Annotated in this window: 112 protein-coding genes, 5 tRNA genes and 1 riboswitch (1 of these 118 only partly in view); of the genes, 42 read left to right on the forward strand and 75 right to left on the reverse strand. The window is 42.5% G+C overall.

Translation table 11 applies throughout. The features are described 5' to 3' along the window. Positions 1–59 precede the first annotated feature (59 nt). From ELZ11_RS17745 to orn, 6 genes are all read right to left on the reverse strand, one after another. Positions 60–135 (reverse strand) — tRNA-Gly (locus ELZ11_RS17745). 58 nt (positions 136–193) lie between these two features. Then, a tRNA-Met gene (locus tag ELZ11_RS17750) sits at positions 194–270 on the reverse strand. Positions 271–306: 36 nt separating this feature from the next. Beyond that, positions 307–382 (reverse strand) — tRNA-Gly (locus ELZ11_RS17755). A 54-nt stretch (positions 383–436) separates the two neighbouring features. Further along, a tRNA-Gly gene (locus ELZ11_RS17760) sits at positions 437–512 on the reverse strand. Positions 513–568: 56 nt separating this feature from the next. Continuing rightward, positions 569–644: transfer RNA gene (locus ELZ11_RS17765), tRNA-Gly, on the reverse strand. A gap of 180 nt (positions 645–824) precedes the next feature. After that, positions 825–1,370 carry an oligoribonuclease gene (orn, locus tag ELZ11_RS17770; RefSeq protein ID WP_137358725.1) on the reverse strand — a complete coding sequence of 182 codons (546 nt, stop codon included), beginning with the start codon at positions 1,368–1,370 and terminating at the stop codon, positions 825–827. Between the two features lie 139 nt (positions 1,371–1,509). Here orn and rsgA point away from each other — a divergent pair, with 139 nt between their 5' ends. The 4 genes from rsgA (at position 1,510) to ELZ11_RS17790 (ending at position 6,211) form a co-directional block, all read left to right on the forward strand. Continuing rightward, positions 1,510–2,565 (forward strand): small ribosomal subunit biogenesis GTPase RsgA, encoded by a 1,056-nt coding sequence (rsgA, locus tag ELZ11_RS17775; RefSeq protein WP_137358726.1) that lies wholly within the window; start codon positions 1,510–1,512, stop codon positions 2,563–2,565. Positions 2,566–2,675: 110 nt separating this feature from the next. Beyond that, the gene (gene asd / locus ELZ11_RS17780) at positions 2,676–3,584 is read left to right on the forward strand and encodes an archaetidylserine decarboxylase (RefSeq protein ID WP_137358727.1); all 909 of its coding nucleotides are present in this window, start codon (positions 2,676–2,678) and stop codon (positions 3,582–3,584) included. 217 nt (positions 3,585–3,801) lie between these two features. Further along, a complete protein-coding gene (locus tag ELZ11_RS17785) occupies positions 3,802–5,217 on the forward strand; it encodes an SLC13 family permease (protein WP_137358728.1) in 1,416 nt (471 codons plus the stop codon). 106 nt (positions 5,218–5,323) lie between these two features. Next, positions 5,324–6,211, forward strand: coding sequence for a DMT family transporter (locus ELZ11_RS17790; RefSeq protein ID WP_137358729.1), 888 nt, complete (start codon positions 5,324–5,326; stop codon positions 6,209–6,211). A 47-nt stretch (positions 6,212–6,258) separates the two neighbouring features. Here ELZ11_RS17790 and epmA read toward each other — a convergent pair whose 3' ends face one another. Continuing rightward, positions 6,259–7,230 (reverse strand): elongation factor P--(R)-beta-lysine ligase, encoded by a 972-nt coding sequence (gene epmA, locus ELZ11_RS17795; RefSeq protein WP_137358730.1) that lies wholly within the window; start codon positions 7,228–7,230, stop codon positions 6,259–6,261. 451 nt (positions 7,231–7,681) lie between these two features. Here epmA and frdA point away from each other — a divergent pair, with 451 nt between their 5' ends. Genes frdA through frdD form a run of 4 tightly spaced genes read left to right on the forward strand, consistent with a single transcriptional unit; the run spans position 7,682 to position 11,062 of the window. After that, positions 7,682–9,514: a fumarate reductase (quinol) flavoprotein subunit gene (gene frdA / locus ELZ11_RS17800; protein ID WP_137358731.1), complete on the forward strand. Its 1,833-nt coding sequence runs from the start codon at positions 7,682–7,684 to the stop codon at positions 9,512–9,514. Next, complete coding sequence (locus ELZ11_RS17805) at positions 9,514–10,278, forward strand: succinate dehydrogenase/fumarate reductase iron-sulfur subunit (RefSeq protein ID WP_116869747.1); 765 nt, start codon at positions 9,514–9,516, stop codon at positions 10,276–10,278. Before frdA ends, ELZ11_RS17805 begins: the two co-directional genes overlap by 1 nt. A gap of 1 nt (position 10,279) precedes the next feature. Next, complete coding sequence (frdC, locus tag ELZ11_RS17810; RefSeq protein WP_008219063.1) at positions 10,280–10,663, forward strand: fumarate reductase subunit FrdC; 384 nt, start codon at positions 10,280–10,282, stop codon at positions 10,661–10,663. A 12-nt stretch (positions 10,664–10,675) separates the two neighbouring features. Next, on the forward strand, positions 10,676–11,062 hold the full coding sequence (frdD, locus tag ELZ11_RS17815) for a fumarate reductase subunit FrdD (RefSeq protein ID WP_004741337.1): 387 nt from the start codon (positions 10,676–10,678) through the stop codon (positions 11,060–11,062). 156 nt (positions 11,063–11,218) lie between these two features. Here frdD and efp read toward each other — a convergent pair whose 3' ends face one another. Beyond that, positions 11,219–11,785: an elongation factor P gene (gene efp, locus ELZ11_RS17820; protein ID WP_137358732.1), complete on the reverse strand. Its 567-nt coding sequence runs from the start codon at positions 11,783–11,785 to the stop codon at positions 11,219–11,221. 33 nt (positions 11,786–11,818) lie between these two features. Between efp and epmB the strand changes: the two genes are divergently transcribed. The 3 genes from epmB (at position 11,819) to ELZ11_RS17835 (ending at position 13,966) form a co-directional block, all read left to right on the forward strand. After that, a complete protein-coding gene (epmB, locus tag ELZ11_RS17825) occupies positions 11,819–12,841 on the forward strand; it encodes an EF-P beta-lysylation protein EpmB (RefSeq protein WP_137358733.1) in 1,023 nt (340 codons plus the stop codon). Between the two features lie 18 nt (positions 12,842–12,859). After that, positions 12,860–13,366: a prepilin-type N-terminal cleavage/methylation domain-containing protein gene (locus ELZ11_RS17830; protein WP_137358734.1), complete on the forward strand. Its 507-nt coding sequence runs from the start codon at positions 12,860–12,862 to the stop codon at positions 13,364–13,366. A 111-nt stretch (positions 13,367–13,477) separates the two neighbouring features. Beyond that, on the forward strand, positions 13,478–13,966 hold the full coding sequence (locus tag ELZ11_RS17835) for an MgtC/SapB family protein (RefSeq protein WP_137358735.1): 489 nt from the start codon (positions 13,478–13,480) through the stop codon (positions 13,964–13,966). Positions 13,967–14,009: 43 nt separating this feature from the next. On the opposite strand, the gene ELZ11_RS17840 is transcribed toward ELZ11_RS17835, so the two are convergent. The 4 genes from ELZ11_RS17840 to ELZ11_RS17855 all read right to left on the reverse strand — a co-directional run bounded on the left by ELZ11_RS17840 (position 14,010) and on the right by ELZ11_RS17855 (position 18,523). Then, on the reverse strand, positions 14,010–15,533 hold the full coding sequence (locus tag ELZ11_RS17840) for a sensor domain-containing diguanylate cyclase (RefSeq protein ID WP_137358736.1): 1,524 nt from the start codon (positions 15,531–15,533) through the stop codon (positions 14,010–14,012). Between the two features lie 135 nt (positions 15,534–15,668). Continuing rightward, the gene (locus tag ELZ11_RS17845; protein WP_137358737.1) at positions 15,669–16,226 is read right to left on the reverse strand and encodes a VC2662 family protein; all 558 of its coding nucleotides are present in this window, start codon (positions 16,224–16,226) and stop codon (positions 15,669–15,671) included. A 308-nt stretch (positions 16,227–16,534) separates the two neighbouring features. Further along, positions 16,535–18,181, reverse strand: coding sequence for a chaperonin GroEL (gene groL, locus ELZ11_RS17850; RefSeq protein WP_137358738.1), 1,647 nt, complete (start codon positions 18,179–18,181; stop codon positions 16,535–16,537). 51 nt (positions 18,182–18,232) lie between these two features. Continuing rightward, the gene (locus ELZ11_RS17855) at positions 18,233–18,523 is read right to left on the reverse strand and encodes a co-chaperone GroES (RefSeq protein ID WP_137358739.1); all 291 of its coding nucleotides are present in this window, start codon (positions 18,521–18,523) and stop codon (positions 18,233–18,235) included. A gap of 253 nt (positions 18,524–18,776) precedes the next feature. Between ELZ11_RS17855 and ELZ11_RS17860 the strand changes: the two genes are divergently transcribed. After that, positions 18,777–20,114 (forward strand): MATE family efflux transporter, encoded by a 1,338-nt coding sequence (locus ELZ11_RS17860; RefSeq protein WP_137358740.1) that lies wholly within the window; start codon positions 18,777–18,779, stop codon positions 20,112–20,114. 128 nt (positions 20,115–20,242) lie between these two features. On the opposite strand, the gene gpmM is transcribed toward ELZ11_RS17860, so the two are convergent. From gpmM to ELZ11_RS18015, 31 genes are all read right to left on the reverse strand, one after another. Then, the gene (gpmM, locus tag ELZ11_RS17865) at positions 20,243–21,775 is read right to left on the reverse strand and encodes a 2,3-bisphosphoglycerate-independent phosphoglycerate mutase (RefSeq protein WP_137358741.1); all 1,533 of its coding nucleotides are present in this window, start codon (positions 21,773–21,775) and stop codon (positions 20,243–20,245) included. Positions 21,776–21,987: 212 nt separating this feature from the next. Further along, the gene (locus ELZ11_RS17870) at positions 21,988–23,901 is read right to left on the reverse strand and encodes a polysaccharide biosynthesis protein (RefSeq protein WP_137358742.1); all 1,914 of its coding nucleotides are present in this window, start codon (positions 23,899–23,901) and stop codon (positions 21,988–21,990) included. 64 nt (positions 23,902–23,965) lie between these two features. Further along, entirely contained in the window at positions 23,966–24,514 is a 549-nt protein-coding gene (locus tag ELZ11_RS17875; protein WP_137358743.1) for a sugar transferase, read from the reverse strand. A gap of 5 nt (positions 24,515–24,519) precedes the next feature. Further along, positions 24,520–25,464 (reverse strand): UDP-glucose 4-epimerase family protein, encoded by a 945-nt coding sequence (locus ELZ11_RS17880; protein WP_137358744.1) that lies wholly within the window; start codon positions 25,462–25,464, stop codon positions 24,520–24,522. Beyond that, positions 25,461–26,201: a glycosyltransferase family 2 protein gene (locus ELZ11_RS17885; protein ID WP_137358745.1), complete on the reverse strand. Its 741-nt coding sequence runs from the start codon at positions 26,199–26,201 to the stop codon at positions 25,461–25,463. The genes ELZ11_RS17880 and ELZ11_RS17885 overlap by 4 nt, the downstream gene beginning before the upstream one ends. A 7-nt stretch (positions 26,202–26,208) precedes the next feature. Beyond that, on the reverse strand, positions 26,209–27,390 hold the full coding sequence (gene manA, locus ELZ11_RS17890) for a mannose-6-phosphate isomerase, class I (protein ID WP_137358746.1): 1,182 nt from the start codon (positions 27,388–27,390) through the stop codon (positions 26,209–26,211). A 76-nt stretch (positions 27,391–27,466) separates the two neighbouring features. Then, positions 27,467–28,894: a phosphomannomutase gene (locus tag ELZ11_RS17895; protein WP_137358747.1), complete on the reverse strand. Its 1,428-nt coding sequence runs from the start codon at positions 28,892–28,894 to the stop codon at positions 27,467–27,469. A gap of 22 nt (positions 28,895–28,916) precedes the next feature. After that, positions 28,917–30,359, reverse strand: coding sequence for a mannose-1-phosphate guanylyltransferase/mannose-6-phosphate isomerase (locus tag ELZ11_RS17900; protein WP_137358748.1), 1,443 nt, complete (start codon positions 30,357–30,359; stop codon positions 28,917–28,919). Between the two features lie 36 nt (positions 30,360–30,395). After that, a complete protein-coding gene (locus ELZ11_RS17905) occupies positions 30,396–30,851 on the reverse strand; it encodes a GDP-mannose mannosyl hydrolase (RefSeq protein WP_137358749.1) in 456 nt (151 codons plus the stop codon). A 39-nt stretch (positions 30,852–30,890) separates the two neighbouring features. Further along, on the reverse strand, positions 30,891–31,850 hold the full coding sequence (gene fcl, locus ELZ11_RS17910) for a GDP-L-fucose synthase (protein ID WP_137358750.1): 960 nt from the start codon (positions 31,848–31,850) through the stop codon (positions 30,891–30,893). Positions 31,851–31,933: 83 nt separating this feature from the next. Continuing rightward, positions 31,934–33,040, reverse strand: a complete 1,107-nt coding sequence (gene gmd, locus ELZ11_RS17915) for a GDP-mannose 4,6-dehydratase (RefSeq protein ID WP_137358751.1) — start codon at positions 33,038–33,040, stop codon at positions 31,934–31,936. A 42-nt stretch (positions 33,041–33,082) separates the two neighbouring features. After that, the gene (locus ELZ11_RS17920) at positions 33,083–34,231 is read right to left on the reverse strand and encodes a glycosyltransferase (RefSeq protein ID WP_137358752.1); all 1,149 of its coding nucleotides are present in this window, start codon (positions 34,229–34,231) and stop codon (positions 33,083–33,085) included. Positions 34,232–34,233: 2 nt separating this feature from the next. Continuing rightward, entirely contained in the window at positions 34,234–35,253 is a 1,020-nt protein-coding gene (locus ELZ11_RS17925) for a glycosyltransferase family 2 protein (protein WP_137358753.1), read from the reverse strand. After that, the gene (locus tag ELZ11_RS17930) at positions 35,243–36,268 is read right to left on the reverse strand and encodes a glycosyltransferase family 10 domain-containing protein (RefSeq protein ID WP_137358754.1); all 1,026 of its coding nucleotides are present in this window, start codon (positions 36,266–36,268) and stop codon (positions 35,243–35,245) included. Before ELZ11_RS17930 ends, ELZ11_RS17925 begins: the two co-directional genes overlap by 11 nt. Beyond that, on the reverse strand, positions 36,265–37,461 hold the full coding sequence (locus ELZ11_RS17935) for a hypothetical protein (RefSeq protein ID WP_167494712.1): 1,197 nt from the start codon (positions 37,459–37,461) through the stop codon (positions 36,265–36,267). The genes ELZ11_RS17930 and ELZ11_RS17935 overlap by 4 nt, the downstream gene beginning before the upstream one ends. Next, a complete protein-coding gene (locus ELZ11_RS17940; RefSeq protein ID WP_137358756.1) occupies positions 37,451–38,686 on the reverse strand; it encodes a glycosyltransferase in 1,236 nt (411 codons plus the stop codon). The genes ELZ11_RS17935 and ELZ11_RS17940 overlap by 11 nt, the downstream gene beginning before the upstream one ends. Before the next feature lie 2 nt (positions 38,687–38,688). Next, complete coding sequence (locus ELZ11_RS17945) at positions 38,689–39,618, reverse strand: glycosyltransferase family 2 protein (RefSeq protein ID WP_167494713.1); 930 nt, start codon at positions 39,616–39,618, stop codon at positions 38,689–38,691. Further along, complete coding sequence (locus ELZ11_RS17950) at positions 39,611–40,930, reverse strand: lipopolysaccharide biosynthesis protein (RefSeq protein ID WP_137358758.1); 1,320 nt, start codon at positions 40,928–40,930, stop codon at positions 39,611–39,613. Before ELZ11_RS17950 ends, ELZ11_RS17945 begins: the two co-directional genes overlap by 8 nt. A gap of 1 nt (position 40,931) precedes the next feature. Then, positions 40,932–41,945, reverse strand: coding sequence for a GDP-mannose 4,6-dehydratase (locus ELZ11_RS17955; protein WP_137358759.1), 1,014 nt, complete (start codon positions 41,943–41,945; stop codon positions 40,932–40,934). After that, on the reverse strand, positions 41,942–42,793 hold the full coding sequence (locus ELZ11_RS17960; RefSeq protein ID WP_167494714.1) for an NAD-dependent epimerase/dehydratase family protein: 852 nt from the start codon (positions 42,791–42,793) through the stop codon (positions 41,942–41,944). Before ELZ11_RS17960 ends, ELZ11_RS17955 begins: the two co-directional genes overlap by 4 nt. A 40-nt stretch (positions 42,794–42,833) precedes the next feature. After that, positions 42,834–44,147, reverse strand: a complete 1,314-nt coding sequence (gene rfbH, locus ELZ11_RS17965) for a lipopolysaccharide biosynthesis protein RfbH (RefSeq protein WP_137358761.1) — start codon at positions 44,145–44,147, stop codon at positions 42,834–42,836. Beyond that, positions 44,147–45,229 (reverse strand): CDP-glucose 4,6-dehydratase, encoded by a 1,083-nt coding sequence (rfbG, locus tag ELZ11_RS17970; protein WP_137358762.1) that lies wholly within the window; start codon positions 45,227–45,229, stop codon positions 44,147–44,149. The genes rfbH and rfbG overlap by 1 nt, the downstream gene beginning before the upstream one ends. 3 nt (positions 45,230–45,232) lie before the next feature. Further along, positions 45,233–46,006 carry a glucose-1-phosphate cytidylyltransferase gene (gene rfbF / locus ELZ11_RS17975; RefSeq protein WP_137358763.1) on the reverse strand — a complete coding sequence of 258 codons (774 nt, stop codon included), beginning with the start codon at positions 46,004–46,006 and terminating at the stop codon, positions 45,233–45,235. Between the two features lie 20 nt (positions 46,007–46,026). After that, positions 46,027–46,998, reverse strand: coding sequence for an FAD-binding oxidoreductase (locus ELZ11_RS17980; protein ID WP_137358892.1), 972 nt, complete (start codon positions 46,996–46,998; stop codon positions 46,027–46,029). A gap of 159 nt (positions 46,999–47,157) precedes the next feature. Next, positions 47,158–48,153, reverse strand: coding sequence for a GNVR domain-containing protein (locus tag ELZ11_RS17985; RefSeq protein WP_137358764.1), 996 nt, complete (start codon positions 48,151–48,153; stop codon positions 47,158–47,160). 52 nt (positions 48,154–48,205) lie between these two features. After that, on the reverse strand, positions 48,206–50,809 hold the full coding sequence (locus tag ELZ11_RS17990) for an SLBB domain-containing protein (protein WP_137358765.1): 2,604 nt from the start codon (positions 50,807–50,809) through the stop codon (positions 48,206–48,208). Between the two features lie 49 nt (positions 50,810–50,858). After that, positions 50,859–52,157 carry a capsule assembly Wzi family protein gene (locus tag ELZ11_RS17995; protein WP_137358766.1) on the reverse strand — a complete coding sequence of 433 codons (1,299 nt, stop codon included), beginning with the start codon at positions 52,155–52,157 and terminating at the stop codon, positions 50,859–50,861. A gap of 315 nt (positions 52,158–52,472) precedes the next feature. Further along, positions 52,473–54,659 (reverse strand): YjbH domain-containing protein, encoded by a 2,187-nt coding sequence (locus tag ELZ11_RS18000; protein ID WP_137358767.1) that lies wholly within the window; start codon positions 54,657–54,659, stop codon positions 52,473–52,475. Beyond that, complete coding sequence (locus tag ELZ11_RS18005) at positions 54,659–55,399, reverse strand: capsule biosynthesis GfcC family protein (RefSeq protein ID WP_167494716.1); 741 nt, start codon at positions 55,397–55,399, stop codon at positions 54,659–54,661. The genes ELZ11_RS18000 and ELZ11_RS18005 overlap by 1 nt, the downstream gene beginning before the upstream one ends. Positions 55,400–55,436: 37 nt before the next feature. After that, a complete protein-coding gene (locus ELZ11_RS18010) occupies positions 55,437–56,105 on the reverse strand; it encodes a YjbF family lipoprotein (RefSeq protein ID WP_137358769.1) in 669 nt (222 codons plus the stop codon). Between the two features lie 97 nt (positions 56,106–56,202). Next, positions 56,203–56,451, reverse strand: coding sequence for a hypothetical protein (locus ELZ11_RS18015; protein WP_137358770.1), 249 nt, complete (start codon positions 56,449–56,451; stop codon positions 56,203–56,205). Positions 56,452–56,790: 339 nt separating this feature from the next. Between ELZ11_RS18015 and ELZ11_RS18020 the strand changes: the two genes are divergently transcribed. The 5 genes from ELZ11_RS18020 (at position 56,791) to ELZ11_RS18040 (ending at position 60,992) form a co-directional block, all read left to right on the forward strand. Next, complete coding sequence (locus ELZ11_RS18020; RefSeq protein ID WP_137358771.1) at positions 56,791–57,225, forward strand: rhodanese-like domain-containing protein; 435 nt, start codon at positions 56,791–56,793, stop codon at positions 57,223–57,225. 101 nt (positions 57,226–57,326) lie between these two features. Further along, complete coding sequence (secB, locus tag ELZ11_RS18025) at positions 57,327–57,794, forward strand: protein-export chaperone SecB (RefSeq protein ID WP_137358772.1); 468 nt, start codon at positions 57,327–57,329, stop codon at positions 57,792–57,794. Positions 57,795–57,928: 134 nt separating this feature from the next. Next, entirely contained in the window at positions 57,929–58,957 is a 1,029-nt protein-coding gene (gpsA, locus tag ELZ11_RS18030) for an NAD(P)H-dependent glycerol-3-phosphate dehydrogenase (RefSeq protein WP_137358773.1), read from the forward strand. Between the two features lie 55 nt (positions 58,958–59,012). Beyond that, positions 59,013–59,834, forward strand: coding sequence for a serine O-acetyltransferase (cysE, locus tag ELZ11_RS18035; RefSeq protein ID WP_137358774.1), 822 nt, complete (start codon positions 59,013–59,015; stop codon positions 59,832–59,834). 30 nt (positions 59,835–59,864) lie between these two features. Continuing rightward, on the forward strand, positions 59,865–60,992 hold the full coding sequence (locus ELZ11_RS18040) for a murein hydrolase activator EnvC family protein (protein WP_137358775.1): 1,128 nt from the start codon (positions 59,865–59,867) through the stop codon (positions 60,990–60,992). A gap of 10 nt (positions 60,993–61,002) precedes the next feature. On the opposite strand, the gene ELZ11_RS18045 is transcribed toward ELZ11_RS18040, so the two are convergent. Together ELZ11_RS18045 and ELZ11_RS18050 are read right to left on the reverse strand one after the other, a co-directional pair. Next, complete coding sequence (locus ELZ11_RS18045) at positions 61,003–61,647, reverse strand: TetR/AcrR family transcriptional regulator (protein ID WP_137358776.1); 645 nt, start codon at positions 61,645–61,647, stop codon at positions 61,003–61,005. Positions 61,648–61,752: 105 nt separating this feature from the next. Then, on the reverse strand, positions 61,753–62,916 hold the full coding sequence (locus ELZ11_RS18050) for a nucleotide sugar dehydrogenase (RefSeq protein ID WP_137358777.1): 1,164 nt from the start codon (positions 62,914–62,916) through the stop codon (positions 61,753–61,755). Between the two features lie 142 nt (positions 62,917–63,058). Here ELZ11_RS18050 and rfaD point away from each other — a divergent pair, with 142 nt between their 5' ends. From rfaD to ELZ11_RS18080, 6 genes are all read left to right on the forward strand, one after another. Next, on the forward strand, positions 63,059–64,000 hold the full coding sequence (rfaD, locus tag ELZ11_RS18055) for an ADP-glyceromanno-heptose 6-epimerase (RefSeq protein ID WP_137358778.1): 942 nt from the start codon (positions 63,059–63,061) through the stop codon (positions 63,998–64,000). 170 nt (positions 64,001–64,170) lie between these two features. Beyond that, positions 64,171–65,184, forward strand: a complete 1,014-nt coding sequence (gene lpxM, locus ELZ11_RS18060) for a lauroyl-Kdo(2)-lipid IV(A) myristoyltransferase (protein WP_137358779.1) — start codon at positions 64,171–64,173, stop codon at positions 65,182–65,184. A 12-nt stretch (positions 65,185–65,196) separates the two neighbouring features. Next, positions 65,197–66,426: an O-antigen ligase family protein gene (locus tag ELZ11_RS18065; protein WP_137358780.1), complete on the forward strand. Its 1,230-nt coding sequence runs from the start codon at positions 65,197–65,199 to the stop codon at positions 66,424–66,426. Positions 66,427–66,428: 2 nt separating this feature from the next. Next, complete coding sequence (gene waaF, locus ELZ11_RS18070; protein WP_167494717.1) at positions 66,429–67,484, forward strand: lipopolysaccharide heptosyltransferase II; 1,056 nt, start codon at positions 66,429–66,431, stop codon at positions 67,482–67,484. Then, positions 67,478–68,743 carry a lipid IV(A) 3-deoxy-D-manno-octulosonic acid transferase gene (gene waaA / locus ELZ11_RS18075; protein WP_137358782.1) on the forward strand — a complete coding sequence of 422 codons (1,266 nt, stop codon included), beginning with the start codon at positions 67,478–67,480 and terminating at the stop codon, positions 68,741–68,743. Before waaF ends, waaA begins: the two co-directional genes overlap by 7 nt. A 1-nt stretch (position 68,744) precedes the next feature. Continuing rightward, positions 68,745–69,731, forward strand: coding sequence for a glycosyltransferase 52 family protein (locus ELZ11_RS18080; RefSeq protein WP_137358783.1), 987 nt, complete (start codon positions 68,745–68,747; stop codon positions 69,729–69,731). Here the strand turns inward: ELZ11_RS18080 and ELZ11_RS18085 are convergent. From ELZ11_RS18085 to ELZ11_RS18120, 8 genes are read right to left on the reverse strand one after another with little or no spacing between them, the layout of a single operon-like run. Continuing rightward, positions 69,724–70,416 carry an acylneuraminate cytidylyltransferase family protein gene (locus ELZ11_RS18085; RefSeq protein ID WP_137358784.1) on the reverse strand — a complete coding sequence of 231 codons (693 nt, stop codon included), beginning with the start codon at positions 70,414–70,416 and terminating at the stop codon, positions 69,724–69,726. The genes ELZ11_RS18080 and ELZ11_RS18085 overlap by 8 nt on opposite strands. 2 nt (positions 70,417–70,418) lie before the next feature. Beyond that, the gene (locus tag ELZ11_RS18090; protein ID WP_137358785.1) at positions 70,419–71,477 is read right to left on the reverse strand and encodes a nucleotidyltransferase family protein; all 1,059 of its coding nucleotides are present in this window, start codon (positions 71,475–71,477) and stop codon (positions 70,419–70,421) included. 4 nt (positions 71,478–71,481) lie between these two features. Continuing rightward, complete coding sequence (gene neuC, locus ELZ11_RS18095) at positions 71,482–72,666, reverse strand: UDP-N-acetylglucosamine 2-epimerase (RefSeq protein ID WP_137358786.1); 1,185 nt, start codon at positions 72,664–72,666, stop codon at positions 71,482–71,484. Then, positions 72,666–73,667, reverse strand: coding sequence for an N-acetylneuraminate synthase (gene neuB / locus ELZ11_RS18100; protein WP_137358787.1), 1,002 nt, complete (start codon positions 73,665–73,667; stop codon positions 72,666–72,668). Before neuB ends, neuC begins: the two co-directional genes overlap by 1 nt. Positions 73,668–73,675: 8 nt before the next feature. Beyond that, a complete protein-coding gene (locus ELZ11_RS18105) occupies positions 73,676–74,668 on the reverse strand; it encodes a GNAT family N-acetyltransferase (protein WP_137358893.1) in 993 nt (330 codons plus the stop codon). After that, a complete protein-coding gene (locus ELZ11_RS18110; protein ID WP_167494718.1) occupies positions 74,668–75,819 on the reverse strand; it encodes a LegC family aminotransferase in 1,152 nt (383 codons plus the stop codon). Before ELZ11_RS18110 ends, ELZ11_RS18105 begins: the two co-directional genes overlap by 1 nt. A gap of 12 nt (positions 75,820–75,831) precedes the next feature. Beyond that, positions 75,832–77,022, reverse strand: a complete 1,191-nt coding sequence (locus ELZ11_RS18115) for a UDP-N-acetylglucosamine 4,6-dehydratase (RefSeq protein WP_137358789.1) — start codon at positions 77,020–77,022, stop codon at positions 75,832–75,834. A gap of 59 nt (positions 77,023–77,081) precedes the next feature. Further along, positions 77,082–77,795 (reverse strand): 3-deoxy-D-manno-octulosonic acid kinase, encoded by a 714-nt coding sequence (locus ELZ11_RS18120; RefSeq protein WP_137358790.1) that lies wholly within the window; start codon positions 77,793–77,795, stop codon positions 77,082–77,084. A gap of 93 nt (positions 77,796–77,888) precedes the next feature. Here ELZ11_RS18120 and ELZ11_RS18125 point away from each other — a divergent pair, with 93 nt between their 5' ends. The 5 genes from ELZ11_RS18125 to ELZ11_RS18145 all read left to right on the forward strand — a co-directional run bounded on the left by ELZ11_RS18125 (position 77,889) and on the right by ELZ11_RS18145 (position 82,009). Beyond that, complete coding sequence (locus ELZ11_RS18125) at positions 77,889–78,935, forward strand: glycosyltransferase family 9 protein (protein WP_137358791.1); 1,047 nt, start codon at positions 77,889–77,891, stop codon at positions 78,933–78,935. Between the two features lie 106 nt (positions 78,936–79,041). Beyond that, a complete protein-coding gene (locus tag ELZ11_RS18130; protein ID WP_137358792.1) occupies positions 79,042–79,818 on the forward strand; it encodes a glycosyltransferase family 2 protein in 777 nt (258 codons plus the stop codon). Continuing rightward, a complete protein-coding gene (locus ELZ11_RS18135) occupies positions 79,808–80,608 on the forward strand; it encodes a glycosyltransferase family 2 protein (protein ID WP_137358793.1) in 801 nt (266 codons plus the stop codon). The genes ELZ11_RS18130 and ELZ11_RS18135 overlap by 11 nt, the downstream gene beginning before the upstream one ends. After that, on the forward strand, positions 80,601–81,083 hold the full coding sequence (gene coaD / locus ELZ11_RS18140) for a pantetheine-phosphate adenylyltransferase (protein ID WP_137358794.1): 483 nt from the start codon (positions 80,601–80,603) through the stop codon (positions 81,081–81,083). Before ELZ11_RS18135 ends, coaD begins: the two co-directional genes overlap by 8 nt. Next, complete coding sequence (locus tag ELZ11_RS18145) at positions 81,080–82,009, forward strand: glycosyl transferase family 90 (RefSeq protein ID WP_137358795.1); 930 nt, start codon at positions 81,080–81,082, stop codon at positions 82,007–82,009. The genes coaD and ELZ11_RS18145 overlap by 4 nt, the downstream gene beginning before the upstream one ends. A gap of 19 nt (positions 82,010–82,028) precedes the next feature. Here ELZ11_RS18145 and mutM read toward each other — a convergent pair whose 3' ends face one another. The 5 genes from mutM to radC form a co-directional block, all read right to left on the reverse strand. Next, complete coding sequence (mutM, locus tag ELZ11_RS18150; protein WP_137358796.1) at positions 82,029–82,838, reverse strand: bifunctional DNA-formamidopyrimidine glycosylase/DNA-(apurinic or apyrimidinic site) lyase; 810 nt, start codon at positions 82,836–82,838, stop codon at positions 82,029–82,031. A gap of 46 nt (positions 82,839–82,884) precedes the next feature. Then, positions 82,885–83,352, reverse strand: a complete 468-nt coding sequence (locus tag ELZ11_RS18155) for a hypothetical protein (protein ID WP_137358797.1) — start codon at positions 83,350–83,352, stop codon at positions 82,885–82,887. Between the two features lie 150 nt (positions 83,353–83,502). Beyond that, positions 83,503–83,670: a 50S ribosomal protein L33 gene (rpmG, locus tag ELZ11_RS18160; RefSeq protein ID WP_002535344.1), complete on the reverse strand. Its 168-nt coding sequence runs from the start codon at positions 83,668–83,670 to the stop codon at positions 83,503–83,505. Positions 83,671–83,683: 13 nt separating this feature from the next. Then, positions 83,684–83,920, reverse strand: a complete 237-nt coding sequence (rpmB, locus tag ELZ11_RS18165; protein WP_004728407.1) for a 50S ribosomal protein L28 — start codon at positions 83,918–83,920, stop codon at positions 83,684–83,686. Positions 83,921–84,214: 294 nt separating this feature from the next. After that, positions 84,215–84,889, reverse strand: coding sequence for a RadC family protein (radC, locus tag ELZ11_RS18170; protein WP_137358798.1), 675 nt, complete (start codon positions 84,887–84,889; stop codon positions 84,215–84,217). A gap of 200 nt (positions 84,890–85,089) precedes the next feature. Between radC and coaBC the strand changes: the two genes are divergently transcribed. The 3 genes from coaBC to ELZ11_RS18185 all read left to right on the forward strand — a co-directional run bounded on the left by coaBC (position 85,090) and on the right by ELZ11_RS18185 (position 88,024). Further along, the gene (gene coaBC / locus ELZ11_RS18175) at positions 85,090–86,313 is read left to right on the forward strand and encodes a bifunctional phosphopantothenoylcysteine decarboxylase/phosphopantothenate--cysteine ligase CoaBC (RefSeq protein WP_137358799.1); all 1,224 of its coding nucleotides are present in this window, start codon (positions 85,090–85,092) and stop codon (positions 86,311–86,313) included. Between the two features lie 147 nt (positions 86,314–86,460). Further along, a complete protein-coding gene (gene slmA, locus ELZ11_RS18180) occupies positions 86,461–87,051 on the forward strand; it encodes a nucleoid occlusion factor SlmA (RefSeq protein WP_137358800.1) in 591 nt (196 codons plus the stop codon). Positions 87,052–87,070: 19 nt separating this feature from the next. Continuing rightward, complete coding sequence (locus ELZ11_RS18185) at positions 87,071–88,024, forward strand: Kdo(2)-lipid IV(A) acyltransferase (protein WP_137358801.1); 954 nt, start codon at positions 87,071–87,073, stop codon at positions 88,022–88,024. Between the two features lie 63 nt (positions 88,025–88,087). Here the strand turns inward: ELZ11_RS18185 and pyrE are convergent, their stop codons facing one another. Both pyrE and rph read right to left on the reverse strand, forming a co-directional pair. After that, positions 88,088–88,729, reverse strand: a complete 642-nt coding sequence (gene pyrE / locus ELZ11_RS18190) for an orotate phosphoribosyltransferase (RefSeq protein ID WP_137358802.1) — start codon at positions 88,727–88,729, stop codon at positions 88,088–88,090. A gap of 107 nt (positions 88,730–88,836) precedes the next feature. Continuing rightward, complete coding sequence (rph, locus tag ELZ11_RS18195) at positions 88,837–89,553, reverse strand: ribonuclease PH (RefSeq protein ID WP_137358803.1); 717 nt, start codon at positions 89,551–89,553, stop codon at positions 88,837–88,839. Positions 89,554–89,758: 205 nt separating this feature from the next. On the opposite strand from rph, the gene ELZ11_RS18200 reads away from it, so the two are divergent. Further along, the gene (locus ELZ11_RS18200) at positions 89,759–90,625 is read left to right on the forward strand and encodes a YicC/YloC family endoribonuclease (RefSeq protein WP_137358804.1); all 867 of its coding nucleotides are present in this window, start codon (positions 89,759–89,761) and stop codon (positions 90,623–90,625) included. A gap of 719 nt (positions 90,626–91,344) precedes the next feature. Here the strand turns inward: ELZ11_RS18200 and cspE are convergent. From cspE to ELZ11_RS18220, 3 genes are all read right to left on the reverse strand, one after another. Then, the gene (gene cspE, locus ELZ11_RS18210) at positions 91,345–91,557 is read right to left on the reverse strand and encodes a transcription antiterminator/RNA stability regulator CspE (protein ID WP_004735656.1); all 213 of its coding nucleotides are present in this window, start codon (positions 91,555–91,557) and stop codon (positions 91,345–91,347) included. A gap of 359 nt (positions 91,558–91,916) precedes the next feature. After that, complete coding sequence (locus ELZ11_RS18215; protein ID WP_137358806.1) at positions 91,917–92,342, reverse strand: phosphate-starvation-inducible protein PsiE; 426 nt, start codon at positions 92,340–92,342, stop codon at positions 91,917–91,919. Positions 92,343–92,480: 138 nt separating this feature from the next. Then, the gene (locus tag ELZ11_RS18220) at positions 92,481–93,851 is read right to left on the reverse strand and encodes an NCS2 family permease (protein ID WP_137358807.1); all 1,371 of its coding nucleotides are present in this window, start codon (positions 93,849–93,851) and stop codon (positions 92,481–92,483) included. Positions 93,852–93,909: 58 nt separating this feature from the next. Continuing rightward, a riboswitch (purine riboswitch) is annotated at positions 93,910–94,009 on the reverse strand. A gap of 291 nt (positions 94,010–94,300) precedes the next feature. Here ELZ11_RS18220 and gmk point away from each other — a divergent pair. From gmk to recG, 4 genes are all read left to right on the forward strand, one after another. Further along, the gene (gene gmk, locus ELZ11_RS18225; RefSeq protein WP_137358808.1) at positions 94,301–94,924 is read left to right on the forward strand and encodes a guanylate kinase; all 624 of its coding nucleotides are present in this window, start codon (positions 94,301–94,303) and stop codon (positions 94,922–94,924) included. A 116-nt stretch (positions 94,925–95,040) separates the two neighbouring features. After that, complete coding sequence (gene rpoZ, locus ELZ11_RS18230) at positions 95,041–95,313, forward strand: DNA-directed RNA polymerase subunit omega (RefSeq protein WP_137358809.1); 273 nt, start codon at positions 95,041–95,043, stop codon at positions 95,311–95,313. A 39-nt stretch (positions 95,314–95,352) separates the two neighbouring features. After that, complete coding sequence (gene spoT / locus ELZ11_RS18235; protein ID WP_137358810.1) at positions 95,353–97,473, forward strand: bifunctional GTP diphosphokinase/guanosine-3',5'-bis pyrophosphate 3'-pyrophosphohydrolase; 2,121 nt, start codon at positions 95,353–95,355, stop codon at positions 97,471–97,473. Positions 97,474–97,630: 157 nt separating this feature from the next. Beyond that, on the forward strand, positions 97,631–99,709 hold the full coding sequence (gene recG / locus ELZ11_RS18240) for an ATP-dependent DNA helicase RecG (protein ID WP_137358811.1): 2,079 nt from the start codon (positions 97,631–97,633) through the stop codon (positions 99,707–99,709). Between the two features lie 71 nt (positions 99,710–99,780). Here recG and ELZ11_RS18245 read toward each other — a convergent pair whose 3' ends face one another. From ELZ11_RS18245 to ompR, 4 genes are all read right to left on the reverse strand, one after another. Then, complete coding sequence (locus ELZ11_RS18245; RefSeq protein WP_137358812.1) at positions 99,781–100,695, reverse strand: hypothetical protein; 915 nt, start codon at positions 100,693–100,695, stop codon at positions 99,781–99,783. A 33-nt stretch (positions 100,696–100,728) separates the two neighbouring features. Next, the gene (locus tag ELZ11_RS18250; RefSeq protein ID WP_137358813.1) at positions 100,729–101,052 is read right to left on the reverse strand and encodes a hypothetical protein; all 324 of its coding nucleotides are present in this window, start codon (positions 101,050–101,052) and stop codon (positions 100,729–100,731) included. Between the two features lie 73 nt (positions 101,053–101,125). Then, positions 101,126–102,430, reverse strand: a complete 1,305-nt coding sequence (envZ, locus tag ELZ11_RS18255) for a two-component system sensor histidine kinase EnvZ (RefSeq protein ID WP_137358814.1) — start codon at positions 102,428–102,430, stop codon at positions 101,126–101,128. 82 nt (positions 102,431–102,512) lie between these two features. Next, a complete protein-coding gene (ompR, locus tag ELZ11_RS18260; protein WP_137358815.1) occupies positions 102,513–103,232 on the reverse strand; it encodes an osmolarity response regulator transcription factor OmpR in 720 nt (239 codons plus the stop codon). A 152-nt stretch (positions 103,233–103,384) separates the two neighbouring features. On the opposite strand from ompR, the gene greB reads away from it, so the two are divergent. Next, positions 103,385–103,864 carry a transcription elongation factor GreB gene (greB, locus tag ELZ11_RS18265; RefSeq protein ID WP_137358816.1) on the forward strand — a complete coding sequence of 160 codons (480 nt, stop codon included), beginning with the start codon at positions 103,385–103,387 and terminating at the stop codon, positions 103,862–103,864. A gap of 157 nt (positions 103,865–104,021) precedes the next feature. Here the strand turns inward: greB and ELZ11_RS23855 are convergent, their stop codons facing one another. Next, complete coding sequence (locus ELZ11_RS23855) at positions 104,022–104,186, reverse strand: hypothetical protein (RefSeq protein ID WP_167494719.1); 165 nt, start codon at positions 104,184–104,186, stop codon at positions 104,022–104,024. Positions 104,187–104,558: 372 nt separating this feature from the next. On the opposite strand from ELZ11_RS23855, the gene ELZ11_RS18270 reads away from it, so the two are divergent. Continuing rightward, positions 104,559–106,883 (forward strand): Tex family protein, encoded by a 2,325-nt coding sequence (locus tag ELZ11_RS18270; RefSeq protein WP_137358817.1) that lies wholly within the window; start codon positions 104,559–104,561, stop codon positions 106,881–106,883. 95 nt (positions 106,884–106,978) lie between these two features. Here the strand turns inward: ELZ11_RS18270 and ELZ11_RS18275 are convergent, their stop codons facing one another. Then, entirely contained in the window at positions 106,979–107,452 is a 474-nt protein-coding gene (locus ELZ11_RS18275; RefSeq protein ID WP_137358818.1) for an ATP-dependent Lon protease, read from the reverse strand. Between the two features lie 175 nt (positions 107,453–107,627). After that, the gene (gene bioH / locus ELZ11_RS18280; RefSeq protein WP_137358819.1) at positions 107,628–108,395 is read right to left on the reverse strand and encodes a pimeloyl-ACP methyl ester esterase BioH; all 768 of its coding nucleotides are present in this window, start codon (positions 108,393–108,395) and stop codon (positions 107,628–107,630) included. Between the two features lie 86 nt (positions 108,396–108,481). Here bioH and ELZ11_RS18285 point away from each other — a divergent pair, with 86 nt between their 5' ends. From ELZ11_RS18285 to cysQ, 4 genes are all read left to right on the forward strand, one after another. Further along, the gene (locus ELZ11_RS18285) at positions 108,482–109,183 is read left to right on the forward strand and encodes a ComF family protein (RefSeq protein ID WP_137358820.1); all 702 of its coding nucleotides are present in this window, start codon (positions 108,482–108,484) and stop codon (positions 109,181–109,183) included. A gap of 109 nt (positions 109,184–109,292) precedes the next feature. Further along, entirely contained in the window at positions 109,293–109,877 is a 585-nt protein-coding gene (nfuA, locus tag ELZ11_RS18290) for a Fe-S biogenesis protein NfuA (RefSeq protein WP_137358894.1), read from the forward strand. A gap of 177 nt (positions 109,878–110,054) precedes the next feature. After that, entirely contained in the window at positions 110,055–110,609 is a 555-nt protein-coding gene (gene nudE / locus ELZ11_RS18295) for an ADP compounds hydrolase NudE (RefSeq protein ID WP_137358821.1), read from the forward strand. Positions 110,610–110,615: 6 nt separating this feature from the next. Next, complete coding sequence (gene cysQ, locus ELZ11_RS18300; RefSeq protein WP_137358822.1) at positions 110,616–111,443, forward strand: 3'(2'),5'-bisphosphate nucleotidase CysQ; 828 nt, start codon at positions 110,616–110,618, stop codon at positions 111,441–111,443. A gap of 110 nt (positions 111,444–111,553) precedes the next feature. Here cysQ and ELZ11_RS18305 read toward each other — a convergent pair whose 3' ends face one another. The 5 genes in view from ELZ11_RS18305 to gspJ are tightly spaced (at most 8 nt apart) and all read right to left on the reverse strand, a layout consistent with a single transcriptional unit that may run on beyond the window. Continuing rightward, complete coding sequence (locus ELZ11_RS18305) at positions 111,554–112,315, reverse strand: type II secretion system protein N (RefSeq protein ID WP_137358823.1); 762 nt, start codon at positions 112,313–112,315, stop codon at positions 111,554–111,556. A 1-nt stretch (position 112,316) separates the two neighbouring features. Continuing rightward, positions 112,317–112,808: a type II secretion system protein M gene (locus tag ELZ11_RS18310; protein WP_137358824.1), complete on the reverse strand. Its 492-nt coding sequence runs from the start codon at positions 112,806–112,808 to the stop codon at positions 112,317–112,319. Between the two features lie 8 nt (positions 112,809–112,816). Next, positions 112,817–114,040: a type II secretion system protein GspL gene (gene gspL, locus ELZ11_RS18315; protein WP_137358825.1), complete on the reverse strand. Its 1,224-nt coding sequence runs from the start codon at positions 114,038–114,040 to the stop codon at positions 112,817–112,819. Further along, positions 114,009–115,040, reverse strand: a complete 1,032-nt coding sequence (gspK, locus tag ELZ11_RS18320) for a type II secretion system minor pseudopilin GspK (protein WP_137358826.1) — start codon at positions 115,038–115,040, stop codon at positions 114,009–114,011. Before gspK ends, gspL begins: the two co-directional genes overlap by 32 nt. Then, positions 115,033–115,343: the end of a type II secretion system minor pseudopilin GspJ gene (gene gspJ, locus ELZ11_RS18325; protein WP_137358827.1), read on the reverse strand. The gene runs 370 nt beyond the window's last position; 311 of the gene's 681 nt are visible here — the last part of the coding sequence; its start codon lies off the right edge, out of view; its stop codon occupies positions 115,033–115,035. Before gspJ ends, gspK begins: the two co-directional genes overlap by 8 nt.

The following is a 115,343-nucleotide window of genomic DNA, read 5'->3' on the forward strand; positions in this document are numbered from 1 at the left end:
CTACCAAGCTGCTCCATCCCGCGTCCGGATGCATTGTTAAGTACAATGAAACTTTAAATTGGAGCGACACACGAGGTTCGAACTCGTGACCTCAACCTTGGCAAGGTTGCGCTCTACCAGCTGAGCTAGTGTCGCATAAGTTAACCGCTGCTCTTTACTGCCTTGGGCAATCGATAAGCGTTCAACTGTAATGTGGTTGCGGGAGCCGGATTTGAACCGACGACCTTCGGGTTATGAGCCCGACGAGCTACCAAGCTGCTCCATCCCGCGTCCGGATGCATTGTTAAGTACAATGAAACTTTAAATTGGAGCGACACACGAGGTTCGAACTCGTGACCTCAACCTTGGCAAGGTTGCGCTCTACCAGCTGAGCTAGTGTCGCATCAGGAAAGGTCTTTCACCTTTCGATTATCGCTTAAAGCCATAATCTACAAATTGGAGCGACACACGAGGTTCGAACTCGTGACCTCAACCTTGGCAAGGTTGCGCTCTACCAGCTGAGCTAGTGTCGCATCACAGGAAAGGTCTTTCACCTTTCGATTACCGCTTAACGCAATAATCTATAAATTGGAGCGACACACGAGGTTCGAACTCGTGACCTCAACCTTGGCAAGGTTGCGCTCTACCAGCTGAGCTAGTGTCGCATTCTGAAACGTCTTTCGTCGTTCAGGGCTGCGAATTATAAGAGCATTTTTTTGTGATGCAAGTCCTTCATACAAAAAAAAATGATTTTTTTCTCATTTGCTGAAAAAGCACACAAAAAAACACTTCAGGTCGCTAAATTTTGGATCTATATGAGGAAAATCAGGAATTTCTCGTCAGTATTAGATCGTAATAATAGTTTCACGATAATACTTAAGTTCTGCAATTGACTCACGAATGTCATCAAGTGCTAAATGCGTTCCCTTCTTCGAAAAACCATCTAAAATTTCAGGTTTCCAACGGCGAGTCAGCTCTTTGAGCGTGCTAACATCAATACAGCGATAGTGGAAGTATTCATCCAGCTCAGGCATATGCTTCACAAGGAAACGACGATCCTGGCCGATGCTATTGCCACAGATTGGTGATTGACCAGCAGGAACCCATTTCTTCAAGAATTCAATGGTTTGACTTACGGCTTCTTGTTCAGTCACAGTGCTTTCTTTCACACGTTTAACCAAACCGCTTCCAGTATGGGTTGTGGTACACCACTCATCCATTTTGTCCAACTCAACGTCAGGTTGATGAATTGCCAATACCGGTCCTTCAGCTAGGATATTCAGCTGACTATCAGTCACGATAGACGCTATTTCAATGATTTTATGAGTTTCAGGATTTAGACCCGTCATCTCAAGATCGACCCAGATTAGGTTCTGATCGCTAAAGGACATAAAGAGGTTGCCTATTTGTTTACGTGTAAAAGAGGTACTATACCCAATTAACTATGCTCAAACTAGTTTTACAGTTGCTGAAACATGCAGCGTTTGGGTTCCCAGTCACTATTAAGTTAGATGTGTTAAGTAGAAAACCGTGGCAAAAAAGAAAAAGCTGACCAAAGGTCAAGTACGACGCGTACGTAGCAACCAGAAGAAACGACTCAAGAAAGAAGATTCCATTCAATGGGATGAAAACATGCTTGGGGCAACCAAAACCGGGCTGGTTATCACTCGCTTCGGCCAACATGCTGACATTGAAGACTTAGAAACTCAGGAAATACACCGCTGTAACTTGCGTCGAGGTATTGAGAGTTTAGTGTCTGGCGACAAAGTTATTTGGCGTGCTGGATTAGAATCCATGGCCGGCATTTCAGGTGTTGTGGAAGCCGTTGAGCCGAGAACCTCTATCCTAACTCGCCCGGATTACTACGATGGCCTTAAGCCTGTTGCAGCTAACGTCGATCAGATGGTTATCGTATCAGCTGTCCTGCCAGAGCTTTCATTAAATATCATTGACCGTTACCTCATTGCATCCGAAACGTTGAGTATTGCTCCGTTAGTCGTGCTCAATAAAGTGGACTTACTGACTGAACAACAAATTGCGGAATACCAAGAAACCCTCAAAGAATACGAGAAGATTGGCTATAAAGTGATGTTCGTCAGTAAAGAATCCGGTTACGGCATTAAGGAACTCGAAGCTGAGCTTAAAGATCGCATCAACATCTTTGTTGGCCAATCAGGCGTGGGGAAATCAAGTCTAGTGAATGCGCTAATGCCGACACTAGATATCGAAGAAGGCGCGGTTTCTGAAAACTCAGGGCTTGGCCAACATACCACTACCGCAGCACGCTTATATCACTTCCCATCAGGCGGTGATCTGATTGACTCCCCAGGAGTTCGTGAGTTTGGTTTATGGCACCTAGAGCCAGAAGCCATTACCGAAGCTTTTGTAGAATTTAAGCCGTTTCTTGGCGGGTGTAAATTCCGTGATTGTAAACACAATGACGATCCAGGCTGCCTACTTCGTGAAGCGGTAGAAGACGGGAAGATCAGTAAGCTACGTTTCGATAACTATCACAGAATCATCGAAAGCATGGCTGGCAACAAAGACAACCGACAGTATTCCAGAAATAAGAAAGCGGATCTTTAGTCGCTATTTTTGTGAACAAATATGAGCATTTGCTGACAATTGGCGCGAATTTCAGTAACATCTCGCGCCCTAAACAGTGAATCAATCAGTTAGCATTGGAAAAATACACAATGGATAAGATCAAAGTTGGACTACAGTACTGGATCCCTCAACACGGATTAACTCGTCTAGTCGGTAAAATTGCTTCTGCAAAAGCTGGTGGTTTAACTACAGCTATCATCAACTGGTTCATCAAACAGTACAAAGTGAACATGGATGAAGCTTTACATAGCGATCCAAAGCACTTCAAAACGTTCAATGAATTTTTCGTTCGTGAGCTAAAAGAAGGCATGCGTCCTATCGCTGAAGGTGACTCTGTAATTGTGCACCCTGCAGATGCTCGTGTAAGCCAATTTGGTCCTATTGAAGACGGTAAACTAATCCAAGCTAAGGGTCATAACTTTTCGGCTCAAGAGCTACTAGGTGGCGATGCTAATCTAGCAGAAGAGTTTAAAGATGGTGAGTTTGCTACGCTTTACCTTTCTCCAAGCGATTACCACCGCGTTCACATGCCATGTGATGGTACGTTACGCCAAATGATCTACGTACCTGGTGATTTATTCTCAGTGAATCCATTAACGGCTGAAAACGTACCTAACCTTTTTGCTCGTAATGAACGCGTAGTATGTATCTTCGACACTGAATTTGGCCCAATGGCACAAGTTCTGGTTGGTGCAACGATTGTAGGTAGCATTGAGCAAGTTTGGGCTGGCACAATTACTCCTCCTCGCGGTAATACGGTTTACAAGTGGGATTACCCAGCTGAAGGTGACAAAGCGGTTATCTTGAAGAAAGGTGAAGAGATGGGCCGCTTCAAGCTTGGCTCTACCGTGATTAACTTATTTGCTAAAGATGCCGTTCAATTCGATGAATCGATGGCAAATGGCGAGAAGACCGTTCTTGGTACGCCTTACGCTCATACCAAAGCAGCGGAGTCTGTTGAAACAACTGAAACACCAGAAAGCCAAAGCGAAGCATAGCCTTCTATTACAGTTTCAAATCTAATCAATAAGGCGAGTTAGAAATAACTCGCCTTTCCTTTTTCTGGCGTGAAATAGCACTTTGAAATATTGACCAAAAGCAAAGCTACTGCCGAAACACTGAACAAGTTTTCGAAAGTTCAACTCGCCTCCAAGTACTCATTTATCGGATAACTTACTCTATTCATGAATAATTTACTTATAGGGCCTATCTACCATGCCAAAGTTGAATGCCAACATTTTGGTGAAGTTACTTATCTGTTTTTCCATTCCTCTAGGCGTGTTATTCATGCCTATCGATGCAATCCCTATCGACGATCTCACTTTAATCCAGCATCGATTATTAGCCATCTTCTTACTGGCCGCTTTACTTTGGGTGTTAGAGCCTGTGCCCGTTTTCGCCACTTCCATCCTCATCATTGCGCTGCAACTGGTGATGATTTCCGATAAAGGCTTACACCTATTTAGAAATCCACCAGCCGGTCATGAGCTAGGAGAACTCATGAATTACACTGATATATTCAGTGCTTTTTCTTCCCCTATCATCATTCTTTTTATGGGTGGTTTTGCTCTGGCGATCGCTGCGTCAAAATATGAACTGGACAATAACCTGGCCCGCGTTTTACTTAAGCCTTTTGGCACGCAACCTAAGTTCATCATGTTAGGTCTCATGCTAATCACCGCTGTGTTTTCCATGTTCATGTCGAACACCGCAACAACGGTAATGATGCTCGCACTGCTAGGGCCAATAGTCGCTTCAGCGCCTCGTGGGGACTTAGGTATTAAAGCGCTAGTGCTTTGTATTCCAATCGCCGCCAATACCGGTGGCATTGCTACACCAATAGGAACACCTCCTAATGCCATCGCTCTACAATACTTAACCGGAGAAAACAGCATCGACTTCCTAAGCTGGATGATGATGGGATTGCCCTTTGTCATTATTCAGCTGACCATCGCTTGGTTCTTATTGCAGAAGTTGTTCCCGTCAGAGCAGCGAAATATGACGCTTAAGTTAGATGGGCAATTCAAGAAAAGCTGGCGTGCGATTGTAGTTTACGCCACCTTTGCCGCCACCATCCTATTGTGGATGACCACTAAGCTGCATGGTATGAACACCTATGTGGTTTCAATTATCCCGTTAGCTGTCTTTACGTTAACTGGCATAATGGGTAAAGAAGAGCTCAAACTGATCAATTGGGATGTATTGTGGCTAGTGGCAGGTGGTATTGCTATCGGCATCGGCTTAGACAAAACCGGTCTTGCCGCCGCCCTCGCCCACGCAATAGATTACGAATCACTTTCCCCTGCATCGGTGGTGATTACCCTGTCTATCGTATGCTGGTTAATGGCGAACTTCATGTCGAACACCGCCACAGCAAACTTATTGATGCCTATTGCCGCCGCGATTGGCGCGTCGATGGAAAGCTTAGCAGCGATCGGGGGCTTGCAAGGGTTACTTGTGGTTGTCGCCTTCTCAGCCTCTCTTGGAATGATTCTACCCGTCTCAACCCCACCTAACTCACTGGCTTACTCGACCGGATTAATCGAGAGCAAAGACATGGCGAAAATGGGGATTATTCTAGGTTTGATTGGTTTAGGTATTGTTTACCTCGCCCTATTCCTATTCGTCTAACCTCGCCCCTTCATTTCCCCCTCTAATTCATTACTTTGTAATTAGAGGGGATTAAGGCATATTGAATCCCTACGTACCAACTTCTCTAATATGGACGCACTTTTCAATGGGATTTGAATGGCTGGCCCTTGCGGCTGCATTTCTTTGGGCGATTGCCAGTTTAATGTCGGTAAAACCTGCGCAGCATTTAGGTTCTTTTGCCTATAGCCGTTGGCGTATGGGCTGTACAGCCCTAATGCTATCGAGTATGGCTTTTGTTACTGGTGGATGGTCGAGTGTTGAAGCTGAGCTAGTCACGCCGATGATGCTGTCCGGCCTGATTGGTATCTTTATTGGTGATACAGCTCTATTTGCCTGTTTGAACCGGATGGGACCGCGTCAAGCTGGCTTACTGTTCTCTTGCCATGCGGTATTTTCTGCCGTTCTTGGTTATTTTCTCTTTAGTGAGAGCATGACCTCGACGGAATTGATTGGCTCAGCGTTGGTCTTCAGTGGCGTCCTGACGGCGATTTTCTTCGGCCGAAAAGGACAATCTCAAAACCAACTCGAGTCTATAAAAGGTAAGGTGTGGATAGGTGTCGGGCTAGGGTTAGTCGCCGCTATGTGCCAAGCGCTAGGTGGCATTATCGCTAAGCCAGTCATGCAAACTAATATCGATCCTGTTGCTGCTTCTGCCATTCGTATGATCACGGCTTTTGCGGCTCATTCATTGTTTCGCTTCACTGGCGCAAAATTATCGCGGCCTATCAATCCAATGACCCCCAAGCTCTTGGGCATCACTGCAATTAATGGTTTCTTAGCAATGGCAGTCGGGATGACGTTAATTCTATACGCATTACAAGATGGGAACGTCGGCATGGTTGCGCTGTTGTCCTCTACAACGCCTATCATGCTGCTGCCAATCTTATGGTTTTATACTAAGAAACGGCCCAACATTTACGCTTGGGTAGGTGCCATTGTTGCCGTTGTCGGAACAGGCATTTTGGTACAGTAACTAGCAGTAATGGGCTTGCTGTCAGGCCGCCCATTACTAACTGACAGCTACGATCTAGGGAAAGGGAAAGCGGTCACGTCGTCGATATGGTCGTAACCCAAAGCCAGCATGATTAGCCTATCGATACCCAATGCAACACCCGCACAGTCTGGCAGGCCTGCTTTTAGCGCCTCAATCAAATGATGGTCAATCGGTTGAGGCGACAAGCCCATCTCGATACGCTTGGCATTATCATCTTCAAAGCGCTTAAGCTGCTCTTGTGGCTTATCTAACTCATGGAAGCCGTTTGCCAGCTCGATGCCTTTGAAGTACACCTCAAAACGGTCAGCCACTCGCGGATCATTCGGGTTAATCTTGGCTAATGCCGCCTGTGAAGCTGGGAAATCATAAACAAATGCGGGCACTGTCTGGCCAATCTTTTCTTCGACACCCACGCTGAATAGCAGTTGTAGCAAGGTATCGCGGTCCTCTTCGGGGTCAGCAATATCACTTAACCCAAGCTTGGCTGCCGCTTGTTTTAGAGTATCCATAGAATCTTCAAGCGGACACACGCCCAGCACATCAATAAAGGCTTGTTGGTAAGTCATACGCTCAGCTTCGCCCGACTTTAAGATTTGCTGTAATAACAAATCCATTTCATCCATCAGGTCATGATGATCAAAACCGACACGATACCACTCCAGCATGGTGAACTCAGGGTTGTGGTAACGACCGTTCTCTTCATTACGAAACGACTTACAAATTTGGTAAATACAGCCACTTCCAGCAGCCAGCAAACGTTTCATATGAAATTCAGGGCTTGTCATAAAGAACAGAGGCTGGCCTTGCGCGTAACCAGGGCCAACGAATTCAGTTTTGAAGGTATGCAAATGCACATCGGTCACCGTGGAGTGACTCATGGCTGGCGTATCGACCTCCATTACGTCTCGCTCTGCAAAAAAATGGCGGATTTGATTAAGGATATCAGCACGTTGCTTTAACTGCTTAATGGTTGCGGCAGGTTGCCATGTAGAGTGCATTACTAAGTTCCATATCACTGAATTCTAGGCGACGGAAATTATCATTTTTCGCTGCTTTTGTAAGCTTCTATCTTTGCATTAATGAAACCAATACGCTGGTAAGGTGAAGCCATAAAATCACGTTCTACAATACAATTATCAATATTCAACCTTGCCCAACATTGATAACAAAAATCAGACTCAACAAGCCGTTAACACAAGCCCTATGGGCAAATCGTTATCAATAATTGATTGCCGTGATTACAGTCACATAAGCTATAAATTTTATGCCTCCATATGCATTACCGGAACAAAAACCTAAATACATCAATTTTTCAAACACCCTCCTCTCTTACACTGAACCTACCACTTAAGGCTTAGAGGTGATAATCGGTTGATGCCGTTTACTGCTCTCTAAATAGGCTTTTTATAATAACAAGCGGAATACTCCGCATCACACTGGAGAATAACTGTGAAGACAATTACCACAGATATCGCAGTCATCGGCGCAGGCGGCGCTGGTCTTCGTACAGCAATTGCAGCAGCTGAAGCTAATCCTGATTTGGAAGTAGCACTGATTTCTAAAGTTTACCCAATGCGTTCGCACACGGTAGCAGCAGAAGGCGGTTCAGCAGCGGTAATTAAAGACGAAGATAGCCTAGACAACCACTTCAACGATACTGTTGGCGGTGGCGACTGGCTATGTGAACAGGATGTTGTTGAATACTTTGTTGAAAACGCGACTCGCGAAATGATCCAAATGGAACAATGGGGCTGCCCATGGAGTCGTAAAGAAAACGGTGAAGTAAACGTACGCCGATTCGGCGGTATGAAGGTAGAAAGAACGTGGTTCGCAGCGGATAAAACTGGCTTCCACATGCTTCATACTCTGTTCCAGACTTCGATGAAGTACGACCAAATCAAACGATTTGACGAGTACTTTGTGGTGGATTTGATCGTTGAAGAAGGTGAAGTACAAGGCCTTATCGCGATTCATATGTCTGAAGGTGAGCTTGTTACCATCAAAGCAAAATCGGTTGTTCTAGCAACGGGGGGCGCAGGTCGTGTTTACCACTGTAATACTAACGGCGGCATCGTGACCGGCGACGGTATGGCAATGGCTTATCGCCACGGTGTGCCACTGCGTGACATGGAGTTCGTTCAATACCACCCAACCGGCCTACCGGGCACGGGCATCTTGATGACCGAAGGTTGTCGTGGTGAAGGCGGTATCATCGTCAACAAGAACGGCTACCGTTACCTACAAGATTACGGCATGGGCCCTGAAACACCAGTCGGCGAGCCGAAAAACAAATACATGGAACTGGGTCCTCGTGACAAAGTTTCTCAAGCATTCTGGCACGAGCAGCAGAAAGGCAACACCATCAAGCACCCGCTTGGTGATGTAGTACACCTAGACCTTCGCCACCTTGGTGAAGAGTATCTGCAAGAGCGTCTACCGTTCATCTGTGAACTAGCAAAAGCGTACGTGAACGTTGACCCAGCAAAAGAGCCAATCCCAATCCGTCCTACCGTTCACTACACCATGGGTGGCATCGAAACTAACGGTACTTGTGAAACTCGCATCAAAGGCTTATTCGCGGTGGGTGAATGTGCGTCTGTCGGCCTACACGGGGCAAACCGCCTAGGTTCAAACTCTCTGGCTGAGTTCGTAGTATTTGGTCGCGTTGCCGGTGAACACGCTGTGAAACGCGCAGCAGAGTTCAAAGGTTGGAATGAAGAGTCGATCGCTAAGCAAGTAAAAGCGGTTGAAGATCGCATCGCAGCGCTGATGAACCAAGAAGGCGACGAAAACTGGGCAGATATCCGCACTGAAATGGGTCACACCATGGAAGCGGGTTGTGGTATCTACCGTCAAGAAGACTTGATGCAAGAGACCATCAACAAGATCACTGAACTGAAAGCGCGCTACAAGAAGATCAGCATTAAAGACAAAGGCAAGGTGTTCAACACTGACCTACTTTACGCTATCGAAGTCGGTTACGGCCTAGAAGTCGCAGAAGCAATGGTTCACTCAGCAATCCTTCGTAAAGAGTCTCGCGGTGCACACCAACGTCTAGACGACAACTGCACTGAGCGTGATGACGTGAATTTCCTAAAACACTCACTCTCTTTCTTCAATGAAGATGCAGCACCAACCATCGATTACAGCGACGTTAAGATCACCAAGTCTCAACCAAAAGCACGTCTGTACGGTGAAGCAGCAGAGAAAGCCGCGGCCGCTGAAAAAGCTGCAGCAGCGAATGTCGCTCAAGATGAGAACCGTGAAGAGGAGAAAGCGTAATGTCAGCGAATCGTATCCAAAAAGTAGACATTCTGCGCTACGACCCAGAGAAAGATGCAGAACCTTACATGCAGACTTTCGAAGTCCCATTCGATGAAACCATGTCAGTACTTGATGCGATTGGTTACATCAAAGACCACCAAGACAAAGATCTTTCATACCGTTGGTCTTGTCGTATGGCGATCTGTGGTTCTTGCGGCATCATGGTTGATGGCGTGCCTAAGCTAGCATGTAAGAGCTTCTTACGTGACTACCCGAACGGCCTGACTATCGAGCCTTTAGCTAACTTCCCAATCGAAAAAGATTTGATTGTCGACATGACGCCGTTCATCGAGCGCTTAGAGGCGATTAAGCCTTACATCATTGGCAATGACCGCAAGCCAGAAGACGGCACTAACCTGCAAACACCAGAGCAGATGGCGAAATACAAACAGTTCGCTGGTTGTATCAACTGTGGCCTTTGCTACGCAGCATGTCCTCAATTCGGTCTGAACCCTGAGTTCATTGGCCCTGCGGCACTGACTCTTGCTCACCGTTACAACCTAGATAGCCGTGACAACGGTAAAGATGAGCGTATGAAGCTTATCAATGGTGAAAACGGCGCTTGGGGCTGTACGTTTGTTGGTTACTGTTCTGAAGTGTGTCCGAAGAAAGTAGACCCAGCAGCGGCGGTTAACCAAGGTAAAGTTGAGTCTTCAATGGACTTCGTTATCTCGATGTTCAAGCCAGACGGCTCTCAAGTCAAAACTGCAGAGGAGGCATAATATGAGCAATCGTAAGCCTTATGTTCGTGAGATGAAGAGAACGTGGTGGAGCAACCATCCGTTCTACCGCTTCTACATGCTACGTGAAGCAACTGTACTGCCTTTGATTCTGTTCACTGTATTCCTAACCTTTGGTTTGGGTGCGCTAGTGAAAGGCCCTGAAGCGTGGGCTGGTTGGTTGAGCTTTATGGCGAACCCTATCATTGTCGGTATTAATATCGTGGCTCTGTTAGGCAGCTTAATGCACGCTCAAACCTTCTTCAGCATGATGCCTCAAGTAATGCCAATCCGCCTAAAAGGTAAATTGGTAGATAAAAGAATCATCGTACTGACTCAGTGGGCTGCGGTGGCTTTTATTTCTTTAATCGTTCTTGTTGTGGTGTAAGGAGCTTTCGTTATGAACACAAACTACAAAGTTAAGCCTGTTAACCACAATCCTCAACGCTCTGATGAGCCAATCTGGTGGGGCCTATTCGGCGCTGGCGGTACTTGGTTCGCTATGATCACGCCAATCACGATTCTAGTGCTAGGTATCTTAGTGCCAATGGGCATCATCGATGCAGAAGCAATGAGCTACGAACGTGTGTCTGAGTTCGCTACCAGCATTATCGGTGCGCTATTTATCATCGGTACCCTAGCACTGCCAATGTGGCACGCTATGCACCGTCTTCACCACGGTATGCACGACCTGAAATTCCACGTCGGCGTAGCAGGCAAAGTGGGCTGCTACTTCTTTGCAGGCCTAATCAGCGCATTGTCTGTTATTTTCATCTTTATGATTTAACAGCAAACCGCTTTCTCTAATTTAAAGGTCAGTATTACACTGACCTTTTTCTTTTCTGTAACCAAAACATAGGCAACAAAAAAGGCCACCGTAGTGACCTTCTCTTCATTCGAACGTTAGTATCAACATACCCATTCGACTATGTAATCACGTGGATTACTTAACACGACCAACGTATTCGCCAGTACGAGTATCAACTTTCACAACTTCACCGATTGCGATGAATAGAGGAACACGAACTACCGCGCCTGTTGCTAGAGTCGCTGGTTTACCACCAGTACCTTGAGTATCACCTTTCAGACCAGGGTCTGTATCAGTAACTTCAATCTCAACAAAGTTTGGCGGAGTTACAGTGATAGGGTTATCATTCCACAACGTTAGAGTACAAACGTCATTTTCAACTAACCATTTTGAAGTTTCGCCGACTGCTTTTGCGTCTGCCGCGATTTGCTCAAAAGTTTCGTTGTTCATGAAGTGGAAGAATTCACCGTCTGAGTATAGGTAACCCAGTTCAACGTCTACTACATCTGCAAGTTCTACAGTGTCGCCAGACTTGAATGTTTTCTCTAACACTTTGCCTGACAGCAGTTTACGAAGTTTTACGCGGTTGAACGCTTGGCCTTTACCTGGCTTAACGTATTCATTTTCGATAATTGAGCAAGGCTCGTTATCCATCATGAATTTTAAACCGCCTTTGAATTCATTGGTGCTTACTGACGCCATGATTTCCTCTTACACATCTTTGAGTTGATTTCAATGCCGCATATCATAACCCGAAAAGTCGAATCTGTTGAGCAAAACTGGCTCAAACAACTATCGAATGCGATCTCTGACCCGAGAAAGCTACTTGAATCCTTAGAAATCGACACTTCAGATTGGGTTAACGGATTTGCTGCACGCGAGCTCTTTGCTCAGCGAGTGCCTCAAAGCTTTGTAGAGAGAATGGAAAAAGGCAACCCTCACGACCCTTTGCTACGCCAAGTGCTACCAATCAGTGAAGAGTTTGGAATACACCAAGGTTACTCAGCCGATCCGCTAGAAGAGCAGAATAATCCGATCCCAGGGTTACTGCACAAATACAAGAGTCGAGCCTTAATGATCGTGAAAGGAGGCTGTGCAATTAACTGTCGCTACTGCTTCCGTCGTCACTTTCCCTACCAAGATAACAAAGGCTCAAAAGCGGTATGGCAGCAAAGCCTCGACTACGTTGCCAACAGTCCAGAAATCAACGAGATCATTTGGTCCGGTGGCGACCCATTAATGGCTAAAGACAGCGAGCTACAATGGTTACTCACGGCGATTGAAGATATTCCTCATATCAAAACTCTGCGAATTCACAGTCGTTTGCCCGTTGTGATTCCGGCGCGCATCACTACCGAACTTAGCCAGATTCTGCAACAAAGTCGCCTCAACATCGTCTTTGTTAGCCACATCAATCACGCCAATGAAATCAATCTAGAGCTTGAACAAGCCTTTGAAAAATTAGTAAAAGCACGAGTTACGCTACTCAACCAAAGTGTTTTGTTAAAAGGTGTAAATGATTCGGTTTCTGCGCAAACTAAATTGAGTGAAGCCCTTTTCTCTATCGGCATTCTTCCTTACTATTTGCACGTTTTAGATAAGGTGCAAGGTGCAGCGCATTTTTATGTCAGTGATGACGAAGCTCGCCGCATCATTGCAGGGCTCATTGAAAATGTTTCCGGTTACTTAGTACCAAAGCTCACACGAGAAATTGGCGGGCGCACCAGCAAAACCCCACTCGATCTCCATTTAGAATAACGACATAAACGGCAAACAATGAACATACCTCCACTCAAGCAATCCGCAGGCTTTTCTCTCATAGAGCTAGTGATCGTTATTGTCATTCTAGGGGTTCTCTCTGTCACCGCTTATTCTAAGTTTTTAAACTTACAAACTGACGCTCGCATTGCGGCGTTGAACAGTTTAAAAGGCGGGATGGTCAGTGCAAGTAACATGCTCCATGGTAAAGCTGCAAACCTAGGCATTGAAGGCGCAGCCAGTGGGGCCATTACTATCGAGGGAGATGCTATTGAGATTGCTTATGGCTACCCCGTGGCTATGAACGATCAAGCATGGGCGCTATTACTCGAAACCACCACTCTAGATGCTGTCTGGGACAATGGAATCGCTGACTGGTACTTCACCAACGAATCGGCGGGTGACGGTACGATCATCTACGCACCACGCACTAAAAAACTCGCGTCTGATCGCTGCTTTCTCGAATACACTCAGGCAACTGAGTCGACAATACCTAGCTTTTCTATCACAAATAGCGGCTGTTAATCACAGGGCTCAGTAGTTCTCTTCATCATATTTGGTTGTGGTGACGACTATTTTTATTCGTTCGACCCACCGTAAATTTGTATGCATACTCCCGCTTTTAGGGAGCGCGACATGTTAATTGAACCTTACCTCAACCTATCCCCTTTTAGTTGGTCAGCATTACTCGCCTGCGCATTAAACGGGGTATTGATTGGCGTAGAAAGGCAAACTCGAGGGAAACCGGTTGGGATCAGAACTTCCATCCTGATCATCGCTGGCACCTACTTGTTTATGACCATGGCGATAAGCTTGTCCCCCAATACATTAGACCAAGCAAGAGTGCTCGGACAAATCATTACAGGAGTGGGCTTTTTAGGGGCTGGCGTAATGATGACTCTCAACGGAAAGATTCATGGTGTCACCTCAGCCGCAATCATTTGGATGCTCGCTGCACTAGGCATGATGATAGCGCTTGGTCACTTAAGCCAGTCTATCGTTATCACTCTACTCGCGTTAGCTGTCTTGCTTGGCGTAGACAAAATAGAGAACAGCTTTCAAGGTTTGCGCCGCGGCGTACATAAAAAGTGGAAACTTAAACACGACAGTCATACTGAGCATTGACTCATACCATGTGATAAATAGGCTGGATTTCAAGCCTATTTATTTACGCATGCACTTTTATCGACACTTGGTTTTTACCGGCCAGTTTCGCTTGGTATAACTGTTCATCTGACGAACGAATACTCTGGTTCTGCCATAAGTGAGTCAAACTATCGAAACGGTACAGAGAGTACAGTGTTGCGCCTCCAGAGACAGATACACTCACTCGATCACCACTTTCACATCGGTAGCTCTGTAAACTAATATCGTTTTGTACTCGCTCAAAAATAGAAGACAACAGTTCAGAAGATTCACCGCAGATCGCCACGACAAACTCTTCACCGCCAAAACGCGCCACTATATCTTGATGACGAACACTGCTCATGATGAGTTGTGCTACATGGCAAATAACTTCATCACCCACATCATGGCCAAACTCATCGTTAACTAGCTTAAAATCATCAATATCGAACACTCCGATTCCTACAATCGGTTGTTCTTCTTGCTCCAATAACTGCGCTTCAAAGCCACGTCGATTTAGTAATCCTGTCATTGGATCCATCATGGCAAGCTTATGCAAGCGTTGGTTTTCTTGCCGACTGTAATAACGCCACAAAATCATCACGCTGCATATGTAAGTCGTAAATAGGATCATCAACTGCATCTGATCATGCTGAAGAATATGCACCACATGCTCACGCTTAGGCTCGTCTACGCTCAAGTACAACCCTGTACTTTGTCCATCTACATAAAGGGGATGAGAATGAGTAAATGCCATGATACCGAACTTGTTTTTGCCGATTGTCGAGTCGATGCTATACGCAGTTTTTCTATCAGAAACCAAATCCGCCACGTAGCCATCAACGCCCAGCACACCTTTAAAATCACCATTAACGTAGATACCTTTCGTCAGCGTAATCACCTTTTTCCCCGTTAGGTAATCACTGTATTCTCCGGTGTAAACAATTTGGTCTTGACGCTGCGTAAGCCCATAACGAATGGTATTGATCCAATATGGCCGGCTGGTCACCACCGAATCAAACGTGTCCCCACGAATATACTCAGCAAAGTCAGAAGGTGAAGAAATGATGAATTTATCTTTAGAAATGAAGTAAATCGCAGAGATAGTATCGATAGTATTAGAGAAGTAAGCCATCGAAGGTGCAATGAACAAGCGCCTATTAGCTTCTTCATTTAGTTCACTGCCACGCTCGCACATTTCTTCTGGTCCCGAGAACATAAAGTCGTACTTTGCGTCGCCTTGTTCTTCATTAATGAAGTAGCACGTTTGCTGCTCTTTTCTCTGAGCATGTGAGAATGCATAGGTGTCGTTATGAAGTGGATATAAGGCCGAGATGTTATATTCGAGCGCGCTAATGATTTGGGTTAATTCGCCCAAAGACTGACTGACATTTTGGTTCTCTGACCAATATTCGTTTTCTGATTGTTCGGCGGAATCGACCAAAAGCAAACTCAGAAATAAAAAGAAGACAACGCTAAGTCCCAATAGCGCTTTTTTAAAATGAATTGTATTGCTCTTTATCACAACAATATCACTGGCAGGGAACAAGGCCGCACATTGTACCATATGGTAAATTAACGTCTACCTGACCAGAGCAATCAAATAAGAATCTAGTTGCTTAAAAAGTAACTTTAGCCATAACGCAAAAACCCGAAGACTTAGCTTCGGGTTTCAATTTATTCATCAATTGATGGCGTTATATTACTTCGCAAAGTTTACAATCGGGAAGCATGGGAAAAAGCCATTTTCAGCACAGTTAATCAGGCCAATCTGTACGCCTTCAATCTTCGCGGTTTTATTGAAAATACCCACTTGAACTGTCGACTCACTAGAAATGTTAGCAGCGCCAACATCGACCATAGTGTCACCTTCTGAGTAGTTCACGAAGCTTACGTTAGCGCCATTTACATCATTGGTGATGTTCACGGCACCTAAGTTTACACCTGTAGTCAGGCCTGTATTCCAGTTAAAGAAACCAAGCGATGCACCTTTCATCTCTTGATTTACTTTCGATGCACCAAAAATACCAAAGTTCACACCCGTTGTACGCTGTGTTTCAGACATGCCCACGATCGCTAAATCGAGACCTGATACTTCGTCAACTTGACCGTGCAGAGCGGCTACACGAACACCAGAAACCTTGCTTGCTTCTGGAGCGTTGAAATCATTAATCGATGAGAACATTACCGGCGCGTTAGCAAATACCGCAGGCGAAGCGACAGCTGCAGATACAGCTAGTACTGAAATAAGTTTTTTCATTTGGGTGTCTCCACTGACAGATAATTAGATCGAGTTAGCCAAAACATTAGGCTAATCAATCACTTTATTTTCCTTTATAGAACAGTTACCCGTGTTAACTCTACGTCATAACTGATATTTGACTATAAGTGTCATAATGAGAAACAGCAACTCATCACATACAAGTTCATCAAAATAACTGAACTCGTGCCTGTAAAATGTGCAATCCACTTTCAAAAGGTCTAACTCACAGGATCAAAAAAGCCGAGACACAGGTCTCGGCTTTGAATATTGGGTTCTTAAGTCAACACTTAAGAAAGGCCAGCTGATTACATCATGCCGCCCATGCCACCCATACCACCCATGCCGCCCATATCAGGCATAGCTGGTGCATCTTTTTGTGGTAGGTCTGTCACCATAGCTTCTGTAGTGATCATTAGACCAGCAACAGATGCAGCAAATTGAAGTGCGCTGCGAGTAACTTTAGTTGGATCTAGGATACCCATCGCAATCATGTCGCCGTATTCACCAGTCGCAGCGTTGTAACCGTAGTTACCTTCACCAGCGCGAACGTTGTTAGCAACAACAGACTCTTCATCACCTGCGTTTTTAGTGATTTGACGGATTGGTGCTTCCATTGCACGTAGTGCAACACGGATACCAACGTTTTGCTCTTCGTTGTCACCTTCAAGGTTAGCAACTTTAGATGCAGCGCGGATTAGTGCAACACCACCACCAGCAACCACACCTTCTTCAACTGCAGCGCGAGTTGCATGAAGTGCATCTTCTACGCGGTCTTTCTTCTCTTTCATCTCAACTTCAGTCGCAGCACCAACTTTGATTACTGCAACACCGCCAGCTAGCTTAGCTACGCGCTCTTGAAGCTTTTCTTTGTCGTAATCAGACGTTGCGTCTTCGATTTGTTGACGAATTTGAGAAACGCGGCCTTGGATCATCACTTCTTCACCCGCACCATCGATGATGGTTGAGTTCTCTTTAGTGATCGTTACGCGCTTAGCTTGACCTAGGTCTTCTAGCGTTACTTTCTCAAGGTCTAGACCGATCTCTTCAGAGATTACTGTACCGCCAGTTAGGATGGCGATGTCTTGCAGCATAGCTTTACGACGGTCACCGAAACCAGGCGCTTTAACAGCAGCCACTTTCACGATACCGCGCATGTTGTTCACAACTAGCGTTGCAAGCGCTTCGCCTTCTACATCTTCAGCAATGATTAGAAGTGGACGAGATGCCTTAGCAACCGCTTCTAGAGTCGGAAGAAGTTCACGAATGTTTGACACTTTCTTGTCGATTAGAAGAATGAATGGGCTTTCTAGATCAACAGAACCCGCTTCTTGGTTGTTGATGAAGTAAGGAGATAGGTAACCGCGGTCGAACTGCATGCCTTCAACTACGTCTAGCTCGTCTTGCAGCGCTTGACCTTCTTCTACAGTGATAACGCCATCACGGCCTACTTTCTCCATCGCTTCAGCAATGATGTTACCCACTGTTGAATCAGAGTTTGCAGAGATAGTACCTACTTGTGCGATAGCTTTAGTGTCTGCACATGGAACTGAAAGGCCTTTTAGCTCTTCAACAGCCGCGATAACCGCTTTATCGATACCGCGCTTAAGATCCATTGGGTTCATGCCAGCAGCAACGGCTTTTAGACCTTCAGTGATGATTGCTTGAGCTAGAACTGTCGCTGTAGTTGTACCGTCGCCCGCTGCGTCATTCGCTTGCGAAGCCACTTCTTTAACCATTTGTGCGCCCATGTTTTGGAACTTGTCTTCAAGTTCGATTTCACGTGCAACTGAAACACCATCTTTAGTGATCGTTGGTGCGCCAAATGATTTGTCTAAAACTACGTTACGGCCTTTAGGACCTAACGTTACTTTTACCGCGTCAGCAAGAACGTTTACACCTTCTAGCATTTTAATACGTGCGTCGTTACCAAATTTAACGTCTTTAGCAGCCATCTTTATTTCCTTTAAATTCTTTATTCAGTCAGTTCAGTTTTATGGGTCGGATTACTCAACGATCGCCATGATGTCGTTTTCAGACATGATCAGAACTTCTTTGCCGTCGATTTTTTCAGATTTAGTGCCGTAGCCTTCTGCAAAAATAACAGTGTCGCCAACCTTAACATCTAGCGCTTGTACGCTACCGTTTTCTAGAATGCGGCCTTTACCTACCGCTAAAACCGTACCACGAGTCGATTTCTCTGCAGCAGAGCCTGTTAGAACGATGCCACCAGCTGACTTAGATTCAACTTCTTGGCGTTCAACGATAACTCGGTCGTGTAATGGACGGATATTCATTGGTCGTCTCTCCTGATAATTTCCATTTAATTTATATATGCCGATATTGGCAAGTGATTAGTAAAGTATGTTGGGGGTAAAGCATTAGATCCCAAGGGGTACGAGCGGAAAAAGTGTGATTAATTTAACGAAAAGATACATCTATAGGATTACAAGTGTTCTATGCGCTCACTAGTGCTTCCTGTATCCTACGTTTTTATTCTTTACGGTGACGATATGCAAGGTTCACTCAAGACAGTGCTAGGTTCATACCATGCGAGATAAACACGGATTGCTCACAGCGCCAATCGCTGACACATTGCGCACCATGACCATTCCGATGATCTTCGGCATGGTCGCGATCCTGATGTTTAACCTTGTTGATACCTTTTTCATTTCGTTACTCGGCACCGAAGCCCTTGCTGCAATTAGTTTTACTTTTCCTGTCACCTTTGCAGTGAACTGCATCACGATGGGAATTGGCATGGGTATTTCGACTTGCATTGGCCGCTTACTCGGCCAAGGTAATGACCAAAATGCAGCGCGCTTTACCAGCCATGGCTTATTGCTTGCGGTTTCCTTGGTCACCCTCGCTTCGACTCTGGGGCTATACACCATACAGCCTCTATTTAGTAGGCTGGGTGCTGAAGTTGAGCTTATCCCACTCATCGAACAATATATGCAGGTATGGTATTTAACTATCCCGCTATTGGTGATCCCAATGGCAGGCAACAGTGCGATTCGTGCAACAGGTGATACCAAGACCCCAGCAAAGATCATGATGCTCGCCGGCCTTATTAATGGCATTCTTGATCCATTGCTGATCTTTGGTATTGGCCCATTTCCCGAGCTAGGGATTCAAGGCGCAGCGATTGCCAGTGCACTAAGTTGGTTCGGAGCACTTTGTGGCTCTTTGTATGTTCTAATTATTCGAGAAAAGTTACTGGCCCTGCCACGTTTTGATGAAGTACTCGATGACTGGAAGACCATTTTACGAATAGGTACGCCTGCTGCGTTATCGAACGCGATGAACCCAATCTCGGGGGCAATCATCATGATGATGTTAGCTAAACACGGTACAGAAGCCGTTGCAGCTTACGGCGCGGCACAACGAATTGAATCGATTTTAATTCTGGTGTTAATGTCGTTAACCTCTGTACTCACGCCATTCATGGCACAAAACTTTGGCGCTAATAATCCACAGCGTAGCTTCCAAGGCCTGTTTCTGAGCATGCGTTTCTCTATCATGTTTCAGGCGCTTATCTTCTTAATGATGGTGCCACTGAGTATTCCTCTTGCGGCTTTATTCTCACAAGAACAAGCTGTAAAAGATTTACTCTGGCATTACCTACTCGTCGTGCCATTCAGCTATGGCTTTCAAGGCATCGTAATGATGTTAGTCAGTGGTCTCAATGCTATGCACCAGCCTCTCAAAGCCTTTCAGTGGAGCTTCATGCGACTATTTGTATTTACCCTGCCGTCTGCATGGCTTGGCTCTTACCTCTACGATATTGAAGGGCTCTTTATCGGTATCGCAGTTGGAAATATCGTTGGTGGCATTTTGGGATACTTGTTTGCTGTGAAAACCAGAAAACAGTTGTTAGCATCATAACCTAAATATGTAGCTACATTGTCGGACGGTACTTTATCTGATTTAAATCAGTTCAAAATAAAAAAGCCCGTATTTATCAATACGGGCTTTTTTTAGTAGGTAATCTAGTAACTTTCGCTACTAAGAAATTACTTAACTAGTACGTCACCAGACATTTCAGCTGGGATTGCTGTACCAGTTAGAGATAGCATTGTTGGTGCAAGGTCAGACAGTTTACCGCCCTCTTTGAACTCAACGTCTTTGCTACCTACGTAGATAAGTGGTACTGGTAGGTTAGTGTGTGCAGTGTGGATGCCGCCCGTTTCTGGGTTAACCATCATTTCTGCGTTACCGTGATCTGCAGTGATAAGAAGTTGACCGTCTGCTTCTTTGATTGCTTCAACCACTTTGCCAAGACACTCGTCTAGAGACTCTACGGCTTTCACTGCTGCATCGTAAACGCCAGTGTGACCAACCATGTCACAGTTAGGGAAGTTACAAACGATAGCGTCGTATTTACCGCCTTTGATTGCTGCAACTAGCTTTTCAGTTAGCTCTGGTGCGCTCATTTCAGGCTGTAAGTCGTAAGTGGCTACTTTTGGAGAAGCAACAAGTTGACGCTCTTCGCCTTCGAACTCGTCTTCGATACCGCCATTGAAGAAGAAAGTCACGTGCGCGTATTTCTCTGTTTCTGAAATGCGTAGCTGCGTTTTACCTTGCTTAGATAACCACTCACCGTAAGTGTTCTCTAGAGAAGCCGGTGGGAATGCACATAGTAGTGGGATATCAGCAGCATATTGAGTCAACATTACGAAGTCGATAGCTGGGAATACATTGCGCTCAAAACCAGCAAAGTCAGTTACGAATGTACGGGTAATTTGACGAGCACGATCAGCACGGTAGTTCATAAAGATAACCGCATCGCCATCTACGATAGCTGCAGATTCTTCACCTTCCGATTTAATCTCAGTCGCTTTAACGAACTCATCGTTTTCATCACGAGCGTAAGCCGCTTCTAGGCCCACTACCGCAGTGTCGAATGTGAATTCTGCTTTTGCTTCAGTGAGCAACTCGTATGCAGTTTGAACACGATCCCAGTTGTTATCACGGTCCATTGCGTAGTAACGACCAACCAAAGAAGCTACACGGCCTTTGCCTAGTTTCGCGAACAGATCTTGGAAACGTTGCAGAGAGTTTTCTGCGCTACGTGGTGGAGTGTCACGTCCGTCTAAGAAACAGTGTAGGTAAATTTTCTCAGCGCCACGCTCTGCTGCCATTTCAACAGCTGCGTAAATGTGATCTTCATGAGAGTGCACTCCACCTGGAGACATAAGACCCATGATGTGAACCGCTTTATCAGCTTTAACCGCTTTATCAATAGCGTTAACTAGCGTTTCAGTTTGGCCGAACTCACCGTCTGAAATTGACTTAGTAATACGAGTAAGGTCTTGGTATACAACGCGACCAGCACCGATGTTGGTGTGACCCACTTCAGAGTTACCCATTTGGCCATCAGGTAGGCCTACATCTAAGCCAGAAGCCGAGATTAGCGTGTTAGGTTGGTTAGCAATAAGACCATCTAATACTGGTGTATTTGCGTTCGCGATAGCGTTGTCTTGGTTGTCTTCACGGTACCCGTAACCGTCAAGGATCACTAAAGCCATTGGCTTCTTAGCTGACATAGGACTGACCTCGTTCAATTCAAAATAATCGGTATAAAAACAAATTAGCGTAATTTTACTACAGTTTGTAGTCAAAACTGTAGCGGAAGATCAAGAAAGGTCTCGGAGAAGATGAATAGGAATGAGAGTATATGTAATTTTATTAGCGCAGTTAAACACTAAATAATGAGATGTAAAACTAAAAAAGGCTCACATTATGGTGAGCCTTTGGGTCAATCATTCACGACTTTTGCATTCCAAACGAGATCGCCAATGCCATCCGTTGGGTTAAAGCCTGTTGGCGCATCAAGTAAAATGGACCGAATTTCCTCATGCCTAAATGCATGGCAAGCTACATCCAACTTATCAATTAAACCTTGGTATTCGTCCATCGGTAAAAAGGTTTCATTAGCTGTCATGATTCGTTCATGGGCTGTTGCCTGAACATTATCGCCAATCAACAACTCCTCATAAAGCTTTTCACCAGGTCGCAATCCTGTGCACTTGATTTCGATATCACCATGAGGGTTATCCTCACTTTTCACTTCAAGACCAGATAGATTAATTAGATTATTCGCCAAATCTATGATTTTGACAGATTCACCCATATCAAGAACAAATACATCACCACCTTTACCCATTGCCCCTGCTTGGATAACAAGTTGAGCTGCTTCTGGAATAGTCATAAAGAAGCGTGTTATATCGGGGTGAGTAATAGTAATAGGACCCCCTTTCTCAATTTGCTTTTTAAACAATGGGATCACAGAGCCAGAGGAGCCTAATACATTACCGAAGCGAACCATACAGAAGCGTGTACCATTGGCTTTTGCATTTTCTTGCTCAGCCAACGCTTGCAAACCCAGTTCAGCCATCCGCTTAGTTGTACCCATCACATTTGTTGGACGAACCGCTTTATCTGTCGAAATAAGTACGAACGATGCAACGCCAGCCTCAATAGCCGCTTTAGCCGTGTAGTAAGTACCAAACACATTATTTCGAACCCCTTCCACTACATTGTATTCAACTAAGGGAACGTGCTTGTAGGCTGCAGCGTGGTACACGGTCTCGACATTAAAGGCTTTCATTGATGCCGATAGTCGGTTGATTCGTTGAATAGAACCTAAAAGAGGAACAATATCAACAGTCAGCCCTTCAGACTGAGTATACGTAGTAAGTTCTCGATCAATTTGGTACAAGGCGAATTCAGACAATTCAAACAACACTAATTGCTTAGGTTCATTTTTGATTATCTGGCGACATAATTCCGAACCGATAGAACCACCAGCCCCAGTCACCATGACAATTTTCTGCTTTATATCTGCTTCCATAAGAGATTGCTGAGGACTGACAGGGTCTCTTCCCAGTAAATCATCAATAGCGACATCTTTCAGCTCATCGATTTTCGCTTTACCTTCGACTATATCCTTCATGTCAGGAACAGTTAATACCTCAGCAGGTAAATGTACTAACGCATCTAATATTGATTTACGCCGAGATCTAGACGCACTCGGGACTGCTAGCAGAATTTGTTTTACCCCGTGCTTATATAAAACCTTTTCAGAATTTGAAACATTATAAACAGCGAGCCCCATTAAGATGGTATTTTTTAACGTCTCATCTTCATCAATAAAGCCTATAACTTTATGACTATCAGAGCTTCTCAGCGCTAGAGCGAGCTGACGCCCCGCAGAGCCAGCACCGTAAATAAGCACACTTTGCTTACCTTTGCCATTTTCTTGAGCTACCAAAACACGAATAACTAGGCGAGAGCCACCACAAAGTAAGCATAAAAATGAACCATAGATTATAGGTACAGATCTCGGAATCGATGCATCAAGGTAAAAAGCTAGAAAGCCAATTGAAACAGAAGATATAAAGGTCCCAAGACTAACAACGGCTAACGCGTGAAAAGTAAGGTAACGTAACACTGCTCTGTACAAGCCCAATCGAATAAAACTAGCCACTGTAATAATACAAGTAACTAATAATACTACTGATGATTCAAACGAGTTTAACAACTCTATTTCACCAACCCTCACCCAATATGCAAGATAAAATGAAACAACAACAAATAGTAAATCGACGAAAACGCTGATTAGGCGTTTATTAAAACGTGACAGTTTCCACAAAAAATTCAACCTAGTCATCAAAACACTCTACTTAGAAATCCGAAAAAACTTAGAGCTCACATTTTTAAATGTGAAAATCGCCCTAATTAATAGCATCGCCTTGCCCCTTTCCGGTAGCGGTCATTAATATATATTTGAAGTAGTCTGCCACTGTAAACGAATCAATCATTTTTTTATCGGTTTTTGCTAGTAGCTCAGGCGTGGACATATCAATGTTCTGAACCTGAGCGAGCCCGGTTACACCTGGTAAAACATCATACACGCCTAGAGCATCACGCTCTTTAATTAACTCTTCTTGGTTAAACAAATTTGGACGAGGTCCAACCAAACTCATTTCACCTTTCACAACGTTAATTAATTGCGGTAATTCATCGATTTTAGTCTTACGTAGAAAGTTACCAAGCGTAGTAATAGAGGTATTGTTTGCTAAGTGGCTCGCTACAGATTTTGTTTCTACCGACATAGTACGAAACTTAATGAGTTTGAATGGCTTTTTATTGCGTCCCACTCGTTCTTGAACAAAAATTGGAGAACCAGTATCAAAGAGACCAATAATGGTCACAATAAGCAGAATTGGCCAAAGGATAAACAAACCTAAAAAAGCGGCGAGAAAATCTAATAATCGAATCATTTAAATTACTTCTTACTGTTTAAGAGTGCTTGAGCTGTTTCTCTGAAGCCCTCTTCTAAAGATTGAGGCGGTGTCCAATCGAGCGTTTGCTTGGTGTGGGTAATATCCACTTGCAGAGAGCCGACTAATCTATCAACAACATCGGACTTTCCAAACAACTTACCTGCCAATTGATAACACCAAACGGGGACAAACAGTTGCCATGTTGGTTTATCAAGAGCAATGGCCATTTGACGCACCATTTTAGATGTTGAAACGTCATGATCATCAGAAACTAAAAAAATCTCATTCGCCGCTTTAGGGTGATCAATACAGGTCACTATCAAATCGACTAGGTTTTCGACCGAGACTAAGCTTCTTTTGTTGTGGCTTATGCTCCCAAAAGGAAGAGGGATGCCTTTGGCAGCTAGTCGCATGAGAGAAGCAAAGTTAGCTTTGACACCTGGCCCATAAACGAGAGTTGGACGTACGACGACGATTTCCATACCTGTTTCTTCCCCAATATCAAACAGTTGTTGCTCTGCCTCAGCTTTAGAAATGCCGTAATCATCTTCAGGCAAATGCTTATCTACATTATTAAATGGTTTACCTAACTCCGTTTTTTCACCGTTCACTTTTATACTACTTACAAAGATAAACCGTTTCACGCCTAAATATGCAGCTTGTTTCGCTAAATTCACTGTACCTCTAGTGTTTACTTCACGATAGGCTTCAAGAGGTTCATCGACAGTATCATCCATGATGTGTACTCTCGCCGCACAATGAATTACAGCACAACACCCCATTAATCCAGCTGTGTAATCGGATATGCCGTTAATTTCGGCCTGCAAAAAACGATGCTTAGAAGAATTTTTAGGTGAACCACGATCAAGTAATGAAAGAGCTTTATCTCCAAGCCTTTTAACCAAGTGACTGCCCAAAAATCCATTAGAGCCTGTTATGAATATCATTTAAACACTAGTCCTAGTAGTTTTTCTGGGTACTTGCTCAAGACTGATAACCACGAACACGGCACCCCATTTTTCTTGCAGGAATGAATAATTTCTTTATTTAGAAGTATACTGGCGGAAAAACCCGACGTACTTACTCCTCCTTCGCGCATTTTTACCACTTCTTTTTCTAAATAAATAAAAGATACACGGGGTAAAGAGAACACTCGTACTAGGTAGTCAAAATCCGCTGCGATCTTATACTCTAAGGAATAATTCCCAACCTTAGAAATAATATCCCTCTTAAGATAACACGATGGGTGAGCAGGCATAAAACCACGAGAAAACTTAGCCTTATGAAACCCCTTTGAAGAGTAATGTCGCGTTTTTTTGCTTAACGCCTCATTGTAAAACCCGATATCAGCATAAACCCCATCAGCCCCTTGAGCTAGGAGCGCAATCTCTTCAATAGTAGAGGTGCTATAAAACACATCATCTGAATTCAAAACACCGATAAGCTCTCCAGTTGCTAAGGACATACCTTTATTCATCGCATCATAAAGACCATTATCTTTTTCTGAGACAACAACACCAATAGCGTGTCTATATTCATTAACGATATCCATGGTGCCGTCTGACGAACCACCATCAATAACAAGGTACTCAATATTGCTGTACGACTGACTTATTACAGATTCAAGTGTGTCTCGTATTGTTTCTTCTGCATTGTAGCAAACCGTAATAATAGATACTTTCATATACACCTTAATAGTAAGCGCGAGCCAATTGGCCTTCGCCTAATACTGAATACTCTTCTATAGCCGCAGGAAGAATCACCGACTCTCCCTTAGTTACTAACCGACTTTCTGAGTCTACTGTTACTGTAATATAACCTGATAAACAAAATAATATTTCCGCAGAAGATACCTGTATATCAATACCTTCATTCGGAGTTAAGATATCAAACTTAAAGTCTTCAACAGGAATAGGGTAAACCTCTCTCCCTTCGTAACTTTCTGGCTTTATTGTAAGTTCAGAAAAAGGAGTTGGCTCAAACCTAGTATTCTTTACTAGCTCTTCCACATCAATATGTTTTGGTGTCAAACCCGCTCTGAGAACATTGTCTGAGTTGGCCATGACCTCAACCCCTAAACCGTTAACGTAGGCATGAGGAGTTTCAGCATAGAGAAACATTGCTTCACCAGGCTTGAGCTCAATAATGTTCAAAAATAAAGGCGAGAATAGCCCAATATCTTTTGGGTACAGCTTTTGAAAACGATCAACGAGCGCTGACTCTTTAGGGAACTCACTGCCAATCATTTTTAATGAGGAAATTAACTCTAAAATTGCTTTGTCTTTTTTCTCTCCAGTTAATGAGAGTAATGCTGAGAAAAATACCTTGAGGCTCGTTGAGCTAGGTTTGTCTTTAAAAGGGATAAATATATCTTCAATAGAAGCTATATTCAGATAATCAAAGGATGTAACGATGCTCTCAAATTCTCGAAAGCCATTCATCGCTAAATAGTGCGTAATCGCATAAATTAACTCTGGTTTGTGGTTGTCATCCTTATAGTTGCGGCTTGCTGCATCTAATGGTATTGCTTTCTTATTTTCGAGAAAAAAACCTTGCTCAGCCGCTGATTTAGAAGGGTGTACTTGTATAGAAAGCGGTTCCTCTGCCGCGAGAATCTTCATAAGAAAAGGAAGCGAGGGCACAGATGCCTGGACTTGCTCACCTAACCAATATTCTGGGTTCTGAGCAATCGCATCACACAAACGCACATCGTCATCATTAACGGTAATGTCAGAACTTGCTAGCGGGTGAGCCCCCATCCAAAGCTCAGCTTGGGGATCTGAAGTAGGATTTTCAATACCAAAGTAATCGCAGATCGCAATACGACTTCCCCAAGGGAATTTCTTTATTGGGTTCTTTAACGTGTAGATCATAGAAATTTACGCTTAGAGAGAGTGAGTTACACCTCACTACGTGCCTCAACTCTCGTTATGTATTTATTATAAGGAGCTAGATTAGTCGAACATTATTTAACACTTTATCAACTAAAGTGATTGCTTCACTCATTCGCTCTGCTTCCGCGTAACAACGAAGTTCCGGCGCATTTCCAGACGGGCGTAGGTGAATAATGGTATTATTCGACAACTCGATTCTTAGGCCATCCGTATGGTCAACCGATCTAGCAGAAAGGTTATCAAAGCGCAGTTTATTTAGTAGCTGTCCTGTATTCTGGCGGCCACTTTCTAATATCGACAAACTCTTCTCCGTTGCAAAATTTTGAATACGATCACTATGCGTAAATCGTTGCGGCAGATTTTTTACCAAGGTTTCAATCGATGATTTTTCCGCTAAATAAAGCAACATTAGCGCTGGTAGAACAGCGTCTCGGGTTGGCAGTGCTTTTAGATATTTCCCATTCACTAAAACATCACTTCCGAGCAAATATCCTCCATTAGCTTCAAAACCTGCAATTCTATTGTAAGTTTTTGCTAGTTCGGAAAATTCAGCAATAACATAAGGTGAGCCAATACGAGTTTTAGATACAACCTTAAAATCAGGTGACTCTGCAATGATAGTGTTGCAACTAACAGGTACTGCTAATGCTTCTAACTGAAGTGCTTGCGAGCAAAGCAACCCAAGGATATCACCTCTCAACCATTCGCCGTTCTCATCGGCAACTAAAGGACGATCACCGTCTCCATCGGTTGAGAAAATAAAATCTAAATCATACTGCTTGGACCAAAAACGTGCCTTTTCTTTATCAAACTCAGCCACAGCTTCGGTATCAATCGGAACAAATTCATCAGTGCGTTCTAATGAGATAACTTCAGCTCCGAGTGATTCAAAGAGTCCTTGGTAAATATCTCTTCCGGCACTTGAATGCTCATAAATACCAACACGCTTTCCTGCTAATAAATCTGCATCAAACAAATCGGTATAACGCGTTCGATAAATCTCTGCCGCTCGGAAATCAATAGTTAACTCAGGCAGAACATTAATAGCACTAAAGCCTACCTTCTCAGTTAAGATTGCTTGTTCATCTGCTTTAGTAATCTCTCCATCTGGGCGATAGAACTTAATTCCATTACGGTCAAATGGAATATGGGACCCGGTCACCATGATACAAGGCATATTGTCTTGCATTGCAGTAAAAGCCAGTGCAGGAGTGGGTACAACACCATAGTAAGTGGCATCTACACCTGCATCGGTAAGCGCTTGAACTATTGCTTTTGCCATTACTGGGCTGCTAGGGCGGTTATCAATTGCCACAGCCATTTGATTGAAAGTAAAACTTCTGCGCATTGATGCCACAAATGCGTGAGTAAATGCAGCACAGACGTCCGATGTAAACTGAGTGACGAGCCCTCGCGCACCACTAGTACCAAACTGAACGCCTGAAGCACCAAGCACTTCACTACTGATTAATTTTGTTACCATAATTTCCTATCTCAAAAAGTAGTTAGTAGTCACCACCAAACTTAGAAGCTTGCTCATCAAAGCGAACAATATCGTCTTCTTCTAAGTACGATCCAGAACGAACTTCAATAAGCTCTAAAGGTACTTGCCCTGGGTTTTCTACGGAGTGCGGAGTCCCTACTGGAATATAAGTTGACTGATTTTCAGTAAGAAGGAAAGTTTCATCACCTCTTGTTACTTTAGCCGTACCTGACACGACAACCCAATGCTCAGCTCGATGGTGGTGCATCTGAAGAGCCGTTTTCTCTTTAGGCTTAACTAACACTTGCTTCACATGGTAACGCTCACCTTCAGATACCGTCTCATGGGACCCCCATGGGCGATATACCTCTTGATGCTGATGACACTCTGCTCGGTTTTGTTGTTTTAGTTGATTTACAATCGATTTTACATCTTGAACCTTGTCTTTATCAGCCACTAGTACTGCATCTTTTGTCTCTACTACGATAAGGTTTTCTACACCAACGGTAGCAACGAGTTTATCTTGTGAATAAATATAGCTATTCTCAGTCTGCTCAGTTAACACATCACCACGAGTTGCATTGCCCTGTGCATCCTTATTATTCACGTCCCAAAGTGCAGACCAAGAACCAACATCACTCCAATTTGCGTCCATTGGAACGACTACAGCTTTTTCTGTTTTCTCCATTACCGCAAAATCGATTGATTCGTCTGGGATCAAAGAGAACAGTTCAGATGACATACGAATAAAGTCTAGATCGTCAAAGTGACTATCGTACGCACTTTCACATGCTTGCAAGATATCTGGTCGAAACTTTGCTAACTCTTCAAGATAAGTAGATGCTTTGAATAAAAACATACCACTATTCCACAAGTAACTACCATCCTCTAGGTACTGTTTTGCAGTTTCGAGATTAGGCTTTTCAACAAAACTATCGACACTAAAACCTCGATTTTCACCTTCAACGGTAACTGTATCGCCGGTTTTAATGTACCCATAGCCTGTTTCTGGTGCATTGGCTTTGATACCGAATGTGACCATATCACCACGTTGTGCATATGGAATTGCTGCTTGTACCGATTGATGGAATGCTTGAGTATCTTTAATTACATGATCAGCAGCGAGAACCAACATCAACACATCTTCACCTGAAGATTGTTGTTCAGATAGGGCAAATTTGGCAGCTAAAGCGATAGCAGGGGCAGTATTACGCCCAACAGGCTCTAGTAATATCCCACTATGAAGGCTATTAATACGGCGAAGTTGTTCAGCGACTAAGAAGCGATGCTCTTCATTACAGATGACAAACGGTGCATTATGCTCTACACCAACCATGCGACTAAGCGTTTGTTGAAGCATGGTTTGCTCACCGGTTACTGCTAGGAATTGCTTAGGATATTTTGCTCGAGATAGCGGCCATAAACGGCTACCTGAACCGCCGGCCATAATTACAGGAATAAGCATAGTCAACTCGTTGTTTTTGATTAAGTGATGTTTTAGTTATTTTTGAAAGTACCATTTAGTATGAATATGTACCTTATTACTGGTCAACAGTTCTTCTTGTTTATACCAGTGGTAACGGGAATGCTGCACGTCCATGGGTAAGTTCAATTCAGAGCGAATGACAACAAGCTTAAAGGCGATTGCGACGTAATGAGTCGTAAACTCATTGCTAAACACATTGTCATCATAGAGATGTGTATAAGGTCCCAACAGTGTAGCCTGGGAGAGCTTAAACTCACGCCCAAGCTCCTCTATGGTTAAACGCGCAAAGGCATCTTCAAGTTTTTCATCCTTAAGGATACGACCACCGGGAACAAACCAAAAGCCTTGAGCGGGTCGATTTAAACGCTCTCCAAGTAAAACTTGACCACTTTCGTCCTCAATCACTAAATCGATTGAAACTAATGGCGTACTTTCAATCACTTGAGAAAAACGTTGTTTACTTAAAAACATATACTTTGCTTAAACCTTATGTTAGTTCTAACTCAGAATTTAACCACGATAATTTTCTTGATTCTCTAAGAACCACCGATAAGTCATAGTTAATCCATCTTCTAGGCTCGTCTTCGCTTCCCATCCTAGGTTCTTTAATCGTGAAACATCCATTAACTTACGAGGGGTGCCATCAGGTTTCGTAGTGTCAAATTCAATTTCGCCGTCAAAACCAACCACTTTTGCAACAGTTTCAACAAGTTCACGGATAGTACAATCCAAACCTGTACCCACGTTTATATGACTAAGCATTTCTTGCGTATTTTCTAGATACGCCTCTTGAGCAAGATTCATTACGTAAATTGAAGCTGCTGCCATATCATCAACATGCAAAAACTCTCGCATAGGTTTACCGCTCCCCCACGCAACAACTTTACTGTCGCCATTCAACTTTGCTTCGTGGAAGCGACGTAACAATGCAGGAATAACGTGCGAATTTTGGGGATGAAAATTATCATTTTCACCATACAAATTTGTTGGCATTACTGAACGATAGTTACGTCCATATTGTCGATTATAGGACTCACACATTTTGATACCTGCAATTTTAGCAATTGCGTAAGGTTCATTGGTTTCTTCTAGAGTCCCTGTCAATAAAGAGTCTTCGCACATCGGCTGTTGTGCAAATTTTGGATAAATACAAGAAGAACCCAAAAATAGTAAGTCTTGAACACCATGTAGATGTGCAGAGTGAATAATATTATTTTGAATCGTCAAGTTTTGGTAAATAAATTCAGCAGGGTATGTATTGTTGGCAACAATACCACCGACTTTCGCAGCAGCAAGGTAAACTTGATCAATCTGGTGAGTAGCAAAAAACGCCTCGACGACTGCTACATCTAATAGATTAAGTTCATTGCGATCTTTAGTGATAACTTCCACTGAGCTGTCTTTAGATAGTTGGCGAACAATGGCAGATCCAACCATTCCTTTGTGGCCAGCTACAAATACTCTTTTCATAATAGTACCAATGACATAAATAGAAAAAGCAGAGCCCAAAACGAAGAGCTCTGCAATAGAAACGAATCAATATTGCTGATTAATTAGCTTTCTAATGAGATCGCAACGTTAAAACCGTGTTCTTTTAGAACTGCGTGCTGCTTTGCCTTATCGATATCAGACGCAACCATTTCTGCACACATTTCTTCCACAGTGATCTCTGGAGTCCAGCCAAGTTTGGCTTTCGCTTTGCTAGGATCGCCAAGTAGCGTTTCAACTTCCGCTGGACGGAAGAAGCGAGGGTTTACTTTTACAATGACATCACCAACTTTCACTTTTGGTACTTTTTCTGTGTCAATAGCAACCACAGTAGCAATCTCATCGACACCCTCGCCGGAAAACTCAAGCTCAATACCTGCTTCCTTCGCTGATAAACGAACAAACTCACGAACAGAAATCTGCTTACCTGTAGCAATAACAAAGTCTTCAGCTTGCTCTTGTTGAAGCATCATCCATTGCATACGAACGTAATCTTTAGCATGGCCCCAGTCACGCAATGCGTCCATGTTGCCAAGCTCTAGATAAGACTCCAGACCTTGAGAAATGTTAGCAATAGCACGAGTAATCTTACGAGTTACAAACGTTTCACCACGACGCGGTGACTCGTGGTTAAACAGAATGCCATTACATGCATACATACCATAAGACTCACGGTAGTTAACTACGATCCAGTATGCATACATTTTAGCTACAGCGTATGGAGAGCGTGGATAAAAAGGCGTTGTTTCACGCTGAGGAATTTCACGAACCTCACCATAAAGCTCTGAAGTAGAAGCCTGGTAAAAACGAGTTTTCTTTTCCAATCCGTTGATACGAATCGCCTCAAGAAGACGCAGAGTACCCATGCCATCTACATCAGCAACATATTCTGGTGATTCAAAAGAAACAGCCACGTGCGACATTGCACCTAGATTATAGATTTCATCAGGTTGAATCTCTTTAACCAATCGAATCAAATTTGAAGAATCCGTTAGGTCACCGTAGTGCAGTTTAATATTGGCTCCATCATTTACCAACGGGTCAATACGTTCTGTATTATATGATGACGCGCGACGAATAAGGCCGTGTACCTCATAACCTTTCTCTACTAATAGTTCTGCTAAATAAGAGCCATCTTGACCCGTAATACCAGTAATAAGTGCTTTTTTCATCAATTTATTCACTTTAATATATAAGACTCAGAAGAGTAGTTACTATTTACGTAACTTCTCGTAAATATTGACCAATCGATCTGTCATCATGTGCTCTTGATATTGAGCGGCAGTACTTACAGAATTATCACACAATGATTGATAATTAGCGTAAGAGTGTGCTCTTTGTATTGCTACGTGTAGTGAGTCATGACTTGCTAAAAATCCATTATAGGAATCTACTATAAAATCCTTCCTTGTACCAACATCAAAGCCAATAACAGGCACCCCTTGAGACATAGCTTCTAATATAGTTAGACCAAACGTTTCATACCATATTGAAGGTTGTATCAGAAACTTAGCTTCTTTGATCAAAGCTAACGTTTTGTCTCTAGGTTGTTTTCCGAGAAAAACTACATTACGGAGCCTAAATCTATCCCTTAACCCATCGATGTCACCAGCACCAACTATGGTCAAAACGTATTCTTGGTCTAACTTCTCCCAAGCTTCGAGAAGTTTATAAATCCCTTTAGATTCTTCCAAACGACCAACATATATATAGCCACTTCGAACTGTACCATTGAATGGGGTCAATTGATTAGTATCGACGAAGTTGGACTTTATATCTAACTTCGACTCAGAGACTCCTAGAGAAAGAATTTTAGCTCTTTGAAATGGTGATAGCGTAAGAAACCTGTCAACATACTTGAAACTGTTAGAGTAATGAAAATAAGAGAACGCTACTTGTGCAAACAGGCTTTGAATATATGACTTACGATAGCACTTGTAAAAAACAGATCTAAATGCCATTTTTCGATTAGTGCAAATTTCACAAATACCATGACCATCTCTGTAAAACACCCCGGATATACACCATAGCCGATAATTATGCAGGGTTAGTACAACCTTTGCACCAGCTAGGTTTGCAGCTTTAAACACTGACGGACTAACCAAAGGGAAATAGTTGTGCACGTGGACAACATCTATATTTTCACTTGAGACCAAATTGTATATATCATTGTAAACTTCTGATGAAAAAAAAATAGACTTTAACAAGGATGAATACTTTATATTATCGTTACACTTTTCATAGATATAAACGTTATTCTCGCCCAACTTTCGTTTTAAAGACACCACTTCTGAATCGAAAACCACGTCTTCTCCGCCTACATTATCGCTTTTGTATCGGTTGTGAACAAGTAGTAATTTCATGTCTATTTTCTTATATAAAAGAATGTGCGCTTAATCTTCATAAACACACGGTGAACCTGAAAAAGTAAATAAAGTGCCGGCTTTGCTGCAGACGGCGATATGACTGACAACAGTACCCTGTCATAATCATAGTTACCTTTTAATAGGGAAGATATATATATCCAGTCTGATTTAGCATCAACATTCAACCTCAAATAAGCGATATTCTTAATTGGGTGATGTCTACGAAAAACTGTTTTGAAAGCATTTTTAACCTTATCTTTACCTTCGAAAAAATCATCCATAATCATCTTAAAACCATTAATATCGACCAAGTATCGACTTTGGATTTTTCCGGCACCACCAAAACTGTCGTTGCCACCACGCCAATATACTAAAGGTTGCTTTATATATTTCAACTGGCATCCCTTATCTATAAAAGAATAAAGCATAAACATATGAGAGTATAGAGTACCTGTATATTTCTCATCATAGCAAACATCGTTCCACTTGGAGCGTTTGAAGATGATAGATGATAAATAACCAAATAATGCACTCTGGCTTTGTGCTAAAGTAAAGTATTTATAAAGCTCCGAGTCATCGGAAAAATTATATATAGAGTCCTCTATACCTTCTTCAAGTAGGTAGTGAACATCGTAAGGTTTCATGTCTAAATCACACAAGTATTCACTACAAAGGTAAATATCATGTTTATCGTTGATCTCCTTAAGAACTCTAGTTACAGCGCCCGCTTCGATAAAGTCGTCGCTACCTAACAACCAGCAATACTCCCCACTTGCTAATTCAACTGTTTTTAAATAATTGATATCAGCCCCCATGTTACTATCCCAACGAAAGTACTTAATATTTGGATAGTCCTCCATGAACCGAGAAACCATACTTTGTGTATCATCGTCCGAAGCGTTATCTGAAATGACTATTTCTACATCTTCTGACAACTGAGGAATAATATTGGCGAGGGTCTGAGACAAATACTCAGACCTATTATAAGTAGGAATACAAAAAGATAGTTTATACTTCATTATTTAATTCTCCTATAATCGTAGACGAGAAGTAATCTAAGCTAAAAATGCCGTTTCTTCCTTTTTCTAAAAAATCACTTATTGACTTTTGATAAATAGAGTATTCAAGATCAGACATTGATTCCATATACTCAAAAAGTTCGCTAATGCTATCAAACTCTCTCATATCAATAAAACACTCTCTAGGAATATGTTCGCTTATATTATCAGCACCCAGATATATAGGGACACAACCGGAAAACAAGCAATCGAATATTTTTTCAGAAACATAGCCAGTCAAGCCAACTGCATTCTCATAACACAACGAAAATTTATATCCACGATAAATATCTAACTTACAGTCAACCTCCCCCTTATAAGTGCTATAGCCAACACCTCTAAGCACAGTTAAGGCTGGAAACCTATTAATTATTCTATGAAAAACATTTCTAGGGGGCACTATTTTATTCCACCCTTGACCATACAAATCAAAACTTGTCGGTTGATTATTTTCGAACCAATGAATGAACTCAAGGCGTTTTGAATAAAGTTCTAGAGGATGTTCTGAAAATTTATTTCCTGATATTAGGCAACAGAGCTTTTTTGTTTCGAAAGGAACGCTAGGAAGTCCAACTGGAAAATCAAAAGCATAACAAAGCTTTACGTATTTTGAGTTATCAACAAGATCATCATCATATGTAAAAACCGTAGTGAAGTATTCATGGTAACTAGTATCGATATTTCTAGGGTTAATTATTCCACTTTCCCAAACCATTAGCTTGGCTTCAATATTATTATTGACGACTTTCGTGTAAAAATCAGAATGAGGTTCAGGACAATCAATGAATATGACACAACTCACCTCAGTTATATCTATTTCGTCAGAAGTGTAGAAATTAATACCACTTTGTTGACCAACACTTTTTAAGTGTCCCATCTGTTTAAGAAAATCTTTCACGGAGACATCGCCAACTCCCTTGAGCATATTTCCATTTTCATTCAAGATTTTATAGTTGCTATGAAGTATTACATTCATGGACTGCAAGCCTCTTGGTTGTCATGTTTTTTCATAATTAAAAACTTAGATATATCATTCATACCATATAATATTATACAGATAAACAGTAGTTGATTCATTACACCCTGAGTGGTTAATACCAATGACAAACATAAAATTGCGAATATCTTTTGCCCAAAATGCCCCTTTAAAAATAGAAAGAAAGCGAAATAGCAAGATATCACTATCAGCGTGTATACGATCCCATTTAACGACAGCATTCCTAAAAATGAATTTGTTGAAGTTGGAATATAGGCTCCCATTTCTATGGCAACCCGTGAAAAATATCTAGAATATTCATCCAAACCAATTCCAAAAACAGGGAATTCAGTGAAAATTTCTATATCAGCCAACTGCCCAATAAGCCTTTCTGAACCTGAGGAATGCCCACTCGAAAATTTAATGAGAATGACATCCCAAATTGGTGAGAACAATAAAAATAAAGGTGCAAACAAAGTTGGCATAATATAATAGGAAAACCTATAATTATTAGACAAAAATCCAACCATATAGAAAATAACGATTGCAATCCCTAAAGTAGAAAATGTAGTTAACATGCAAAGAATGATGCACAACCTTCGATAAATACGCCCCTTCACTACGAAGGACTCAAAAATCAAGGCTAACATCAAAAATACTTGAAATGCTCCAGCCTCCCAAAACAAACCAGAATTTCTATAATTCCATTGAGATACACCTTGGTAGAAATAGATAAATATATGCCGGTAACCTGTTCCCGCATCATTGAAAGAGATAGGTAACGTATAAATGTAATCAGGAAACAAATAACCAAAAACAAACAGAGGGATAGCTATAAGTGAGTAGCAGAAGGCAATATTAGAATAAGCCAATATAAATCTTTCTTTGGAGAAGAGAATAACAAACAAAAAAGCGATGCTCCACCTAACAACATAGCCTAGGTATGTCGCCGCAGATTCGATATCTTCTCGTATAAAAAACAAAGCCACCAAAAACGACATAAACATCAAAAACAAACAAATAAATCTTGGTGAGATTCGTACAGGGTTAAAAGTAACCAAACCAATAAGAAGGGCTAGAAATAATAAAAGAAGCTTGCTATACATATTCCCTGAAATGAAGGGGATTAGACTTCCGGATAGAACAACCAATATAATTGATGTACAGTACAAAGGAAGACCGCTAATTTTCATTATCTAGGCATACCGAAGTATAAATTTTGCTAAGGCTCTCAGATACTACTTTATAGGAGAAACTGTCTAACACTCTATTTCTACTATTGACGGCTAGTCGTTCATTTTCAACAAGGCAATAATTCAAGCCAGTAACAATGTCTTCTACGTCACCAAACCTAGCCAAATATCCATTTTCTTTGTGAGACACTATGTCCACAGGACCAGAATGATTGAATGCCACGCAAGGGGTGCCTACGGACATGGATTCTATAAAAGTTTGGCCAAACGGTTCTTCGAGGGTTGGGGAAAGCAAAACTGAGGCAGCATTGTAAAGCATTGCCATGCTATACTTATCGTTAATTCTTCCTACTAATTGAATTGGTAAACCTTCAAACACCCCTCCTTCGAGTGAATGTGCACCAAACCCAACAAAAATGACATCATTCCTAAGCCCTACCATTAGCCTAATGGCTTCCTTTATATACTCGACCCCTTTTCTTGGATCATTAGTGACATTAACTAATACTATGTGCTTTTCTAGAGATAAAGAGAATAAAGCTCTAGAATCGACCGTAGACATTGGTTTGAATAATTCAGTATCAATACAATTAGGGATCACGTGAACTAATTTTTTATTTGTGACACTACTAGCTAACGCGATACTTCTAGACCAGGTGGAAGGGGCAGTAAAATGTACATTTTCATTAAAAAATATCTTTTTCTTTCTTTTTAAAAAGTATTTTGGTATCCATCGACTCCTTACTGAGGGGCAGTTCGCACAGTCATACTTGAATTGAGTACAACTCCCAACCATATGGCACCCCCCAGTTAAATACCAACTATCATGGAGAGTTATAATTACCGGCTTCCCTAATTCAATTAACTTATTAAGGGAATTTAACGATTGAAACCCTCGATTAACCCAGTGAACATGAATAACATCAGAATTTTTCACAAGAATATTATTACAGATATTTTTACCGATAAAAGGAAATGAAAAATATACATCACTAGATGTACATAATGCCCGGTTAATTAACAAATCAAAAGCAACTCTTAAATAAGATTTCAATTTACCAGAGTTTGAATTGGTAATTAACTCACTATATTTTTTACCAGACACCCTCTTTTGAACTAGTATTTTTGAGTCGAAGCCTGAACTATTCAAAGCTTCGCAAAGACGATCAACTGCTATTGCAGCACCTTCTTGGTCGTCTTTATAGCTTAAATGAACTATTTTCATATCTATATCTTAATCCTCTTACCAAGTAGTTTAAGTACAATCAGCTTGAGTATTGAAGCTTCGATACGGATGTTTTCATTTGAGTATTTTTTTATAAACCCTCGTGGACTAATCCATTTTTTCCCACTTCGAACAGAGGCATACCAAGTAAACGCAAATACATTAGATATTGTTTTAGAATCTAGTTTACTCTCTACAAAAGCCAGTTTCGCTTGTGTATAACATTCAGTCAGGTGGCTAAATTTGTCTGATGTAGAAAACGAATCGTCGTGTTCTCTAAAAAATGTCAGTGGTCGATCAATATAACCAAAGTTGGAGTACTTACCATATGACAATAGATAAAGAAGTAGATCAGGTCCTGCTCCATGAGAATAGAAATCATTAATTGAAGGAGAAACAATAGGGGTATTAATAGCTGTTCGCAAGTGTTCTAAATGAAAAATGGCGCAACCAGGCGACAATGGAGTATTATTAGACAATATAGAGTTATTAATAAATATGTTTAATGGATATAGACCACTTTTATTAGAAAATCGATAAGATAACCTTACGCTATCCAAACTTGGTCCAACATTAACGGATGAATAAACAAACGCGGTTTTATCATCCATTAGCTCAACAGAACTAGTAACAAAGTCCTTACAAATCACATCATCAGAAAATAAAATCTTACCGTATTTTCCATTTGCCAACTCTATACACTTAATCCAATTTTTTACTGGACCAATATTAGTACTATTTCTGAATATTTTTACCCTACTATCTTCTAGTGCCAAACTAGAAACAATAGACCACGTATTATCGCTACTATTGTTATCCACAACGATTATTTCAATATTTTCATAATCTTGATTCATTGCACTTTCTAAGGTTTCCCTTATTAGATTTTCCCTATTATATACAGGTATTAAAATGCTAACTAACTCACTCATTTTTTTTCCGATATAGTACTCTGTAACACTCGTAAGGTCCAAACAGTGAAAACAATCCAACTGATATAACTGAACCAAGTATAATACCATCAACTCCCATCCCCACATACTGAACTAGAATATATGAAATTGGAATGTTGACTAAAGCAGCAATTATTGACGTCTTTATTTGAAGACTAGTTTCACTTAGACCATTTAGTATCATAGCGAAAATATTATTCCACACTTGAAGAAGTGTAAATATCAATAGAAGAAATATGATTTTTCCACTTACTACCAAAGTAGCCCCAATCCAGAAGTAAATAATAAGTGGCATGAACAAGGCCAAGATAGATGAACCCAATACAATCAATAAAAAAAGATTCAGCTGCTTTTTTAGCATTGACCTAATCCAAGTATAGTCTTGCTTATTATATGCATCGGAATACGAATTCCATAACGGTGCTGAGACAAGACTATAAAATACTGTAACAATACTAAATAACCTAAACGCAACATCATAAGCAACAACTTGCTCCGGACCTAGAAGTTGAGTAATTATCAGTCGATCTGTAGTAAAGAGAACTAATACTGCAATCTGAATAACAAAAAATTTGCCACCTAATTGCATTGTATTAGACAATCTTGTTTTTTTTATAAGTTTAAGACTAGGTCTATATATAACATTATTCTTGTAAAACCATATAGTTAAAAACATATTGGATAAAAATAAAGACACCCCATACGTTATAGACAGGTATACAATATCACCCTTTGTATACCGAGCAAGAATAACTATTAATGGAAGCAAGACTAAATTGGCAATTAGTTGCCCTAATACCACTATGTTGGTCTGCTGTGTTGCATTTAAAACTTGATTTATAGTTGATAATATAAAATTCAACAATACAAAAAACACTGAAATACTAACAGCTAATTCCAGTGTCTTATTGTCTACTAAGTTTGTATTAAATATTACCGACCAATCTGCATAACGTGTAAATATATAAAACAAACAAAAAATAACAAGAGTTATTATTGTTATAGCTGCATAAGTCGTTGAAATATATTCTCTAGCTTCTAAATAATCACCATTTGATATTGACTCACTTAATTTATTCCTCAACCCATTTCCAATGCCTATATCAAACATAACTAGCCAAGCCAGGACTGATAATAGCGTCGACCAAATGCCATACACCTCATTACCTAAATAACTAATCATCAAAGGAATGACAAGAAAAGATAATACAAGTGCACTAGTTTTAAATAGAAACGAGCCTTTAATTTGAAGCAAATATCTATTAGTTCTCAAAGAAGATTGAGAGTTCATATTAACTCAGCCATTCAATCATTCGTCTGATTCCATCTTCTTTGGTTACTTTAGGCTTCCAACCGGTTAAATCATTTAGCTTCGAGGAATCAGCTACAAATACTCGCTGATCACTAGACCTAACAGGCAACTTCTCATAATTAAGTTTTATTCCAGTAACACCTTCCAACAAACTAAATAATTCTAGAAGAGAAAGGCTATTCTCTATTCCACCACCGACATTAAATGCCTTTCCTGATACTTTTTCTTTATTGTCCAATGAAGAATAATATAATGAAATCATATCATCAGCATGTAATACATCACGAACTTGTTTACCTGTTCCTGAAATAGTAAACGGTTTAGTATCTAGTTTTTCTTTTGCATCAAGTGCTTTTTGGCAAAACCAGCCAACCCAACCTTGATCATACGTAGCAAATTGTCGCCCACCATACATTGATGAATGCCTAAACACTGTCGTATTCAATCCAAACAGCCTAGCATAATCAAGCATATACTGATCAGCAGAACCTTTCGAACAGCCATAAGGTGAATGAAAATCAAGCCCCACTTTTTCATCAAAGCCATTGGGAAGTTCTACACACTGGTAACGTGTGTCGGTTTCCTTGTATTCGAATTGCTCTAAATCCCCATAAACTTTATTTGTTGACGAATAAAAGATTGCTGTTTTGGGTGAGTAAAGTCGTACAGATTCAAGGATATTAATTGAACCTCCAATGTTCACTTCAAAATCCATATATGGGTTATCAAGAGAAGTAGTCATTGCTACTTGACCAGCTAGATGAAATATTGCATCTGGCTTGACACGCTCAACTAATCTAGTCACATCATTTTTATTTCGAATATCTCCATGCACAAACTCAAACTCACCAAACGTCCGTAACCACGCCAAATTATCTGTTGTACCCAAGCGAGACAAGTTATCAAATACTATTACCTCATAGCCTTGATTAATTCCGTAAGAGGCCAAATTACTACCTAAAAAACCACATCCACCAGTAATCAATAATTTCATTTTTTTTCTTCCGAAATAGTTAAATTTAACCCATCAGCTAAACTGTATTCAGGCTTCCAACCCAGTGCTTTTAAAGTTTCATTATCAGCGCAACTATACTCTAATTCGAACTTTCTTTCCGGAATAGCTCCAAATTCCAAATTAGACTTCGAGTTACTAAACTTATATATACTTTCTACAACTTCCCTTATTGAAGCGGCAGTACCACTACCTAAAGAGATCGATTTGTTTGTTGATATGGAGTCCACATTAGATATAATCAATTCATAAGCAGAAATAACATCATCAATATATATAAAATCTCTCTTTTGCTTACCAGAAGTTAACTTTAGCGTATTCCCCTGTAAACACTCATCAATGACATAACTAACAAATTTAGTTTTATCGTCACCAGGGCCATAAAAATGTTCTAGCTCGATATTAATAAATTTTGTTTTACAAGTTAGTAAATTAGCTAGTTTAGGAAAGAAACTCTTAGTCGCCGCATATGCGTTAATGTTTTCTGGTAAAGACGAGCCTGTATTGATAAAAACCTTAACACCATATTGACTTGCAAGTTCTAATAAATGGGTAGGGTAGCTTATGTTAGATTCGATTAATTGGGAAAATGACTCTTCTCCCCTACCGTATAGCGCTACAGTATTAATAATTACATCCGGGCGAATAATTTCTAACAACCCATTCAAATCACTATAGTTGCTGGCCTTCTTTACATGAACTTTTGTTTGCTTTAATCGTGTCAAAGATGAAGAGTTACGTACAAAAGCATAAACCTCATGTTTTTCACCTAGATAATTGGCTAATTGACTCCCAAGATAGCCAGATGCACCCGTTACTATAATTTTCATATTCTTCATATTTAAAAAGGGAGCTAGTGCTCCCTATACTTTAAAAGCTAACACCCAAAAACTCTTCAAATTTCTCGATGACAAAATCTAAATGTTCTTGACTGAGACCTGGGAATACACCAATCCAGAATGTATTATTCATTATAAGATCAGTGTTTGTTAAATCACCTACTACACGGTAGTTAACACCCTCAAAGTATGGTTGTCGAGTAAGGTTGCCAGCAAATAGAAGGCGAGTTCCCACCTTATATTGATCCATATACTTTAAGAGTTCGACACGATCAATCCCCGAACCTTCACGAATCGTAATTGGAAAGCCAAACCATGAAGGTTCTGAATTTTCTGTCGCTTCAGGAAGAATAAGAAACTCTTCACATGATGCAAGACCACTTCGCAAATAAGCATAGTTATCTTTACGTTTTTGGACCAAATCATCGACACGATCCATTTGAGCAAGACCGCAAGCAGCTTGCATATCAGTAATTTTAAGGTTATAGCCTAAATGTGAGTATGTATATTTGTGATCGTAACCGTCAGGTAACGTACCAAGCTGTTGTTCAAAGCGTTCACCGCATGTGTTATCGCAGCCTGGCGGACAATAACAGTCACGCCCCCAATCGCGGAAAGACTCTACAAGCTTGCGCAGCTCTTTATCCTTTGTAAATACAGCTCCACCTTCGCCCATTGTTATGTGATGCGCAGGGTAAAAGCTAACAGTAGCAATATCCCCGACACTACCGACCATCTGACCATTATAGGTTGAGCCTAGCGCATCACAGCAATCTTCAATAAGCCAAAGATTATATTTGTCAGCTACACGGCGTGCCTCTGTAAGATCAAAAGTATTACCCAAAGTGTGAGCTACCATAATCGCTTTAGTTTTATCTGATACAGCAGCCTCAATCATCTCTGGCTTGATTTGATACGTTGGAATATCAACATCAACAAATACTGGCACTAGGCCATTTTGAATCGTTGGATTGACCGTCGTTGGAAAACCTGCAGCAACAGTAATTACCTCATCGCCAGGCTTTAATTGGCGTTCGCCAAGTTTTGGTGACGTTAATGCGGTCAGCGCCAGAAGGTTAGCAGAGGAGCCTGACGTTGTAGTTAACACATATGGTACCCCAAGGTACTCACCAAGGCGTTTTTCAAATGCGTCATTGAAGCGACCTGTAGTTAACCACCCATCTAAAGAGGCTTCAACCATTAATTGTAACTCTTTGGCTCCAAGCACCTTGCCAGATGGAGGAACAACACTCTCTCCACCAACAAACGCTTTAGGTGCGTACTCTAACTCTGCATATTTCTCTACAAGGTCAGCAATCTGAACTCTTAATTGCTCTTTTGACATTATTTATTACCTGCTCTTGCGGTCATGTATTCTTTTATTTCATTTATCGTATAAGACTTAATGTCTTCGCCATTCAGCCAAGCTTTTTGCCAACTTACGATTTTTTCTAAAGTCTTTTCTAAATTCCAAACTGGTTGCCAATTCAAGCGCATTTTTGCTTTCGAGCAATCTAGCTTTAGATAATGAGCTTCATGCGGATGTACTTCTTGGCTCAAAAACCACTGAGCATCATCGCCCCACATATGACTTAAGTGATTGACAATAACTTCAACTGGCTGCGCATCATCTTCACGAGGACCGAAGTTCCACCCTTCCGAAAATTCTGAACCTTCGGAGTATAACTTCTCAGCAATTGTAATATAACCTGATAATGGCTCCAATACATGCTGCCAAGGACGAATAGCATACGGGCTTCTAATTTCAACTTTCCGATTTTCAGAGAATGCCTGTAGGATGTCTGGAATAAGGCGATCTTCTGCCCAGTCCCCTCCGCCGATAACATTACCAGCTCGCACAGAAGCTAAAGCGCAGCCATGCTCATCATACTTTTCAGGGTTAAAGAAAGATTGTCGATATGAGGAAGCCACCAATTCAGCGCAGCCTTTACTATTGCTGTATGGGTCATACCCCCCCATAGGCTCCTCTTCTCGATAGCCCCATACCCACTCACGATTCTCGTAGCATTTATCTGACGTAATGTTTATAACTGCTTTAACACCGCCAATTTGCTTAACAGCTTCGAGTAAATAAACTGTTCCCATTACGTTAGTCGAATAGGTTTCCATCGGTTCCTCGTAAGATAAGCGAACTAATGGTTGAGCGGCCATATGAAAAACTATTTCTGGTTTGAAATCATTCATACTTTGACGAAGGTGAGTAAAATCACGAATATCACCTTCCTCTGTTGACATTCCTTCCCATACTTTAGCTTCTTCAAAAAGGCTAGGTGTTGTAGGTGCCGATAAAGAATAACCTTTAACGACAGCTCCCATCTCTTGTAACCAAAGTGATAGCCAACTGCCTTTAAAACCAGTATGGCCTGTAATAAATACACGTTTACCCGACCAAAAAGTAGGTTCCATCATTTACTCCCAAACTTTCCAAGGAGCTTTATTTTCCTGCCATAACTCCTCTAAATAAACTTTGTCACGCAGTGTGTCCATAGGTTGCCAAAAACCATGGTGCTCATAGGCCATCAATTCACCATCTTCAGCCAAAGTGTTTAGCGGATACTGTTCCCATACAGAGGAGTCACCATCAATATAACTAAGAACTTCTGGAGATAAAACAAAAAATCCGCCATTAATCATGGCTCCATCACCCTTTGGCTTTTCCTTGAAACTACTGACTTTACCAGATTGGATATCAAGGGCCCCAAAACGCCCGGGGGGATATGTTGCCGTTAATGTAGCTTTCTTTCCGTGTGTTTTATGGAAGTCAATCGTACTCGTTATATCAATATCACCGACACCATCACCGTACGTAAAACAAAATGCTTCTTCATCTTTGATGTGTTCAGCAACACGAGCCAAACGTCCGCCAGTCATTGAGTTATCGCCAGTGTCAACCAGCGTTACGGTCCACGGTTCAGCACGTTTACGATGCACCTTCATTTCATTATTTTTCATATCAAACGTAACATCTGACATGTGTAAAAAATAATTAGCGAAGTACTCCTTAATTACATAGCCTTTGTAGCCACAGCAAATAATAAAGTCATTAATGCCGTGAGCTGAATATTGCTTCATGATATGCCAAAGAATCGGCTTCCCTCCTATTTCAACCATTGGTTTTGGTTTTACAGAGGTTTCTTCACTTAGGCGTGTTCCAAGACCACCAGCGAGAATAACTGCTTTCATTTTGTTAACTCCAACTAACTTTATTTTGCGGGGGTAAATGCATCTGAAAAGAATTGCCCAGTTGGCAATTCTTTCTGTTCAAAAGCTCTTTTTGCTTGCTCTATCATTTGAGGAGAGCCACAAGCATAAACGTCAAACATTTCAAAACTGGAGAAATCTTGTAAAACGGCATCCTGAACATATCCAACTCTGTTCACTGAGTCTGAGGGCTCTCTCGATAGGACTGGGATGAAGTAAATATTGTCCAAGCTCGCAGCTAACTTATCCAACCCTGTGTCGTAGATATCACTAAAGTATCTCATACCCCAGTAGATATATATAGTTCGGGAATCCTTGCTTTGCGTTAGTTGCTCTACTGCTGCCTTAATTGGAGCTATCCCAGTACCTGTAGCGAGCATAATTATAGGCTTGTCACCACTGCGAACAAAAAACGTTCCTTTGGGGCCTTCAATTCTCATAAGCTGATTAACGTCTAGGTTTTCATCAAAAAGATGCTTGGACATTTTTCCATTTTGAACCCGGCGAATATGTAGTTCTATCTCTTTAGTCTTCAATTTTGCATTCGCAATCGAATAGCTTCGCTTTACGCCTTTATAGTTTAAATCTATATATTGACCAGGTAAATAATCGAAATTTGCCGAAGGAGGGAATCTAAGTTTAAGAACTATTATATCAGGAGCTGGAAAGTATACGCTCGCGACCTTACACGGTAATGTCTGCTGTACAATATCGCTGAGCTCTGGATAATACAAAGCGTTAATGATCACGTCCGTTTTAGCTTGAGATTGGCAAGTCAAAAAATCTCCTTCAGAAATAATCTCACCATTTTCATTCTCTACTTCCCCTCTGACTAATTCCACGGCACAAACACCACAATCACCAGTTTTACAGCTATGCTCTAAGACAATAGATTGCTGCAAAGCATCATCAAGAAGGTTACCTTTACTTTTAAATGCCACTCCAGCAGGCAAAACTTTTACATTGTATTGCATATTCAACAGATATAACTCTTTATTAACATCAACTTCATCTCAGATACTTGTATGTACTGAGCGTTTTGTATTCACTTGAGGCAAGTATATGCTTTTCATATGACTTTAGTCACTTCTTTTGTATGGCCTTTTCAACCCAGACAAAAAATTACTTTCTTGTTATTCTATAGATATCTTCAACCGTTGATTCTTCAAAAACATGTGCTTCATCAACACAGTAGCTACGCCTAACATCCCACCAAGTAATGCAGCTAACACACAAATCAATGCCCTTTTAGGCCCTGATTTTTCTTCAGGAATAACAGCTGGGTCGATTGTCTTAAAAGCAAACTCTGCTTCGACTTCCGCCAACATTAAATTTTTAGTTTGTTCTTCTATCAACTGAAAAAAAACTGAACGCATGTCAGAAATATTTGTTTTTTCAAGCTGCTGCTCCAAATAACCTATATTGCGTTTTGTTTCATTTAGTGATTTCTCTTTCATCCATAAGTTTAAATCATCGACTAGCCATTGCACCCACTGCTGTGCGATATTTGGTGACAGATGAGTGATAGAGATAGTCACCAACCCAGAATCCTTAGCTTCAGAAACACTCAAGACCTGCTTAAAAGCTTTATAGGCCTCCCAATCTGTTGGAGCCACTGAGCGACCGGAAGGAACCTCTCTTACCCACTTTTCATTAGTTTCATCGTACAAATCAGCTTGAATAAGTAGAGTGTTAGATGTTTTGTCCCACTCCTTAGCGGCAATTAGCGGCACTAACAATTTATGCTTGTCTATAAATGCATTTAAAAATTGACGAGAGTTCAAAATAGCTAAAGGTAAAGTTTTACTATCTACACTAGCACCACCAATATTTATGCCAGCTAAAGACGCCAAACCACCAAACTGTGCTGCCATTGCAGCCATCCCACTTCTTCCACCGTCATTAGAAGATGTAAGTACTGATTCCGCTTTATAAACATTTGGCTGAGATAACGCATAATGCACACCAATTATAGAAAATAGAATGGTGATGGTAATAATTATCCACTTGCCTTGCCAAAGTTCGTAAAAAACGTCAGCAATACCCATGCCTTTTACGCTTTTTACCTGCAGGTGTTGCTCGGTATAACCAAACGGCTCGTGAACTTCTTGTACTTGCGATTTATTCATAACTTACTTACCAGTTGAAAGAAGTAGCATAACAGCGATCGAACTTTTCAATTTAGTCTTTAACCGCACTCCAAGCGACACCAATTTGGTACAGTATTTGAGTCGCCGAAGTTAGACTGCTCAATCCATCAAGGTAATCTGTATCAATTGGTACTATAATAGTATCACCAGGTTCCAGTGGTTGTACCTTTCGGCTAAACCAAAACGAGGTGTTAGGTAAAGACACTGAGCCATCAGCTTTCACCACATAAATTCGGTCTGTATCTGCTTGCTTTTTCGTTCCTCCTGCAGAGTAAACATACTCCTCTAGCGTCATTCCAGGCCTAAATGTGTGATTAGACGCATACTGAACCTCTCCCATAATCGCGACAGTCGGGTTAACCGCGGGTACATACAGCTTATCACCCTTCTCTAACATAACGTTAGCTGGCCTATCGCCTTCTAGTGCTTTTTCTAAATCAATAACCAAGCGGCCTACGGCTTCAGTTTTTGCTAGTTCATCTGCTATAGCTAAAGCATCGGTAGGCTGAGTTGTATAGGTTGCTGAAGAGTTTTGGCGTCGCAATGCTAGCCCTCCAATCTCTTGCTTTAATTGCAAGTTCAACAATTCTAAACGTTCTTGTTCCTGACGCTTTAAACGTTCACGGCTAAAAACTGCACCTTTTGGATAAGCAAAGCGAGTAAAGCCGCCGGCACGTTCCACTATATCTTTGAGCGTTTCCCCTCTTTGAAAAGAATAAACCCCTGGAAAAACAACCTCTCCTTGAAGCTCAACTATCATATCTCTCTGCCAATTTGGCTGGGTTTTCACAACTAAGTGATCTTGAGCGTAAAGCTGTATTAAATTCTTATCATCTAGTGCATCGCGTAGTGAAAAAGAATGATGTGTAGCGGAAAACTTATCATCTCTCGTATTTCGGCGAGTCAGTTCCGCCTTCATTAGATATGCTTTTTCACTCAGTCCACCAGCAGCTGCGATAACACTCGCAACGCTTTCACTTTCTGCTAGAGGATAAGTTCCTGGAAACCTAACGGCTCCGGAAACTTCTATGAGTTTGGCAGGCGATTGATATGACGATTGAGCTTTCAATCTTTCAACTATAGGCTTTAAAAGCTCTTCTCTACTAACTTGACGTACAGTTGCTGACTTTGATAATTCATCAGCATCATCAATTTCCAGGCTCGCAACATCTTGTTCAACAATCAAAGCACCCGTTTGAGCATCAAGTCTTTCTTTGTCGCCCTGCTTTTCATGCGTTATAGTTACTTTCTTATTTGTATAAGCACCAAACCAATAATCAGTTTCTATTCCGTTGTCAAAAACAAAAATTTGGTCTCTTTCATGCAATAACAGGTTATCTTTCGAGTTTGGTACCTCAATCGCCTTCAATAAACTGAACTGATGAACAGAGATTTCTCGCGAAGTCAGATCTTCTCTGACAAGTAACGAGTAATTAAGGTCTGCGTTTTGCTTCAAATCACTATTTAGAGAACTAATTACGTCGTTAACTCTCATACCTTCTTTAAAGTTATACGCACCTTGTCGAATCACCTCGCCTCGAACAGCGATAGCATTGTTCAACGTTTGTGATATTGGGCGAACTATTATTTCATCGCCATTTTCGATTACTAGATTTCGACTAGGTGGATTCGATAAATCAACCGTAATTTGCTCTACGCCAGAATCAGTTATCCGCTTTATGCCTATTTTAGAAAGATATGCTTGTGGTTTCGCCCCCCCAGCTATGCTTAGTAACTGAGTCAGCGTCGTTTTTCCTTTGAGCTCATAAATTGCAGGTCGGTTAACTTCACCTTCAATAAGGACATTGGAAGTTTTACTAGGCACAAATAAAGTGTCACCAGCAAGTAAACGAATGTCCTTTGAGGTATCTCCTTTCAAAAATAGTTCATAGAGATCAAGGGTAGCGATTGTTTGCCCTTTTCTTTTTAACTGAATATTTCGTAATGTCCCAGACTCTTTAATCCCACCACTCGCAATAATCGCTTGTGTCAGAGAAGTTAATCCATTCACATTGTAAGCACCTGGTTGAACCAACTCACCAACTACAAATACTTGCATGGTTCGCATCGCCCCCATTGAAACTACGACTTCGACCCCCATAACTTTCTGCTTAACTATCTTCTGAACATGATTACGTAGATCTTCGAAGCCAAGCCCTGCTACAAGTACTGGCCCAAATTCTGGGAAATGAATATAACCCTCTCGATCGATGACCAGTTCCAGTTCCTGATTTCTCTTTCCGTATAGCTGTACCTTAACCCCATCTCCAGACTCCATTACATAGTCTAGAGGAACTGGTAGGGTATCAACCGTAAAGTCCATCGGCTTTCCAGCAAAGATATCGTAGCCAAACGCTTTTATTACCTTATCTTCTTCTGACGTCGCTCTAGTCTTAACTTCGGGTGGCGCTGTTGAGCGTTCTGGGGGAATCATTTGCTTTGGTTCTTCAGTGGATACTGTAGCTTGAGATGTTAACGCGCTGATATCAACACCATATTGTCGTGCCAATTGTTCTTGCTGAGCTTTAGGTAAGTTCTGAAACTGTTGAATTTGAGCAGGACTAGGGTTAAACGCAACAGCCCAACCACCAATAACACTGGCGAGAATAACAAACACTGATTTCTTTAAAAGCATATATGTTCTACAAGTTTAATAGACATTGAGGAAGTACGAACAAGGTTATTTAAAACCTAAACTCATACCCTGACCAAAAATTCATTTGATTTTCTCCTTTCATATTGTCGTCCACCGAGTTTAAATACGAGGCTCCAACATGAACCATGCCAGACAATGCTGGCTGACGGTAAGTTGCTTGGACTAACGTATCCTCCTGTGCATACATTTTTGATTGCTGGACACTAACACTTATGCTGTGATCATTTTTTAATTGAATATATGTAGCAACTGAATAACTCTCTTCAAGTAAAAGTGTATTTTCCATCCCACTTTGATATCCTGAAGAGTATTGATTTGATAAATCAATTGATTTATTGTCACTTTGCTGGGTTTCTATCACAACCCTAACGGTATTCCATGACATGTCGAAGCTGCCAGTCCAGCCAACAATCCATGAATTCAAACAAAACTCATTGACACTAGAAGCCAGTTCTGTATAGATGTTGTGATAGAGCAAATTCGAGCTTGACATCCCTATACTTGGTAACACCAATTTTGCATCTGAACTAAACAGCTCGTCACCTTGACTTAATTTCCTTTCATCAAACCACCTTTGGTATGCAAAACCAAATTCAACATTTTCAAGTGGTTTAGAGGTCAGCCGTGTAGCATTATGATATTCAAAGATGCTATCTTGCGGTTTGGCTACAATAACTTCGACTCCCCATACGCCTAACCAGTTATTCTCACCAATAAAGCTCGCACTAATATCCGGAGCAGCCTTAGCATATGAAGCTAATGTTAAATTATGCTGCCAACCTTGCCCCCACCAACGGTCTAAAGTGCCGATAGAGAATAGCCAAGCTCCTAAGTTCAATGAAAGGTAAGAGTTTTCCCAGCGAATATCTGTCTCTTGATGAAACTTGGAGTAACCTGTAGTTAATCTAAATGAATAATCATTATCTAAATATTCATAACTCGCATAGCTAGCCCACTCGTCTTTATTAAACTGGCCAAAACCGGAATAAACAGGCTGCTCGGTGGAAAAAACAAAGCCAACACCACGGTTACCTCGATTAAATTTTGCAGAATATAAAGTATAAGAAAGTTCGTTTATTGCTGTGTTAATGCTGCGAGAATATAGAAGGGGGTCCGATAAGTCATCACCAAAAGCAGACCAACGTAATGGGTAATGGTTTACTGGGGACGAAATGATATTAGAGTCAGAAAGTAAAACAAGGGAAGAACGTAAGAAAGGATCATTTGCTTCCAGCCACGGAGAAGCTTCAACAGAAAAAGGAACTAATATTATCAAGCTAATACTAGCTAAACTAGAGCGACTGGTATGAACACACATAGCGTTCATCAAAACATTCCTTTGTTTAATATGTCCCACTGTTTAGCCCACGACCTTGACGAATAAACATTAAATTAGTAACGCTACCGCCCATAGGCATTAACGCAATCCCACTGCGTAGCTGATAGTTTTACATAATAATCTAAGAGTTATCTTTGATATTATCCATATTTACATTAACTAAGCAAAAGCTTTTCCAAAGTTCGGCACTCAAACCGAACCAGCTTCGCAAAGTAGTAATGTTTAATGACTTACAATGAAATTTAAAGAGGCTTTACTCCTTAACGCGATAGTAAAATATCGTAACAAAGCATTTTTGGGAGTTTACTCGACTGAGTTTGGCCTTTGTAACCAAGAAGAACGAGCATCTGTCTGATTAAATAATTCATGTTGTTTATTCAGCATTTGCCCGCCATCTCTAGTGATAGGTAACCATTCAAAACCAGCTCGATTTCCACTTGGTTTCACTGTAATCAAGTCAAACGGAATCGAAACATAGAAGCCTTTAGTGTAACTCCCTTCTCCGTAATCTTCGACACTCATATTTGTGAAGCTAGCAAAAGCCCCAGCAATCACACCACTTTTAAATTGTTTCGAAAAGTCAATACGCGTACCTACATCACCCGCTAAGAACTTACCAAAGCCCAACTTAAATAAAGTATCATCAAACATTTTCCACTTGGGCATATAATAACCAGTGATGAAGCCTGTTGTCCCTTGAGTCATCACATTGTAGTAGCGACCATCTTCTTCACTGAACTGCCTTTCTTGGTCATATACACCAAGCCAACTATCAGGATCTCGCTGTGAAATCGCCGTTAAGTCGGCTCCTATAGCCCAATTACTATTTAAAGGACGATACAAGATTTCGCCACCGACACCTGCGAACATACTCTCTAAATAACCAGCATAAGCCTGGCTATAAATACCATGACTGTAATCTTCAAACCACGTCATTTGTAAATGGTCCATACGCACCGGGTTATCGTGAACGTAATCACGGAACATGGTTCTCACACGAGGTACAGAAGTGCCATCTGGTGGCGCGATATAATTAAACTGGTCGTAGTTATCGAGTAAATTGAAATAAACAGAACCAGACATTTGTACTTTATCAGACAGCCATAAAGAGGCTCCGGTATTAATACCCAAGTTATATAGATAAAAATTTTCTGCCGAGCCAAAAGACTGGGTCAAATGTGGGGAAACCGAATAATCAAAACGTTCTCTTCCATCAAAGTAAATCACTTTAGATTCGCCCGATGGCTCATGCTCTGTCACTGAGTCAGAAACATTTGCATTAACATACTCATCATTTGCGACTTTTCGATACTGTTCAGCATCAATATGCTGCTCGGTAATAATATTCGACTGCTTGGCTTCAACAATTTGATAAGTCGTAATATAATCAGGGACAGCGTTGGCAATTACAGCTGCTGCTCTTTCTAAAGCCTCATTTCGATCTCGATATTTCACCTGGTCACCTTTAACGATGATAGTCTTTTCATCCACCATGATCTGATTATTTTCATAACCGGCTATAATATCTAACTCTTGACTTAACTTAGTGAATTCTATGTCTTCTACCGATTCAACTTCGTGCGGTCTCAACAGAGGTGCTTCTGTATCACGCCAAGTCCCTTTTAGCTCATTAAAGTTGGTCGTGAGGTTGAACCCTAAGGTCAGAGTATCACCGCGCTCATAACTGACCTTCGCAACTCCCCAATCGTCAAGGCGATAAACAGCCCCCACATTCCACGGAGTATGCTGTGTCATATTAACCCCACCTCGAGTTACCGGAAAGTCTTGGGTATAGTCGTTACTGTCATACTCCAACTTAAAGGAGAGAGGCGTATAAGACGTCTGATATTCTAACCCACCGTAAATAGAAGCAGGCCCTTTGAACCACCGCTCGAAATCGACGCTCCCCCCATTATTTTGGGTATCAGAGCTTCGTTCACAAAACTTTTCACTAGCCTTACAAAACGGATTGGTTACATTCCCACTTTGCCCCATGTAACCCCACCCCATACCAAGAGTAACATCTAACGGACCAAAGCGTTTTGTTCCTGCAATAAACTCACCATCATACAGCCCTGTACCACCAAAATCACGGATACCGACAGCTACCTCTGGCAAATAGTAAGTCTCTTTTAATAAGCGCGCTTTAAAGTCTATTCCTTTATCGGTATAGGCTGTATCGCCACTAAAAGAAGGATCATTGCTGTAAAAAAGGTCTTGAATCAGCGTATAACGAATCGTAGCTTCGAACCAAGGCATTAACTGAAGGCTAACGTTATACATGTGATATTCGTTATTCCACGAACCACCTACATTAAACTCCCCTTCAGGAGACATCCGCCCTGTCGGCATCTGCATCAGACCTGTGCCACCAAAATCCATTTGTGATGGTTTTAATTCTGGAAAGCTAAAGCTTTCAGTTCGAACAGAAAAAGAGCTTACAACTGCCATTGACAGCAAAGAAAATGGAAATAACGATACTGAACGCATTACAAGTTAACCTTATGGCGTAGAAGCTCTATAACATCTTGGTTAAGGGTGGAAAACTCACTGGGTAGAGAATCAAAAGCGATGAAAAGAATTGCCCCTGGAGCAAAATAGCGAGGGGTGAAATTCCAATAGGCATAAGGTACTTCTATAACCTGTCCATCAGGCTGAATCACGTATGCTAGGCTTGGATTAGCCGATTTTGTTACTTCACCTTGTGGTAACTGATTTAAATAGTCGGTCAGCTGTCCCCCTTCGATCACTGGTAACTGGTGCGAATCTTTAATCGCGCCAAATAGTTCAACGAATTGCGGTCTCTCTTTAAGGTAAAGAGCAAAATGCCCACTTAACTGAGGGTTGTGCTGTAACTGAGAGATGACAACGTTCCTGTTCAAATCAATAAACACCCGATATGAAAACTTCTGGTCCTTTAACTGTTTCAACAAGAACCTAGCGTCCGGGTTACTCGCTGAGTAAATCGAGAGCTGTCTAAATACTTTTTCTTTATGCGCTTCTATTGTTCCATCTTCATTTAAGGCAAAGAGCTGCGCTGCAAGGCTAAAGTAGCTACCTAACCCACTCATATTAACATCATTTAAAACGTGCTCTAACCTGGAAGGCTTTTCATAATTATACGTGGCTCCACTAATTGGGAGTTCAACGGTTAACTCACCAGAGAATGCGTTCCCGAGAATAGAGCCCAGCACACCAACTGAAATAATCATTTTATTCAAAAACTTCATGCTAATCCTGTACAAACAATCCATTAAGCAAAGTTGCCTACCCTTTAAAGTCTTTCAGAATCGTCATTTCAATTTTTGTCATATCTGGCCCCAGGTACTGAATCGTTTTCACTACTTGCCCAGATTCATTAACCCAAAATAGATTTTCTATCGTTTGCCCTAAAGATGGAAAGTCAATTTTCTCGGAGAATTTTTGTGTTTCTATACTATTAAGCGGAGTGATGATTAACTCATCATTAAGGTAAGTACGAGTAACATTTGCGTGATATCCGAAACGGTAGTCCGGCTGCCAATCGTAGCGAGATCGCCACGTTTGCGATTTAGGCTCTGCAGATAGGTCAAAAGCTGGCGCATTATTTCGCATCGCTACTAAGTTTTCATATGGCAATTGTAAGGTTTCAACAACTCGTCCATTTTCTGTCACTATTAATACACGATCTGAAGACATCCACTTAAGCTGTAGCGATCCAGTATTTGTGTCGACTTCAGCAAACGCTAAAACCATAAAAATTTGACCCTGGCCATTAATCTCAACATAAGCACTAGAATAAGGAAGTTCAGCGATCGAGTCAGATGATAGAACGATATCGTCTCCACCGTTCCAATACTCCAAAAAAGTAGAATTAACATCTTGAAATTGCTGAGAGCACCCAACCAACAGTAGAACATTAAGTAAGGACGATAGCTTTAGTACTTTGGTAGTCATAAGTAGAAGTTATCTATTAAATTCACAAGCTATGAAATATAAAAAGCCACTTTATGCTATGCACAAAATGGCTTTACCATAATAACGGCAAAACAGATTACTGCGCCGTTACAGTCGTTGTTGTAGCACCGCTATCAGAGGAAGCAACAGCTACCGCACCGGCAACAGCCACCGCACCTACTGCTACAGCTGTTGTTGCGGCAGTTCCAGCAGCAGCACCAGCAGCAGCTGTACCACCGGCAGCACCACCAGTAGAAGCTGCACCAGCAGTTGCAGTTTCTGTTGCAGCAAGAGCTGCGCCTGAGAAGCTAACAGCTAGTGCTGCAGCCAAAGCAATCATTTTCATAGTATTCCCTATTAATATAAACGTTTATACCGATACTAGACTAGCCAGCACCAACAAGTTGTTCAGCTTAAACAACTAATTAACAATAATAGAGGCATAAACTCATTAAGTAAATGTATAAACATTAAGCAAACCACCAAAGTCAACTTGTTATACGCAAGTCTTATGAGATAAATGCCACCAATTAGTAATACCGACTAATTTCATTAACAAGGCTACTCAACCGTCATATTAATGCCTCCGCTCTTGATTTATTCACAATGCCATTTCATGAATAGTCAAACCTAGCTATACTTCGAGCTGATTATTTTTAGCCCCAAAATGGTAAGAGCGCAGGATATGCAAGAATACGTAGCATTTTTTCAAGAGAACATGATTCTCGCCGTTGTATGGATTGGCCTTGTTGTGGCGATCATCATGAATATCGTAAAAACCTCAACAGCCGCATATAAAGAAATTACAGCAGCCCAGACGACACAATTACTCAACCGTGAAAATGGTGTAGTGGTTGATATCCGAACTAAAGATGAGTTTAAGAAAGGTCATATTACTGACGCAGTTCACATTTTACCTTCAGATATCAAAGCAAATAACTTCGGTAGCCTTGAAAGCCGCAAAGCAGACCCAATCATTGTGGTATGCAAAACAGGCCAAACAGCTCAAGCAAGTGCAAACTTACTGGCTAAAGCTGGTTTTGAAAATGTGAGCCTTCTAAAAAGCGGACTTGTCGCTTGGAGTGAAGCAAACATGCCACTGGTCAAAGGTAAGAAATAAAGTCGAAACTCGGCTAGAACGTGAACTTTGCCAACACTGAATACCAAGATTTGGTTCTTCTAAGCAACCAGATCTAAGCAATAATTTTTAAGGATTAAAAAATGGCTGAAGCAGCACCACAAGAAGCACAACAAAACTTTGCAATTCAACGCATCTTCCTAAAAGACGTATCTTTCGAAGCGCCAAACTCTCCAGACATGTTTCAAAAAGAGTGGAACCCAGATGTAAAACTGGATCTAGACACTCAAAGCCGTGAGCTAGGTGAAGGTGTATACGAAGTCATCCTACGCTTAACCGTTACAGTAAAAAATGCCGAAGAGAACGCGTTCCTTTGTGAAGTTCAACAAGGTGGTATTTTCTCTGCAGCTGAAATGGAAGCTGGTCAGCTAGCCCATTGCCTAGGCGCTTTCTGCCCGAACATCTTGTTCCCATACGCTCGTGAAACTATCTCTAGCCTAGTGGTAAAAGGTACTTTCCCGCAGTTAAACCTTGCACCAGTGAACTTCGATGCATTGTTCATGAACTACCTTCAAAGCCAAGCACAACAGGCTGAAGGCGAGCAAGCTTAATAGCTCAAATTTAACTTAAAGAAAATAAATGCACAGAGTATCTTTCTATAGATGCAATGTGCATTTTTTATTTATACTCACTTCTACTTTAGTTAGATACTCAACATATAACTAACCTTATATTAGGCGGAAGCATGACAAAAACAAACAATGCCTACGGAAAAGAAATTGCAATGACAGTTATCGGAGCTGGCTCATACGGCACGTCACTGGCAATTTCACTCGCACGTAATGGCGCTAACATTGTGCTTTGGGGGCATAACCCTCAACACATGGCCAGATTGCAAGAAGACCGAGCAAATCACGAGTTTTTGCCTGATATCACCTTCCCTGAAAGTCTTATTATTGAATCTGACTTATCCAAAGCGGTAGCGGCTGCTAAAGATATCCTTATCGTGGTGCCAAGCCATGTATTTGGAAACGTACTCACCAGCCTTAAGCCTCACCTGAAGAATACTTCTCGTATTTGTTGGGCAACCAAAGGCTTGGAACCAGAAACAGGCCGCCTGCTTAAAGAAGTCGCACACGATATTATTGGTGCTCAGCATTCTCTAGCCGTTCTTTCCGGCCCCACTTTCGCCAAAGAGCTCGCGATGGGTATGCCGACTGCGATCTCTGTGGCTTCTCCCGACCAAGAGTTTGTACGAGATCTTCAAGAAAAGATTCACTGCAGCAAAACCTTCCGCGTATATGCGAACTCAGACTTCATTGGCATGCAACTCGGTGGGGCGGTGAAAAATGTCATTGCGATTGGCGCAGGCATGTCTGATGGCATAGGTTTCGGCGCAAATGCGCGCACCGCATTAATTACGCGTGGATTAGCTGAAATGACGCGTCTCGGCGCTGCATTAGGAGCCCAACCAGAAACCTTTATGGGAATGGCCGGATTAGGTGACCTAGTCCTAACCTGTACCGACAATCAGTCACGCAACCGTCGCTTTGGCCTTGCTCTAGGATCGGGGAAAGATGTCGATACTGCTCAAGAAGAAATTGGCCAAGTTGTTGAAGGTTACCGTAATACAAAAGAAGTGTGGCTATTAGCAAGCCGCATGGGCGTAGAAATGCCAATTGTTGACCAAATTTACCAAGTGTTGTATCAAGGTAAAGATGCACACATTGCCGCGCAAGATCTTCTTGCTCGCGATAAAAAATCAGAAAGATAGTATTAGGCCCCAAGCCTGGCTGTTATGGAAGAAAGCCAACCCAAGGATCAAATGAATGAAGCACTGTGAAAAATTAAAAGTGTGGCAAGCTATTGTTCGCGAAGCACGAACTCAATCTGAGCAAGAACCGATGCTTGCAAGCTTTTACCATGCCACCATCATTAATCACGATAGTCTTGGGGCTGCTTTAAGTTATATTCTCGCCAATAAGCTAAAGACTGCGTCTATGCCCGCAATGGCTGTTCGTGAAGTGGTAGAGCAAGCGTTCTCAGAAGATCCAAGTATTATTGAAGCTGCCGCTTGTGATATTTGTGCGACCGTCACCCGTGACCCAGCAGTTGAGATGTACTCGATGCCTCTTTTATACCTGAAAGGCTACCATGCCCTACAAGGTTACCGAGTGGCAAATTGGCTGTGGAAGCAAGGGCGAATCGCCTTAGCCACCTATTTACAGAATCAGATTTCAGTTGCTTGCCAGGTAGATATCCACCCAGCAGCCAAAATAGGTCGAGCCATCATGCTCGATCACGCCACCGGAATTGTCATCGGTGAAACTGCTGTGGTAGAAAATGACGTTTCTATTCTTCAGGACGTAACTCTTGGCGGTACAGGTAAGGAAGGTGGCGATCGTCATCCTAAAATCCGTGAAGGTGTAATGATTGGTGCTGGCGCGAAGATCCTAGGTAATATCGAAGTGGGTGAAGGAGCCAAAATTGGCTCATGTTCTGTTGTTCTACAACCAGTACCGCCACATACTACTGTTGCGGGTGTTCCAGCGAAAGTTGTCGGTAGGCCAAAGACTGATAAACCGTCTTTAGACATGGACCAAGCCTTCAATGGGAAGACTCAACGTTTCATTCATGGCGATGGAATTTAACCTTCGAAGACCACTAAGGAAAATAGGCACGTGCGCTATAAAGCTACTTTACGTATTACTTTGCTTTCAACATTGACATCTATTTTCTTCTTCGTCGGTATTCAGCCATCTCAAGCCGCTTCACAAAGTGAGTTGAAAGGTGTAAAAAGTGAAATAAACCGCCAAAAGCAAGGACTAACAGCACAACAGCAAAAGCTTGATACTCTCCAGCAATCTTTGAAGAAGCAAGAGCTCAGCATCGCGAGCCTTGGCCAAGATATCAAACAAACTAAGTCTCAACTTTCTCAATCAAAAACAAACATTAGTAAACTCGAACACCAGATCAAACAGCTGAACACTCAGAAAAATACGCAAACAGAGAAGCTTGAAGAGCTTCTTCAAACTTACTACGTCACTCAACGAGCTAAAGCCCCTTCTCATATATTAAATAGCGGGATAGAAGAAGATCGTATTAGCCAATACTACCAACATTTGGCAAAGTCGCGCGCTGATGCCATTGTCCAATTAGAGCAAACCCACCACGAGCTCAAATCGAGCCGTACCCAATTAGCGCTTGAAGAACAGAACCTGACCGACCTACTGCAGCAACAAACCAAAAAACGTAACCAACTATCCGCTACTCAAACTAAGCGGAAGAAAACAGTGGGTAGTATCAAGAAAAATATATCTGGTGATAAAAATTATCTTGCCGAATTACAACGCAATGAAACCCGCTTAAAAGCTGAAATTGCCAAAGCAGCTAAGAGAAATGCTATTCCTATGGATGGGCTAGCTAAGCGCAAAGGCCGACTGCCTTGGCCGCTAAAAGGTAAAGTGATTCACAATTATGGTACGCGTCAAACAGGCCAACTCAACTGGAAAGGCATGGTTATCGATGCAAACTATGGCCAAGCAGTAAAATCTGTTTATTCCGGCACTGTCGTATTCGCAGAATATCTAAGAGGGTATGGTTTGGTTGTGTTACTGGATCACGGTAAAGGTGATATGACGCTATATGGGTTCAACCAAGCTCTTGTCAAAAAAGAAGGGGATAAAGTCACGGCAGGAGAAACTATCGCTTTAGCTGGTGATACTGGCGGACAAACTCGACCATCTCTGTACTTCGAAATACGCAGAAATAGCCAAGCTCAAAACCCTAAAAGATGGTTAACCAACTAGGTGCTAGCGATCAAATGTTAGTAACATTTAACGTTTTTACGCCATCTTCTAGTAACAGTAATTGTTCCATCCCTTGCTCTGTCGCGATAGGTTTTACCACAGCAATCATTTGCAGCATCCCTTGATGCACGACTTGCTCAGTAATTTTCACTTTAGGTGACATTGCAGATTGGTAAGCTAGCCAACTCGATGCAATAAGGTGAAGCGAAGTGACAAGAGACTTCATTTCCACCTCATTTACTTGAAGCAATTTCATCTCAACAAACGCACGCATAATATTAATCAGATTCGTCTGCAGGCGCTCTTGTACAGATATGTAGTCTTCGTGCAGCTTTTCGTCTCTCGAGAGGATTTCAGGCAAATTAGCGTAGAAAAATCGATACTTCCACATCAGAGTGAAAATTGAATCAAGATAATGTTTAAGGAGAGTTAAGCTTTCTTGTTGCCCCTGAATAGGAGTGAAGCGCTCTAGTAGCTCTTCGGAGTAAAGAGTAAAAATCTCACGGACAATCTCTTGTTTATTGCGAAAGTGGTAATACAAATTACCAGGGCTAATCTCAATATGCTCTGCAATATGGTTAGTTGTAATACTGCGCTCACCATGCTCATTAAACAATTCTAACGCTGCGTATACAATCTTGTCGCGTGTCTTCATTTTATTGGTATCCCTATCCGTTTAGCAACCTAGTATATCGGCTCTAAACGGATAGATCGAGTAAGTCAACGCTGGTCTGTTGAGCTAAAACTTACACTTGCATAATCAGTCACTGCCAAATAAATCTCGGGTATAAACTTTACTTTCAACATCAGAAAGATCTTCAACCATACGATTCGACACAATGACGTCAGATACAGTTTTGAAGTCAGCTAAGTCTTGATAGACTTTTGAGTTAAAGAAGTATTCTTCTTCAAGCACAGGCTCGTATACCACCACTTCAATACCTTTCGCTTTTAAACGCTTCATAATCCCTTGAATCGAAGAGGCGCGGAAATTATCGGATCCTGCCTTCATAATAAGTCGGTAAATACCTACCACTTTAGGAGATCGTTTCAAAATCGACTCGGCAACGAAATCTTTACGAGTTCGGTTTGCATCCACAATCGCACCCACTATGTTATTAGGAACATCTTGGTAATTAGCGAGCAACTGCTTAGTGTCTTTTGGTAAACAATAGCCGCCGTAACCAAACGAAGGGTTGTTGTAATGATTACCAATACGCGGATCTAAGCCGACTCCTTCAATAATCTGACGAGAATCCAGCCCATGTGCTTCTGCGTAAGAATCAAGTTCATTGAAATACGCAACGCGCATAGCAAGATAAGTATTAGAAAATAGCTTAACCGCCTCCGCTTCCGTTGAGTTAGTAAATAACACTTCTATGTCTGATTTTTCGGCACCTTGAACCAACAAATCTGCAAACACTTTTGCACGCTCGGACTGCTCACCAACAATGATTCGAGATGGATGCAAGTTATCATAGAGCGCTTTTCCTTCGCGTAAAAATTCAGGCGAAAAGATAATGTTGTCACATTCGAACTGTTTCTTCACTTTCTCTGTATAACCCACAGGAACCGTTGACTTAATAATCATTGTTGCATCAGGGTTTACACGCAGCACATCCTCAATGACGGATTCAACAGAGCTGGTGTTAAAATAATTGGTTTTGGGATCATAATCCGTAGGTGTTGCTATGATTACAAAGTCCGCGTCTTTATAAGTGGATTTATCGACCGTCGCACTAAAATTCAATAACTTACTTGAAAGAAAGTGTTCAATTTCTTCATCTGCAATAGGAGCAATTCCTTTGTTCAGAAGTTCCACTTTTTTTTCAACAATGTCTACGGCCACAACTGTATTATGTTGTGCTAATAACATAGCGTTTGAAAGCCCAACGTAACCGGTCCCAGCAATCGAAATCTTCATTAGCTTGCCTCGAAAATCATAGATTTAGTTAATAAATTGACCTAGCCATCATACTCTTGCCTGTCAATTATTCCACTAGCTCCGGTTATCTTTTCCTTGCTATACTCCCTTTAACTAAATTATCAAAATGAGCTAAGTAATTATGATCATCGTAACTGGTGGAGCTGGCATGATTGGCAGCAATATTGTTAAAGCACTCAATGAAGCCGGATATAATGATATCCTAGTCGTGGATAACCTAAAAAACGGTAAAAAGTTTAAAAACCTTGTCGACTTAGATATCACCGATTACATGGATCGCGATGATTTCTTAACTCAGGTAATGGCTGGCGACGATTTCGGCCCTATTGATGCGATTTTCCATGAAGGAGCTTGCTCTGCGACGACAGAGTGGGATGGAAAATACATGATGCTCAATAACTATGAGTACTCTAAAGAATTACTTCATTACAGCGTTGAACGCCAGATCCCTTTCTTGTATGCCTCATCAGCTGCAACTTATGGCGAAACTGATACTTTTATCGAAGAAAAAGAGTACGAAGGCGCACTTAATGTCTACGGCTATTCAAAGCAACAGTTCGATAACTATGTTCGCCGATTACAAGAAGAGGCAGCAGCACACAATGAGACTCTCTCTCAAATCACCGGTTTCCGTTATTTTAATGTTTATGGACCACGTGAAGAACATAAAGGTAGCATGGCCTCTGTAGCCTTCCACCTAAACAACCAAATGAACGCGGGAGAAAACCCAAAACTGTTCGCAGGCAGTGAAACGTTTAAGCGTGATTTCGTCTATGTCGGCGATGTGGCAGCCATCAATTTATGGTTCCTAGAAAATGGCGTTTCCGGTATCTATAACCTAGGTACAGGCAATGCTGAATCTTTCGAAGAAGTCGCTAATGCGGTTATCAAGCACCACGGCAAAGGTACTATCGAAACGATCCCATTTCCGGACCATTTGAAAGGTGCATATCAAGAGTTTACTCAAGCAGATTTAACCAAGCTTCGTGCTACAGGTTGTGATTACCAGTTTAAAACGGTTGCCGAAGGTGTCACTCTATACATGAAAATTATTAACACATAGAATCAAGCAAAATATAGGAGGGAGGCATTGTACTTCTCTTTCGCCTCATTTTAACTATCGACATGAAGCTTCACGCGATAAGTAAATACTCTATGTTCTTCTAATTTAAGTAATAACCCGCTAAGTTGAATGTAGTAAAGCTAAGTAAAATTTAAGGTTAGTGATTTCAAATGACAAGTCAACGTGATGATTTTGATCCAAAAGCTTACAACCCTAGCTTTCGATGGTCTTTCCTGTTCCCTAAATTTTGGGGGACATGGCTCGCTGTTATATTTGCTCTACCACTAGCTTTGCTTCCATTACGTTTTCATCGGTGGCTAGCACGCATTATTGCTTTAAAGCTATCTAAATCGAAAAAAGGCCCGGCTCATAGAGCCCGAGTTAATTTTGAACTATGCTTTCCCAACCTCAGTTTTGAGGATCGCGAGCAGCTAATCTATAAAACATTATATACTGCCAGTGTATTTATATTACGCTTTAGCTTACTTACCTTAAGGTCAAAATCTTGGTTACACAATCAGTGTGGCTTCATAGGGAAGGAAAATCTGCTCAAACATATAGAGAATGGGGAAAATGTTATATTATTAGTTCCACACTCTTGGGCGATTGATATCCCTGCTGTAATGCTTGCGTCAATGGGACTACCAGTTTCAGCGATGGCAAAAAAGCAAAAAAACCCTGTGTCTGATTGGCTAATGCATCGTCAAAGAGTTCAGTATGGCGGCCGAGTATATGAACGTTCAGGAGGGATAAAACCCTTTATAAAATCCGTGAAAGATGGATATCTAGGCTACTACCTCCCCGATCAGGACCATGGATTAGAACTAAGTGAGTTTGTCAGTTTTTTTAATGCTACAAAAGCCACACTGCCAGGGTTAAGTAAGCTGGCTAAACTATCTAGAGCTAAAATTGTTCCGCTATTCGCGTCTATTGACCCAGAGACAGGCAAGTACTCATTAGAGATCTTACCTGAGCTTGAATTGCAAAGTGAAGATCGCGCAGATGCGAGAGTAATGAATAAAACTATTGAGGCATTTGTTGCACCGAAACCTGAGCAATATATGTGGGTATTACAATTACTGTATACACAAAAAGACGGAGTGAACTTCTACAACCTTTTTAAGCCTCGTTATAACAACGATTGGAAAGCAGTCTCCAATAATTACACTAACCATAGTAAATAAGAAACATCAGACATGACAATATTCAGTAATAATCGTTATATAATCAGCTCACTTGTTTCCGGGATATTTTTTTCATGTTTACTATTTACCGGTTCAAGTTACAAAATAGCAGCAATACCACTGCTACTAGTAGCTTTATTTTCATTACCATGGACAGTTCGTTATAGGGTTACCTCAGAAACAGGGTTGACGATTTTTGCACTACTGGGCTACTTCCTAATCACAGCACTATCTCTACTCATTTATGGTGGTGATTTAGGGCAATTAGATATGCCCAGTAGAGTCATACTAGCTGCCATAGTTATACTGTATGTTACTCATACTCCGCCATCTATAGACATTGTATTTTACTTTATTTGCCTCGGTGCTAGCCTCGCGGGGGTAATGGCTATATATCATTATCTAACTGTAGGAGGACGTGCTTTTTATGGCAATGGGTATATGGTAATTCAAGCGGGAGGCATAGCCTCTTCACTTGCGTTATTGTCTATAGTAGCTGTCATTTATGCTAAACATATTGATGACCGAGTATTAGTGGCTGTATCTACAGTTAGTGCCATCCTAGGGTTACTTGCAACTTTCCTTACTGGTGCACGAGGATCCTGGGTGTTAATTCCTGTAATCATTGTTTCCTTATCCTATATTTATAGGCATTATTTTTCTTTTCGCTCTAAAGCTATCGCTATTCTATCGGCGACCATAATAATTGCGTTATCATACTCAACTATAGAGCCTAGAATAAGCTCAATGCTTTCTGACATACATAGTTATCAAAATAATAACTCAAAAACTTCTTCCGGCTTTCGCCTAGAAATGTGGAAGTCAGCAGCCTACTCAGCGATAGACAAACCTATATTTGGTCAAGGTTTTGATGGGGTAAAAAACGCTAAAAAGGAGCAAGTAGAAAAAGGTTTGGTAGACAAAAGTGTCCTAGATTATAAACGTGCACATAATCAATTTTTTGAAGAACTTCAAACAAAAGGGCTAACTGGCCTAATTACCATGTTTGCTTTCTTTGGCGTGCCAGCGTACTTCTTATGGAAAAAGATCAAACAGTCTCCCTCTCGAGATGATAATTATTTTTTTGCTGTTGCAGGAGTTGTCCATATAGTATCAGTAGTTGGTTTTAGCTTGACTCAACATTACCTGGCACATCATTCAGGAATCCTGTTTTATTCAATAGGCACCGCTATATTTTTTGGTGCTGCATATTCAAAAAATAACAAGCAAAAGACCACATAATCATGAAAATTCTCATAATAGGGCCTTCTTGGGTTGGTGATATGGTTATGTCACAACCACTTTATACTGTACTAAAAAAGCAATACCCTGAGGTCATCATTGATGTAATTGCACCTGGGTGGTGTAAGCCAATTTTGGATAGAATGCCAGAAGTCAATCAAGCTATTGAAATGCCTATTGGTCATGGTGAATTCAATTTATCAACTCGACGTTCAATCGGCCTTAAGTTGAGAGAAGCGCAGTACGATCAAGCCATTGTCCTGCCTAAATCGGCAAAATCAGCTCTCATCCCATGGTTCGCCAACATCCCAAAACGAACGGGTTGGAAAGGTGAAATGAGATATGGTTTGCTAAATGATATACGACCAAACATGAAGTCTTTTCAATTCATGGTTGAAAGGTATGTTGCATTGGCGCACCCAAAAAAGCAAATGATTGACTCTTCATCACTAGGTGGTATTACATCCATCCCTCACCCATCACTTACCGTCGAGACAAAATCACAATCACAGGCTATTAATAAGTTTCGATTGACTGCGGAAAAGAATACGATAGGCCTTTGTCCCGGAGCTGAGTTTGGCCCAGCCAAAAAATGGCCTGAAACACACTATGCAGAAGTTGCAACTGCAATGAGCAAGATGAACAAACAAATCTGGTTATTTGGCTCAAAAAAAGATGTTGAAACCTGTAACAATATTAAGAATTTGGTTCCAGAAGAGCTACGCCAAAATATTCATGTACTAGCAGGTCAAACTAGTCTTATTGAAGCTGTAGACTTACTTGGGGCATGTCAGACTGTGGTCGCGAATGATTCAGGCTTAATGCATGTTGCTGCAGCGGTTGGTTGCAAGGTCGTTGCGGTTTACGGGTCAACATCACCCAAGTACACTCCACCTTTGACCGAGGAAGTTGAAATCGTACACACTGATATTGACTGTAGACCATGTTTTAAACGTGAATGTGAATTTCAACACCTCAAATGCTTAACAGAATTATCTCCACAACTTGTGCTTGAGCGCATTCAAAAACTAGAAGCAATTGCAGTAAGCCCATGTTAATTCGATCTCTGTATACTATTGTACTGTTCCTTGTATCCCCAATACTTTTATTTGGACTTTACCGTTCTAAACCAAACAAACCGAAATTTGGAAAACGTTGGAAGGAGCATTTCGGGTTAATAGATGAACTTAACTCAAAAGAGCAACCTATCTGGATTCATGCGGTATCAGTTGGTGAATGTATTGCCGCTACCCCGCTAATAAAGGCATTAAAAGACCAAAATGCCACTCAGCCCATTTTAGTTACAACAACAACAAGCACTGGCGCAGAACAAATTGCAAAGCTGGGCAATCTTGTCGAACATCGATATATGCCAATAGACTTTGGCTTTGCTATACGAGCCTTTTTAAAAGCTGCCCAACCTTGCAAGATGTTAATAATAGAGACTGAACTTTGGCCAAATACGCTCTACGAAGTGAAAAAGCGGGGTATACCTATCACGGTAGTAAATGCACGATTATCCCAAAAGTCTCGCGATAACTACGCCAGGTTCAAGCCCATTTTCAACATCATTGAACCGTGCCTAACTCAGGTACTGTGTCAGCACCAGACTGATGCTGAGAATTTTCAGTCCTTAGATGTGGCGGGGAATAAGTTAAAAGTCACCGGCTCAATTAAGTTTGATATTGAAGTCCCAGAGCAATCAAAGTTGTTTGGTATAGAACTACGTCAGAAACTTGGGGGGGATCGTCCTATCTGGATTGCAGCTAGCACTCATAAAGGGGAAGACATTATAGCCCTGAATGCACACAAACAAGTTTTGGAACATAATCCCGATGCTATACTTATACTAGTGCCACGGCACCCCGAAAGGTTTAATGATGTGTTTGACTTATGTGAAAATGAAGGGTTTAAAACAACTAGGCGGACGACAGCAGCTCCATTAGAAAAAAATATACAAGTATTTTTAGGTGACACAATTGGTGAAATGATAACCTTTCTAGCCGCTAGCGATGTTTGCTTCATGGGAGGGAGTTTAGTTGGCAAAGAGGTTGGAGGGCATAATGTTTTGGAACCGGCCGCTTTAGGGATTCCGATAATCACAGGGCCAAGCTATTATAACTTTTCATTTATTGTTGAAGCCCTAACTGATATTAATGCCATTCAAGTATCAACTTCAAACAGTTTGGGAAGCGATATCTGTAGCCTGATAGATACGCATAAGGAGCGCAATAATCAATCCCAAAAACTGCTTAAGTTTATGGCCGAAAATAGCGGCTCGTTAGATAAAACAATCACATTCGTTAATGAGTATTAGCATGAATCTTTTCTTAGTGACATCGCCATTGCAATATATCTGTGCTATTGAAGCTAAAGAGCACTTAAACTGTCGAAATAACATCCTCATTCTGATGAACCAGAATAGTACTCATGGGTTAACTCAGCAAAGAAAAATCGTCAATAAAGAGGACTGGGCTCATGTTATTGAGATCGAACGAGGGAATAGAAGCTTTGTTTTCCCTCGGGTAATAAAAGAAGTTAAAAGGCTTCTTGGAGCTAAAATTCTGTCACACTTTTTTTATGCTGAATATAATGCTTGGTGGACTAAACTACTTATTCGTAATCTTCCAATCGACAAAGAAGTTTACTTTGATGATGGAACATTGACACTTCTTGAATACCCAAAATTCATATTAAGCGAAAGTGAATTCTATCGACCTCGATTAATTCAAGACTTCGTCGTTCGTTGTAATGGTAGCAAACCAGTGGGTCGGCTAGCACAATCTAAGAACCTAGAAATATTTACCATATTTGATTTAAAGCCAGGGAAATTTACTATACATAAAAACTCTCTAGTAAACTTGAAGAGTAAGTATGGACACCCAGTTTTATACGATGAGAATGCTCCAATAGGTTTTATTGGCCAAGGTGCAATTGGTGACAAAAACCAAAAAACCATCGATGAATATTTATCTGAGATATTAAGCATTTCTCATAAAGCGAAAAAAGAAGTCCTCTACTTTCCCCATAGAACAGAAAAAAAACCAGTCCGAGATGCGTTAATAAAGTCAGGAAAAATAAAGTATCATTGTAGTGAATACCCTTTAGAAATAGAGCTTATCGACAAAAGGATAAAGCTATCATCACTTGTTGGAACATTCTCCACTGTTATGTTCTCATGTCGACTTCTTTATCCTGAGATGCCAATCTTCTCTATATCTAATAGCTATCCTGATAAGGACTTTGAATCGGAGTTAAAAAAACAAATGCTAAGTAATAATATACAAGAGTTTGTACCTAAATAGCTCTTTTCATAAAAAACTGAGCCAATTCAAAGTCAAACTCAGTATCAATATCAAATGAAACTTCATTGCTCATTTCAAATGCATAAGACTCGGACGTGTAACGAATCTCATTATATTCACGGAGCTTTTTCACATCGAAAATGTAAATAGCTCCGTTAATTCGATAATATTGACTAATATCTTGAGACCTAACTAGCGCTTCGGATCTGATAAAGCTTCCCATGGAGTTATCCTTAGGCAAAGTATTAGACCAAAGAGGAGGATGCTCACAGGGTGTCACAGATACAACCGAGAATGCATTTTTTTTGATGAAGAACTCTAACGCTTCGTCAATATGCTTGGCATTTCGTAATGGGGATGTAGGTTGCAGTAATACTACGATATCAACATCAGGCGCAAATTTATCTAAGCTATAAAGCAAAACATCTTCTGTCTTTGCTATATCTGAAGCTAATTCTGTGGGCCTAAGCTCAGGCAATTCTACCTCGAGTTCGCAGGCAATAGACGCTATTTCTTTATCATCAGTGCTGACAAAAACACGATCTACATATTGGCTCTGTATACCAGCCTCTATAGTCCAATTAATGAGTGGTTTACCCGCTAAAGGAAGCACATTCTTTCGAGGTAAACGTTTACTTCCACCTCTAGCAGGAATTAATGCCATGATCTTTTTATTATTTAACATCGTTACATCCCCAAGGCATGAATATCAGCTTGCGCTCTATTAAAATCATCCATACGTCCTATATCCAGCCAATACTCATGAATAGGAAACATCAGTACTTTTTCTCTTTCTTTCATATGCTGTTCTAAGAGAGTTGGCATATCAATATTATAATTTTTGGGAACTGATTTTATAATTTGAGGAGAAACTACGTAAATACCAGCATTAACAAAAAATCGTTGGACAGGCTTTTCAACCATACTCGTAATTTTATTGCCTTCTCCACTAATTACACCGTAAGGAATTTGATAGTCATACTCTCGAACACACATAGTTGCATCAGCATCATTTTCTAGATGAAATTCGAGTAAACGCTTAAAGTCCACTTTGGTTAACACATCACCATTAATCATGATAATAGGTAAGTCTTGAGGCATATCATCAGGGAGTAACCCCAAAGCTCCTCCGGTACCTAGAGGCTGATCCTCGTGGATATATTGAATAGATACCCCATATTCCTCTCCGTTCCGAAAGTGCGCTCTGATCTGCTCTGGCATGTAATGTGTTGATATATAAAAGTTTACAAAACCGGATTTTATGAAACTTCGTATCACAGTTTCTAAAATAGGCTTATCACCTATTTTGAGCATCGGTTTAGGGCAAGTATCAGTTAAAGGACGTAGACGAGTTCCAAATCCTCCAGCCATAATAAAAACAGGGTTATCAACCTCAGGGTGGCTAAGTGCATGTTGAAGAGTCTCTAAACCAACAACAACTCCGTTATCATCAACTAACGGTATTGATAAAATCTCTTTAGACTCCATGACTGAAATCAACTTATCGCAAGGTGTCCCTAATTTTGCGACAGTAGGCTGCTTATTCATTACCTCAACAACTTCTGTTGTTAAAGGAAGATTTTCTAGCAGACCTCTTCGTATATCGCCATCGGTCAACACACCTAATAGCTTCTCCTCTTCATCGACTACGACAGCGATTCTCAATGCTTCTGTATTAATCACTTTCAGGGCTTCGATCAACGTTGTTGATGGCTGAATTAGAATTTTTTCCCAACTATGGCTCATATGATTACCTAGAGTTACTTTTACTCGTTATATCTATGTCGTAAAACTTTTTGCGATTAAGAGCTTTTAAATCTAAAGATTTGATAATATCGATAACCTTACCAGAACTATTTCCGTCACCATACGGGTTCTTTACATTAGCTAATCGCATAGTAAAGTCATCAGAATATACTTTATTTAGAGCCACTAAGAGCTCGTCCGTACTCGCATTAATATTAATCGTGTTCTCAGCGATGACGCGGCCTTTCTGCCTATCACCAATATTAATTGTCGCCGTTTTAAATGACGGGACTTCCCAAATTCCACTCGAAGAATTGCCAACAACAGCATCCACAAATTGTAATGCTGATAAATAACGAAGCTGCCCAAGAGAAGAAAAAACAATGGCTTTATCTTTGTTTTGATCGCAATACTCATCAATTAGTTGATTTACAGCTCTCCCGCCAACATCAGCATTAGATTTAGTAAATATAATGAGCGTATTATCTTGGCGATCAAATGCCGATAGTATCGCTTTAAACTCCGAAATAGTTTCTTCTACAGAATTTGAAGTGACGGGATGATAGGTAAAGAGCAAGTTGTGCTTCTTCAGCTGTCGGCCAATAGAGTCTTCAAATTCGCGTTTATCCAGTAACTTCATACTTAGGAGGTTATCTAAGCCGATCTCTCCGACAGTAAAGACAGCACTAGGCTGCTCTCCCATTTGAATGACTCGATTAGAATATTCTTCCATTGCGGTAAAATGAACATTTGCAAGCTTTGTCACCGCATGACGAATTTGATCATCTACAGCTCCTTCCGTAAGCTCACCACCACTTATATGAGCAACTGGAATACGAGCAATATTAGCAGCGGAGACAATGGGAAGTAATTCATACCGATCACCAACAATAATCAGAATATCAGGCTCGAGCTCCTCAAATGCTTCTGCAAAACTGATTTGAGCCAGACCCATCGCTTTACTCACACCGACAGGAGAATCAGAAGATAATAGTATCTCGATTTTTTTAATCACTTTAAAGCCATCATCTTCAATTTGGCTTTGCGTATACCCAAATTCATGTGACAGATGACTACCAGTTGATATCAGTTGAAGCTCTAGCTCAGGGTCTTTTTGGACTTCACCCAACAAACATCTCAATGCGCCATACTCGGCCCTTGTGGCCGTAACTACACATACCTTACGCATCAGATCAGTTCCCCGGCTTGATAATCCTTTTTCGCAATAGAATTGACAACTTCATCCCATCTGGCTGGAGAAATTCCGTTACCCGGACGCTTGATTTCAAGCATATCAGCAGTGATAACTTGACCAGCTGGAATCACTTTGCTTGCAATAATGCTCTTTCTCACGATATCTCGGTTCGCTTGTTCCGTTTTAGTTGGAACTTTCCAGCCCGATCCCATCGCTTTTTCAATATTACGGATTGATTTAACCATATCAGTCAGCTCTTGTGGCTCTAAACTCGCTTTATGATCGGGCCCTTCCATAGTGTTATCTAGTGTGAAGTGCTTTTCGATAACCTTTGCTCCCATTGCCACGGCTGCAACGGGAATTTCGATGCCTAAAGTATGATCAGAGTATCCGACTGTAATACCCGGAAAGGCCTTTTCTATCGTTAACATCGCCGTCAAATTAACATCTCCTGGCGCGGTCGGGTAATCTGTCGTTGCATGCAAGACCGTAATGTCACTTAGAGTTAAGCCTGCATCAATTAGAGTCACGATCGCATGTTCAACTTCATGCAAGTACCCCATTCCAGTAGAAAGAATTACGGGCTTTTTAAAACCAGCAATATGACGTAGGAACGGCGTATTCGTTAACTCCCCAGAGCCGATTTTAATAACGTCTTGCAGAGCATCAAGGAACGTTGCGCTCTGTTCTTCATCTGGTGTAGACATAAAAGTAATCGCTTTTGAGTCACAGTAAACCTTCAAATCTGAAAAATCATCGTAGCTAAGCTCTAAACGCTTCAGCATCTCAAACTGTGTCTCTTCTCGCTGAGTATTCTCTACTTGATACTCGGCCATTTGTGCATCTTCCGTAACCAGCAGCTCTGTTTTCCATGTTTGGAATTTTACAGCGTCAACGCCAGCTTCTACGGCTGCATCAATCAATTTCTTTGCTAGCTCAAAGTCACCATTATGGTTTACACCCGCTTCTGCGATGATAAAAGTCTTGTTTGTCATGGTTACCTCTAAGCTCGGTATAATTGAAATAGTTTTGGAGGGCTTACATCTTTATGTTGTTCAGCCCATATTTGATTCAGCATTTGACGTTTTTCAGGAAGAAAGTCTAAGCCCGCAATATAGAATGGCATCGTAAGTGGTGAGAACTTCGACTTAAACTTAAACAAGCTGTCATCAGGAGAAGACGTTCTACCACCACCTAGCATCATATAACGGCAGCCCTTTCTTTTGGCATGTTCAAAAGCGGCATCAAGCAGCAGGTAGTTACCATTTTCTTTTGCTAACGATTGGTTGTTCGCCGACAAATGATAGTGAGCTAATTCTTTCCCGCACATAAAAAAGCCGATAGAGGTGAAAGTACTCTCTTTCTTCGTTGCTAGTAAGTCGACTCCTTCCAGAACGCTCAGAGCATTAAAATAATCTTCTTGGAAATAAAAAAAGTCACTTGCAGAGTTTTTCTGCATCGTTTCGTAATACATTTCCGTAAAGCTGGAAAGCTCGACTGATCCCGTCTCTATTGTGAGTTTTCTCTCAGCCTTTTTTATTATATTTCTTGTCGTTTTTGAATATAACTTCCGTCGTTCTTCGGTGCTTTTTTCCAAATCGACAATGACCACTTGCCTTTCTGGTACGTTCATGTCGAAAAGCGAGGCTATATTCCCCAAAGAGTTAAATGGATGAAAACGGATAAATTCACATACTATATTTTGCTCTTTACAGAAATCTCTGTAGGCACCAAAAGCGCGACATAAAAACTGCTCATCTAATGAGTTCGAAACTGGACCACCGTAACCATATGGAGTCTCTAAATCATATAACTCTTCGTCAATTTCTTTGCCTGAAACACTTTTGATACGGCGTTTTAGAGCACAAAACTGCACATTGGAATCACCTTCTTTATACTTAAATTCAAAGTGTTCACCTTCACCTTCATACAACGCGGAATATCCTCGTTGGTAATAGATATCCGAGGGTAAATCTCTAATTGTAATATCAGTCATCATCTAGCTCGAAGTATTGGAGTACTAGGCAAATTAATTAGGTGCGCCTCAATAAACTCTGAACACGTTAGCTCACCACGTATTGCATTCTCAAACATAGGTAATCTGTGCATGAGCTGCCAAATAGGTCGAGTCATCACGCCTGAACCATTTGTGTCTTTAAGTACCTCTTCGCGACTTTCTTTATCCGGACAAATGATTGCATTTAGCCAATAGTTTGACTTCGCATACTCAGGCTCAGTGACAAAGTTAAAATTTGTACCTTTGAAGAAGTTATTATAGCCTTCTGCAAGCAATCTCTTTTGCTTCAAATACTGCTCGATAACTTCCATCTGAGCACATCCTAGAGCTGCATTCAGGTTTGGCATACGATAGTTGAAGCCAGGTTCATCATGGAAGAACTCATACGGATGAGGAACTTTTGCTGTCGTCGTGACATGCTTAGTACGCGCACCTAATTCTTGAGTCTTACATAACACCATGCCACCACCGCCTGTGGTGATGATCTTATTACCATTGAAGCTGACAGCACCAAAATCGCCAATAGTACCGGTGTGTTTGCCCTTATAGAACGAGCCTAGACTTTCTGCGGCATCTTCAACCAACGTGATGTTCCACTTCAAGCAAACGGCAACTAGTTCATCAAGCTCTACAGGGTGACCAAACGTATGCATTGGTACGACTGCTTTGATTCTTCTGCCTGTTTTTTTATGAATACACCCCACATCTGTGACTTCAGCATTATCTTCTAAAAATGCATCCACAGCTTTAGGGCACAATCCTAAACTCACTGGAGATACATCCAGAAAAACAGGCTCAGCCCCCATATGATAAAGAGCGTTGCAGGTTGCAACAAAAGTCAAAGCTTGCGTAATAACCAGGTCACCTCTTTGCACATCAGCCATATACAATGCAGCATGTAATGCTGCAGTACCATTCACTGTCGCTACTGCTTTGGCGGTACCAGTGTAAGCTTCAATTTTTTTCTCAAAATCATCAACAAACTTACCGACGCTGGAAACAAATGTACTTTCAATCGTTTCCATTACGTACGCTTTTTCGTTGCCATCAAACGTTGGTGCATGTAGGGGAATAAATTCGTCTGTTTTGTAAGTATCTCTCACAAATTCAACAATAGATTTCGCTTTCATTGAATACTCCACTTACATCTTGCTATCGAGGTATTTACCCGTCTCTTTGTGCCCAAAATCAGGGATCATGGTAAAGAACAGCTTCACAATCTGCTCTTTAGTCCAAGCTCGCTCACCTTTCATCTCAGAGATGCTGTTTTCAAACAAAGTAAGAAGATCTTGCTCATAAAGAGGTTCATTTTTGATGATGCCCAGATTTTCGAATCGAGACATATCCAGCTCTTCTTTGTCTGTAAAAAACTCTTCGAAGTCTTTTTCACCCGTTGTATCACTTGCAGTAAACAAACATGGCCACTTGCCCTGCTCTGGAAGCGTGTGTGCAAGTTGGCGAGCCTCTTCTTCTGTTTCACATAGGTGAGGTTCAAAACCAAGTTGCTCTAAGTACTTCACCGCAATATCTGCAAACGAAATAAGATGTAGAGCTTCACTCAGTTTCGGGAAGAAAATGTCACGGTTTTCGCCAAAGATACAAGACATTAAACATAGTTCTCCCGACTCTTGAGGAGTAACAAAGTAACGCTTGATGTCGTTTGGGGCCACGATAGGTTGACGCTTTTGGATACGTTGATTAAATCCGTGAAGTAGCGAGCCATCAGAGAATGCCACATTTGCAAATCGAGCAGTTGAGATTGCTATTTGCTCGCTTTTACGCATCAGGAACATTTCCATAATACGTTTGGATGCTCCCATCATATTGACTGGGTTTGCAGCTTTATCTGTTGAAACACAGAAGTACTTTTTCGCACCAGCATTAATAGATTGCTGGATCGTCTTGTCGGTATTAAAAACATTCACATCGATCATGCGCATCAGTGTATAAGGATCTTTTTCACTTCTAACATGCTTAAGCGCAGATAGGTTTAATACATAATCAAACTTACCATCGGCTTTGATGAATGCGTCGTACTCTAAAGAACCAATGTCCAAAGCAAATGTTTGGAAGTCACCATCAATATAACCAAATGAGCTACGGATATCTCGAACAAGCTCTACCATATTGTTTTCACTAATATCGACAACATGTAGCTTCTTAGGGTTACGTTTGAAAATTTCTTTGGTAACGGCTTGACCAATTGAGCCCGCGCCGCCCAGAACAAGGAAACTGGATTCCGCAACGATTTGTGACAACTCAGATTCATTACTAGAGATATCTCGCGGAAAAAGAGATTCGGAACGACCTATAAGGGGGAGAATGGAATTCATATTAATATCTATACTCTAATAATTTGTAATCTAAGTCATGCGTGCAAGGAAAATCGCAACTAACCATCTAGATTGATCTCATCGTTAGTCATGTAATTAAAGTCAGCTTTATTCCAAAAGATACCGTGTTTCACACGCTCCTTTTCGAAAGATCTTCTCAGTCTGACCCAATTACTTTGTTTCCAAGCATCACCTTGTTGTTGATAGCATTTATCAAAATCAATAATCCAAACCTTGCCAACATCATCAATTAGAATATTATGGATATTCAGGTCAGTATGATTTACTTGCGCAGCATGCATTTTGCGAATCTCATCACCGATTTTCTGATACATGGTTTTCGTTAATGGCTTATCTTTAAGAATAGCAACAAGATCACGAGCATTTGCCACCTTTTCACTTAACAAATCCGCTCTATAAGTGAAACCATTTTTTATTATACGAGCAGCAATCGGCTTTGGTACGTGAACATTAGCAGCTCGAAGGTAATCAAGAAGTACCCACTCTTGAAAACTTCTAGTCTTTTCCTCTCCACGAAACAAATAGCTATCTTCAATGAGTTTACTAAACAATCCACCACGTCGGTAGTGCCGTAGTGCGGCTTGAGTTGACTCCAACTGAACAAACCAAGTAGTACCTCGTCCAGAGGCACTGCCAATGATGCGATGTTTGTCTCGCCAAAAGCCAGCATCAAACGCAAACTGCACTTGCTTTTCATCAATCACGGTTTGGTCAAACCAAATAACTTGATTGTCTAGTCTGAGTGTTTGCATAAGAAGGGTACCAATTTCAATAGATGGTTTTATTTTACATTCCTAGGTCTCAACTGCATAATTCTTATTAATCATATCGATAGAGTTTGCTATATGTCTTTATTCAAATCCGCCCCAAAATCCCTTTGCATATTGCGCCTTTCCGCAATTGGCGATGTATGTAATAGCATTGCAGCGGTTCAGTCGATTCAGCAATACTGGCCACAAACAAAGATAACTTGGATAACAGGCAAGCTTGAGTCTCAACTACTTCAATCGATAGACAACGTAGAAGTCATAGTGTTCGACAAAAAAGCAGGGATAAAAGGCTATATTCAACTCTGGAAATCTTTGAAAGGACGTAAATTTGATGCTCTCCTACATATGCAATATGCCCTTAGAGCAAGCGTCGCTACTCTAGGTATCAATGCCGAGTACAAATTAGGGTTTGATGCCAAGCGTTGCCAAGACTTTCAGAATTTTTTCACTAATACAAAAGTCGAGTCACCAACAACAATGCATGTACTTGATGGCTTGATGGCTTTTGCTCACACTTTAGGAGTACCCAAAATTCACCCGACCTGGGCTTTAAACTGTACAGAAGCGGACAAAATATGGGCGCAAGAACAACTATCTAACTCAAATAAGAACCTAGTTATTGTTCCAGCTGCGAGTAAAGGGTACAAGAATTGGACACGACAAGGGTATGTTGATGTTATCGAGCACGCTCATCTGTCAGGCTGGCACGTTACATTGGCAGGAAGCCCAGCAAAGATTGAAGTCGAATTAGCTCAAGATATTGAAAAGAGTTTAAGCTCACCTTGTCAAAACCTCGTTGGAAAAAGCAACCTGTTACAAATGCTAGCTCTCATTGACAAAGCTACCATAGTGATCGCACCAGATACCGGGCCTACTCATATGGCTAATGCTATGCGCACCCCCATTATTGGTTTATATGCACATCACAACCCAGAAAGAACAGGCCCATACAACTATCAAGAGTATGTGGTTTCAGCGTATCAAGAGGCGATTAAAGCTGAACATGATAAATCGCCAGAACAACTGCCGTGGCGAACTCGAGTAAAAGATCCCCTTGCAATGCAAAGGATATCAAGTAAGCAAGTAATTGAGATGTTTGAACGCGTAGTAAAGGAACTTTGAGGTATCGTGGTATTCCAAAAGTCGTACCATAATTTTGCTTCCCAGCTACGTATTGTTAACTCCATCTTACTGTATAATTATATACCCCCTTAAACAGGTAATTATTGTGACCAAACCAACCCTTTCAGTTGCACTTATTGTAAAAAATGAATCTAAGCACCTTCGAGATTGCTTGAAAACTGTTCACGACTGGGTTAACGAAATTGTTATCCTAGATTCCGGTAGTACAGATAACACTAAAAATATTGCTCTTGAGTACACTGATAAGTTTTTTGTTAATGAAGATTGGCAAGGGTTTGGCACTCAACGTCAAATAGCTCAGCAATATGTAACGTCTGATTTCGTCCTATGGTTAGATGCAGATGAGCGTGTTACTCCAGAGCTAAAAGAAGAAATCATCCTAGCGGTAGAGCAATCCAACCCAAAAACCGCTTATAAAATCAATAGATTAAGCGATGCATTTGGCAAAGTCATTAATTACTCAGGCTGGTCTCCTGACTGGGTAACGAGACTCTATAAAGTAAACGAAGGTCGTTACAACGACTCTCTGGTGCATGAAAAAGTTGTGCTAAATAATGACATTGACGTTCAAAAACTCAATGGACGATTACTACATTTCACCTATGACAACCTTCATCACTACATAAATAAAACAACTGGTTACTTGAAAGCTTGGACGGATGAGCGAGAAGGAAAAAAGAAATCTGGCTTATCAACAGCATTAACGCATGCTTTAGGCTGCTTTATAAAAATGTACATATTAAAACGAGGGTTTTTAGACGGAAAACATGGGTTTATTCTAGCTTGGCTAGCAACTCACTCAACGTTTATCAAATACATCGATTTATACCTACGATCAGAGCAGAAAAAAAATGAAATGTAGCCTAATTATTACGACTTATAACTGGAAAGAAGCATTAAGCGCGGTTTTAAATAGTGTCAAATTACAAAGTGTACTACCAGACGAAGTTATTATTGCCGATGATGGTTCAAAAAGCGACACCGTAGAGTTAATCCAACAATATCAAAGCTCTTTTCCGGTACCTCTTGTTCATTCATGGCACGAAGACTGTGGTTTCCGTTTATCAATGAGTCGAAATCGGGCAATAGCAAAGGCTTGTGGTGATTACATAATAATGATCGACGGCGATATCCTTCTTTCCCCGACATTTATTGAATCACACATCAGAGCAGCTAAAAAACAACAGTTTGTCCAAGGCGGTCGAGCTCTACTCGGCCAAGAAATCAGTAAACAACTAATGCGAAAAAAATCAATACCATCATTTTTTTCCAAAGATATTCGTAATCGTAAAAACTGTATATCAAACCGTTTTCTTGCCGGAGTATTTTCATATATACGAAATAATGACAAGGCAACTCGAGGGTGCAACATGGCATTCTGGAAATCGGATGTCATTGATATAAATGGTTTTAATCAAGACTTTGTTGGATGGGGCAGAGAGGACAGTGAATTTGTACACCGCATGCTCAACACTGGCATTAATCGTTTGTATTTAAAATTTGCAGGAGTCGGTTATCACCTTTATCACCCTGAGAATTCCCGGGGCTCTTTACCAGAAAACGATGCAATACTTGAGAATACAATTAATCAAAAACTTACCTTTTGTAAAAATGGTATCAATCAGTTTATAAGTGAGAAAGGTTGTGACTAATAAAGTTATTTACCCTGGCACATTTGATCCAATTACTAACGGTCACTTAGACATCATTGAACGCGCTGCAAAAATGTTTGACGAAGTTGTTATAGGTGTCGCTGCCAGTCCCTCAAAAAAAACCATGTTTAGCTTGCCTGAACGGGTAGAACTCATTGAACAAGCCACTTCTCACATAAAAAACACTTCAGTCGCTGGGTTTAGCGGGTTGTTGGTCGATTTTGCCAAAGTTCAAGACGCATCTATCTTAATTAGAGGTTTAAGAACTACCGTAGACTTCGAATACGAGTTTGGTTTAACTAGCATGTATAGGAAGCTCTTACCAGGCATTGAGAGTGTATTCTTAACCCCCTCAGAGGAGTATGCGTTTTTGTCCTCTACAATAGTTCGAGAGGTTGCTATCCATGGCGGCGATGTAAGCCCTTTTGTCCCGAGCACTATCAACCTTGCGATACGAGATAAGGTCGAAAAATGAGCCTTATAAAATTTAAATATTATGTAAGTCACGGGCTGATGTCCATCATCCCGCCTATGGTATTCCGTTACAAAGCTTCCAAGTTGCTTGCTAGCTGGGAGCAAGAAAAACAAGAAAAAGTGATAAGCCGCGTCAATTATTACAATAAGCTATCAAAGCCTTTTGAACTTAATGACGACGTGCAGACTGTCAAGAATTTTAAGAAAACCGGTGGTAATACCTACTACTTCGATTTATTAAAAGTAATCAAAGGCTTTGCTCCTCAAAACCGATTCTCAGTTTTAAATGGTGACATTAGACACATACCTGAACAACCTAGCTTCTTAAAAAGTAGACCAATAGCAGGTGAGAATCAAAACTGTGTGGTTTTAAAACTGAACGCCATTCGTCACTTCCAATTTGTAAACGACACATTAAGCTTCAGAGATAAAAAAGATATGGTGGCGTGGCGAGGTGTTGGTTTCCAACCTCACAGGCAAATAGTCATAAAACAGTTCTATAATCACCCAATGTGCAACTTAGGGCAAACTCGTCCTTATGAAGGACAACCTTGGGAAAAAGGGTATATGTCTATTGAAGAGCAACTTCAATACAAATTTCTTCTAGCAATAGAAGGGAACGACGTGGCTACAAATTTGAAGTGGTCCATGTCATCAAATTCCCTTGTATTAATGTCTAAACCAAAATATGAAACTTGGTTTATGGAAGGCAAACTAAAAGCAGGTCATCACTATGTCGAGTTAAAAGATGATTATTCAGATCTACCGGAAAAAGTTAGTTATTTCATCGCTCACCCAGAAGAAGCAGAAACCATCATAAATAATGCAAATCAATGGGTCGAACAATTTAAAGATGCAAGGCAAGAGCGCCTTATCTCTTTACTTGTTGCTCAAAAATATTTTGAAAAATCGGGGCAAAAACTTTAAATACTTATAGTGCCATTTTCTATACTTGGCACTCTTCGCAATAGAACGTATTGCGCTGCCCGATTTTTAGCTCTTGAATCAACGCTTCGCAATTCGGGCACTTTTCACCTGCTTTACCATAAACTTGCAGCTCCTGCGCAAAGTAGCCCGGCTTACCATCGGCTTGTGCAAAATCTTTAAGCGTCGTTCCACCTTGCTTGATAGCCGTCACGAGTACTTGCTTGATCTCATCGGTTAACAAGATCCATTCAGCTTTGGTTACCTTGTTTGCTACTCGTAACGGGTGGATTTTTGCAGAGAACAAGGCTTCGTTGGCATAGATATTACCAACGCCCACAACCACTTTGTTATCCATAATGAATTGCTTCACCGCGACTTTACGCACTTTAGCTTTTTCAGCAATGTAGTTCGCATTGAAGTCATCAGTAAGAGGTTCAGGCCCAGATCCTTCTAGTACAGTGTGCGACTCACCTGGTGAGCAATAAAGCCACGCGCCAAAGCGTCTCGGGTCGTTGTATCGCAAAACTTTACCATTAGTCAGCTTAAGATCAACGTGATCGTGTTTATCAGCAGGAAAGTCAGCATCAAGAACTCTAAGTGAACCAGACATTCCAAGATGAACAATAGCCGTCCCCTTATCTGTTTCAATCAGCAAATATTTAGCTCGGCGAGAAATAGAGCGAATCACCTCTCCTTCCAAACTCTTTAGTTCTTGAGGAATATCCCAACGCAGTTTAGGAGTACGGAACGTAAGCGATTGAATAGTCTGGCCAACTAAATGTGGACTTATGCCCATTCGGCTAACTTCAACTTCTGGTAACTCAGGCATCAAAGATTCCTAGGTAAGATTAGAGATAAACGGAAATAAAAATAGCTTATTGAGGGAGTAGATAGCCTTCTTCGACCGACACGGCAATCCATTTCCCTTGCCAGTTTTTCAACAGCCAAAACTGAGGAGTTTGATAATACGTCAGCCTGTGCGGCTCTTCTTGATCCACATACCAAACCTCGACCGTGCTTGGATTTTTCAAGCTTGGGCTTAAGTTGTCGTAGGTGTCTTGATCCACTTCGGTTCCAACAATACTTTTCCAGCGTAGCAGCAGTTCCTCAGGGGATATGGAAGTTTCAGGCACTAACGTCCAACCTGAGTCAGTATTTTCTAACGACCATTGAGATGTGTAGAGTGCTTGTAGTTCATTGTTTGGGTTCAACAAATAGGGATTAATTCGATTAGGCTCTTCAATAAGAAAATGCTTGATCAATGTTGGAAGGTTGAGCACCACCATGAAGGCGATCACGCTCAACATTAAAATGTTATTCCATCTGCGACCACGATATCTCATGGGGTATCCTTTCTACTGCCGTCGTTCACCCAAAGTATATCTCGTTATGGGCGTTTGATTCTATCCTCTTCCGTAATACATAAATTGCAGACATAAAAAAACCTAGCTCGAAAGCTAGGTTTTTAACACTGTCTACAAATTAGCAATCAATTACTTGATTTTAGCTTCTTTGTACATAACGTGCTGGCGAACTACTGGATCAAACTTTTTGATCTCAAATTTGCCTGGCATGTTACGCTTGTTCTTGTCAGTTGTGTAGAAGTGACCAGTACCTGCAGAAGATACTAGACGAATTTTCTCACGAATGCCTTTAGCCATTGCTTAATTCCTCTTAAACGTTTTCGCCACGTGCACGAATATCAACAAGAACAGCATCGATGCCTTTCTTATCAATGATACGCATGCCTTTAGCAGTTAGACGTAGTTTAACAAAACGTTTTTCGCTCTCTACCCAGAAACGATGAGTTTGTAGGTTCGGCAGAAAACGACGCTTAGTAGCATTGCGTGCGTGTGAACGGTTGTTACCCGTTACTGGACGCTTACCAGTTACTTGGCATACTCGGGACATGAATGTCTTCTCCAATCGTTTCAGCTCGATATCAACCTTGGTGGCCGAACCTCTCTATCTATTAAGAAAATAGAGGTTAAAAACCGTTATGGAAAATCCATACAAGGCTATCAAAGGTCGCGCATTATACTAACTTGACGTGCATTGCTCAAGACCCGAACAGATCCTTTTTAAGGATTTCGTGATCTTTTTTTGTGCAGAGCAGCTTGCTTGAGTAATCAGAGCTGATTTAAGGTTCTAAAATGTGGCCGGAATCATAGCAGATTCCCAGCAACTAACAAGCCAAAATGTGATTCAAATCCATCCACGCTCCGCAAATGACACAACTTCCCCATCTCCAACCACAAAATGGTCCAAAATACGTATATCCACCAGCGCTAACGCATCCATTAATCGCCGAGTGATTCTGCGATCCGCCTGACTGGGCTCAGCAACACCAGAAGGATGGTTATGCGCCAGCATTAATGCTGCTGCATTATGATGAAGTGCCCGTTTAACAACTTCCCTAGGATAAACCGAGGCCGCGTCAATGGTACCCTCAAACATGACTTCATCTTTAATCACGCGATGCTGGTTATCTAAGAACAATATATAGAAGGCTTCGCGTTGCCTGTCGCGTAGCACACTTGATAAATATAACTTGGTTTGTTGTGGGCTCGTGAGTGCATCTCCACGGACAAGGGTTTCCGCTAAATAACGCTGCGTCATTTCCAACACCGCTTGCAATTGTACGTACTTGGCTTGTCCCATACCCTTATACTGGCAGAACTCTCGTTCACTGGCTGAAAACAGCTTTCTCAATGACCCAAAGTCCTTTATTAGGAAGTCAGCCAACTCCAGGACATTCATTCCCTGTGTTCCTGTGCGCAGAAAAATTGCCAGGAGCTCAGCATCAGATAAAGATTGAGGCCCTCGAGCTAACAACTTTTCCCTCGGCATGGATTCACTAGGCAGTAGCTTTAATGACATTCGGCGTACTCTTGAAAGGAAATTCTTCAGATTAAGGTCCCCTTGAGACCGATTCAGACTCTGAGTCACGCCTTGTAAGCGACTTAACCCAATTATGTAATTGAGTTATTTGATAAGTATCAAAGGCTTCTTAATTCAGGTTCTAGGCACATTTCTTAGTATCTGATATCGTAAGTCGCAGAATTTTTGAGGAACAAATCATGCAAACATTGGTTACTGAAAAGACCTTGGAAGGAAAAAAGATCCTACTAGGCATTAGCGGCGGCATTGCTGCCTATAAATGTGCAGAGTTGACCCGTCGACTGATTGAACGCGGGGCACAAGTGCAAGTCGTCATGACCAATGCAGCAAAAGAGTTCATCACTCCACTCACCATGCAGGCGGTATCTGGGCGTCCGGTGTCCGACAGCTTACTCGACCCAGCGGCGGAAGCTTCGATGGGGCACATTGAACTCGCAAAATGGGCAGACCTAGTATTGTTAGCACCAGCAACGGCTGATCTCATCGCGAGAATAAGTGCAGGTATGGGCAATGACTTACTCACAACGTTAGTCCTTGCCACTGATTCTCCGATTGCGGTTTCTCCCGCAATGAATCAACAGATGTACCGTAATCAAGCGACTCAAGAGAACATTGCGACCCTCACTCGCCGTGGCTTTGAGATTTGGGGCCCAGCAGCGGGAGAGCAAGCTTGCGGAGATGTTGGTCCAGGTCGAATGCTAGAACCTATGCAGCTCGTTCACCACTGTGAAGACTTCTTTCAGCCAAAGCCATTAGCAGGAAAATCTATACTGATCACGGCAGGCCCGACACGTGAAGCGATTGACCCCGTGCGTTATATCACTAACCACAGCTCAGGCAAGATGGGCTATGCCATTGCAGAAGCCGCGGCCAAATTAGGTGCTTCAGTCACTTTAATCAGTGGCCCTGTTTCATTAGCAACGCCGACACAAGTAACGCGAATTAACGTCGAAAGCGCGCAAGATATGTTTGATGCAGTGACAGGCAAAGCTCCGACACACGATATTTTCATCAGCTGTGCTGCTGTGGCTGACTACCGCCCAGAGTCCGTTGCCACTCAGAAGCTTAAAAAAACCGATGGCAATGATGAGATGAACATCCCAATGGTGAAAAATCCAGACATCGTTGCTTCGGTCGCTTCGATGAAGGAAAACCGCCCATTCACCGTTGGCTTCGCAGCTGAAACACAAGACGTTGAGAAATACGCGCGCGGTAAGCTTGAGAGAAAGAACCTAGATATAATTTGCGCAAATGATGTCTCTGTTGCAGGCCAAGGCTTTAACAGCAGCAATAATGCGCTTCAGCTTTACTGGCAAGGTGGCCAAAAATCGCTGCCACTGGACAGCAAAGGAAAGCTAGGCTTTCAGATCCTCGAACAGATCCAACAGCTATTAGATAAATAGCGCATCCACTCAGCAAGCGACTGTAATAATCCACAATAAATTGCTTGTCGACCACGCGATTCCGTTTCTCCTCGCTAGGAACGGAATCAATTGATGTTTATAATCACCCCGCGCTCATTCATCATCTTTAGGAAAGGAAGTAAATAGATGGCTGGTACAAGAAAATCAAACCGTCGTGAGGAAATCCTTCAAGCTTTAGCACAAATGCTAGAGTCAACCGAAGGTGCTTCACGTATTACCACCGCGAAACTAGCGAAACAGGTGGGTGTTTCTGAAGCTGCTCTTTACCGTCACTTCCCAAGCAAAGCTCGCATGTTTGAAGGCCTGATCGAATTCATCGAAGAAGCTTTGATGTCTCGTATCAACCGCATTCTCGATGAAGAAAAAGACACACTTGAGCGTATTCGCTTAGTCCTCCAACTCATTTTAGCCTTCTCAGAAAGAAACCCAGGATTAACCCGTATTCTTTCTGGCCACGCCCTTATGTTTGAAAATGAACGCTTGCGCGAGCGTATCAACCAACTATTTGAACGTATCGAAACCCAACTTCGTCAAATCCTTAGAGAAAGAAAACTGCGTGAAGGTAAATCCTTCCCTGTTGATGAGAAAATCTTAGCCGCTCAATTGCTTGGCCAGGTAGAGGGAAGTTTGAATCGTTTTGTTCGATCTGATTTTAAATACCAACCAACTGAGAACTTTGACGCGTACTGGGCTCTTCTCAGCGCTCAAATCCAGTAATCGTGAGTAGGTAGCTGTTATGTCGAGTAATCACGTTGTTGAAAAACCACCTTTTACCCTTTCCTTATTACACCCTAAATATTGGGGGGTATGGTTCGGGTTCGGGCTACTTGCCTTCATCGTCAATGTATTGCCTTATCAAATGTTGTACTTCTTAGGCCGTAATCTCGGTAAATTAGGCATGCGCCTAGGTAAGAAGAGAGTGCACATCGCCACTAGAAACTTAGAGCTCGCTTTTCCAGAAAAGTCACCGCAAGAGGTGGCGCATATCGTCGAAGAGAACTTCAAAAATACAGGGATGGCGTTAATCGAAACCGGCATTACTTGGTTTTGGCCGACATGGCGTTTCAAGCGCATTCTCATAGACAAAGATACTCAGGCGATCCGTGACAAGCACGCGGATGGTAAAGGGGTATTGTTGTGTTGTGTACACGCGCTGAACTTAGAGATCACTGCCCGTGCAGCTGGTGTTTTGGGCTTCCCTGGCTATGGCGCCTATCGTCCGCACTCTAACCCTGCTTACGAATTTGTCCAATACCGCGGTCGAACTCGTAACGGCAATATCTTGATTGAACGCCGTGATTTAAAGCGAATGATCAAAGTCCTTCGCCAAGGCGAGATTTTATTTTATCTGCCAGATCACGACTATGGCGCAAATAAATCTGTATTTGTTCCTTTCTTTGCAATCCAAGACGCCTGCACGACAACGGGAACCAGCATTCTTGCGTATACCAGTAAATGTTCGATTATCCCTGGTTCAGGGTTTAGAAATGAAGACGGCAAGTACGAAATCATCGCCGATGAATGCATTGAAGGCGATTACCCACAAAAAGATCAAAAAGCGGCTGCGGCGTACATGAATACCTACGTAGAGAAAATCATTCTGCGCGCACCAGAACAATGGATGTGGCTACATAAACGCTATAAAACCATGGAAGATCCAAACCAGCCCAAAGGCATTCGTTACAAATAGCGATTCTTCACGAATAAAAAAGGCTTACCAATTGGTAAGCCTTTTTTAGTTCAATCAGTAATATTAGATGCCGTACTCAGCGCGGTAGGCTTTTACTGCTTCTAGGTGCGCTGCATCTGTGCCTTTCTCTTCTAGGAAAGTCACCAGATCAGTTAGGCTAACGATTGAAATAATTGCACAGCCAAAGTCACGTTCAACTTCTTGAATCGCAGACAACTCACCCTTGCCTTTCTCTTGGCGGTCAATCGCGACTAATACGCCCGCTAAGTCTGCACCGTTCGCTTGGATGATTTCCATCGATTCACGAATTGCAGTACCTGCTGTGATTACGTCGTCCACCAGCATGATACGACCTTCTAGGGCACTACCGACTAGGTTGCCACCTTCACCGTGATTTTTTGCTTCTTTGCGGTTAAAACAGTAAGGCGTGTCTACATCGTAGTGATCTGCCAGTGCAACCGCTGTTGTCGTTGCGATCGGAATACCTTTGTATGCAGGGCCAAACAACACATCAAACTCGATACCAGAATCTGCTAATGCTGCTGCGTAGAAACGCCCCAAGCGCGCTAGGTCACGGCCTGTGTTAAACAATCCAGCATTGAAGAAGTAAGGGCTCTTACGGCCAGACTTTAAAGTAAACTCACCAAACTTAAGTACTTCTTTCTCTAGTGCAAATTCAATAAATTCACGTTGATATGCTTTCATGCTCATCCTCTATGTTTACTCAATAAAACTTAACTTACGCTCTGCACTCCCCTTTCGGGTTTTACAGACAAAAAAATAGCCCCCAATTTGGGAGCTATTAAAAATGACTAGTCGGCCAACGCTGTTTTCTGCGCTTCAACAATATCGGCAATGCCCTTATTCGCCAGGGCCAATAGCTGCATTAGCTCATCATGGCTGAACGGTTCGCCCTCTGCGGTACCTTGAATCTCAATCATCTTACCGCCTTCCGTCATAACAACGTTCATATCGGTATCAGCATTTGAATCTTCAACATACTCTAAATCACATAGTGCTTCATCACCCACGATACCAACAGATACCGCTGCTACATGACCTTTCATTGGATTCTTCTTCAGCTTACCGTTATCCAGTAAATGCTGAATCGCATCTGCCATTGCAACGCTTGCACCAGAAATCGCTGCAGTACGAGTACCGCCATCAGCTTGAATCACGTCACAATCGACAGTGATCATCACTTCACCCAGCACTTTTAGGTCTACTACTGCACGTAGGCTACGCGCAATCAAGCGTTGGATTTCCATCGTACGACCGCCTTGCTTACCGCTCGCGGCTTCGCGACGGTTACGGGTATGAGTTGCACGTGGCAGCATTCCGTATTCAGCTGTCACCCAACCTTTGCCTTGGCCTCGTAACCAACGTGGCACGTTTTCTTCTACAGACGCATTACATAAAACTTTGGTGTTACCAAATTCCACTAATACTGAACCTTCAGCATAAGCAGTGTAATTACGAGTAATTTTGATTGGACGTACTTGATCTACAGCGCGGTCATTGGGACGCATGGCATCTACCTTAATTATCTATCCAACGGAAAAGTAACCTAATGGAAGGGGGTGAGACGGATTTTATTGGGGCGAGATTATATAGGAAGTGGTCGCGTAAAGCTATGGGGGAAGCCGTCACTTAGTCCCCCGCTCACTCCGAGTTTGAAACTATGCTACTATTGCCGCGCGTTATTTTCAGAATGATTAAAGACAGGAAAATTCGATGATTTATAGTATGACGGCGTACGCTCGCAAAGAAGTAAAAGGCGATTGGGGTACCGCGGTATGGGAAATCCGTAGTGTAAACCAACGCTACCTAGAAACTTACTTTCGTATGCCAGAACAGTTCCGTGGTTTAGAGCCAATTCTACGTGAGCGTTTTCGTAAGCGCCTGGCTCGCGGCAAGGTTGAATGTAACCTGCGCTTTGAAGCAAACCCAGCGGCGAAAGGTGAACTAAGCATCAACGAAGGTTTAGCTCAGCAGGTGATCAACGCCGCGAATCAAGTAATGACCATGACTGGCGAAGAAAGCCGCTTGAACCCGTTCCAAGTAATGAACTGGCCAGGTGTGATGGAAACACCAGAGCAAGACATGGATGCCATCAACAAAGATCTACTCAACGCATTTAACGATGCCATTGGTGAGTTCATTGATGCTCGTGCTCGTGAAGGCGAGAACATGAAAGCCTTGATTGTTCAGCGCTTGGAAGCGATCACAGAAGAAGTGGTAAAAGTTCGTGTACGTATGCCGGAGATCCTAGAATGGCAACGTGAGCGTCTACTAAACAAATTTGAAGAAGCAAAGATTGAGCTTGAAGGTTCGCGTGTTGAGCAAGAACTTATCCTACTTGCGCAGAAATCTGACGTAGCTGAAGAGCTAGATCGTCTCGACTCTCACGTAAAAGAAGCAAATGCCGTATTGAAGAAAGGCGGCGCATGTGGCCGTAAGCTAGACTTCATGATGCAAGAGTTCAACCGTGAGTCAAACACACTCGCGTCAAAATCTATCAGCACAGACATCACAGCGTCTGGTGTTGAGTTAAAAGTACTTATCGAGCAAATGCGTGAGCAAATTCAAAACATTGAATAGTATCTAAGTCACTTTGTCTAAATAACGAAAGCCTCAATTTTAGGGGCTTTTTATTGGTTTTAACGAGCCTGTTTATTCCAAAATTCAGATAAAAATGAAGGTGGTTAGGGAATCCCAATAGCCAACTTTAAGCGATATTAGTCATTGTGTACGAGGGGAGGGGAAAGCCTGTAGGTGTAAACGATACTGAGCTGTTACGCAAAAATGCTAAAACTACCCAACATGCTGTCATGTTGATCTGTAATGCTGCCTGTAGACGTCGCTTCACAATACGAAAATTTCACATTAACGCCATCAACATTTCCATTCACTAACACATGGCGCCTCAAAACATCACTATTAAGCTGATGAATTATACAATCCCATGCGAGGTTATCTTTAAATAGATTAAAGGTAATCTTCATATTTTCCCTACTTCTTATTAATTATTTGTTTTTGTCTTTTTTGCTGAAACCAAAAAAGTTTACGACCAATAGAACGAGACATAATATTCCTTATTTATTTTCGCTAGATATAACGAATCCGTAGTATATTTAAAATACCACTAGTGATATGCATTAATAATTTTATTTATAAAACGAAGTAAATAAGAAACGTAACGACAAATACAATAAGTATGAGGGGGAATGTTGGATATTTTCGCGAGGTGTTATAAATATAAATTTAGATATGGGTAAAGTGACGCAAGCAGTCATCGACCACTTGCGTCTACTTAAATCTTATAGAGCTACAACGTTTGCAGCTTGAAGACCTTTTTGGCCTTGCTCTACTTCGAAAGACACTTGTTGGCCTTCTTTAAGAGTCTTGAAACCTTCAGAAGCGATTGCACGGAAGTGAACGAATACGTCAGCACCGCCGTTGTCTTGAGTTAGGAAACCAAAACCTTTCTCTTCGTTAAACCATTTTACTACGCCGTTTGTTTTATTAGACATGTTGTGTCCCTTATATAAAATAAAAATTAATCGCAAGAATAATGCGATGCGCTGAGAGCTTGAATTATTTAATGTATCTATGAAGCTAAGGGAAACACTGAGGACAACAACAATAACGAAGGAATTCTGAGGGCTTTACTTTTACAACTGGATGTTTCATTTAATAACTCTGAACAACAGAGCGACGCCATTATTGTTTGATTCTGGTACTTTGTAAAGGTTTATTTTAGGTTGATAATAAAATAAACCTTTAGCTCTCCATTCTTAGAAAGAATAAAAACCACCTAGAAATAGGAAACCACCCTATTTTTTAACGAGACAATCAGTCTGTCTTTTCGAATACACAAGCTGAGACTTTACTACTCATCTGGCTGATTGGTTTTGCGATCGACATAAGGCCAGTAATGGTGCCCCACTCGGATCAACAAGGTCGCCGCCGCTAAAATAAATGCTGCGACAGATAGCCATACCACCAACACCGCATCCAACTCTTTCATACCTAAGGTGATATAACGGGCGATCGCCATCATTGCAATATAGATGGGGTATCGAACCGGGATTTTACCATTGACCACAAACTGCTGAACCATGGCTAACACTTCGAGATAAATAAACATCAACAGAATGTCGGTCAACTGAACGCGTCTTTCTGAAAAGACATGCATGAATTCTTCGACCATCGCGAACAAGGTTGCCAGCGTGATAGCCACCAAGAGCACAGCTTCAAGGGAGTAAAATATTTTTAAGAATGGCTTACTAAAAGCCTTAGGTAGATGAGAAGGCATGGTCTCTATTCAACAATTACGAATCGAAAAAATAGTGTATCGAGATATTAACTGAACACAATAAAAAATGGCTCAACCTGTTAGGCGAGCCATTTATCTAGTGTCATTGATGCGTTGATTTACGCATCCAAGTCAAACTTATAACAACAGTAAGTACGCCAAGAACACGACTGATAGCGCGTAGATAAGCGGGTGTACTTGCTTGCCTTTGCCCGCAACCACCATAGTGAATGCGTAGCTAATAAAGCCCATTGCCATGCCGTTCGCAGGTGAAAAACTCAGAACGGTAAACATAATGGTAAAGAACGCCGCGATACGAGACTCTTTCTTTTCCCAATTAATTTGCCCCAATCGTCCAATCATATAAATACCAACCACTACCATCGCCGGCGCCACCATTGCAGCTGAGAAGATAGAGAAAATTGGGTAGAGGAAAAGGGATACTAGGAATAAGCCAGCCACCATCACAGCTGCTAAACCAGTTTTCGCACCTTGTGAAGACGCAATACCCGATTCAGAGAATGCGGTAATAGAAGTGGTGCCAAGAACAGAACCAATCACTGTTCCGCCTGCATCAGCAACGAGCGCTGACTTCGCATTTGGTACCTTGCCGTCTTTATCGATAATACCTGCGTCACGGCCAACCCCAACAATGGTGCTCAAGCCATCAAAGAAATCGACGATTAAGAAGATCATGACGATAAACAGCAGATCAAACATCTTCTCTGGTGTGAACGCCGAAAAATCAAAAATAGCGCCAAAGCTGCCAGCCATGCTCGGTGGCATCGCGACAAGTTGATCAGGAATAGGCGCATTCGATGTGCCCATGAACATATCCGCAGCTATGGTCAATACAATCGCAGAGATGAACGAGATAAACGTCGCCAGTTTAATATCTCGAACCATACAGCCAAGAGCAATAAAGATGCTCACGTAAGCGATGATCACTTGTGGTTCTGAAATATCACCAAGGCCCACCAATACAAATGGGTTAGAGACAATAATGCCCGCGTTCTTCAGACCAAGGAAAGCGATAAACAAGCCAAGAGAAACGGTGATCGCTAATTTTAAGTCTTCGGGGATCGATTCAATCATCGACTTACGAATATTAGTCAATGAGAAGGCAAGATACAGAATACCCGATAAGAAAATACCGAATAAAGCTTCATTCCACAGTACCGCTACCGAACCACTTAATAGCATGCCTTTGAAGAAGCCATTCATGCTCATGCCCGGTGCCAGCATCACTGGGTAGTTACCCCAAATGCCCATAATTAGGGTTGCGATTGCGGCAGATAACGCCGTCGCAGTAAATACCGCGCCTTTATCCATTCCTGGAATGCCGCCCAAAATTGCAGGGTTAACAGCTAGGATGTAGCTCATCGCTAAGAAAGTAATAAAACCCGCGTACAGTTCGGTACTGATTGTGGTTTTTCTTTCGGTAATATTAAACACAGAATCAAGCGTTTTAGGGGCGCTCTGGGCTTTTAGGGCGGAATCGGTACTCACAACAAAACCTTTGCAATAGAATAAGAAATTGAAGATTCAAATGCTGTGAGAAAAGAGGGTTCTCTACACTAAAAACTGTAGTCACCAAGATAGGCTTGGTAGTAGAAACATCTAATCCATTTCATTAGATATATACAGCATTTAATCGTTTGCGCGAATTGTAAGGTTTTAGATTAAAAACTCAACGTATTTCGTTCTAGATCACAAAAAAAGCAAACGTTTACTTCATGGCATATCGTGCTCCGAAATCCTTACCTCTTATATAGAGTACAAATTCGCACGAACTCAGTTGTTCTCTCAAGACTAAATATGCTACTCTTCGCCTCCATTTTTCTGACCTAATTTCACTCAGAAGCCAGTCTTACTTGGTGAAGCTCTTAGAGTCAGTGCTATCTTTATAATGATGGTTTGCACCTTCATTCAATCCAACCAACAGTGGAAACATACAGATGGGCAAAGGTACTCTTTACATCGTATCTGCACCTAGTGGCGCAGGTAAATCGAGCTTGATCTCAGCAATGCTGGAAACCAATCCTACCTACGCGATGAAGGTGTCTGTTTCGCACACCACTCGCGGTATGCGCCCAGGTGAAGAAAACGGTGTTCACTACCACTTCGTAGAAAAACATCACTTTGAAGACCTAATCAAGAAAAATGAATTTCTTGAGTATGCTGAAGTGTTTGGTAACTACTACGGCACATCACGCGTATGGATTGAAGAAAACCTAGAGCGAGGCATTGATGTCTTTCTAGATATTGATTGGCAAGGTGCTCGTCAAATCCGTGAACAAATGCCACTGGCAAAAAGCGTATTCATTCTTCCACCATCGAATGGTGAGTTAGAGCGTCGCTTAAACGTTCGCGGTCAAGATAGCGAAGAAGTTATTGCGAAACGCATGAGCGAAGCAAAATCTGAAATCTCCCACTACAACGAGTATGACTACGTGATCGTCAACGATGATTTTGACGCAGCGTTAATGGACTTCAGAGCGATCATTCGTGCGGAGCGTTTAAAAGAAGATAAGCAAGCGGCTAAATACAGCGGCATGCTTACAGCACTATTGGCGGAGTAATCTAGATTCGCTAGATTTTCCTTAGAGATATGTATACGGTGATCTAGAAAGTCACTTATTAAACTTGTATACTTTCTCGTCATTTAAAATTTATTAGTTAACTATTTGGAGTCCTTATGGCACGCGTAACTGTTCAAGACGCTGTTGAAAAAGTTGGCAACCGTTTCGACCTAGTTCTTATTGCGGCTCGCCGCGCTCGTCAAATGCAAACTGGCGGCAAAGATTCACTAGTGCCAGAAGAGAACGATAAGCCAACGGTTATCGCTCTTCGCGAAATCGAAGAAGGTCTTATCACTAAAGACGTACTAGACGCACGTGAACGTCAAGAGCAGCAAGAGCAAGAAGCTGCAGAGCTAGCAGCAGTAAGCAGCATCGCTCACAACCGTTAATAACGTTATTCAAACTAATTAACCTTCCGGGCCTTTAATTTGTATCTATTCGATAGCCTCAAAGACGTTGCCCAAGAATACCTAACAGAGCCTCAAATTGAGGCTCTGCGTCAATCTTATGTGGTAGCGAGAGATGCCCATGAAGGGCAAACCCGCTCAAGCGGTGAACCATACATTATCCACCCAGTTGCCGTTTCTCGAATCTTGGCCGAAATGCGCCTTGATATTGAAACGCTGCAAGCAGCCCTACTCCACGATGTAATTGAAGATACTGAAGTTACAAAAGACGAGTTAGAGGCGCAATTTGGCAATACCGTTGCTGAATTGGTTGATGGTGTTTCTAAGCTGGATAAGCTTAAATTTCGTGATCGCAAAGAAGCGCAAGCTGAGAACTTCCGTAAAATGGTTCTCGCAATGGTGCAAGACATCCGCGTTATCTTGATCAAATTAGCTGACCGAACTCATAACATGCGTACGCTTGGGGCACTTCGCCCTGATAAAAAGCGCCGTATTGCACGTGAAACTTTAGAGATCTACTCTCCATTAGCACATCGTCTTGGTATTCATAACATCAAGACCGAGCTAGAAGAGCTAGGCTTTGAAGCACTTTATCCAAACCGTTATCGCGTACTCAAAAACGTAGTGAAAGCTGCGCGTGGTAACCGTAAGGAAATGATCCAACGTATCCATAGCGAAATCGAAGGCCGTCTAGAAGAAGTCGGGCTAACGGCTCGCGTTGTCGGTCGTGAGAAAAACCTGTTCTCCATCTATAACAAGATGAAAACCAAAGAGCAGCGTTTCCATACCATCATGGATATCTATGCGTTCCGTGTTGTCGTCGACAATGCCGACACTTGTTACCGTGCTCTTGGCCAAGTCCATAGCCTGTACAAGCCACGTCCGGGCCGCATGAAAGACTACATTGCCGTACCTAAAGCCAATGGCTACCAATCACTCCATACTTCAATGGTCGGCCCTCACGGTGTTCCGGTTGAAGTTCAGATCCGTACTGAAGACATGGAGCAGATGGCAGACAAAGGTGTTGCCGCACACTGGTCTTACAAAGGCAGTGGTGATCGCACAGGTACGACAGCACAAGTCAAAGCTCAGCGTTGGATGCAAAGCTTATTAGAACTTCAGCAAAGCGCCGGTAACTCATTTGAGTTCATCGAGAACGTGAAATCTGATCTGTTCCCAGATGAGATTTACGTATTCTCACCAAAAGGTCGCATTGTTGAGCTGCCAGTTGGGGCAACTGCCGTCGACTTCGCTTATGCCGTTCATACTGATGTTGGTAACATGTGTGTGGGCGCTCGCGTCGACATGAACCCTTACCCACTCAGCAAATCGCTGAAAAATGGCCAAACCATTGAGATCATCAGTGCTCCGGGCGCTCGTCCGAACGCAGCATGGCTCAACTACGTAGTGACCTCGCGTGCCCGCACTAAGATCCGTCAGGTTCTAAAAACCATGCGTCGCGAAGAGTCCATTACGCTTGGCCGTCGTTTGCTGAATCACGCACTTGGTGATTTATCGATTGGTGACATTTCCGAAGAAAACATCGGTCATGTACTGTCAGACCTGCGTTTAGAAAGCTTGGAAGATCTACTGGCATCAATTGGCTTAGGCGAATTGATGAGTATCGTCATTGCTCGCCGTCTATTAGGTGATGCAGACGAGCTTACCGAAGTGGAACACACCAGCGATAAACCGAAGAAGAAGCTACCTATCCGCGGTGCGGAAGGCCTGCTACTGACGTTTGCAAACTGTTGTCACCCAATCCCAGACGATCACATTATTGCGCACGTTTCACCAGGCCGTGGCCTTGTGGTCCACCGTGAAACTTGTCCGAATGTACGTGGTTACCAAAAGGAACCAGACAAGTACATGGCAGTAGAATGGTCTGATGATTACGAGCAAGAGTTTACCGCTGAACTTCAAGTTGATTTACAAAATCACCAAGGTGCATTAGCTGAACTCACAAGTGTCATTTCAAAAACAGGCTCTAATATTCACGGTATTTCGACCGAAGAACGTGATGGCCGTTTGTACACAGTGACGATATTGCTCACCACGAAAGATCGTGTTCACCTTGCGAGTATCATGAAGAAACTGCGTGTGATGCCACATGCACTCAAAGTCAGACGTCGTAAGAACTAAACGCCGAAAAATAAAAAAAGGTTGCCCAATTTGGTCAACCTTTTCTTTTATCTAACGCTGCCTTCCCTACGCTGACGGTTACGAATAAATTCGCCTGTACAAAAATCCAGTAAGATGATTGAATAGCCTATAAATATTACGTTTATGAGCCACTTCTATGTCCCAACTTTTATCTGCTATCCCACTCAGTTCTCTTTCTGGCGTTGGGGCAAAGGTCGCTGAAAAGTTAGAAAAAGTCGGCCTCGTCAACGTACAAGATCTACTATTCCACCTCCCTCTACGCTACGAAGACCGCACTCGTATTTATCCTATTGCTAAATTACATGCAGGTTTGTGGGCGGCAGTTCAAGGCAAAGTCATGAGCGTCGATACCATCTTCGGTAAGCGCAAAATGCTCGCGGTAAAGATCAGCGATGGCAATGGCACTATTACCTTGCGATTCTTCAACTTTTCAGCGGGTATGAAAAACAACTTTGCCGAAGGGAAACAAGTCCATGCTTACGGCGAGATAAAACGTGGGGGGATCGGGCTAGAAATCGTCCATCCTGATTACAAGTTCTTTGCACCAAGGCAAAAACCAGATGTAGAGCAAAACCTCACGCCTGTTTACCCAACGACAGAAGGGTTGAGACAAGTCACTCTGCGTAACCTGACCGATCAAGCACTCGCGCTATTAGACAAAGCAGCGGTCAACGAACTACTTCCTTCTGGGCTTTATGATCACCAAATTACACTCGGTCAGGCGTTGCATACGATTCATCGGCCACCACCTTCCATCGATCTAGAGCAATTTGACGAAGGTAAGCACCCAGCGCAGCTGCGCCTGATTATGGAAGAGCTATTGGCTCAAAACCTGTCGATGCTGTCGGTTCGTAGTAAAGGGCAGCAAGACAAAGCGATGCCGCTTCCTCCGGTGAATAGCCTCAAAGAGAAATTATTAGCTCAGTTGCCGTTTTCGCCCACTAATGCACAAGTGCGCGTGACCCAAGAGATCGAGACTGACTTGGAAAAGCCGCACCCAATGATGCGCTTAGTACAAGGCGATGTAGGCTCAGGTAAAACCTTAGTTGCCGCACTGGCAGCAGTTCGTGCGCTAGAGCATGGTCAGCAAGTAGCATTGATGGCACCGACCGAGTTATTGGCCGAACAGCACGCCATCAACTTTACTAACTGGTTTGATGCGATGGGCATTCAAGTGGGTTGGCTTGCAGGAAAACTCAAAGGCAAAGCTCGTGAGACCGAACTGGCTCGTGTTGCCAGTGGCGAAGCGCAAATGGTGGTTGGCACCCACGCCCTATTCCAAGAACATGTCGAGTTCAAAAACCTTGGCTTAGTGATCATTGATGAGCAACATCGATTTGGTGTCCACCAGCGACTAGAGCTACGTGAAAAAGGCGCAAAGCAAGGTTATTACCCACATCAGTTGGTAATGACCGCAACCCCGATCCCACGAACGCTGGCGATGACAGCTTATGCCGATTTAGAAACTTCAGTTATTGACGAACTTCCCCCGGGGCGAACGCCAATTCAAACCGTGGCGATCCCAGATACCAAGCGTGATGATATTGTTGAGCGGGTGCGCAACGCCTGCTTAAACGAAGGCAAGCAAGCCTATTGGGTGTGTACTCTGATTGATGAGTCCGAAGTGTTAGAAGCGCAAGCCGCTGCGGACACCGCCGAAGAGCTACAGCGTAAACTGCCTGATGTGAAAATAGGTTTGGTTCACGGTCGAATGAAACCTGCTGAAAAGCAAGCGGTGATGCAGGAATTCAAAGAGAACAAACTACACCTATTAATTGCCACAACCGTAATTGAAGTCGGGGTAGATGTACCGAATTCGAGCTTAATGATCATCGAAAACCCGGAGCGACTAGGCTTAGCTCAATTGCACCAGTTACGTGGCCGTGTCGGCCGTGGCTCGGTCGCAAGCCATTGTGTACTTCTGTATCACTCTCCCTTATCTAAAACGGCTCAAAAGCGACTAGGTGTACTAAGGGAAAGTAACGATGGCTTTGTGATTGCTCAGAAAGACTTAGAAATCCGCGGTCCCGGAGAATTACTGGGCACCAAACAAACCGGATTAGCTGATTTCAAGATTGCCGATTTAGTCAGGGATCAACGCTTGATTCCTGAAGTGCAGCGTATCGCTCGCCACATTCACGAACAGTACCCAGATAATGCGAAATCGATTATTGAACGTTGGCTAGGTGAACGTGACATCTACTCCAAGGCTTAATCTAATATAAAAAAGAGCGCCAATTTAGGCGCTCTTTTTTACTTACCAATCTTAATCACCAATCGGCTTAGCTACTTAGAGAAGTTCTTCACCATATCTGAGATCACTTCTTTCATCAGTTTATCGTGCTTAAAGCGTCGCTGGTCTTCGAGGTTCACATTACGAGAGAAGCCTTGGCTCGAGCCTTGGACTAACTCATCACCACCACTTTGCTTTTTGTCGGTATTGTACGGTCGGCACAAGTAGTAATCCGTTTCGTCAGAACAGCGCACCAATGAGTAATTTTCGATCACACCATCTTCGGCAATCGGCTCTTGATGACTCCAGTCATAGAACCAAATGTTGCGCGCATTTTTTACCAGCGTCACATTCGCATTAATCGTCGCACTTAATGCATCAGCAGAAGGTACTAAGGCGTGCTCTTTAAAGCTCGCGATCTGATTCAACATGTTTGCGGTTTCTTCTTTCACAGATGCAGGAGCGCCTTTCGTGCCTTTTTCGTCGGACTTGTAGTAACGGCGATCCCAACGGGCATCTTGGCCTTTAGCGGAAGTCGTACGTTCAAGAGAGTTAATCTGAAAAAGCGCGTCAGCATCTAACGACTTCGCCGCTTCTAAGTGGGTCAATGAAGCCGCCATTTGGTTTTCGAGGATCTTCCAACTGATGACGGAGTAGCCTGCTTTCGCGAGCTCACGCTCTATCTGAGCCATCTCCACACCGCATTCGGTTTTCATCACAGTGCTGCCCGATTTCGCTCGCCCCGTACTCTGGGTTTCCGTTTCGCTGATACAGCGGTCAGGGGCTTTTACTGCGATGACTTCAATGCTCTCAAACTCGGTATCAAAGCCTTTAGCTCTTGTAACACTCGCAGGCTCTTCGCCTGCATCATTAATTCGAAATTGGGATTTCACTTGATAGAAGTCAGTAGTACTACAGCCCGCTAATACAAATACGGCGGATGGGAGCATTAGATATCGTTTTTTCATTAGCCAATCCTTTCACGTTGCGCGACAACATTCCTAGTTGGTGATTTGCCATTGCAAACTAGGGGGAATGTCGACTCTGAGTTGTTTACCTACGATTTTTCCATTTCTATCGTATGCGTAAAAATCAGCGCAACTGACTGACAAAGGCACCTGAACGGCTTGCCCTGCTCGAATATCCTCAAATACTACAATTTCATCTTGAGAGTCACATGTTTTGAATGTTACTCGGCTAATTTTATTACTGGTGGCGTTATACACCGTAATGGTTGTCGCTTTCATGACGGGAGGCTCTGGTTGGGCGCACCCAGCCAGCACACTCAATACTACGAATGCGAACACAGAAGTTATTACATTCATCTGATTTATTGCTCTAGAAATGGTATCACCAGTATAGAACAATATTTGTACAGCGATGGGCTAAGCGCCGATTTTAAGCTCCCTTTACTGGGAAGCTAATTTGCGCCTTTAATCCTCCTTGGCTACGATTATTCACCACCACAGAACCATGATGCTGACTAACAATACGCTTAACGATCGCAAGGCCTAATCCGGTACCTTCACTGCCACGAGCAGTATCACCGCGAGTGAACGGTTCAAATAACTTGCCTATTTGGTCTTGCTCGATACCAGGGCCGTTATCTTCCACTGTTACCCAAACCAGTTTGTTGTCGGCCGTCATACCAGTCGAGACTTTAATCCAGCCATTGCCATAACGCACCGCGTTAACCACTAAATTGCTCACGGCACGTTTAATCGCAATTGGGTTGCCTAACGCTGGTTTCACCGCTTCAGTGATCTCAGTTTCAATTTGCAGCTCGTAACCCCCTTCTGCGGTCGCCACATCGCTGGCAATTTCATTTAGGTATACAGCTTCAAAAGTTTGAGTGTTTACGGGCTTTAAGTAGTCCATAAACTGACTGATGATTTCATTACACTCTTCCGTGTCACTAATGATCCCTTCCGCCAAATACGCATCTTCCGGAGACATCATTTCTGTCGCTAAACGAATACGGGTAAGAGGTGTACGTAAATCATGACTAATTCCCGCCATCAAGAGCGCGCGATCTTCTTCAAGCTCTTGAATACCTTTCGACATTCGGTTGAATGCCCGAGTCACAGATCGAATTTCTGATGCCCCTTTTTCTGGTAACGGTGGCGGTATTTCTCCTCGCCCCACACCTTTTGCAGCTTTTTCTAATGCAATCAACGGTCGGTTTTGTAATCGAATAAACAGCCAACCGCCCGCAATAATGACTAACGCCATAATCAAACTATTACGAAACAGTGGTGCAAAATCTTCTTCTTGCAGTTCAGATAGCGGAATACGGATCAGAGAGTTAGGGAGGTCTTCAATATCCATCCATAGCACGTAGCTTTCAGAACCAAGAATCAAGCGCACTTCGGTTTGTGTGCCTAATTCCTTCGTCATTTCTTCACTCATTAAATCTATCGACATCGCGTGATAATACTCTTCCGCGGTCGGGCTCTCTTTCGAGTGAACAGTCACACCGAGTTGCTCCAATACACGACGGCGTAATGGCGCATCCATTTGCAGTTCATGGTCGCTGGTATCATCGAGCACTAAGTTAAGTTCGTGCGCAAGAATCTTGTTGAACTGCTGCAAGCTAGGCATCAACGCATAGTTAAATACGGCGTAATATGAAAAAACTTGGCTAGCGATCAGAAGAGTAAGAAAGAGGGCAATAGATTGGGTAAATGAGCTACGAATTCGCATAGAAAACCTTATCCGTGAGGTTGCTCTGTTAAGGAACTAGCCCCTAAAAGGCTTTAGGGGCTAGTTATATAAGAAGTGTTAATTATACCGCTTTCCCGTCTGGAACAAATACATAACCTAAGCCCCATACTGTTTGAATATAGCGAGGTTTGCTTGGGTCTTCTTCCAACATACGGCGTAAACGCGAGATCTGAACATCGATAGAACGCTCCATCGCTGAATACTCACGGCCACGCGCCATGTTCATCAACTTATCACGCGACATAGGTTCACGTGCATTGGTGACTAGCGATTTAAGCACCGCAAATTCACCAGACGTCAGAGGCATAGACTCTTCGCCGCGGAACATCTCACGAGTGCCTAAGTTCAAGCGGAACTCGCCAAACTCGACGATCGATTCTTCAGCACTTGGTGCACCAGGGGCTTCGATCACTTGGCGACGTAAAACAGCTTTAATGCGCGCAAGTAGTTCACGTGGGTTAAATGGTTTTGGCAGATAATCATCGGCACCCACTTCTAGGCCAACGATACGATCTACCTCATCACCTTTCGCGGTTAGCATTAGGATTGGTAGCATGTTATTTGCGTTACGTAAGCGGCGGCAAATGGATAAGCCGTCTTCGCCTGGCAACATTAAATCTAATACCATTAAATGGAAGTTTTCACGTGTTAACAGGCGGTCCATCTGCTCACTGTTGGCCACGCTGCGTACTTGGAATCCCTGTTCCGATAAGTAACGCTCTAGTAATGCACGCAAACGAGCATCATCATCGACCACTAAAATTTTATAATTTTCTTGCATGTAATGATTCCACCTATTAAAAGCTTCTACCCCGATATTATAAGGCTCAGAAAATGTAACATTCTTGGCAGAAATGTCGCGCAAAGAATTGTTAACGTATGTTGCCTTTCTATATATTGTAACTCATCCACTGCTTTTACTTAGTCAGAGTTATGAAAACAAACTTAATCACTCGTGAAGGTTATGAAAAACTTTCGAAAGAGCTCAACTTTTTGTGGCGAGAAGAACGCCCAGAAGTCACCAAAAAAGTAACGTGGGCAGCAAGCCTTGGTGACCGAAGCGAAAATGCAGATTACCAATATAACAAAAAGCGCCTACGAGAAATCGATCGTCGTGTCCGTTATTTGCGTAAGCGCTTAGACCAAGTAAAAGTGGTCGACTATTCCCCTCAACAAGAAGGAAAAGTCTTTTTCGGTGCATGGGTAGAGATCGAGAATGAGCAAGGCGATATTAAGAACTTTCGTATCGTTGGGCCTGATGAGATCTACGGTGGCGTCAAAGATTACGTGTCGATTGATTCGCCAATGGCGCGTGCACTACTGAAAAAAGAGGTAGACGACGAATTTGTAGTAAGAACACCAGAAGGTGAAAAAGAGTGGTTTGTGAATGCAATTCGCTACCAAGCCTCATAATGCTGAATCTCGTCGCTAAATCACTTTACTCCAAATAAAGGAAACCCCACTAGGCTTGCGCCAAGCGGGGTTAAGTTCTTTCGTAGTCATCCTGCTACTATTTATCTCATTGAGATAAGGTGCTCCCTGCATCTTTCCTTGATTATGGTTAAATCCGTTAACCTGTTTCCATTTTGTTCATCGCCATCCTAGCGGTGTCCGTTTTTGCCCATCTTCCTGACAGACGAATCTCATCCGAGATATTCACTTCGTAAGTAATCAGTAACCATCCTAGCTGCTGTAAACTCATTTCAGTGTTTTTACTTCCATGCTGACCACTCATCCTAAGCAATCAAATCTTCATCCTGAAGATACCTAGTCCATTAGGCTTTTCCTGTTCCTGCCAACTCCCTGTCGACAAGTTAAATATTACGGGAATCCGGCTAACTTCCTAGTCGCTATCAGAAAAAACTCACTGCCGACCTAGATCACAAAACTACATTAACCTTAAATTTCAATTAGTTACAACAAACTCACAGATATTAAACCTTGTTAGAACGGAATACTCTTACATGACTTGTGAGAGATCTCTTACAAAGCCGGTGTCCGATCTGGAAATATGGCTACGATAGAATATTAATCCGCTTCAAAAGCTAGAAAAACTCACCAAGCAGCCCCATATCCCTTTCATGATATTTAATAAGAGATTCAACGGATGAGCCAAGCTATCTGTAAATTGATCGCTCAGGAATTAAATGTTCGACCTGAGCAAGTTATCGCTGCGGTAAATTTAATCGACGACGGTAACACCGTCCCTTTCATTGCCCGATACCGTAAAGAGGTAACTGGCGCGCTCGACGACACACAGCTGCGCACCTTAGACAGCCGCTTATCTTACCTACGAGAATTAGACGACCGTCGCCAAACCATTCTCAAATCAATTCAAGACCAAGGGAAATTAACCCCAGAACTTGAACAAGACATCGCTCAAGCGGACAGCAAAACCCGCTTAGAAGATTTGTACTTACCTTACAAACCTAAGCGCCGCACTAAAGGTCAAATCGCTATTGAAGCAGGCTTAGAACCGCTTGCCGATAAGCTATGGACACAGTCACAAACCGAACCAGAATCAGAAGCCGCTCAATACATCGATTCAGATAAAGGTATCGCTGACAGCAAAGCAGCCCTAGATGGCGCACGTGCGATCATCATGGAGCGTATTGCAGAAGACGCCAACTTACTGGAGAAAATTCGTCAGCACCTGACTCGCCATGCCGAATTAGGCGCACGAGTAGTGGCAGGTAAAGAGCACGAAGGTGAGAAATTCAAAGACTACTTTGAGCATGATGAAGCGATCAGCAAAGTGCCTTCTCACCGAGCACTGGCAATGCTGCGTGGCCGTAACGAAGGCTTCCTAACGCTAGCCATGAATGCTGACCCAGCTCAAGAAGAAAGCATTCGTAGTTCGTACTGCGAAACTATTATTGCCGATCACTACGGCATTACATTGAGTAGCGCACCCGCAGATACATGGCGTAAGCAAGTGATCAGTTGGGCATGGCGCATCAAAGTCTCGATGCACATGGAAACCGAATTAATGGGCGCAATGAAAGAGCGCGCAGAAATCGAAGCGATCGAAGTATTCGCCACCAACCTTAAAGACCTATTAATGGCTGCGCCAGCAGGCCCTAGAGCAACGCTTGGCCTGGATCCTGGTTTGCGTACGGGTTCGAAAATCGCGGTGGTCGACTCAACAGGTAAAGTATTGGCGACAGAAACCATTTACCCGCACCCACCTCAAAAGCAATACGACAAATCCGCGCATGTCGTTGAGCAAATGGTTCGCCAATTTAATGTTGACCTGATTGCGATTGGTAATGGTACCGCTTCACGCGAAACCGACAGTTTTGTCGCTGACGTCATTAAGCGTGGCAACCTAAAAGCACAAAAAATCATTGTTAGCGAAGCCGGTGCATCGGTGTACTCAGCGTCTGAACTGGCAGCGAAAGAGTTTCCGAATATGGACGTCTCTTTACGTGGCGCAGTATCGATTGCACGACGCTTACAAGATCCGCTCGCAGAGCTTGTGAAGATTGATCCAAAGTCCATTGGTGTGGGCCAATACCAGCATGATGTAAGCCAAACCATGCTTGCTAAACGCCTCGATGCGATTGTGGAAGACTGTGTAAATGCGGTTGGTGTTGACGTCAATACTGCGTCGGCGGCACTGCTTACCCGAGTGGCAGGCTTATCGACTACCATCGCACAAAATATCGTTGACTACCGTGATGAAAACGGCCGCTTCGAAGCACGTACAACGCTAAAGAAAGTCGCACGCCTTGGGCCAAAAGCGTTTGAACAATGTGCGGGTTTCCTACGTATTATGGATGGCAAAAATCCATTGGATGCTTCCTCCGTGCACCCTGAAGCCTACCCTGTAGTGAAAGCCATCGCAGAGAAAAACCAAAAAGCGATCACATCTCTGGTCGGTGATTCAGATTTCTTACGAGGATTACATGCGATTGATTACACCGACGATAACTTCGGCGTACCAACGGTAACCGACATCATCAAAGAACTCGATAAACCGGGTCGTGACCCACGCCCTGAGTTCAAGACGGCAACATTCGCTGATGGTGTGAATAGTGTATCTGACCTAGAGCCAGGCATGATATTAGAAGGTGTCGTTTCGAATGTGGCTAACTTTGGCGCTTTCGTTGATATCGGCGTGCACCAAGACGGTTTAGTCCATATTTCAGCACTGACCGACCGTTTTGTCTCTGATCCACGTGAAGTCGTGAAAGCGGGCGACATCGTGAAAGTGAAAGTGATGGAAGTGGATGTACAGCGTAAACGCATCGCGCTTTCTATGCGCATGAAAGATGAACCGGGACAAGACAACCGTTCACAACGTTCTAGCGCTCCACGTAATACTTCGGCCCCTCGCCAAAACCAAGGCAACCAACGCCGACGAGAAGAACCACAGAATGGTGCCATGGGTGGCGCCTTCGCTGCTGCCTTCGCCAAAGCGAAAAAGTAGCTTTAGCGAACCCTTCCACTAAAAATCAAAACCCACTTTAGGCTATAAAGTGGGTTTTATTTTAGCGCTTCCCCTAGAAACCATATCGTTTTACGTTATAAAACCGCTATAACTTCTGATGGGGTATGAGGTGCCACAGCGTGACCATAGTGATACTTAATGATCTTGCGCCGCTTCTCCATCTGACCTTCTTGTATTGCCGCATCTAAAACGTGCTTAGGCAGTCGAAAACGCATTGTGTAACCTTTTCCTTGCCCAGCGCTGTATGTCTGTAGCGCCAGCAAATCAAATAGCCGTTCTAAAGTACTTTTAGGGTCTTCATGATAAATTGAGTCCGCTTCAGATTCTTCTTCTACCCCATATCCGGGGTGTTCAGATGGATCCCAAGCCGATTGCTTTCGTCGTTTATCATCAGACTTTACCCTACGTTCTGCATTGGTTTTAGCCAATGCGACAGTAGGTGCTATCGGTTCACGCACTTTGTTTTCGCGCGCAACTTGCTCTGTTTGCACATTCACGGATGGGGCGATCAGTGGCACACTAACTACTGTTGCAGGTGACACTATCATTGCGAAACCTCCTCAAGAATCGCCCGAAGCAATGTTCTGTTTCTAGCTCGAAGGTAGCCTCTCTTCTCACCACTACGCCCAAACTAAATACAGCCCCATCAAAACCATTCAAGCTAGGCTCTCAGATTTCTTTGGTTAGATTATATATCGACCATATTGATTATAATTTTAGCAATTATTTGCTCGCGAAGCTGATCAGCTGGTTACAAAATGTGTCGGCTTCAGTCATAAATGGAGCGTGGGAGGACTGACTAAAAATATATTGTTCAGTATCTGGAACCGCTTTTTCCAAGTCTTTCGCCACCTTGAGCGGCACTAAACCATCCAGTCGACCATATAAGCGCAGCATAGGGACAGAAATCTGAGGAAGTCGCTCTCTAAGGTCAACCTTGGCTAGCATATTGAGGCCAGCCAATAAAGAATCAGGGTTAGGAAGCGGACGTGATAGCACTGCATGTTTTAGCTGCTTCACATCTTGGCGAGCAGAAGGGCTACCCATGGCTTGCAGCGCCATAAAACGTTCAATGGTCGTTTGAAAATCTTCGACCAACTGCTCTGTGAATGCCGTTAGCACATTGGGCTGAATACCGCGCCAAGGTTTCTCTGCAGCAAATTTAGGAGAGCTTGCTACCGTCACTAATTTACTCACGAAATCAGCATGGTGCAGCGCCATATGAGTCGCGACCAATCCACCTAAAGACCACCCGACCCAAATGGCATTTTTAGGCGCATCTTCGATCAGCCGTTGAGCGATCTCTTCCAAGTTCGAAGCGTGAGTTTGTGCACTATGGCCATAGCCAGGTAAATCCACCACATGCAGGGTAAAATGCGGCTCTAGTGTTTCAACCGTCTGTTGCCACACCGCACCATTCATCCCCCAGCCATGGACCAATACCAAATCAGGCCCGCTACCCGTAACTTGCCAATATAACGCTTTGCTCATGCTCTCAATATTCCCTACTTTTACCACCATTCCCCGCTATGGGTGTTTGGTACCGTAATTCAAATCATCCATACTTATTGGTAAACATGGTATCCGATTGGCTACAAAAAACCACACAGCATTATCTGCCTCTACAGTGCCAACTATGTCGTTTAGAAATACCGAAAGCTCACCGCTCTCGCAGTTGGTGTTCTCACTGTCTTGAGCTTTTTTCTAATACTCCGAGATGCCAACGATGCGGCTTAGCCACAATCACGCAAGTAGAGCAATGCGGGCAATGTTTGTCCAAGCCACCCGCTTGGCATCGATTGTATTGTGTCAGCGACTACCAATTTCCAGCTTCTAACTACGTACATCAGGTCAAGTATTCCAAGAAGTTTTGGTATGCACGCGACCTTGCTCAGCTACTTGCGCCAAAAATTGAAGACCCAGCGCCACTAATCACCAGCGTTCCACTGCATTGGACGCGCTACCTTAATCGCGGATTTAATCAAAGTGCCTTGATTACCAAATATCTGGCAAAAGAGCTTGGTACCACCCATCACAGGTTATTCACTCGCAGACGAGCCACACCTAGTCAGCAAGGGTTAACTAAACAGCAACGAGCCCAAAATCTTAAAAATGCATTCGACCTCCACTATCTTCCTAGCCAATCCCATATTGCGATTGTCGACGATGTCGTCACCACAGGCAGTACCGTGCAGCATTTATGCAAATTACTACTTGAAGTGGGCGTCAAAAGAATCGATATTTACTGCATCTGCCGCACTCCTGAACCTTTGAAATAACCTTGTTGGCTTTGATTTCGAACAACAATGCAACAAAAAAGGGCTGAATTACGATTCTGACAGGAGTAGAATGGCCGTAATAGCCTACAAATTTACTCAGGTATTCGTCGTGTCAAATATTACTATTACAGAAACAGCTCAAACCCACTTTGCTAACTTACTTGGCCAACAGCCAGAAGGCACAAACATCCGTGTATTCGTGGTTAACCCAGGTACTCAAAATGCGGAATGTGGCGTATCTTACTGCCCACCAGAAGCGGTAGAATCTACTGATACTGTGCTGACTTTTGAAGGCTTCTCGGCTTACGTAGATGAGCTAAGCTTGCCGTTCCTAGACGAAGCAGAAATTGACTTCGTGACTGACAAAATGGGTTCTCAGCTGACTCTGAAAGCGCCAAACGCAAAAATGCGTAAAGTCGCAGATGATGCTTCTCTAATCGAACGTGTTGAGTACGCGATTCAAACTCAAGTGAACCCGCAGCTCGCAGGTCACGGCGGTCACGTAAACCTTGTTGAAATTACCGATGAAGGCGTTGCTATCGTTTCATTTGGTGGCGGTTGTAATGGCTGTTCAATGGTTGATGTAACGCTAAAAGAAGGCATCGAAAAAGAGCTTCTTCAACAATTTGAAGGTGAGCTAACAGCAGTACGCGATGCAACTGAACACGATCGCGGCGAGCACTCTTACTACTAATCGAGTCGCTTATCGCTCAGTGAGCCTGCCAATATTGGCGATCGCTCTGAAATATGAAATCAAAGGTTGATGTGAAAACATCAACCTTTTTTAATGGCTATGATTCAATGCCAGTGTCAATCATTCTTATTTTCTCATATATTAGTAGACATACTTTCTAGCTAAGGAGCGAGCGAAATGACAAAAAGGACTGCGCCAGAAATTCTGGCCAAACAAACTGTCGCTCAATCAAAATTGTTCTCTATTGAGTCTCTCGACTTACGCTTTTCAAACGGTGTGGAACGCACATACGAACGCATGAAGCCAAGTGGCCGCCACGCCGTAATGATGGTCCCTATCACTGAAAATGGCGATATTTTACTGGTTCGCGAATACGCCGCAGGAACCGAGCGCTACGAACTTGGTTTTCCGAAAGGTTTAATTGATTTAGGTGAAACTCCTGCCCAAGCCGCTGACCGAGAGCTCAAAGAAGAAATCGGTTTTGGCACCAATAAGCTCACACCGTTAAAAGAAGTGATTCTCGCTCCCTCTTATTTTTCAAGCAAGATGACATTATTCATTGCCGAAGACCTATACTCAGAAAAGCTAGAAGGTGATGAACCAGAACCATTAGACGTTGTGCGCTGGCCATTAGCTCAGGCGGAGGAGTTACTGACTCACCTCGACTTTTGCGAAGCCCGCAGCATAACCGCCCTACTACTAGCAATCAGAATATTAAAAGCGCAAGAGTAGCCAACTATGCCAATAACAAAAGACCTGTCTCACCTACTTCCTTCTGTCATCGAAATTGCTCGTTCAGCCGGGCAGCTTATTCTCGAAATTTACGAGAAGAAAGATTACGAAGAATTTACCAAGAGTGACGATACACCTGTCACCAGTGCCGACTTGGCCGCCCACAAGTTAATTTCGCAACGCCTAAGTGAACTCACTCCAGATATCCCTGTGCTTTCAGAAGAAGCGGCAGATATCAGCCTAGAACAACGCTCACAGTGGGATCGTTACTGGTTAGTCGATCCGTTAGATGGCACGCAAGAATTCATTGCTCGCAGTGGTGATTTCGCTACGATCATCGCGCTCATTGAACATAACCGTCCAGTCATGGGTGTCGTATACGGACCGGTCTCTGGCGTCACCTATTACGCTTATTCAGGAAAAGGCGCGTGGAAAATTCCTGAAATGGCAGAAAGTGTGAAAATTAAAACTCACACTCACGAGCAGCCGAATCAATCAATCGCAATCGCGATCAGCCGTCGCCAAGACATCAATCGCATCACTAGCCGTATGAGCCCAAAATGGAACTACGATTTAGTACCTCTTGGTTCTGCAGCATTGAAGGCCTGTTTAGTTGCTGAAGGCGCTGTGGATTGCTACCTGCGCCTTGGCCCTACTGGTGAATGGGATACCGCCGCAACACAGTGCATTGTAGAAGAAGCGGGCGGGCGTATTCTCAGTACTCATCTAGAGCCACTTTCTTATAACGAAAGAGAAACACTCGAAAACCCGAATTTTATCGTACTCGGAGACGCCGACTTACCGTGGGATGAAATTTTGCAAGGTAAAGATTAGCCAGAGTAAATAGCGCTTCTCATCAAACTAAAAAGGCTCGATACACCAAGTGTATCGAGCCTTTTCTATTGTTTAGCAACACCGCTATTTCGTACTAACGAAGGAAGAAGCTAAAGTTTCCCTTGATAGCTAAACTGGTAGCGCCCTTGCGTATTAGGGTTTCCAAGCCACTTGAGCTGACTCTTCATCGCTTGAGGGAACTCAGCTCCCGGCTTGAACCATGCTGAAGCGCTGTAGCGTTGGTTCGGAGAAAGCTGCGCCGAAAATTCACTGCTCACTTCTGAACTGCTCTGATCGCCTTTTGCGCTAAGCTCACTATTTTCGCAGCTAATATCCGCAATCACAGGTCCAAGATTAAGCGCACCGATAGGCGACTCCACACCAGCATGACTCCACGCCAAAGTACCTTCACCTGACTGACACCAAGGAGATGCGTAAACGGCGTGCTTCACAGTCAATTCGAGCTGCCCGCCAACAGAAACTGGCACAGGGATAGCCGGCGCGTAGTCCATCACTTTCTCTGCTGGTATTGATGCCACTAAGTTCTCAACATACGCGCCACTCAAGCTATAACCAAGTGCGCCTTTACCGCGTATATTCATGTCACTTTGGCGGCCAAATCGCACTGCAATTTCTGCTTTCGCTTGAAGAAGCTTAGAAAACTGAAAGTCCCACTGCACCGAACCGTAGTTCATATTCTGCCAAGCCACATTCCTAGCACTGCCTGTCCACAAAGACCCTTCCACACCTTCAATATCCAACCCTCTAACAGGTGGCAACTGTTTGAGGGCGAAAGAAGCTGGAAGGTGCAATATCAAGCTAACCGAAAAGCAGATAACAAAAATGGCACCATATAATAAGCCGCGTTTCACATTAACCTCGCTTAAACTGCAAACGGTTGATTTCAATGACCCCAGATTGTTCCGAGCGATCAATATCCATAAACTCGGCCTCAACCCCTTGCTTCTCTTTTAAGTACCTTAGCCAATCAACAAACTGGTTAAACGGTACTGGTTTGATCCACACTTGAAGCATATCGCCTCTCGGTTGAACTCGAATCAATTCAATTTTGTAACGACGGATCGACGATGATACCACCTGATTGAGAGGCTGATTGGAAACCACCACGCCACCATTACCACGAAGGTCTGAAATTTCATCGGCTTTATCTGTTACCCAATTTAGTAACTGCTTTTCGCTTTGAATTCGAGTTTGCGCTAACTCAGCTCTCTGATTTAACGGTTGCAAGACACCCCAGTAAATTCCACCGATAACGATCAACACCGAGCAGCCTATCACTAGACGTTGCTCACGCTGGCTGATGCTATTCCACCAAGCTTGAAGCGACTCAATTAAGTTTTTCATTCATGACCTCACTTGCGCTTTAAGACAAAGCTGCCAAATACAGCTTCACCATTTCGGTTAAGTGGACCTTGCTCGACCACAAACTGCTCAGAAAGCTTGGTTCTTGCATCCTCAAAACTCTGAAAATCAGCACTTTTTGCTTGGATACGAACTTCTGAACGATTGCCATCATACTTAATACTTTCCAACTCGATCGCGGCGACTTTACCAAGCGTTAACGGTAAGTGAGACAGCCAATGCAGCATCGAATCTTCACCACTAGAGCCACCTAGTCGACTCGCTTCATCATTCATTTGACGCTTTAAGTAACTGACGGTAGGGATCTTGCGTTTATTCGGAAATACCGTTCGAAATATACGTTCACTTTCCGCCCGGTAAGCGCTCGCTTGCGTCTCATATTGCTGAACTAACAGCACCTTTTGAACGACTAATACCGCTAGCAGCAAACAAGCCGCAACCGCTACTTTTTGCCAAATTCGCCAATATTTTAAGAACGATGATTTCGCTTTAAAGCTGCCTGTCAGCAAGTTAACCGAGCTTGTAATGGCATGTTGGCTCAAAAGCGCCATGACCAATTCCGCAGGCTTTACTTGCCAATCGACACTCTGATTCTCCATCGCCGATTCAGACGGCAAACCTGTGTAGCTATAAACCATGAGAGTTTCGTCGTCTTCACTGTCAAACCAATCAGAACGGCTAAATAGCCCTAGCCAGCTGTCGTCTACAGAAGCGACTTTGAATTCACTCTTACGCAGTAGCCATTGTGAATCTAACTGTAATGCCGTTACGCCCTGCTCTTCAATTGGCAACGCGAAAGTATCAGGCAAGATCTTACGAAAAGTGATCCCTTGCTCTTTGAATACAGCAACAATATTGCTTAGCCATTGCTTCTCGACACCACATACCACCGCACTGGTCGCGCTCTTATCCAATACTGTAAAGTGCAGGTCATCGACATCCTGCGCCACTTCATCTTCTAATAAGTAGGGCAACATGGACTCAAACTGGCGAGCAGCCCCTTTCGGGATTTCTACTTCTGTTACCAAGCAATCGCTACCTGATAATAATGCGATACAACTTCTTTGCTGCGCGTAAGGCGTCAACTCATCTAATTGCTGCCAACTTGCCAGTTCACCACTGGCTATCACTTCTTGTTGGCTTGTCGACCAAACGCACCACGGCACAGGGCTCTGCGGTTCACTACTCAGTCGAACGGTCAGAAACTCGCTCACTGATCCCTCCAAAGCGACGACGTACGACCGTCACTGTTTCTCGATTATCACTATAGAAAAGACTGCGAATTCTCACGCGTGACTTATCCACTAATACTTCTGCGTCTAGCTCGAAATAAGCGCTATCCACAGTTAAATAAGGTTTGGCCTTTTTTGAAACGGATTCTTCAATCGCCACCATCGCCGCTTCTGCCATAAATTCATCGACGCTAGCCCAGCCATCAAAAGGGCGGTTTTCAATTAGGTCTTTTGCGTTGCTTGCACTCAAATTCGGGGAAAACATCGCAACCAAAATCATCGATTGCTCAGGCGTCAACGTGTTTACATTCAACCGCCAGTCATCTGTTGGCAGCGCACAAATATAAGGCGACACCTTTTGCATAACCTCACCTGATACTTGGTAAATCGCTCTGAGTTCGCTACTGTCTGCCAGCAAACTGTTCGCCGTTAGATATGCGGGTTTCATCGCTTCATATGTACTGTCTTCAACGCCTGAAGAAGTACCTGTTTCGGTGTTGCCATCAATGAATTCCCAACTCGATTCAGCGATAACTTCAGCCTGGTACGGCTCAACTTCTAACTCTTCCAGCAAACGTTGCCAAACCGCTACCAGGTACGGGCTATTGCTTGAATTACTTTCCGCCGTCACCTGAGACAATACATTCAGATTGAAACAGGCTTGCTTGTCTTTAATACGGCCACTCACTTGCCCATAATCAAGAGGGAAAACTTGTTCTTCTAGCGCCCATGGCTGATTAAGGTTAATGGTTTCATTATCTTCGTAGCTTTGTTCGATACCAACTTTTGCAAGCCCTTCAATGCCCAAGCTATACCAATACGCTTGCTGGTAGTTCAGCTGGTTACCTGCACGCTTAAACTGTGTAAACAGCCTCTCAGACATAGTCGCAGCAATCGTCGCCATAATGGCTAACAACATCAACACAACAATCAAGGCCACACCACGTTGGCGTATAGGGCGAGCACGATAGCATTTACCCATCTTTGCTATCCTCTTCCTCACTTGCTCCATCCGTAACAAGCTTGCCGCCTGGCGTTAAATAGATTCGTTCAACCTTTTGGTAGTCTTTCAAAGTTAACGTGAACTTCACCGCTTTAGGCAACTCTAGAGAAGATAACCATTCTTTTTTCCAATCTTTGCCGTCATAAAACTCTAAATTAAACTCTTCGACATCGCTAAGTATTGGGGTGATGACACCTTGCTGGCCTGCAGGCGTGTCTGCATAGCGCCACCAGACCCGCTCTAATGTTTCTTCACTTAAACGGTAACCAACTTTGGTCACTT

Origin of the sequence: Vibrio profundi (assembly GCF_005281835.1) — a bacterium.
Taxonomy (GTDB): domain Bacteria; phylum Pseudomonadota; class Gammaproteobacteria; order Enterobacterales; family Vibrionaceae; genus Vibrio; species Vibrio profundi.

Bases quoted from the DNA above. Each gene is read 5' to 3' on its own strand.
- ELZ11_RS17885 (WP_137358745.1), bottom strand. From the start codon at position 26,201: ATGAAAGTATCTATTATTACGGTTTGCTACAATGCAGAAGAAACAATA.
- ELZ11_RS17905 (WP_137358749.1), bottom strand. From the start codon at position 30,851: ATGTTTTTAAGTAAACAACGTTTTTCTCAAGTGATTGAAAGTACGCCA.
- nudE (WP_137358821.1), top strand. From the start codon at position 110,055: ATGACAAAAAGGACTGCGCCAGAAATTCTGGCCAAACAAACTGTCGCT.
- ELZ11_RS17930 (WP_137358754.1), bottom strand. From the start codon at position 36,268: ATGAATGTAATACTTCATAGCAACTATAAAATCTTGAATGAAAATGGA.
- ELZ11_RS17945 (WP_167494713.1), bottom strand. From the start codon at position 39,618: ATGAGTGAGTTAGTTAGCATTTTAATACCTGTATATAATAGGGAAAAT.
- ELZ11_RS18090 (WP_137358785.1), bottom strand. From the start codon at position 71,477: ATGAGCCATAGTTGGGAAAAAATTCTAATTCAGCCATCAACAACGTTG.
- ELZ11_RS18050 (WP_137358777.1), bottom strand. From the start codon at position 62,916: ATGAAGATTTCGATTGCTGGGACCGGTTACGTTGGGCTTTCAAACGCT.
- manA (WP_137358746.1), bottom strand. From the start codon at position 27,390: ATGATCTACACGTTAAAGAACCCAATAAAGAAATTCCCTTGGGGAAGT.
- ELZ11_RS18115 (WP_137358789.1), bottom strand. From the start codon at position 77,022: ATGAATTCCATTCTCCCCCTTATAGGTCGTTCCGAATCTCTTTTTCCG.
- rfbG (WP_137358762.1), bottom strand. From the start codon at position 45,229: ATGGAACCTACTTTTTGGTCGGGTAAACGTGTATTTATTACAGGCCAT.
- efp (WP_137358732.1), bottom strand. From the start codon at position 11,785: ATGGCGTCAGTAAGCACCAATGAATTCAAAGGCGGTTTAAAATTCATG.
- ELZ11_RS18200 (WP_137358804.1), top strand. From the start codon at position 89,759: ATGATTTATAGTATGACGGCGTACGCTCGCAAAGAAGTAAAAGGCGAT.
- gmd (WP_137358751.1), bottom strand. From the start codon at position 33,040: ATGAAAAAAGCACTTATTACTGGTATTACGGGTCAAGATGGCTCTTAT.
- ELZ11_RS17875 (WP_137358743.1), bottom strand. From the start codon at position 24,514: ATGATTCGATTATTAGATTTTCTCGCCGCTTTTTTAGGTTTGTTTATC.
- cysQ (WP_137358822.1), top strand. From the start codon at position 110,616: ATGCCAATAACAAAAGACCTGTCTCACCTACTTCCTTCTGTCATCGAA.
- ELZ11_RS17880 (WP_137358744.1), bottom strand. From the start codon at position 25,464: ATGATATTCATAACAGGCTCTAATGGATTTTTGGGCAGTCACTTGGTT.
- ELZ11_RS18065 (WP_137358780.1), top strand. From the start codon at position 65,197: ATGACAATATTCAGTAATAATCGTTATATAATCAGCTCACTTGTTTCC.
- ELZ11_RS18285 (WP_137358820.1), top strand. From the start codon at position 108,482: ATGGTATCCGATTGGCTACAAAAAACCACACAGCATTATCTGCCTCTA.
- ELZ11_RS17925 (WP_137358753.1), bottom strand. From the start codon at position 35,253: ATGAAGTATAAACTATCTTTTTGTATTCCTACTTATAATAGGTCTGAG.
- ELZ11_RS18145 (WP_137358795.1), top strand. From the start codon at position 81,080: ATGAGCCTTATAAAATTTAAATATTATGTAAGTCACGGGCTGATGTCC.
- rfaD (WP_137358778.1), top strand. From the start codon at position 63,059: ATGATCATCGTAACTGGTGGAGCTGGCATGATTGGCAGCAATATTGTT.
- pyrE (WP_137358802.1), bottom strand. From the start codon at position 88,729: ATGAAAGCATATCAACGTGAATTTATTGAATTTGCACTAGAGAAAGAA.
- cysE (WP_137358774.1), top strand. From the start codon at position 59,013: ATGAAGCACTGTGAAAAATTAAAAGTGTGGCAAGCTATTGTTCGCGAA.
- ELZ11_RS17995 (WP_137358766.1), bottom strand. From the start codon at position 52,157: ATGAACGCTATGTGTGTTCATACCAGTCGCTCTAGTTTAGCTAGTATT.
- ELZ11_RS18270 (WP_137358817.1), top strand. From the start codon at position 104,559: ATGAGCCAAGCTATCTGTAAATTGATCGCTCAGGAATTAAATGTTCGA.
- ELZ11_RS17900 (WP_137358748.1), bottom strand. From the start codon at position 30,359: ATGCTTATTCCTGTAATTATGGCCGGCGGTTCAGGTAGCCGTTTATGG.
- rpmB (WP_004728407.1), bottom strand. From the start codon at position 83,920: ATGTCCCGAGTATGCCAAGTAACTGGTAAGCGTCCAGTAACGGGTAAC.
- greB (WP_137358816.1), top strand. From the start codon at position 103,385: ATGAAAACAAACTTAATCACTCGTGAAGGTTATGAAAAACTTTCGAAA.
- ELZ11_RS17940 (WP_137358756.1), bottom strand. From the start codon at position 38,686: ATGAAAATAGTTCATTTAAGCTATAAAGACGACCAAGAAGGTGCTGCA.
- ELZ11_RS18275 (WP_137358818.1), bottom strand. From the start codon at position 107,452: ATGATAGTGTCACCTGCAACAGTAGTTAGTGTGCCACTGATCGCCCCA.
- ELZ11_RS17855 (WP_137358739.1), bottom strand. From the start codon at position 18,523: ATGAATATCCGTCCATTACACGACCGAGTTATCGTTGAACGCCAAGAA.
- epmA (WP_137358730.1), bottom strand. From the start codon at position 7,230: ATGCACTCTACATGGCAACCTGCCGCAACCATTAAGCAGTTAAAGCAA.
- rpoZ (WP_137358809.1), top strand. From the start codon at position 95,041: ATGGCACGCGTAACTGTTCAAGACGCTGTTGAAAAAGTTGGCAACCGT.
- ELZ11_RS17960 (WP_167494714.1), bottom strand. From the start codon at position 42,793: ATGAAAATTATAGTAACGGGTGCATCTGGCTATCTTGGGAGTCAATTA.
- ELZ11_RS18310 (WP_137358824.1), bottom strand. From the start codon at position 112,808: ATGAAAAACTTAATTGAGTCGCTTCAAGCTTGGTGGAATAGCATCAGC.
- gpsA (WP_137358773.1), top strand. From the start codon at position 57,929: ATGACAAAAACAAACAATGCCTACGGAAAAGAAATTGCAATGACAGTT.
- gpmM (WP_137358741.1), bottom strand. From the start codon at position 21,775: ATGTCAGCTAAGAAGCCAATGGCTTTAGTGATCCTTGACGGTTACGGG.
- bioH (WP_137358819.1), bottom strand. From the start codon at position 108,395: ATGAGCAAAGCGTTATATTGGCAAGTTACGGGTAGCGGGCCTGATTTG.
- ELZ11_RS18010 (WP_137358769.1), bottom strand. From the start codon at position 56,105: ATGACTACCAAAGTACTAAAGCTATCGTCCTTACTTAATGTTCTACTG.
- ELZ11_RS18215 (WP_137358806.1), bottom strand. From the start codon at position 92,342: ATGCCTTCTCATCTACCTAAGGCTTTTAGTAAGCCATTCTTAAAAATA.
- ELZ11_RS17955 (WP_137358759.1), bottom strand. From the start codon at position 41,945: ATGAAATTATTGATTACTGGTGGATGTGGTTTTTTAGGTAGTAATTTG.
- recG (WP_137358811.1), top strand. From the start codon at position 97,631: ATGTCCCAACTTTTATCTGCTATCCCACTCAGTTCTCTTTCTGGCGTT.
- rfbH (WP_137358761.1), bottom strand. From the start codon at position 44,147: ATGTCAAAAGAGCAATTAAGAGTTCAGATTGCTGACCTTGTAGAGAAA.
- groL (WP_137358738.1), bottom strand. From the start codon at position 18,181: ATGGCTGCTAAAGACGTTAAATTTGGTAACGACGCACGTATTAAAATG.
- rph (WP_137358803.1), bottom strand. From the start codon at position 89,553: ATGCGTCCCAATGACCGCGCTGTAGATCAAGTACGTCCAATCAAAATT.
- ELZ11_RS17845 (WP_137358737.1), bottom strand. From the start codon at position 16,226: ATGAAAAAACTTATTTCAGTACTAGCTGTATCTGCAGCTGTCGCTTCG.
- ELZ11_RS17985 (WP_137358764.1), bottom strand. From the start codon at position 48,153: ATGAATAAATCGCAAGTACAAGAAGTTCACGAGCCGTTTGGTTATACC.
- ELZ11_RS17920 (WP_137358752.1), bottom strand. From the start codon at position 34,231: ATGAAATTACTACTTGTTCACAACCGATACAAAAGCGATAATGTAGGC.
- neuC (WP_137358786.1), bottom strand. From the start codon at position 72,666: ATGCGTAAGGTATGTGTAGTTACGGCCACAAGGGCCGAGTATGGCGCA.
- ELZ11_RS17950 (WP_137358758.1), bottom strand. From the start codon at position 40,930: ATGAACTCTCAATCTTCTTTGAGAACTAATAGATATTTGCTTCAAATT.
- mutM (WP_137358796.1), bottom strand. From the start codon at position 82,838: ATGCCTGAGTTACCAGAAGTTGAAGTTAGCCGAATGGGCATAAGTCCA.
- gspK (WP_137358826.1), bottom strand. From the start codon at position 115,040: ATGGGTAAATGCTATCGTGCTCGCCCTATACGCCAACGTGGTGTGGCC.
- ompR (WP_137358815.1), bottom strand. From the start codon at position 103,232: ATGCAAGAAAATTATAAAATTTTAGTGGTCGATGATGATGCTCGTTTG.
- ELZ11_RS18080 (WP_137358783.1), top strand. From the start codon at position 68,745: ATGAATCTTTTCTTAGTGACATCGCCATTGCAATATATCTGTGCTATT.
- radC (WP_137358798.1), bottom strand. From the start codon at position 84,889: ATGTCATTAAAGCTACTGCCTAGTGAATCCATGCCGAGGGAAAAGTTG.
- ELZ11_RS18110 (WP_167494718.1), bottom strand. From the start codon at position 75,819: ATGAAAGCGAAATCTATTGTTGAATTTGTGAGAGATACTTACAAAACA.
- ELZ11_RS18020 (WP_137358771.1), top strand. From the start codon at position 56,791: ATGCAAGAATACGTAGCATTTTTTCAAGAGAACATGATTCTCGCCGTT.
- frdD (WP_004741337.1), top strand. From the start codon at position 10,676: ATGAACACAAACTACAAAGTTAAGCCTGTTAACCACAATCCTCAACGC.
- cspE (WP_004735656.1), bottom strand. From the start codon at position 91,557: ATGTCTAATAAAACAAACGGCGTAGTAAAATGGTTTAACGAAGAGAAA.
- ELZ11_RS18005 (WP_167494716.1), bottom strand. From the start codon at position 55,399: ATGAAGTTTTTGAATAAAATGATTATTTCAGTTGGTGTGCTGGGCTCT.
- rfbF (WP_137358763.1), bottom strand. From the start codon at position 46,006: ATGAAAGCAGTTATTCTCGCTGGTGGTCTTGGAACACGCCTAAGTGAA.
- ELZ11_RS17935 (WP_167494712.1), bottom strand. From the start codon at position 37,461: ATGAAAATTAGCGGTCTTCCTTTGTACTGTACATCAATTATATTGGTT.
- coaBC (WP_137358799.1), top strand. From the start codon at position 85,090: ATGCAAACATTGGTTACTGAAAAGACCTTGGAAGGAAAAAAGATCCTA.
- ELZ11_RS18120 (WP_137358790.1), bottom strand. From the start codon at position 77,795: ATGCAAACACTCAGACTAGACAATCAAGTTATTTGGTTTGACCAAACC.
- fcl (WP_137358750.1), bottom strand. From the start codon at position 31,850: ATGAAAAGAGTATTTGTAGCTGGCCACAAAGGAATGGTTGGATCTGCC.
- gmk (WP_137358808.1), top strand. From the start codon at position 94,301: ATGGGCAAAGGTACTCTTTACATCGTATCTGCACCTAGTGGCGCAGGT.
- ELZ11_RS17830 (WP_137358734.1), top strand. From the start codon at position 12,860: ATGAACATACCTCCACTCAAGCAATCCGCAGGCTTTTCTCTCATAGAG.
- ELZ11_RS18155 (WP_137358797.1), bottom strand. From the start codon at position 83,352: ATGAGATATCGTGGTCGCAGATGGAATAACATTTTAATGTTGAGCGTG.
- asd (WP_137358727.1), top strand. From the start codon at position 2,676: ATGGATAAGATCAAAGTTGGACTACAGTACTGGATCCCTCAACACGGA.
- rpmG (WP_002535344.1), bottom strand. From the start codon at position 83,670: ATGGCTAAAGGCATTCGTGAGAAAATTCGTCTAGTATCTTCTGCAGGT.
- ELZ11_RS18085 (WP_137358784.1), bottom strand. From the start codon at position 70,416: ATGTTAAATAATAAAAAGATCATGGCATTAATTCCTGCTAGAGGTGGA.
- envZ (WP_137358814.1), bottom strand. From the start codon at position 102,430: ATGCGAATTCGTAGCTCATTTACCCAATCTATTGCCCTCTTTCTTACT.
- ELZ11_RS18045 (WP_137358776.1), bottom strand. From the start codon at position 61,647: ATGAAGACACGCGACAAGATTGTATACGCAGCGTTAGAATTGTTTAAT.
- ELZ11_RS17860 (WP_137358740.1), top strand. From the start codon at position 18,777: ATGCGAGATAAACACGGATTGCTCACAGCGCCAATCGCTGACACATTG.
- ELZ11_RS18015 (WP_137358770.1), bottom strand. From the start codon at position 56,451: ATGAAAATGATTGCTTTGGCTGCAGCACTAGCTGTTAGCTTCTCAGGC.
- ELZ11_RS17980 (WP_137358892.1), bottom strand. From the start codon at position 46,998: ATGCAATACAATGTAAAAGTTTTGCCTGCTGGAGTGGCATTTAAAAGT.
- waaA (WP_137358782.1), top strand. From the start codon at position 67,478: ATGTTAATTCGATCTCTGTATACTATTGTACTGTTCCTTGTATCCCCA.
- ELZ11_RS18245 (WP_137358812.1), bottom strand. From the start codon at position 100,695: ATGAAAAAACGATATCTAATGCTCCCATCCGCCGTATTTGTATTAGCG.
- ELZ11_RS17870 (WP_137358742.1), bottom strand. From the start codon at position 23,901: ATGACTAGGTTGAATTTTTTGTGGAAACTGTCACGTTTTAATAAACGC.
- ELZ11_RS17805 (WP_116869747.1), top strand. From the start codon at position 9,514: ATGTCAGCGAATCGTATCCAAAAAGTAGACATTCTGCGCTACGACCCA.
- ELZ11_RS18125 (WP_137358791.1), top strand. From the start codon at position 77,889: ATGTCTTTATTCAAATCCGCCCCAAAATCCCTTTGCATATTGCGCCTT.
- ELZ11_RS18135 (WP_137358793.1), top strand. From the start codon at position 79,808: ATGAAATGTAGCCTAATTATTACGACTTATAACTGGAAAGAAGCATTA.
- slmA (WP_137358800.1), top strand. From the start codon at position 86,461: ATGGCTGGTACAAGAAAATCAAACCGTCGTGAGGAAATCCTTCAAGCT.
- ELZ11_RS18105 (WP_137358893.1), bottom strand. From the start codon at position 74,668: ATGACTGATATTACAATTAGAGATTTACCCTCGGATATCTATTACCAA.
- ELZ11_RS17835 (WP_137358735.1), top strand. From the start codon at position 13,478: ATGTTAATTGAACCTTACCTCAACCTATCCCCTTTTAGTTGGTCAGCA.
- epmB (WP_137358733.1), top strand. From the start codon at position 11,819: ATGCCGCATATCATAACCCGAAAAGTCGAATCTGTTGAGCAAAACTGG.
- ELZ11_RS17840 (WP_137358736.1), bottom strand. From the start codon at position 15,533: ATGGTACAATGTGCGGCCTTGTTCCCTGCCAGTGATATTGTTGTGATA.
- secB (WP_137358772.1), top strand. From the start codon at position 57,327: ATGGCTGAAGCAGCACCACAAGAAGCACAACAAAACTTTGCAATTCAA.
- neuB (WP_137358787.1), bottom strand. From the start codon at position 73,667: ATGACAAACAAGACTTTTATCATCGCAGAAGCGGGTGTAAACCATAAT.
- ELZ11_RS18185 (WP_137358801.1), top strand. From the start codon at position 87,071: ATGTCGAGTAATCACGTTGTTGAAAAACCACCTTTTACCCTTTCCTTA.
- ELZ11_RS17790 (WP_137358729.1), top strand. From the start codon at position 5,324: ATGGGATTTGAATGGCTGGCCCTTGCGGCTGCATTTCTTTGGGCGATT.
- ELZ11_RS17895 (WP_137358747.1), bottom strand. From the start codon at position 28,894: ATGGTAACAAAATTAATCAGTAGTGAAGTGCTTGGTGCTTCAGGCGTT.
- orn (WP_137358725.1), bottom strand. From the start codon at position 1,370: ATGTCCTTTAGCGATCAGAACCTAATCTGGGTCGATCTTGAGATGACG.
- ELZ11_RS17785 (WP_137358728.1), top strand. From the start codon at position 3,802: ATGCCAAAGTTGAATGCCAACATTTTGGTGAAGTTACTTATCTGTTTT.
- lpxM (WP_137358779.1), top strand. From the start codon at position 64,171: ATGACAAGTCAACGTGATGATTTTGATCCAAAAGCTTACAACCCTAGC.
- ELZ11_RS17990 (WP_137358765.1), bottom strand. From the start codon at position 50,809: ATGCTTTTAAAGAAATCAGTGTTTGTTATTCTCGCCAGTGTTATTGGT.
- ELZ11_RS18000 (WP_137358767.1), bottom strand. From the start codon at position 54,659: ATGCGTTCAGTATCGTTATTTCCATTTTCTTTGCTGTCAATGGCAGTT.
- frdC (WP_008219063.1), top strand. From the start codon at position 10,280: ATGAGCAATCGTAAGCCTTATGTTCGTGAGATGAAGAGAACGTGGTGG.
- ELZ11_RS23855 (WP_167494719.1), bottom strand. From the start codon at position 104,186: ATGAGTGGTCAGCATGGAAGTAAAAACACTGAAATGAGTTTACAGCAG.
- waaF (WP_167494717.1), top strand. From the start codon at position 66,429: ATGAAAATTCTCATAATAGGGCCTTCTTGGGTTGGTGATATGGTTATG.
- ELZ11_RS18250 (WP_137358813.1), bottom strand. From the start codon at position 101,052: ATGAATGTAATAACTTCTGTGTTCGCATTCGTAGTATTGAGTGTGCTG.